The sequence below is a fragment of the Photorhabdus asymbiotica genome (assembly GCF_003634575.1).
GTDB classification, from domain to species: Bacteria; Pseudomonadota; Gammaproteobacteria; order Enterobacterales; family Enterobacteriaceae; genus Photorhabdus; species Photorhabdus asymbiotica.
In genome coordinates this window covers 230,686-343,755 of sequence record NZ_RBLJ01000002.1, presented here as the reverse complement: position 1 = coordinate 343,755, position 113,070 = coordinate 230,686, and the positions used below count along the sequence as shown (strand labels likewise).

Below are 113,070 nucleotides of genomic sequence, written 5' to 3'. Positions count from 1 at the left end.
ATACCAATACCTTTGTTAATTGATTGTTTCAGTTCGGCAGAAGAACCAAAAGTTTGTTGCAGAACAGTATGGCCTCCTTGTTTTTGCCATTCCTCCGCAAATGCTTTGGCAATTCGGTCACCAAAACTACTACGGGGAACCAATATCAGCGGGTTCCGTTTTTGCTGTTGCCAAATATGCTCTGCGGCATTTTTCGCTTCATCTTCCGGTGATAAAGAGAAATAACAGATATTTGGTTGAGGTTGTGCATTATCTAATTTGTTCAGCACCAGCATGTTTAGTGGAGTATTCAGCTGAGCCAGTTTAACCACGTCGGGCTTAAGTAACGGTCCAACAATTAAATTCACGCCGTCCTGTTCAGCTTGAATTAATAAATTTTCTAGTGGCTGACTTGCAGTGTCATAGATTTTGACTTGTTGCGTGTTAACCGGTGTAGCTGCTATGGCAGGAGTTGGCTGAACGGTTGGTACTGTTGATTCAGTTGGTGTCGTTACATTTGACGTTACATTATTAGGCGTTGTTTCATCTGAAGCCTCATTGCTGTTAGCTATCAGTAAGCTTGCCGGATTCTCTGTTGGCATTGATGGGCTTGGTAAGCCGGCTTGAGCATCAAGAAAACCTTGACGGATTGCTTCGCCGAATACTTTTGCTTGACCACTTAATGGTAGGAACAGAGCAATACGGGCATTAGTGCCTGGTGATTGAATAGCTTCCTGTTGTAATTGGATTGGAAGTGATTGTGCCGCGGGGTTTTGCGGATAACGAATTTTCCAGTCACGGATAGCGGCTTGTAGTTTGTCGGAGTCCTGTTTGTTATCCTGATAGGTACTGAGTAAGTCTAGCCAGCCTTGCAGAACATTTTCATCAACGTTGATGACTAATCCACGGCTATCTTGCGGAGAAAGGCGGGTTAGTATCTGCCAGGTATCATCAATATTTTTTTGATGAGCAGCATTATCTTTCAGAAATGGCTCCTGAGCGATATAAGCACGGATGACATCAAGAGAAGGTTCGCCATTGGCTGCATCAATGATGGATTGATAATGAGCGATTTCTGTACTGACTTTGTCCAGAGTTTGCGAAGGTTGTTGCCCTTGTTGGTCAGGCATGGTACATCCTGCGATGATCATAACTGCCAGCATAGCTGAACAGACTAAACCAGTTTTGATACGCATAAAAATTGAGGAAAGCATACTGTATCCAGCGATGTTTTTTTCAAAGATGCTCAATTTTAAATCGGTCATTCGGATGAAACAATGAATCAACCCAATCGAGCAGTGGTTACGACATCCACGCTATATGTTGTACCAACCCCCATTGGAAACTTGGGCGATATTACTCAGCGTGCGCTTGAGGTTCTTGAGCATGTCGATTTGATTGCGGCAGAAGATACGCGACATACGGGCTTGTTGCTTCAACATTTTGCCATTAATGCGCGTATGTTCGCACTTCATGATCATAATGAACAGCAGAAAGCAGATCAATTAATTACAAAACTTCAGCAGGGACAGAGTATTGCATTAGTTTCTGATGCGGGAACTCCATTGATTAATGATCCTGGTTATCATGTTGTTCGCCGTTGTCGTGAAGCCGGCATTCATGTTGTCCCTCTTCCAGGTCCTTGTGCGGCTATAACCGCATTATCTGCTGCTGGCTTGCCATCTGATCGTTTCTGTTATGAAGGATTCTTACCAGCTAAGAGTAAAAGCCGTAAAGATACTTTACGGGCTTTGGAACAGGAATCGCGTACTTTAATTTTTTATGAATCTACTCATCGTCTGATCGAGAGTTTAGAAGATATGGTTGAAGTGTGGGGGGCAGAGCGCTATGTCGTTTTGGCGCGGGAACTGACAAAAACCTGGGAATCAATTCAGGGAATGCCGGCAAGTGAACTTCTGGCATGGGTTAAAGAAGATGAAACTCGTCGCCGTGGTGAAATGGTATTGATTGTTGAAGGTTATAAAAAAATTGCTGATGATGCTTTATCGCCAGAGGCATTAAGAACGCTGGAGCTTCTTCGGCGAGAACTGCCGCTGAAAAAAGCGGCTGCATTGGCGGCAGAGATTCATGGTGTAAAGAAGAATGCACTTTATCGTCATGCTTTGGGACAGAATGAAGAATAATGATATTTGTTGATAAACAAGACAGATAATCAGTAAATACCTATACATAGTCAGACAAACCTCTTATAATCCGCGCCGGAGTTGGCCAGACAATCGCTGCTTTACCATTATCTTTGGATGATAGGTAGAGGAGAGGAAAGTCCGGGCTCCATAGGGCAGGGTGCCAGATAACGTCTGGGAGGTGAAAGCCTACGACTAGTGCAACAGAGAGCAAACCGCCGATGGCCTACTTGTTGTAGGATCAGGTAAGGGTGAAAGGGTGCGGTAAGAGCGCACCGCGCGGCTGGTAACAGTTCGTGGCACGGTAAACTCCACCCGGAGCAAGGCCAAATAGGGGTTCATTAGGTACGGCCCGTATCGAACCCGGGTAGGCTGCTTGAGCCAGTGCGCAAGTACTGGCCTAGATGAATGATTGTCCACGACAGAACCCGGCTTATCGGTCAACTTCACAAATTTAGCCCTGTCAGGTTGTTACCTGACGGGGCTTTCTCTTTTTCAGGCTGACAGATCAATGAGTAAACCCTGAAATTCGGTATCAGCTTTTAAAGTCAGACGATTTTCTTCGTGAATAAAAGCGCCATCTCCACATTGAATCAAAACGTTGTCCTTCGAATTACCTTTTATTTTTATGTTCCCGTTTAGAGATTGAAGATAAGCATTTTTTCCTTTTAATTGCAGATAATGGGATTGATTTTTATTAAGCGAAATATGATTGACCCAAACTTGCTGGCGTAATTGCATACTGCCATCTTCTGCGGTTGGTGAGGCCAGCATAGTTAATGCCTGATCTGATAATTTCATCCGCTGTAATGGTAAATGTTCCTGCTGAGGGAAGGCATTCAGCCAAAGTTGTAAGCGGGTTAGTGGCTTATTAGCACTGATATTATGTTCACTGTAGCTGATGCCTTGACGAGTAGAAAACAGTAAACATTCTCCCTTGTGAGCTCTGATATGATTGCCTTCACTGTCGCGATATTCTGCTTCCCCTTGTAGAATAATATTCAGTATATCTACATGTGGGTAAGATTTAGGCTGAAAAGCGGCTTTTGGTGCGATAGTTTCCTGATTAAGTACGCGCAGAGCGCCGTAGCCTAAAAATTTCGGATCAAAATAGTGACCAAATGAAAATGTATAACGAGCTTGTAGCCAACCATAATCAGCTTTTCCACATTGTTTTGCTTCTCTGCTTATAATCATGATAGCGATTACCTTAAAAAATACATACTAAAATAGTAATTATCTGGACGGCGAAATGTTAGCCAGTTAATCTGGTCACCATATTCAAATTTCCTGATTGAGAAAAATATGAGCAAAGAACGAGCGCTTACACTGGAATCTCTACGGGTCATGGATGCTATTGACCGGCGGGGAAGTTTTGCTGCGGCAGCTGATGAACTTGGTCGTGTTCCTTCTGCACTTAGCTATACGATGCAAAAGCTGGAAGATGAGTTGGATGTGGTGCTATTTGACCGTTCGGGTCATAGAACTAAATTCACCAATGTTGGCCGTATGTTACTTGAGCGTGGACGTCAATTACTTGAGGCCGCGGATAAATTGACCGCTGATGCAGAGGCATTGGCGCGGGGTTGGGAAACACATCTGACAATCGTTTGTGAGGCACTGGTTCCGGCATCTTCACTGTTTCCGCTAGTAGGTAAACTTGCCCAGAAATCGAATACTCAGCTCTCTTTATTGACTGAGGTTCTGGCTGGTTCATGGGAGCGACTGGAAACTGGCCGGGCGGACATTGTTATTGCGCCAGATATGCATTTCCGCGCATCGGCAGAAATTAACTCGCGTCATCTTTACAGCATTACCAATGTATATGTCGCTAGCCCTGAGCATCCTATTCACCAAGAACCGGAGCCTTTGTCTGATGTGACGCGAGTCAAGTACCGTGGTATTGCTGTGGCAGATACAGCAAGGGAACGTCCGGTATTGACGGTTCAGTTATTAGATAAGCAGCAGCGTTTGACGGTCAGTTCTTTGGAGGATAAACGTCGTGCCCTCTTAGCTGGATTGGGGGTTGCGACCATGCCTTATTCTATGGTGGAACAAGATATTGCTGCCGGTCGTTTGCGGGTGATTAGTTCTGAATACAGTCAGGACGCAAATATTATTATGGCATGGCGACGAGATAGTATGGGGGAAGCGAAATCCTGGTGTTTGCGGGAAATCCCTAAGTTATTTGCGAGTCGGTCAATAGAAGCTATGTAAGCGATAGAATTATGGTGTCTTTTTAAGAAGGTTGTAAAAGTGGCTCACAGAATCGGTGAGCCATTTTTGTTCATTTTTTAAATTTATATTTAGGAAATATTTATGAGTTTTTTATTAACTCTTTTCATTAATAAGTTATATTTTTTTCACTTTTAATATAATGATTTTAAAGAAATAAATAAAATGCATTCTATATTTTCTCTATTAATTTGTTTTATGAATGAGTATTTAAATAGAAAAATAATTATCAATTTTATTATGTTATGATTTAATTGCCATTTTGTTAACTTATTAATATTAGTCGTGATAAAGTGGTGATATTAGGTAAGATATGGTGGTAAATGGATTTTTTTTGTATGAATATTGTTTTTGGATTTTTTGCTATATATTATTTAATTCTCTTTATTCAAATTATTTATTCGTAGAATGTGTATTTACATAATAATTGCAAATGACTTTGTTTATACTCAATAGATTTCAAGTTGCAGCGCGGCGGCAAGTGAACGCATCCCCAGGAGCATAGATAACTATGTGACTGGGGTAAGTGAACGCAGCCAACAAAGCAGCAGCTTGAAAGATGAAGAGTATATATTATAAAGTCATTCATTAGATATTTTATACCGTAATATCTCATGTGGATGATTATTCTATTTATGACGAATCTTATTTTCTATTTTATTACTGGCGAAAAGTTAGTTTTATTTATAATTTTTTTAAAATCAATTGATTAGTTTTTTTGTTGGCCCTTGTTTTCAAAGGGCGTAAGGATGTGTGTAATAAACTTTCGTTCCTAATAACTGATTTATTTATTCATGCTCAGCAAATTCCTGTCCATTTTTGTTAAAAAGCGGGATGGTTATCTTATCTTGATTAAAATAACTATTTTACTTAGCAGCATCACTATGGCCCAATAAAAGTTGGGTTTATAGATTAAAGTAAGCCGAAAGATTTTCCAGATCTCCCGGCAGGATATTACCAGTTTCTATTCATTAATCGGTCGATACTGAATTTACCGGGGCCGATGATAGCTAGTAACAGATAGCCGCCACCAATAGTCAGGTTCTTTAGAAACATAGTTTGGTTCATGCCTTCAGTAAAATTGCTGTGGAAGAGAATGGCAGTTAAGATACAGAAACCAAAGGTAAATAACGCGGTGGTACGCGTTAAGAAACCAAACAGAACTGCCAGTCCGCTACCCAGTTCAAGTAAGATCGTCAGTGGTAATAGAAAGCCAGGAACGCCCATAGCATTCATATATTGTTGAGTACTGGCGTAGGAATCACCTAATTTTCCATAGCCTGCAACGATAAACAGGATTGGCATTAAAATACGGGCCACTAGCAGGGCACTGTCTTCAAACTTTTTCATTAATAACTCCAGACGTACAGGTAAATCACGATGGTTTATTTGATGATTAACTTGTACCAACTTGAAATAGTACGATTTGTTAATCGTTAACGGATAGAATGTATACTAAAGAGAGATGAGTTTAGTTGTAAGCAAGGATTATTAACAATTTTATACAAAGTTTTTGAATATAAGCAACCAAAGTGATCATCAATGAGATGTATTATGAAGAATTATTACTATTTCTGTTTCAATGCCTGAATGATGTGGTGTGCCAAACGATAAAATTCCACTGGGTGGCGAAGGCCATACAAAGAAATGACACTGACTCCAAGTTGGAGATAGGGTTTTAATGACAAAAGCTTTTGCCAGCTTTTGTCATAAGGTTCGGTGAGATTTTTCCAGAGTTTTGCGTTATTGGAGAGTTCAAGCCGTTGCTGTTGGATATTTCTGAGTAGCTGCTGCTTTTTTAGTCTCCTGTTCTGACTCAGTTTACTCATTGTTACTATCCTCTAGCATTTTTCTATCAATCTTTAATTGCTCGCGAGTTGCGCTAAGTAATGTTGAATTTCGCGCTTTTCTGATAGTCCATATGAGCCCAATAAGAGCCAGAAGAAATAAAGTTCCAGTGGTGCTAACCAATACAGTAAATCGCCAAGCGGGATCGATGGCCCAAAAAATCATCACAAGCAGACTCATCAGGCCGAAAGCGGTAAATAGCAGTGTCAGACTAGCTATGACTATCAGTTGTATCAGAGTTGCTTTCTCTTTTTCCAACTCCACAACGATCAATTGTAAGCGAGTCTCTACTATCTCGATAACGGTAGTGGCAATGCGTTGAAGGATATCAAGGACCCCTTTACCGGGGCCTTGAGATTTGGATGAATTACTCATATTAGCGTTTAGCTAACAAAACACCTAATACGGCGCCAATGGCTGTACCAATACCGATGCTTGTCCATGGCTTATCGTGAACGTAGTCATCAGCACGGACAGCCATATCTTTTGTTTGCTTAACGATCATATCACTGGCATTACCGAGCTTAGAGCGAGTATCTTTGATTACTTCCTCTACTTTGCCACGAAGTTCTTCCAGTTCGACTTTTGATTTATCACCGGAATTTTTGATCACTTCTTCCAGTGTATCCGCAAGTGATTTTAGTTCAACATGTAAATCTTCAGTAGTTTTGTTCTGCATCATATAGGCTACTCCTCGTATAAGATATGGATATTTAACTTACTTTAGTTGCTTTTCCTGGTTGTGGAAAAGGCTATCATTAAATATAGCTTATATTTTGGAAGATGAATGAAAAACATTAGCGTTATTTCACTATTCTGCTGTAAACAATACAATTGCCTACAGCAGAGAGGAGTTTTCTGTTTTTTTAGAATTAACTACTTTTTTTGAGGGGAATGACACATTTTTTTACGCCATACAACTAACAAACTACCGCTAAAACCAATAATTAGTAAAGCAAGTGGTAGTAATATTAGGAAATTCATTACCAGATCTTCATACTGACGGAAAATGGGGGTTTTACCGAGTGCATAGCCTAGGGAAGTAAGGATAACGACCCACAGGAGACCGCTGAGCCAGTTAAAAAGCTGGAAACGACTGTTTTGTAGGCCCGTCAGACCAGCAAGTGTTGGTAATAAGGTTCTTACAAATGCGAGGAAACGGCCGATAAGTAAAGCAGACAGGCCGTGGCGGTGAAAAAGACTGTAAGCTCTTTGGTGATAATGGGCTGGAAGGTGAGAGAGCCAGCCTTGTACTATCTTGGTATTTCCTAACCATTTCCCTTGAAGGTAACCGATCCAGCAACCTAAGCTTGCTCCGGCTGTTAATATTGCAATTGTCACAGGGAAACTCATTGCCCCTTTGGCGATTAACACCCCAACCAATATAAGCAGGCTGTCTCCGGGTAAAAATGCAGCGGGAAGCAGGCCACTTTCAAGGAATAGAATCAAGAATAACATGATATAAATGGCCCATAGTAAGGATGGGTTGGCCAGGGTTTCATAATCTTGGTGCCAAAGTGCATATATAAGTTCTTTTACTATTTCCATCAGGTGTTCCTAAAATGCCTTTATTCATTCATCCTGAAAGCATGAGGCTAAGCTGATTAAATTTTAGTTATTTGGCCGGTTGTAATGCCTTTCCAATCCTTTGAAAGAGGAAAATGACGGCCTGCGACACTGTAACAAAATCAGGGGTGACTAAACAGAAAATTTTGGTGATCAATTGAACATTCATTGTAATGGAATAATAAACTGGTTGGGTGAGATTGGGTTGTTAGATTTCTTATTTAAACTAATTGCTATTTTTCCTACTGTTTTAACCTGTTTTCTTTGTAGTTTATGTCATTCTACTCATTTATATATTTAATGATTACTGATTTCTGTTTAGAGATATGATGTACGGAACTTTTTTGTTTAACTTTGCTAATCTTTCTGGTTATAAGTTAATATTTTTTTTATGGTTGATTGATTCTTGTGTGATTTTGATTTATTTTCCACCGTAGCAAAGGGGAGTAACTTCCTTAGCCGGTTTATCGTCATTACGATGCAATCGCATCCGGTAGCCGGGCAACCTTGAACTTATACCCGATGGTACATTTTCTGTGTTGTAAGTGAGACCTTGCCAGAAGGCGAGGTTGCTTGCAATACACTCATCTCCATAACGCGAGAAAGAAATATAGCAACGGCTGGCGTCTTCTGAGACTTCAGCCGTTTTTGTTTGTGAGAGGAAGAAAATGAACTCAGTGGGGAGCGCTATCTTATGGGGAAGTTTCGCTGTTTTAATTACAGTTATGTTACTGCTGGATCTATTCTTACAGGGACGCAGGAAAGAGCAGGTAATGTCATTTTGTCAGGCTGTTGTCTGGAGCGTAATTTGGGTAAGTTTATCGCTCTTATTTGCATTAGGGTTGTGGTGGTATTTCAGAGAAACTTTGGGGGAAGCGGTTGCCGATAGTCAGGTAATGGCTTTTCTCACGGGTTATTTGCTCGAAAAGGCACTTGCTGTTGATAATGTGTTCGTCTGGCTAATGTTGTTCAGTTATTTTGCTATTCCGGCAAATCTGCAACGCCGAGTGCTTATTTATGGTGTTTTAGGCGCAATTGTGCTGCGTACTGTGATGATCTTTACGGGGAGTTGGCTGGTTTCTCAGTTTAGCTGGATACTCTATCTGTTTGGCCTCTTTCTGCTGGTAACGGGTGTTAAAATGGCATTGGCAAAAGGGGAGGATTCCCCAGTAGGAGATAAACCTTTTGTTCGCTGGTTAAAATTGCATATTCGTATGACTGATAGTCTTCATGGTGAGCGTTTTTTTGTTAAAGAAAATGGTTTATTGTACGCGACTCCACTGATCCTGGTCCTGATTCTGGTTGAAATTAGTGACGTTATTTTTGCGGTAGACAGTATTCCTGCTATTTTTGCTGTGACGACAGATCCTTTTATTATTTTGACTTCTAACCTTTTCGCTATTTTAGGATTACGTGCAATGTATTTCCTGTTGGCAGGTGTGGCAGAGAAATTCACAATGTTGAAATATGGCTTGTCAGTTATTTTGGTATTTATTGGTATTAAAATGTTGATAATAGATGTTTATCATATTCCTATGGCAGTTTCTCTGGGAACTATAGCGGGTATTTTGGCAGTAACAATGATTATTAACATTTGGGTAAATAAGAAAAAAGCTAAAAAGTTCTAGTAAGCCAACAACTCTTTTTTAATAGGAAACCATATCTTTCTGAATAGGAAGGTATGGTTTTTTTGTTTTAAGTTGGCTGAAAAAGGGTAAAAACAAATGATTGGGTTTTTGTAAATGTATAAATTGCCATTTTGATCACACAAATGTAAATATATTGTTAATAAGTGCTGGCTGGGTTGTATATTTTAACTGTTGCGGTTTTTCACCATTCTTGGCTTCCCTATACTGAGGAATCAAACACAAAAAATATAGATTCAGCAGAATTGTTAATAAAATGGATTAGCTATGGAAAAACTAAAGAGTGGCTTCGTGCATTACATTACACAAGGGAGCCTGGTTAAACAAATTTTGATAGGTTTAGTGGCAGGGATTCTACTCGCGTGGTTAGCGCCTTCGGTTGCCAAGTCAGTCAGTTTGCTTGGAACGTTGTTCGTTGGTGCCCTGAAAGCAGTAGCTCCGATATTGGTATGGGTTTTGGTTATGTCTTCTATTGCTAACCATAAAAAAGGTCAGAAAACCAATATTCGCCCAATTCTTATCCTCTATATCTTGGGTACTTTTTCCGCAGCGCTGGTTGCTGTAGTCGGTAGCTTTATGTTTCCGTTACAACTGATATTGGCTGTCAATGATGCTCAGATGTCTCCTCCTGAAAACATTATGGAGGTAATGAAAGGGATGTTGATGAATGTTGTTGCTAATCCGGTGAATGCATTACTGAATGGTAACTATATCGGTATTCTTGCCTGGGCTATTGGTCTTGGTATCGCACTGCGTCATGCAACGGATTCAACTAAGTCTCTGATTCATGATATGTCTGAAGCGGTTACTCAGGTTGTTCGGGTAGTCATTCGTTTTGCCCCGATTGGTATTTTTGGTCTGGTATCTTCAACAATTGCAGAAACTGGCTTTAAGACTTTGTTGGGGTATGTCTATTTGCTAGTTGTATTACTGGGTTGTATGTTGGTTATGGCACTTGTTGTAAACCCATTGATTGTTTACTGGAAAATTCGTCGTAATCCTTATCCTCTGGTATTTGCTTGCCTGCGTGAAAGTGGTGTAACTGCATTTTTCACTCGCAGTTCGGCTGCAAATATTCCGGTGAATATGGCTATGTGTCGCCGTATGAATTTGCATGAAGATACTTATTCTGTTTCCATCCCTTTGGGGGCAACGATCAACATGGAAGGAGCTGCGGTAACTATCACTGTGTTGACTCTGGCTGCGGTAAATACGCTTGGGATGCCGGTTGAGCTGCTTACTGCATTGTTGCTAAGTGTGGTGGCAGCAATTTGTGCATGTGGTGCTTCTGGTGTGGCTGGTGGTTCCTTATTGTTGATCCCTCTGGCTTGTAGCATGTTCGGCATTTCCAATGAAATTGCTATGCAGGTTGTGGCAGTTGGTTTTATTATTGGCGTATTGCAGGATTCTGCAGAAACTGGCCTGAATTCGTCTACTGATGTATTGTTCACCGCTGCTGTGTGTCAGGCAGAGGATGACCGTCTGACATCTGAATCTGATCAGCTAACTCGGCGTAGTTAATTACCTGAGGCTTTCTGGCTGATATTAAAAGGTGTGATAATTGGTAAAAAAGAATAAAGAGTCCGCGCCAGGAATGGCGCGGCTTGGGTATCTCTACTGTGTCTCCACGGTTTATTAGGACCATTTTTATCAAATCCTGAGTCCTAATTGAGTTCCTTGATTGATAGCTTGTCGGGCATCCAGCTCAGCTGCTACGTCTGCTCCTCCAATAAGGTGTACTGTTTTTCCCGCTTGTTGTAGTGGTTGATACAGTTCTTTCAGTGGCTCTTGTCCGGCACAAATAACGATGTTATCTACCGCGAGACAGCTCTGTTCTCCATTACAGCTGATATGTAATCCTTGATCATCTATTTTCAGGTATTGCATATTGTTGAGCATTTTCACACCACGCATGTGCAGACTGGTTCTATGCACCCAACCTGTTGTTTTACCTAATCCTTCACCAACTTTTGTAGATTTACGTTGTAATAAATAAATTTTTCGGGGGGAGGATTCTGGCTGAGGGCCTTTTGGAGATAATCCACCACGATGTGTCAGATCTTTATCAATACCCCATTCTTCGCTGAACGCTGTACTATCAAGGCTGGTATTTTTTTCTGGCTGACTTAGATATTCTGCGGTATCAAAACCAATTCCTCCTGCGCCAATGATAGCCACACGTTGACCGACAGCTTTCTTGTCTCTTAATACATCCAGATAGCTCAGCACCTTGTCGTGATGAATACCATCAATAGTGAGTTGGCGAGGTACAATACCACTAGCGATGATTATCTCATCGAAATCAGAGAGTGTTTCTGTAGTTGCGGTCTGATTCAGCCGTATATCAACATGATGAATTTCTAACTGACGCTGAAAATAACGTAATGTTTCATGAAATTCCTCTTTACCAGGGATCTGTTTGGCAATATTGAATTGCCCGCCAATTTGTCCGTCACGTTCAAACAAAGTGACATGATGACCCCGACTGGCAGCCGTCACTGCGAATGACAATCCAGCAGGCCCGGCACCGACAACTGCTAGTTTTTTAGGTACAGAGACAGGTTTGGCAGCCATTTCTGTTTCATGACAAGCGCGGGGATTAACCAAGCAAGAGGCTATTTCACCGACAAAAATTTGGTCCAGGCACGCCTGATTACAGCCAATACAAGTGTTAATCTCATCAGCCCGCCCTTGCTGGGCTTTTAGAACAAATTCAGCGTCAGCCAGAAAAGGTCGTGCCATAGAAACCATATCAGCACAACCTTGTGCCAGCACTTGTTCTGCAATTTGTGGATCATTAATTCTGTTTGTTGTAATCAATGGAATAGAAACTTTCCCCATCAGTTTTCGGGTTACCCAACTAAATCCAGCGCGAGGAACCATAGTGGCAATCGTTGGAATTCGTGCCTCATGCCAGCCAATACCCGTATTGATGATAGATGCTCCTGCTTGCTCAATGGCGACAGCTAATTGTTCGATTTCCTGCCAATTAGACCCCTCTTCTACTAGATCTAACATTGAAAGCCGGTAAATCAGAATAAACTCTTTTCCAGTTGCTTGACGGACAGCTTTGACAATCTCCACAGCTAAGCGCATTCGATTCTCAAAGCTTCCGCCCCATTTATCTTGACGATGATTGGTACGAGCAGTCAAAAACTGGTTAATCAGATACCCTTCAGAACCCATGATTTCCACACCATCATAGCCTGCTTGCTGTGCCAGTTGTGCACAGTGGGCGAAGTCAGCAATTGTTTGCAGAATATCTTCTTCTGTCATTTCACGAGGCATGAATAGATTAATCGGTGCTTGAATAGCAGAGGGGGCGACAAGCTGTGGTTGATAGCTGTAACGGCCAGTATGCAGAATTTGCATTGCAATTTTTCCATCAGCTTGATGAACCGCTTCTGTAATGATTTTGTGGTAGTTAAGCTCTTTCTCATTTGCCAGGAATGCACCGCCTTTTCCTATAACACCTTGTTTATTCGGCGAAATACCTCCGGTGACAATTAATGCTACACCTCCAGCTGCTCGTTCAGCATAAAAACGAGCAAGTCTCTGAGCGCCATCGGGATGTTCTTCCAGCCCAGTGTGCATTGATCCCATAAGAACACGGTTTTTTAGTGTGGTGAATCCTAGATCTAAAGGGGTAAACAGGTGAGGATAGTGGCTCATTGCAATCTCCGTCGGGTGTTTGTCAATCATAATCAGATTATTGTTATTGTGCCCGGAACCACTGGGTAAAATGCCAAGTGGTCCGATGAGGTAATGATTCAAATTTAGATGGAATAAGGTTAATTGGGAAAAAAATGTTAAATGAATGTGATGGATATCATGAAATCTGGCTCTATTATTGGTTCTAATATTTTTTTGAACGAGGGGATAGGAACATAGCAGATTGAAATTGTTAATTTTTTCCAAGTTGTATTAGTTATCATGTTCCACATCAGTGGTCATTTAGCTTTAATGAAAGATGAATTCCTCATATATTAACCTTATTCCGATTTTAGTTACGGGATAGGGTAATGTCTTCTATCTCTTTGATAAAAAGCGATTATTAGGAAAAGGCAAATGACTGAATGGATAACTTTGGTAGGAAAAGGAGTTACTCTAGAACCTCTGACACGCCAGAGGAATGATGAATTTATACAGGCAATTGAAGAGGGGGAATTGTATAAATTGTGGTATACCAGCATTCCTGCTCCGGCTGAGCTAAGTAAAGAAATTGATCGTCGTTTATTTCTGCATGAAAAAGGCGCTATGTTGCCTTTTGCTATTGTTGACCACCGGACAGGCAAAGCGGTTGGAATGACAACTTATATGAGTATTGATCCTAATGCTCGCCGGGTGGAAATTGGTTCCACTTGGTATGCGCGTTCTGCCCAGCGGACACATATCAATACAGAAGCGAAATATCTGCTATTGAAATATGCTTTTGAAGAATTGAATTGTATTGCAGTAGAATTCCGTACCCATTTTTTTAATCATCAGAGCCGGAAAGCGATAGAACGGTTGGGAGCAAAACTCGATGGAATTCTGCGTAATCATACTTTATCTAAAGATGGCAATATCAGGGATACTTGTGTTTACAGCATCATCAGTTGTGAATGGCCTACAGTTAAAACTCATCTTGAATGGCAGATGGTTAAGCCCAGGTAAATTAATTTTAAGATCAGGCCGTCCAGAGAAAGTTGACGGCCTGATTCTAATTTTAATTTGAAGACAGGGAATCCCGCATTTCATTGTCCAGTTCGTCCAGTAATTGATAACGGCGGCGATATTCGGCTCGCTTTTTACTGGCTATATCTTCAAGAGATTTTCTTTCAATGGATAATGGTAAATGAAAATCGTTATTTTTTTTCTTTTCTCCACCCAATGATTCCCAAAAAGCATCATAGTCAGCAACTAATTTGTCTTTCTTTTTATGCCAATAACGCAGGCTCTTGTAGATGTGAGTATCATTGCTGGCTGCCAGAATTTGCTGACATCCAAAGTGAGAGGCAAAGCGGCAGGCGGATTCAAGCAGTAAGCGTTTCGGAAATAATCCATAACAATCTTTCGTTGCATGGCGGATAATGTCAAGGGTCGTATCTTCTTTAGAACCTTGTAGCCCACCAATAAACAGTGTCTTTTTACCGGCAATAGTCAATAGTGTAAAGGCACATTTTGCCAGAATTTTATTATCTTCTGTTCTAATAAATAAAGTGAGTTCACCTTCCTTATTAAAACAGTCCATGGAATCTATAAAAATAGTATAAGTTCCACTTTTACCATTGATAACTGCTAATGGATATGCATTGGAACAAAATATTTTATTAATAATAGACTTCTTTAACCCAGTAAATAAGAGTTGATAATGTTCATTTATTGCACGTAATGTTTGTCCTCTGTTGAAGTTGATACTCAAATAAGGGCGGTGTAACTTAGATGGCAGACATGGCTGCTTTTTCAAAATATCCAGATAAAATGGTGTATTAACTATCTGGTTTAAGAGCTTTAGTGTTGATATTGGCATCAAAGCACTACGCAAAGCAAACTTAGTGCGGTTCTGTGCAGAATACCAATGGGGGCTGGGACTGATTTTTTTTCCGACTAAATCTGTAAACAGTCGAATACCTGAGCTGGCAGGTTGATATATATATTCCATTTCTTTTCTTTCTAAGACGGGCTGAGAACAACTTAAACGATTCATTATACCATTTAAGTGTTAAACAAAACTTCAACAAATTGTAGTTTATGTTTTTAGGCTGAAAAAACAACAATTGTTTGATGGGTGTTTAATTAATGTTTAATAATTAATAGTGTTTTTGTTGTTTGTTTATTATTGGTTTAGTTTTCTGAGATGTTTTTTCGTTGTAAAAGTGTGCAGAAATATGAAAGAAGTTGCTATAGCCTTGTGTAATATCAGATGCCTTTTGACAAATTGAGTAGACTAGTATTAGCTGTAAGTGAACAATATTAGACATGTTTTCTTTAAACGCAATTTAGTAAAGTTATTAGTATTCTTTATATCATTTTATTTTTTATTCTTTGTTTATGTTATTATTAAATATCGCATTTATGCATTTCCCCACTTTTATCATAATGTTGTGATAATCCTCACATATTTTTATTGAATTAATTTACACGGATAGAATATAGACTTTATTTTTATTGTTAATTTATATTCATATTTATTTGGATAGATTACTTAACATTACTTCACCGAAAGAATATTAAAAATGGATGAAATACTTACTCTTGTTGATAAATATGACAACCCTATTGGTTCCGCAGGGAAAATTGATATTCACCAAAGAGGTATGTTACACCGGGCTTTTTCTATATTTATTTTTGATAATAAAGGAAATTTGCTTCTGCAAAAGCGGGCAGCAACCAAATATCATTCAGCTGGACTTTGGACTAACAGTTGTTGCGGTCATCCCCGGATAGGAGAGACACTAGATGCCGCAGCACAACGGCGTCTTAGTGAGGAGATGGGTTTTGATTGTCCATTGATAAAGGTTTCGTCATTTATTTATCACGCGATACTTCCTAATAATTTGATTGAGTACGAATATGATCATATTTTTATTGGGCGATTCGATAAAGAACCGAAAGTTAATCCTGACGAAATATCTGATTATAAATGGATTAATTCATTGAAGTTGCAAGAGCTAATTAATCAGGCTCCGAAGGAATATACAGTTTGGTTCAAAGAAATCATTAGTGGCCTTTCGCATCAAGATCTTGAGGATTGGAAAAGGAAACTCTGGTGACAATGTAATTCATCGGATAATCACAGAATTGAATTATTAGATATAAAGATCTCTTGAAGTTTATTGATACGTCGTAAATCCTGTCAAATAAGGATGCTAATACTGATGCTCTTAACCATTTAATAAGGAAAAGCTCATGAGTAGCTTTAATAATGCGTTGTGCACTGATGTTGAACTTGCCCTACCTTATCATATTATTCGGGGAGAAATCACCGATGACTACGAGAGTAAAGTGGTACAAACCTATTGCGAAGATCCAGAATGCTGGCGCAAAGTGATTGGTGATAGGTTGTTATTCCAGTTCGGTGTTTACGATGATCCTGCGTCAAGGATGCCGGTTTCACTTGATGAATCAGGTGTTCGCTATTTTGATCGTCAGTTGCTATTGGCTGGTTTGGAAACAAAGATAGACAAGCTAGAAATTCGGCGTATCTTGGATATTGGTTGTGGTTGGGGTTATATCCTAAAGTATTTGGCTGAATGTTTTCCTGAGTGTACACGCTTAGATGGCGTGAATATCAGTGAGCAACAGTTGCAGTATTGTGCCAAGTTTTACGCAGAGTATGGATTGTCAGAGCGCATTAACTTGTACCTGTGTAATGCACAAGATATTGATCGCTTACCTGATCCACAAGAGCCTTATGATCTGGTGATTATCCGCGGTGTGATTTCACATTTTCCTAATTCATTGTATGAGAAAGTTATGTGTGCATTGTTCAAACGGATGAGCACAGGTGCTCGGGTGGTAATTTCTGACTGTCTCTATAACGTGACTCTGAATAACTATCAATCGGATATCCCTGACATCATTGATCGCTTCGCTTGTGGTAATCGCAAAACACCCGTTTATTTCAGACAAGTATTGGAAGAAAGTGGTTTCATCGTCAAAGACATGAGAGTATTGCCGTCTAATATTGACTGTGTGCATTGGTTGCTAGACATTAAGGCCAATATTGAGCGGAATTTTCCTGAAGGTGCTAGGGGCGCCTTCGAAGAACTGCGTGTATTGACTGAAAACTTTTCGGTCGCTCTGGTGAAAAATTATGTGTCAACTTATAGCGTTATAGCACAGAAACCATAGTATCAATTTGTTTATTTTCTTGGAGAGATCTCCATAGACGAATTCATGATGAAAGTGATAATGATATTAAAGGAAAAATTATATTTTACGTGAAAAATAAGACCACGAAAGAAAGCCGTGTTTTATCATAGAAATCAGATATAGCACGGCTTTACAGGATATACAGAACTGAAATTGTTTTCTCCTTTTTCAATCGCTACCATCTGATTCATGCTTTCAAGCAGATAGTCAAAAGTTTTTTGTCCATAGATTCTCTGTTGTATGAACATTGTCGCGCATCTAAGCGACGTTGATTATTGCAATTTACTACTAATGGTCTTAAGTACTTTTTTCTTTTGAGGTTAAATCATCTTTTTTATTTTTAGGGTAAATCAAAAGAAGATAGAGATCTCACACCCAAATTTGCTCGCATTGAGGCGCACTCCAAAAGCACGACTAGCGGTGATATTTCCGATCCGTTTCGGCCACGCTATGCCGTTGATGTGCAATGTTAGAGACGCTGGATGTGGTTAAGGAATTGGCTGAACTGACCGCCGCGCATACGCACCACAACACAGGTACGCCGGAGAACGCCAGCGCAATAAGGAGCACGGCCTATAAATCCGATGGGCTGAAACAGAAATATTTGCCAGTGATTGGGTGAATATCATGCCATTTGTGCGGGGTTCTTTACGTTGTACCCTAGGTTGATATTTTATGCTATAGGTATTAGACTTGTTATGTCAGTTAAGGAATATCGCGCTAGGACTGAGGCTACCAATCTCGGTAATAGCATAAAAGATACCCCGCCTTGTATGGGTAAAAACAAAAAAGCCAACTTCACCAGTTGGTTTTTTTGTTTTTACCAACTCATCATTTTAATTGATTGAATCATCTGAAAATAAACCTATAATCAATGGCTGTTAGTTTGGGGTAGCGTTCTGGCCTGTGTATCTTTGACACAAGTTTTCGTAAGTCCTGGCTGAGTACAGGTGGTGCTGATTCAGTGCCTCGGTCAGAGCGCGATATTCCTTAACTGACTTGATGGAAGCCAGCCGGACAGGCAGCGTAAAGGCAATGGCTGGTTAAGTCGTGCTCCTAATAGGAGCAAACGGGTGAAAGCATTTATTGACACTGCTATCATCGTTTTCAAAGCGTTAATCGCGCTTTTAGAGCTGATCCGTGCATTTTTGAAATAGATAACGGAAACGTAGCTAAGGCTATCGGGGTAACCTCCCGGTGGCCTTTAACATTTACCGCTTTTGATCAAGCCGCTGTGTTTTATAATTTCTACCCTTCATAAAAAGCAACCAGATGCATGTAGCGTCATTCATTCATCAACCCACTAAACTACCCTTGTTTAAGTGGACCAATATACTGATCTAACAGCTTAGATTGGGTAATCCCTACTGGATTTGAACTCGTGCTCAAGCGATTATTGCTCCGGTAATATGGGAGGATAGCCAATAGATTAGTGTAGTATAGAAATAACTGATGTGACATCAAAATTGTTTGGTAAATCATTTCGAACGGTTCGTTTGATAGGCTGCTCATTTTCATCAAAATACCGACTGGGCCATATCTCAGCAGGAGTTACACCAATTTCCTGAGCTATCAATAATTCCCCTTTAGGCCAGGGCCGCGTTAAAGCATTGGCTAATGTTGAAGAGTTTAAACCGTGCTCTCTGGACAATGATGCCAGCGTTTTATTCTTCTTGCGTATCGCAGCGATAATATCGGCGGTATGCCAGTTTTTTTCATATTCCTGCTTACCTCTTTGGTGATGGCGATCCAAACAGGGTTCGCAGTACCGGAGAACATCCAATCCGGCGAGGCCCTGCCTTAACCGCCATAGAAAGAGCGATAACAGGCACACTGGTAAGAAAATAACCTTACCAGTGGGATGTTCGTTCAAGGCTGCGACCCCCTGACCATCGGATTTTGCCAACGGCAGTGCTCAAGAATCAAATAAACACTTTAGTGACGGTTTGTCTCGCTGCACTTATGACGAAAACGGCACTACACCGCACCTGCCTGCTGCCTGCACGTTTTGGATCAAAAGTTTTTTCAGTTTTAAAATCCTACGAATCGAATAGTTAAACCGTGCCAATACTGGCATTGAGAGAGAAACAACAAATTGAAATGATTGAAAAGATTTTCAGGAAATTCCAGTTTTGGATCAAAATAGGAGCACGGAAAAAACCCAATGCATTGATATTAAATAAAAAAATTATATTTTACGTAAAAAATAAAATCAAGAAGGAAAGCCGTGCTTTATCATAGAAATCAGATAGAGCGCGGCTTTACAGGATATACAGAACTGGAATTATTTTCTCCTTTTGCATTACGACAAGGAGAAAGTGAAAGTATTAAAGTGTGCTTAATTCATTAATAAGCGCAGGATTACGTTCAAGCATCTTAAGTAGTTTCAGTGATGAACCAGAAGGAATGCGGCGGTGCTGTTCCCAGCTTTGAATTAGAGATGCTGAAACACCAACAACTTCGGCAAATTCACTTTGTTTTAAGCCAAAGGTTTCACGTAAGTTTTTTACATCAGGCAGGTGATGGTAATGGATATTTTCATCAGAAACAGAAAGTTCGCCTTTTTCAATTGCTACCATCTGATTCATGCTTTCAACCAGATCGTTAAAAAGTTTTGTGTCCATAGTCTCTCCTGTTGTATGAACATTGCCGCGTATCTGCGCGGTGTTGATTACTATAATTTGCTACTGATGGCTTTAAGTACCTCTTTTTCTTTTGGAGTTAAATCATCTTTTTTATTTTTAGGGTAAATCAAAAGGAGATAGAGTCTTCCAGTTTTGGTTATGGCATAGTAGATAATTCTTACTCCGCCACGTTTTCCTATTCTTTCTCGTTGCCAACGAATCTTTTTACATCCTCCAGTAGCGCTGATGGTACTACCCTGTTCGTGATTCTTTAGTAAGTGCTCCTGTAATAGCCTAAATTCATCATCGGTTAACAGTTCTGCTCGTTCCCTACTAAATACGGGAGTTTCGATAAAAACCAGATATTCCATAAAAAACATCCTTGCCTATATATGGAAATATAGTATTCGTACGCAGTACGACAGTCAAGATCAAACCGTATTGGAGACTAGATCTTAATGCACATGGAAAATTTTAGTTGACCTTCTGATAGCAGTTTGTCGCACGAGGATTCAAAACCTCAACAAACACGAACACCTTAGTCACGGTTTGTCTCGCTGCACTTATGACGAAATAAACGAACTTATGACGAAAACGGCACTACATCGCACCCGCCTGCACGTTTTGGATCAAAAAATTTTTTCAGTTTTAAAATCCACAAGTTAAACTGCCAAACTGCCAAACTGCCAAACTGCCAAACTGCCAAACTGCCAAACTGCCAAACTGCCAAACTGCCAAACTGCCAAACTGCCAAACTGCCAAACCGCGCTAGAACTGGCGGTGTGAGAGAAATCACAAACTGAAAGGTTTGAAAAGATTTTCAGGAAATTTCAGTTTTTGGATCAAGAGCGGATCACAGAGATAAATTCAATATCATGATAATAAAGAGAAAATTCTATTTTACGTGAGAAGTAAGATCACATAGTAAGGCTACAACGAGCAGTAATGACAAGGTCTTGCAGTCATTTGGAAACTGAAATTAATAGAATTGGTAAATTTATTTTTACTGCCTGAAATTTTTTTTATTTGGCTCCATTGCGAGTAGAAATAAGGCACAAAAAAGAATAGGAGCGGAGACCGTTCGAAAATCTCGTGCGACACTTTTGCGACACTTTGCTATAGGCATAAAAAAACCACTCTTACTTGAGTGGTCTATCTATCTGTTTTCACAGCTAAAATCTGGTGGCCCCTACTGGACTTGAACCAGTGACCAAGCGATTATGAGTGTATAGAGCTATCATTCAAAACAACTAGATACAGCGAAAACCGCCGCTCACAACGCCTGATTTCGCAAAAGTTAGCAAAACATCGAATACACATGAAAACTTTCACGTCCCACATCCGTCCCAGTCATCTTCGCTATCACTTAGGCAGTCTATTCCAGATAGCTCAAAACCAAGGTATGAGTAGTTAATTCACTTAATCAATCGCAGCTAATCGACGTAGACCCCAAAGAACGGATGATAACGCCATGTTTCTTTGTCGTCTTTTTTTCTAAGACAAATCTCACCAAAATGTTGGCTTACATTCCTTAACTCCATTTCTTTGGTATCAGCCAAATTCTGGTAAATTGTCTCAGTATCAAGTTCAATCCAGGCACTCACACCCGGCGCAAACGATAATTCCGATACATAATCAAAAGATCTACTTTCTTTGATTCCTACAGGGTCACTAGCCAACGTCACAAATGTTGCCGCTTCCCCTTCTTCTTCAAGCCACAAATAATATAATTCGTCGGGTTCTGACTGACGAAATGGCTTATGACGCTGTAATTCCGCACACCATGAAGCCTGTTCTCGCCACCAAAAAGCAGCACAATAACGATATTCATTAGGATCACCTTGAAGCTCTTCCCACAAACGTTGATGTTCTAGATCAACCAGATTTCCAAACGGTAAACTATTCCCAGCTCCATCGCGTTCCTTTATTCTGGGTAATGCACTGATTAATTCATACTGATAAGGTTCCAGTAATTCATATAAATCATGGCTGGCAAGGCGATAATTCGTTGACTCAAACCCTGGGCGACAATAAGCCGGATGTTCTAAATTAGTCGCCTTCAGTGCCTCATAGTTTTTCGCTAGAATATGAAGATTGGGCATCTTTGGCTCTTTTTGCCGATGCCGTTGGATACGTCCGGCAAGTTGTATCAATGAACGCATTGAACTCGGCTCTGCAATGCTCCAATCGTAATCATGATCCCGACCAACTTCAGCGACAGATGTGGCGAGTACGACAAAAATATGATGCTTCTCTGGCAGCTCCTCTAATGCCTTACGGATTTCTGCCACCTGCCACAATGCCTTTTCATCGTAACGCGTTAATGTGGAATCCAACCGATGTTCAAGATGGGAACGTACCGCCAATGGATGCTGGCTGTGATAGATACAATAATGGATATGTATATTTTTAGGGGCCGGTATCTGTAATAATCTCTGTGTTACAGCAACCAGTGGATCAATATTTGCCATGCGAATTAAGCCAATAGATACCGTTTTGCCCGATGGGTGGCGCTGATAATGTTCTCTACGTAGTTTCAACATGGAACGATACATCACCTTTGCCATGGTCTGAATTTCGATCTTTGTTGTATATTTATGATTTTCAACCGTTATAGGCACCAACTCTGCTTTACGTAATGGCACCTGTTTTTCTAAACAGCTCACACGCTTGACGACAAAGGCATCATGCTGATCTTTAAACTGCTGCGCATTGATAACATCCAGTTGCGCCACATTATATTCATCAAACCAAGCACAACAGATATTCACTGGGGCGCCTGGTTGACCACATGCCAACTGGTAATCTTGACGTCCGGCCCGATAAGCATTGAACAATGTCTGAATTTGCGCTGGGGGTAACGTGGCAGATGAAAGCAACACCCGTGAACCCAATAGTCCTGCCCAATTCACTAATCGGCATAAAGCTGACAAATCGTTAATATCAAAATCATCTGGCTCATCTAACACCAAATCAGATGTGAGTAATCTCAGCATGGGTGCAATTTGCTTCCCACCACGAATTCCTTCAGTAGCCGGAATTAAATGGTCAATGGTTGCCACCAAAACAGGTGCGCTAAGCAGCCGATTAAGTTTATTATCTTTACGTAGCCAATGACTCAGACGCCCATCATCTAAGCTGCCGTCGTAACTAATATATTGATGCTCTGCAAATAACTCTTCCGCAGATATACTGCCCACGTCAGGCTCCAGCGCCTTTTGCTGGAGGTAATGTAACTCCTTCACTGCTTGCGAACCAATCAGTACCGCTAAATCATCTTCTTCTAAATGCAGCCTTTTACGTAATGCCCCACCCGTTTGTAACGTTAACGTTCTTAACCCTAAGGCAATAGAAAAACGGCATCCTTGTTTTTCATCCGCTAATCCATACATGATGCGTGCATTCGCAAACGTTTTACCACAACCCGTAGAAGCCATATTAATACCAAAAAAGCCCTGCTCTGCTGAACGCTCACGTAAAGCACATGCAACATCAAATGCCTGATCCTGCCAGCGATATTTTTCATCTTTACTGCGTTGTTTAAATCCTTTATGGCGGGTAATCGCAGGCAGCGTTTTACGAATATGCGGCAAACTTCTCCCCAGTAATAAAGCATTCTGTCCGACACCAATATTGTGTTCATCTAACTGCTGTTTGCACTCGCCAGTGGTTCTGTCGGTATTGGCAAATACATTATAGTTGACATCCTGCCAACCCAAAGTTGCTGGCAATGATGAATAATGATAATCGGCTAGCATTAAAATCAATCGCGACATATGGCTAGTAAAACGCTGATTCAGATTGCCATATTGCAATAATGATGTTGATTGCAGCGCTCTTCGCGCAAATTTTTGCGCTTTCTGACACCAAGTCTGACTACGGATAGGTGTACCATTTGGGAATGTCCAAACATCACGCTTATCCTGAATACTCCAAACCTTCTTATCCATGTTGACTGAGTTCCACGATGGTTCTAAGTACTTAGTCAACCAATTATCAATGTATTTCAATTGCGGTTCGTTTGAATAATTACTGTCATAAGAAGGATAAACAGGCAAACGATGATGAGAGAGGATTAGCCAGGCGACAGTAGTTGCCAATGGTGGTAAATTAACAAAAGGGTTTACATAGGGAACAATACCATCCTTAATCAAATGGGAAAGAATCTTATCCTCATTACCAGAATCAATCTGACTCAACGAAGTCAGCCATTCCTTATCATTTTGCTTATCAACAAATGCCTGAAATAACCGCAGAGATACCCATTCATGTCGGTACGGTTGAAACCGCCCATCTCCTTGTAAACCTTGCTGGAACAATGCATTAGCTTTACCAAAATCATGAAATAGTCCGGCAATTGCTGCCAGTAAACTGATAGCTTCTACGCAATGCCAGTGATTTTCATCCTGACTTTTCAACACATCACACTGTGTCGTATTGGTGGGTACACCCCCCCGTGAGTTAAAACGTCGTAAATTCCCGACTATCCATAACAGCTCAATTTGGCCGCCTTTTATCCAATGGCAGGCCACCGCCGTATTACGACGTGCCGTTTTACGTAACAGCTTACGTAAAGTACTTAAGCCTTCCAGTGTGATAGCCGTTTGCCAGATTCTATCACCTTTACGTTCTGCAAATTGATCCAGAATTCGGCGGGTTTCCGTTAGTGCGCGTTTGTTACATTGAGATACCAAGAGAATATTCATCGTGCCACCTGATTCAGTTGTTGAGGGATTGTTTGTAAAGCATCAATCATAGCGTCCAATACATCTCTTTTTTGAAATCATTAACATAATAATCATAATTATGTGATGCAAATCACGCATATAATCAAAAAATGATTATTGACATATTGCAATATAGTCAAAAATTGATTATATTGATTACATCAACAACAAACGGAGATTAAAAAATGTCACAACAATCTAAATTTAACATTAAAGAATACTTAGAAGAAAAATTAAGCAGTAAATCAGAGTATTTTACCGTTGAGTGCGACTCAATAGATGAGTTAATGCAGGTATCCCAATTCTTGTCTGAAAGACATATTATGTTTGAAGTACACTTTGAGCGTTCACGCTGGTATGTAAAGGCTAACAATAAGCCTCGCAATGCAAAAACGAGATCTCACATAAAGTTTGCCGAAGAAAATTCAAAACGAACTTACTATGTATCTTGCGATTTCATCAGTCCATTTTATGGTTCGGTAAGAGCTATTGCTAATTACGAGATAAACGAAGAATATCGTGATTGCAATGGTGGTGCCAGTGTTTGTACTTTCGATTATTGCGGAGAAGTAGAAGAACATCTCGGTGATATGCTGTTGCCGCGTAGAGAAGATAGCAGAAATGATAGAGAGTATGAAAAAGCAGTAGAAGAGAAATTAGTAGATTTCATTATGAATTGCATTGAACCCAAACAACAAAAAGAAAAAGAAAATCGTGATAAAAAAGAGAAAATTGATAAAGAGCGAGAATTACGTGGCGAACGCAAACAAAGGATCATTGATTAAAAATGAATAATGATTTCACGCCATTAACATTAACTCAATATATTGATTGCTACTTTGGTGGCAATCAATCCAAGTTTGCGCAACATATGCATGTTACCCCGCAACAAGTCGCAAAGTGGATAGCGGGCAACTGGATTGTAGTTAACGATATTTTATATAGTCCAAAGAGGAGAATAGAAAATGCATATCGACTACGCAATTGAAAGTTATAAGAGATACTTGGAAATTTCAAAAAATAGAAATTCAGCTGATAAAGATTTTATCAACTTTATTTGTTGTGAACCTGAAATTATTAAATCAGCGGAACTGATAGCAAGAAAAGGAAATAATAACATTGAATTTATTTCAAGTCTTTGCAATTCTATTCGTGATACGTTTAATTCAAAATACAAAACAATCACACAAAATCAAAAATATGCTTTGAGTAATTTTTTAATTAAAAATACAACGCCGGTTGAACTGATAGCTATTACTTGTGACATGCAAATTGATGACGTCATTTCAAAGTTGGAAATTGATGGGTTTGAAAATAGTGATATTAAGATTGGATACGGTAACAAATCAGCAGATGAAGATAAAAATTTTAGGGCATGGAAAGAAGGTGCAATTACGCCCGTTAAGGATATTAATGGTAAATGGATGGATAAGGCAACAGGTAAAATGTATAATGATGAATTTGATTATATAGATATGAGAGGAAAAGAATTATCACCCGCTGCAACATTGGCAAAAAACGGCTCAAAATTTAATGGACTTAAGCCCCTCAAAGGAACAAACAGACAAATAGAATGGGCTGAGAAAATAAGATTTGAAAAAGTAAGATCCATGACAGATTCTCAGCTGTCGATCGTTAAATTGGGAAATGCACATACATACAAAGCTACATTTTGGATAAATAATCGAAATGAAGAGAATGATTTTATAGTTGATACAATAGAAACTTTGTATACAAAAAATGGCAAAAAATGAAACTACGCGATTATCAACAAGAAATCTTTGATTTAATTACATCGGCAACAACAAATGATTTAATTCAGCTAGATACCGGCGCGGGAAAAACACCGATTGAGGCCGCATTGTGCGGCTGGGCTGAACATTCAATTATTGTTGCACATAGAAATATTTTAATTTCACAATGCAGTGAAAAACTCGCCGCATTCGGTATCATGCATGATACAATTAGTACTGAGCACACACGCCGCAGGTGTATGTTAGCACATAAAAAACATGGAAAAAATTTCATATCACGCGGTAACAAAAAAACCTTAGTTGCCAGTATTGATAGTCTGATTTCTCGCTATAAGCGCGGGAAACTTGATCTTGATACACATTTATCATGGCTTATAGTGATAGATGAAGCGCATCATATTGTACCAGACAACAAATGGGGCGACTTGCTTGATATTTTTCACAATTCAAGAGTAATTGGATTTACAGCAACACCAGGAAGAATGGACGGCCAAAGTTTATCTCGAAAAAAAGGCGGTGTTTTTGATAAGCTCGTTCAATGCGAATATCTGAAAGATAATAGTATAAGCAAACTAATAAGTAAAAATATATTAAGTGGATTTAAATTTTATTCACCCGAATTTTATGAAACATCTCATCGTCATCGAATAAGATCTGACACGTTACTTATTGCTAATGATCCAATTAAAATATATAAAAAATTTATGAATAACAGGCGCACAATTATGATGTGCGCAACAATTAAAAATGCAGAAGAACATGCGATTCTTTTTAGAGACGCAGGAATCTCTGCGGGTTGCATCAGTTCGAATATGTCTGCTGTGAACGTATCGCGCATCATTGATTTATTTTCAGCGGGTAAAATAAAAGTACTCTGCAATGTTGATATGGTTGGAGAAGGATTTGATTTACCCGCCGTTGATGGCTTAATCATGGCGAGGCAAACAAAATCATTCATTATGTATAGACAGTGGATTGGACGCGCACTCAGAACCAACCCCGGCAAAGATATTGCAATTATCGTTGATTTGGTCGGAAATGCGAATGATCACGGTTATCCGGATGATAATATCATATGGGATATTGATAATCCGCCGCACACACCATCCGCTATTAAAAACGCACCATGCCGGTATTGCGGATTCTGGTATCCTATTATTGATATGTATTGTCCTGATTGCGGTGAAGAAAATATTTTACATAATAGAAGACAATCTATTACACCATATAAGGAAATTTATAATTTAGATATTGAACTGATTGAATCGTCACGCAAAGAAGCAGACATAAGATATCTTCAAAAAAAGAAAGAAATGGAGATAGAAAAGATTAATGATTGTTTCGAATACTACGGACATGCTGGCAGAACTGCAAGCCGCATCAGAGAAAAATTTATAGAATCTATATATAAAAGCGGCATTGAAATCATAAAAATAAATGAATTTATTGAAAAGACTCAATATATTGATTTTTGGTTTAGTAATTTTACAGCGAAAGATGCTGACAATCTCAGCACAAAAAAAGCATTAAGGATATTTAAAGAATGGCAAAAATCGAATTAACTTGCGGGAAAGCCGAAGATTACAGTTTGTCTGCTGACATGATTCTAACGGACCCTCCTTTTAATATGGACGGTAAAAAGCTTAGAACAATTATAGATAATCAACAATGCAATCATTTGGTTCTCATAACAACAATGCGGCAACTTCTTGATTTTATGTCAGCCCCTGGCTGGGAATTATCATTTGATTTTGTTCTTGATGCTGTCGCACCAAAAAAATCACGTAATCTTTCACAGCCCAATTACACCCATCAAACAGGCGTATATTTGTATCGAACTGGCGAAAAATCATTATTTAATCGAAAATTGCGGCAACGCTCTGATGTATTTGAAGCAAACGGATATTGGCCTACAATTTTCCATGCGCCACGCGAACGAATGCAAGAGCACGGCATGGCTAAAAACATTGATGCTATCACTGATTTATTGGGAAGCTTTGACAATATCTCCAGTGTTGCTGATTTGTTTGCAGGCAGTGGAACTACAGCTATCGCAGCATTTGAACTCGATATTGACTGTAAATTGATTGAATTTGATGAAAAACATTGCAGAAATATAATGAAGATCTTTAGTTTTATGGGTGCAAAACTTATGCATCATGGACTTGATACATAAAAACGATAAAGCCGGTCACCCGGCTTTCGTTTTATTTAGGTTGCTCCGGCCACTCCACATCAGGCGCTTGATCAACATCTACACGAGTCAGCAATACTCTGTACTTTTTCCATTCAAGCAAAGCCGCTTTCTCTGAGTCAGTAGCGACTTCTAAGTCAACAGAGTCTTGTAGCAATGAGAGTGTTTCATTTGCTTGCTGTAACAGTGCTGCTTGTTGTTGCTTAGCTTCGTTGATTTGATGTGCTTTGAGTAAGTCTTTATCAACTACCCATTTTTCGCCATCCCATTTGTCAAAATCAGTAGGCGGTTTTTTGAATGTCAATGTATCCGGCAATTCCCCGATTTCAGTTATCTCAGTCTGTTCTCTCGTTAACGTGTCGTAAGCTATTTTTCCGCGATAGTCTGGAAGAATTTCCCAACACTTACCGTCTTCACTACGACAGACAGCCTTATCGTCAGATTTTGGTAACTCTGGCGCATCAGGATAAGCCCCGGCTGATAAACTGACACCGAGCATCACGTATTCAATATCTGAAACTGTGAATTCTCGTGTGATTTGATTCGAGTGATAAACTTTTATCCAGCCCGCTTGAGTGGCCAATCCGTCTTTACCCAATACGGCGGTTTCATGTTCTAAAGAGTATTTCTGTTCTGTCATTATGCTGCTCTCACTATGTAGTTAAATGCGACGTTGCGGGGACGTGCTTCATTTCCACCAGAAGGCAGACTATGCAGCCCGGCAGACGCCGGAAGCCACCCACTTGTCGGACGCCCATTAACACCATCTTTGGGCGTACAATATTTTTTTGCAAATGCTGACATGGTTCCGCTATCACCCCCTGCATCACCCCCCGCCATAACAAAATTCATCATCATGGATATGTGCTTTGTTATCGCTGTCCTGCCACGACCCGCACACCCTACCGGGATCAACACCACGGCTATCATCCCAACCACGGATAAACTCGCCCCTTAAATCGGGTACTCTACCACTAGGATAAGCTTCCGCTAATTTCGGGTATAAAGATTTATCGAATGTCTGACCGTTGCACGTAAGATAACCAACAGGGGTGTATCTATGCGGATATGGAATAGGTGCGCCAACTGGGTGCTGCTCTGGCGGCAATATTGCACTTGAATAGACAATATCCCAGCCGATCCATGTTTTTCCAGAGTTCCACGATTGCCGGATAACTACTTCTCCGTGATGCGATGTGTACTTTTGATAAATCACAACCCCGGAGCTTCGTACTTCCAGTATTCCAAACCCGTACACTCTGGTGGGAAAAGGAAAATCATTTACCGTAGCTGTGTTGGGTACGTTTACAAGAATAAAGCCCGATGACAAAAAATTTTGGAATTTTTTTGATTCTGTCAGCGTGCTTAGTGGATTTACACTAATAGCCCCCACATCCCCCGCACTCAAACTGACATCCCCACTCAACGCCTTGCCGTTAATTTTCCGGCTACTCGGCACCGCATTATTCGCCTTATTCACCGTCTCAGATAATCCGAGGTTTTTCACAAACGCATTTTTATCAGGAATGTCGGCGCCGTTTTGGTTTTTTGCCAGGCGGCTGTTGGCGTTGTCGTTGACAGTCTTCAGCGCTGAATTAGTTGCATAGTCTCCCTTGTCTTGTTTTGTGTTTAGGGCATCAAGAACTGATTTTGGTGCCCCGATAAAATCAGACATTGGTTTCCAGGCTGATTGTGAATGATCTGGCTGTTGTTCCCTATTTTCCTTTATTGCAACATAAAACTTTCCGGCATGTTGGGCAGCCGCATATTGAGGATAATCTACAGTTGAATCCCATTCAGCTAACCCGCGTTGTGAGAGATACATCAGCCATTCGTCAACTCGTTTCCCCACAGAATTGAACCACTCAAGCGGAGGCTTACCTGCCGTTCTGTCTAGTGTGACGCCCCATCCGCGAAGCACATCGGGAAAAGTTTCAATCTCGCCGGATTTGGCGTCTTGTGCAAAGACTTTATAGTCTGGTTTGTTAATTATTGACATCTACAATCCTCGTGAATTTACCATCCCCGAAACCAAACGCATGGGGATCGTTAGCCCATCCGAAAGGGTGGCGATCTGTGATTACGATATATTTATATTGCACGCCAATAGGACGAGATAATATGTCCAACTTTTTTACAGCATGCAGCCGAAAAGGTGTTAGATAGCTTGAAGGAATAACAATATTCATTGTCATATCGTAATTATCGATAATGAACGCCTGTTCTCCCAATAAATAAGAAATCGATAATGTTATATTTTCAAGAGTCGGATGTTGGTAGTTTTTAATAATTTTAGCTTTAATAAAAAATCGATAATCTTCGTCATCAAGATTTGTCGAATCATTCAGAGAATCGCCATATCTATAAAAAACCCCCGTATTAAAACCCAGTGCGCTCTCTATTCCCATCCAGCCAAAATAACTTTTTGGGACAAAAGACTTCATTGTCCGACTAATACCAACGTGCCGACCGATTAGATCCAATCCCCATTCTGTTGATTTATCAATATCGAGTATTTCAGTCAACTTAACTGCTGATTTAAAAACTGTTGCGCTCTCAGAAAGCAAAAGCCCGACTGTCTGCCGGGCCTTGGGTTTTCCTCTGTATTGCCAGATTAGGAAGTCTTCTCGTTTTTTATTCAATCAACACCTCCACATTTTCGTGTTTAATGCGGGCGCATTGTCTGACTCCGATAATAGCTTTATCGGAATTATTAACCGTTATTGATTTAATGTAAAAACCTGAAATTGAATTAACTTGGCATGTTAAGCGCATGGCATAAACAGATTGACCAATTTCAAACTCAGTGGCAGCAAGTGACTTTTTAATACCGTCAGTGTCAATATCATGAAAACCGTTTATGCGCTCTACAAGCAAACTAATTTTAATATCAACGATTTCCGCACGGTCGAATTTTACTTGTCGCTCCACCCCAGTATACATACATGAATATGAAATATTCCCCATTAACCCACAACCACCGATTTTATTTTTCAGAATTGCCAAGGCGATATCTTCATCTTTACCGCCAATTAATACCGCATTCATTGAATGCCCCGGTACACCTTTATCATCCGTCTGATTAGTGTAGTTCTCATATACTCGCGCTTGCTTCACATCGGGCAAATCAAGTAAAGCAGCTTCGATCCCATGCCTATCATCGTGATTGTTAATAGAGTGAGAGCGCATAAAGCGTCTTAAGAAATTACCGTCTGTTTCTTCATCATCGCCCGGCTTTGCTTCCTTTGTCGTTACAATTTTATCAACACCAACAATGACGGTTTCACTCTGTAACTCTTTATCTGCTTGCAGTGAGAAAACACCCAACACTTGGCTACGTAAATTCACACGAGCCGAACCTTGATTATTGAGCTTTACGTCATCTAAAGTTACCCATTTAACACGATTATCATCAATTAATACTGTATCTTTGGGTAGTGTTACGCCAGTATTGCCGGAGATCACTACATCATCAATGTAACTAAATTCAGCACCCCGACGCACAAGTCCCGCATACATAGCTCTTTGTTCAAGAAATGACCCCGTTGCTTCATATGGGTCTAACATTTGAACGATAAAAGCAATCACTTGATTAATATTCGCTAGTTCCTGAGAAAAAACCCCTATCATCTGCCCGTCCGGTGTATCAGCATCAAGATTGATATCTTCACCATAAATACGCTTAAAGCCATCAATAAGGCGCTGGTGGATATCTGATAGTTGGTCAATGACTATCCCTTTGTCAGTTACTTGGAGCATCTGTATTGACCTCTTTTTTATTGCCGTAAATATCAATATAAGTGACAGTTACTAGCGATCCACGGCTATCTATATCAATTATGATGTCAAAAGCGGTAATTTCTGTTACCCCCTCAGTTTTCAGAACTGTAGTTTTCAATTCTGATTCCATTGCGAGTATATTTGGATTTTTCTTCAGATAATCAAACCAGCGCACCCCGTGATCTGAATCAAGAAACCAGTCATTACGCAAAGATAACAACCTGGTTTGTACGCATTGAGCGATAGCTTCTGACTTTGTGGCGTAATCACTGCGACCATTGCCAAATGTCCAATCATGGTTATTATCTAATCGCCGTACTCTCATTTGGGTGCTCCCGTGTTGCTACCGCCTGATTGCACTCCGCCGTGTACATGTGTTTGTAGGTCAATGCCACCACCGACAACTTTTGCAGCACTAACAGTCCCGTTAGACTCACTGTTGCCGCTAGTCTGGCTCCAATCGCCAATTTGTTGATGCTGTCCGATCTGCTGGCTATTACCTGTATGCTCAATATCTCCCTTGATAGTGATTTTCCCGTTAGTCATGCGAATGTACGTTGAGCCGTCATCAGTCTGCATAGATGCCCCGCCTGAAAAAAAATCAGGTATTTTCTTCGGCTGGCTGCAAACTCCAGGAATAAAGAAAGCATCAGAGTAATCATGTAAGCGAGCATCAAGAGGAGCGGATTTATTGCCTGTTGCATACCAACCATCAATGCACCGTTCTGAAAAGATAGCCAACCCCTCGTCACCAGCTTTCACTGGAACCGTGAAACAGAATCCACCCGCACGTGGAAACTGGACAACAACGTCAACAAGCGGCGGTAGTTCGATAACTTCACCGTTACTTAATGTCTGAGTGATCATTAGTTCTATTGTTGCTGTGTGGCCGTTAAATGAAACAACGCGGGCGGGTAATGCGGTGTGAATATCTAAACGCTCGTTTTCTGCTTTTTTATTGAGTACATCAAGTAGAGTTGGATTTTTGTTCATTATTCACCTTTTGATATTTTCCACCGGTGCACGTTATCAGCGTATTCCAATCGTCTGACATAAAATCGCCTGAATGTTCTAATTCAGTGATTTTATAGTCACCGTTATACTCTGGGATAATTGACTGAATCCGAACAAGGCCGCCGATCCGCAGCGCGGGATTACACAAGCAAGTGATTTGCAAGCCGTCATCTGTTTTTTCAGGACTGCCGATCATTCCCGTTTCTTGTGACAACACAAAACCCTCATTATCCGCAAGCACTTTATTTTTCGGCAGTACGACCATGTTTCCATCTTGCACGGACCAATTAGCGCCGTTATTTCGTGCTATCTTGTGCATAATGTCGCGAGCATTGCCCGTTAGAACCTTGCCCCGCGGTAATTGCCGATCTTTTGGTAAATCAACCACCCCGTTACCAACTTTCATTGACTTAGTCGTTTCTGACAGAATATCAGTATCAGTCGCACCGGCTTTCAGAGTCTTATTAACTAACGCTCCGGTGTAAGCTTTATAGCCATCCCCGCACGTCAATTCAATAATGAAATCCAGGTCATCACGAAGAGTAACGACCTCAATAATATCGCCCGTATAAATTACCCGTAGTTCTTCATAGCCAACAGCTAGGGATACCTTATTATAGGCTTTACTTGTAATCAGATTTCGATGTGATTGGTTGAGGTTATAAACTCGAATTGTTGCCGGGTTGGGTTCGCTTGTAATTGTCTTTGATACTTCGAAAGCCACTCTTAAGTTAGTAATTTCAATGCTTTCTTTTTTGTTGCCAATGCTAAGTTTAAGTTGTCTCCCGAATTGCTTCACGCCACACCTCTTTATCGACAAAATAAATTTTCAGTCTATTACCCAACTCAATTCGTCTAACAGAATTAAGGCCAAAGCCGGAACTATCACTCATCATGATCACAAACGGTAAGTTCTTTGTTATCAATGCCGGGCTATTGACTGTGAGTCCGTACATTTGCGCGATGTATTGATCTATGTTTGTATCAAGTAAATCAAACTGCCAGCCATTAGAAACAGTGTTGAAATACAATGTAAATCGGAGGTTCATATTAAATAAACTGAATGATTGCTCTTGTATTTCTTCTGTTGAAACGGGAATTTCGTATATCATTACGCCTCCCGGCCTAAAAGTTTTTTAAGTCCCCCGCCGAGGGCATCATTGCCACTTTTTAGCATTGATTTATTATCAGCCTGTTTAGGTTGCGTCTTGCCCATCTGCTTTTTTGTTGATTTTTTCACATTCAGTCCTTTCGCTGTCTGGGTTTCGACAATGAATATCTCGCGCAATGTCAGCGAAAATTCTGCGGAACCATCGTACATCTGAGAAACACTGACACTCACAATCATCATATTCTCATATTGCTTTAAGCCAGTTTGAACTGTGATTGTTTCGCCTTTTTTCTGTAAGTTAAGCAAGTCGTTATAGGCTTTTCCAACCCTGTCTAGGGTCTGTGAGCTATCACCAGCCAATCCCTGATAATCGGGTAAGAATGGTGCTATTGCTCGTTGGGATTGTTCAATAACGTTATCAGCAACGGAGATATAGCGGTTTATCATTGCTTCCGCCTGCTTTGTTTGAGCACGAATTTCAACAGGCAAGGGAAAAGTATCCATCACGTCAGAATCAAATCCTGTAATATCTTTTGAGTATTGCGGCGGTTCATAGCTAACCATAATCCCAGTTATCGTAATTTCTTTCGGTTCAAGAATTGCATGATCGGCAATTGCAGCCCCAGACTCTACTGGGTTCTCAGTAATACGCAAACTCGACTCGTGATTCTCAACAGTCACGCAATCAAACTGAAATTCACCAATAGAACGAGTTATTACAGATGCATTTGTTGTGTTAAAACCGCTGAGTAAGTCCATACAGTACCTGCAACAAAAAACCCGCTCAAAGGCGGGTTTGTCGATTACTATTTAAGAAATTGAAAAGGGCGCTTGAGAGCCAAGCAATCACAACATCTAAAAGGGCGGGAGTAAAAACCTCCCGCCTAAGGTTGCCTTACCTATTGCTGGATTCGTAAGCCATGATTGCCGCAACCTCTGTATTACCTCGTTTGATGTGGAGCTTACAGAGTGAGCCCCTTGTTATCCACGTGAATATGAGTAACGTCACACAAATAATAATCAAACTAAATATTGCGATTTTTTGCGGCTTCATAGCCTTCTCTCCTTGCTTCTTGTTAGGTAAGAGGCTAATCTTATGTTGCGAAGCATTAGATGGGCCTCAAATTGATTGAAAGATCATTTGGGGCTTTCTTCTATCCGCTCCAGCACGCCAGAGACAGATAGTCTCAAGCGCCCGCCCAAAATATACCAAAGTGAAATATATTTATCTACAGTCAGCCGTCTTTGGCCTCGAATCCTTAAGCTACTTCAACGCCGTGGATCAAATGTCTAAGTGCTTTAATACCATTCTCGTTATAACGGAATGCTTCAACTTGTTTATCGGAGTGAGCGGATTTATCCAGAAAGAACTTCCCATGCTGTTCGGTTTTTAGATTGTGATTATTGGCAGTCCGCCCGATTTTGTTTGCTGACACTTCCAGCATCCTCCCTACTTCACCAGCCGTATAATATTTCTCTTCCAATACAGGAAGGGGGATTACATCTTGACCAATTAAAGGATTAATCACCGATGCTGCTAAGGTCTGCTTAGCCAAGCGATCCAGATTCGGCAAAAGCATATTTAGTCTTTCAATTGAAGCTATGTTTTTCTCAAGAGCAACAGACCTTAATTGTTCCGCTTTGGCAAGACGATATTCAGGTAACCCCGATTGATTATTAACCGGGACCGCAGAAACCAGCTTACCAGTACGATAATCAAAGAATATTTGATTGACCTGTAATTGGAACGACGGACTAATCCAGCCAGCGTAAGAAATAGCTAACAATTCATGAGCGAAAGTGCCTTGATTCACACCGCCTTTTTGAACTTTGAGCACTTCTTGACCTAAGGCGTAATTCTGCCTTAGCTCCTCAACAAGCTCCTGAGCCTGTTTTGTTTCGAGCCATGTTTTAGGTCGTTTAGCATCTTTACCACCACCCGCTTTATGCAATGCATTCAGGTTAAAACGACCTTTTGCATCTTTGTGAATACTTCGATGATCTTTGGTATTGCAGGCAGAAACTGAGAGAAGACAACCGCCCCAACAACCCATAAAATTATTTTATTGGCCGAGCTTACTACATCAGCCTTTGTTGCATAGTTAGACTTTATCACAGCAACATCGGTTTTTAGCGCGAATACGTCATCTTCTAGCTTTTTGATTCTTTCTAGCATATCCCCTCCACCGCCAGAACCACCATGTTTGATATGATAATCTGTCATGTTATTTGAACTTACAAGGCGTATACCTGGTTTGCTACTCATTACCCGCCCTCTTTATTATATCAAAGTAGTACGAATTTTCATCCAAAAGCTCTCCGTTACTATCGCGAAGCCTGACTTTGATTTCATAAATACCAGTATCAGGTATTGCAATTACGGGAAAATCAATATTGAAGATTGCAGAAACTTGGTTCGCTGGCAGATCTTTATTATCAGCAACAAACTCTTCGCCATCATCTCCGTAGGGGTTGTTATAATATTTTATACAACTTTCTCCATTATGGAGAATGTCTATGAATAATTTATAAGACTTACCTTGCGTCAATCCGAGAATAGACAGTGTGACATACAGGAACAAATCTTCTGGAAGCCTTGAAACAGCCTTAGTCACAATGGGCCTAATGATTTCGTTTGTATCTTCTGGATTATCTGGACGCATTGATAAAAACGCCGTTGCAATTTTTTCTTTGACTTCCATTACATCATCCAATGGTTAATTATTTTACATAGTTAACCATTGATGCAATGATAGGCGTTACTGATTTTTTAACCAGTAAGCCCCTTTCGGGGCTGCTTCACTTCTTTACAAGCTTTACAGCGTTTTCTGCGGCAAGCTTCGCAATTTCCTCTAATACCTCTCGTTCATAGAGGTAATCTATTGCCTTTAGTCGCGTTCCTGATGATGATTGGCCCTGATTACTGAGCGCATGCTTTCTGACTGCATCTAACAAAATGGCAACAATCTCAGCATTTACAGACCGCTTATTGTCTAATGCCATGTTTTGTACTGCCTCTTTGAGATCTTGCGGCAAACGAATGTTTATCTGTGGGTCACGACTCATAAATGTAATCCAGCATAATAAGTTGTTGACATGGTAGCCATTAACTACTAGCCTATCAATGGTAGCCAATGGCTATATTATATGGAGGAACCATGAGTAATATAGGAAGACCACCACAAGTAAATATCAGGATGCCAAACGAAGTAAGAGAAAGCTTGAAATGCATTGCAAATACACAAGATAGATCTATGAATTATGTAATCGTTAAAGCACTTAAGGAATACATAGCCAGAAATAGCGAAGCCCCAACTACTCGCAATAGTCAGGGCCTCTAATTGTCCAAACCTACTAGGAATATAGACATGACAAGTATAGCAATTAATGAAACATATAACACTATCAATGCATTCCTTGCTGAAGGAATATTGTTGACAGGATCACTCTCCGGGGTTATCTTGCCCTTGCGAGGCGTCAGAACCTCAAGTAAGCGGACTAAACCAACCCCGTTAGCGTTGGATTTTTTATGCCTGTCATTCAGTGGGCGCAATACGCGACCACACTCCGATCAAGGTCGGGAGGGCGACGAATACAACACCCGAAAGGGGAATAAGTCCGCGGCTCTTACTGCCGTTCTGAACCTCCCGGCACCATACCGTAATATGGTCAACTAAATTCAGAGATAAAGTAAGGAGTCAGCAATGACTAATCAAATTTCAGCTCAAAGCCTCCAAGCTATCATTCATAATAGCATTCCGGTGATCACTACCGAGTTATTAGCTCAATTGTATGAAACCAGCACCAATAACATCAAAGTGAATCATTCACGAAATACGCAAAGATTCGTTGAAGGCAAACATTACTTTAAAGTTATTGGGAAGGCCCTAAAAGATTTGCGGGTTACTTTAAGTAACCTACAAATTTCACCCAAGACAAGAAGCCTAATTCTCTGGACCGAACGCGGAGCGGCTCGTCACGCCAAAATGCTCGACACCGACAAGGCCTGGGATGTGTTCGAAGCACTGGAGGATTTTTACTTTAACCAGAAAGAAGGGGAATTCCTTGGTAAAGAAACTTCCCCTACGTTAGGAATTCAATTCCCCGAAAATGGCAAGATCCTCATCACATTACGAAATAGTGCGGTTGATAGTTGCGAAATAGTTCGCCCTGATAGCCATGTCTTAACGTTAAACACGTTTATGGAGTTAGCACAAAAAGCTGGTTATCTCATTATTCATAGAGAAAATCTGTTGAACATGAAAAACAGCTGGAAGTACTAACCCCCAAGCCAAGGATGGCTTACTTTTTCTCGTCCATGGCGATGATCTCTTTAGCGGTCTTTCCATTCAGTGCTTCTTTGAATTTTTGATCCTTTTGGGCTGCATCACCAGAAGAGAAACCAACTTTGAATATGGTTTTTGCTATTGCTCTTTGGAACTTCGCTTGATCTTCTGGTGATAGATTCTTGTTCATTTCTTGAATAGACTCTTTCATTGCTGTGTCACTAGATGCGTCTAACTTTGGCTCGCCACAACCAGCCAAAAAAGCAACCAATACAATTGGTAAAAATAGTTTTCTCATAAATGCTTCTCTTGCAATAACTAAAATTAAGGTTTAATTAGACCACTTAGAAATCGCAAGAGAAAGCAAAATTATTACCCTGAGCCATTAACGAATTGCCCTTTTGTGTTGTAACTAGCATTTTTCAATGCCCTGCCAAACCCATCGGTAGACATTTGAGCTGCTCTTACTGCATCCGGTGTTGTTATGTTTTGATGCACCGTCACATCACCTTGATTAATTGTCGTTTTGTTACTGTTATTCATAGTAGAATTTGCAACGGATTGACCAATATTTGAACCATCACCAGCATTAACTGTAGCCGCAACCTGACTTAGACTAACCGCCACCTCTTCCGCTGCTGAATCACCCGAAAAGAAATTTTTTAATGCCAAATACTTCTGCTCAACCCAGTCAAAAGCCGTTTTAAATGGAGCCTTGATAGCCTCAATCACGCCATCAAAGGTCTTGCCAATATTTGAGACATACTTATCGGCCTCGCTCTCATTGACCCCGAACAACCCCAGCACAAATTTGAATGCTTTTTTGAATGGCGCGGTGATGTAGCCCCAGACAGCAGAAAAAATTTTCTCGATTTTTTCAGTAAAGGTTAGGTTGTCATTAGTCGCGATATCAATCAGGGATTTAACAAACTTAAATGCATTCTCAAATGGGGCTTTGATGAAGCCAAATACCGCATCAAACGCTTTACCGATATTGTCGATATATTTATCCGCATCTTTTTCACTCACACCGAACAAGCCTAACACCCACTTAAACGCCTTTTTAAACGGGGTGGTGATGTAGCTCCATACTTTGCTGAATATAGAACCCACGCTACTCACAAAGCTTTTTGCTCTGCCTTTTATCCAGTTAAATGCTTTACCTGCCAGTTTTCCCGCAATGTCCCACATGGCCCCAAAGAAAGCAAAGAAGGCCTTGAGATAAGCAATCAGCCCATTCCATATTTTCATCAATGCCGCGGTCATCCCGGCCCATGCTTCACTGACAAGATCCATATCGCCGGTAAAGAGGCCGACAAACAACTTAATGACGTTCCAGATATATTGAAAAACTCCGCTGAAGATAGCCCACATCGCTTTAAACGACTGACTCCAAATCGACACTAAATTGTCAATAATCCCTTTGTATTTAGCGTAAAAATCCTGCCCCCACTTGATGACATCTTTCACCCATTTAACCGCAGGCCCCCAGAACGCCCCGAATAGAGAATCACCGCCGTCAAGATAGACCATCAGATCATCAAGCAAGAGAAGTAAGCCCGCTATTGCCGCAATAACCCAGGTAATCGGGTTAGTAATGAACGCCATGATCATCGAGCGTTTGAGAATTGCCAATGCACCGACGAGAAGTATAATCGCCGCTTTCCAGCCGATGGTTGATGTGACAATTTTATTTACCGCACGTACTGAGTTAACAATAACCTGAATGACTTTGCCGCCGACTTTGATAATTTTTGTCAGCCCGCTCGTGATTAGCTCTTTGTTTGAAGCAATCCAGGCATTAAAACTATTCACCGCTTTAGTCATTGAGGGAACAAGATTGAGTGCTATCTTTGTCTTCACTGAATCAATAGATAGCCCCATTTTCTTCATGGACTTCTCGTACTCATCAGCCTGTTTTAGCTCTCTGTCGGATATCTTATAGAGTAGCCCTTTCTCTTTCGCCAGCTCCTTAGCGCCAGTAATCGAGCTATTGATAAAGCCAAGCACTTTTGTAGTCGCAACACTAACCGCCGCTACAACCCCAATAGCAAGCAATTTTAATTTACTGATGGATGCTCCGGCTTCATCCGCTTTTTCTGACGCTTCCTCAGTGCTTTTAATGGACTCTTCGCCGACACTATCAAGCGTCTTGTTCACTTTGTTGGCTTCGTTGGCAATCTGAGTCGCTGCGACACCGAGCGCAACAATGACCTCTTTAATTTTTGCTGCTTGCGACGTATCAACGCCGATGGCTACCAGAAGTTCGTCGATCTGCATCGTTTGCCCTCTTTTCAGATAATAGCGTTTCAGCTATCGCTTCATGCATATCAATGACGTCAGAGAGTGAGTAGACAGTGCGGAGTTCATGTAAAGTACACAGGTTTCTCATGATCGGCGTCCACACCATCCAGTCAACATCACTCACTGAAGATTCAGAGCCGCCAAGCTGCTGGTATTTATTACAGACGCGGCCCCATTTGGCAAAAAATCCGCAAAGTGAAATTTCAATCCGTCAATGATTAGCTGGAAATAGTGAGCGCGATAAGTATTGAAGTGACGATTGAAATCATCAGATTTTTGTAACAGAACGGTATTCCCATCTGCATCAGTCACCGTGACATATTTCAAAATAAACTGTTCAATGCCCTGCATTTCTTGTGAGCCGACATTAGAAACAATCGCACCAACATCAATATCAACATGATCGCCATTTAATTTAATGCAGCCCTTCAGAAAACCAACCAGTTTTAACGCATGATTTTTGGCTTCGATGAAATTAGACAAGCGATGTTCATAATTTATATTGTCAATAATCATGAGTTATACACTCCCTTTTTGAGTTTCATTGTTGATTTTGTTGATTTCAGTGTCCACGTCATTGTGTTATGAGCGGTACCCCGTGTGATTGTCGGCGGTGTAGTGAAGAAACAACGCTCTGCAATAATTTCATCACCGTTAATGACGTCTTTATAGTAAATATATGCCGGGGTATACGCTTTCGGTATATTGATTTGAGTATTGCGTAAGTTATTCAAATACTCATTAGATTCGCAATGTTGTAAAAGCTTTATTGTAATAATTAACCCTTTATTGCACGTAGCGACATAAACCCCGTCGCCATTTATGCCGTAAGTTATATCCCCATCATCACCGACCGGGGCAAAATTAAGCGCATCAGCTGCATTTTCGTATCCTGATATTTCATAGCCAGAAATAGTCAGAATCGAGTTTGCATGATTGTATTGAGACATACTTATACCTATTATTGATTATCGATTAAATTGGATTGATATATCAACAGAGTGAATAGCGCCGGCGAGCTTAATAGCACACATGATTGGCATCGCTTTACGTGCTTCTCTATCGGCAATTGATTGCAAGTCATAGCTATCAGAGTAGAAATAAAATCCCTCATCCAGTCTGTCGCCGTATGTCAGTTCACCGATATCATTACCCCGCCAGATACCACCAGCCATAAGTCCGTTTCGGACAAACTCAGCACCAATCACATTCAGCGAACCTATTAGCATGGCTTGCCCTTTGTCTGTTTGTGGAATTTTCGTCGGATTAGCCTGTAATGTCGTGAACGCTTGCTTCTGACATGCATCAATGAACGCATCCAGACCAACAACTTCATCGATAAATTGGCCGCCAATCATTGTGCCCTCGGCAAGCATGCTCACGCCGTCATAGTCGGTATAGAAGTTAACTCCCAGGCGCTTACATTTTTCTGCCTCTGATTGCGTAATCCGGTCATCAGAACGAACGGTTGTTTGCTGCTTGAATTTGACTGTCTTCGCTGAGTTTTGTGCGTTCCAGTTCGTTGAAAGTGCGATAGACATTAGCGCTACTGCGGCATGATCATCCCCAGTTTTGTTGAACTGAATCATCAGACGACCGCTGTTTTTGTCATACAGCTTTTTGAGAATATTGCTGCTGTTCCACTCAATCAACTCATCACGCAGCGCTGTATACGCACCCACTTTCATATCAGCAGACGCTACCCAGGTGTGAACATCGTCTAATTGCTCATCTGTAATCGCATCAGCAAAATAGACACCGTACCAGTCTTGATAGGTATTTTGTAGTTTGTGAAGTGCTTCAGACGGGAGTTCCTGTTCAACAGTGATCGCGGCTTTGCCAATCACGATTGTTGCTTGTCCGTCTTCCAGTTTCAGTATTTTGCCAATGTAGATTCCGGTATTCGGCTCTGTGACATAACCCAACTTTGTGGCAGGATAAGAACCGGGGGTTTGCGCCTGAATGATGACTCGATGACCGACAACATCCCAAACAACTTGCAGATTACTCTCTTTCGGTAATGCTGATTGCAGAACACCCGCAATATCAGCGAAATCAATCGCTTTGCTGAAATCTAAAGCGGAGAGCAAAACATCTTTACCGCCCACATTGAGCATCATCGAACCATCGGTGATGGCTTTAAATGCGTTGATACCTGCTGAAATGGTTGATCCCTTCAAAGCATTGGCTGTAGCCGGGATTTCCTGCTTTTCTTTTGCCCAACGTGCAATAAGAGCGCGCTTTGGCGTGGGACGTACTGAGAAAAGCGCCTGGGCTGCTTTGTAGGCTTCTGATTTAGTGCCAAATAAGTTTGCTACCTCTTGTGCGCTTGACACAATGACATATCGCGTTGTGTCATCCGTAAATGTATTACCCACTTCTTGCGTGAAGATTGCTATCATGCTCAAATCACGGCGTTGTGCTGAGATTGCTTGTGGCATGATTTGAGCATTAACCACTTGACTAATAGATAAGCTCATTTGCTAATCCTTATGTACTGTAATATCAACCGCTTTCGCCTGATATACCGGCGTTTCAATACGATGGATATGAGAGAAAGTTAAATCAATTTGCGCCCGTTGCTCTTTGCCGCCAGCAATCGCCGTTGGCAGGTTGCGGACCTGGGATTTTCGAACTATGCCAGCGCCGACGCGTTTAAAAATAGTTTGCGCGTAACTCGTACTAAGAACGCTAGCCAGTTTTTCAATTAAGAGATATGAGTTTTTGCCGAATGCATTGACAGAAATGATGGTCTCGCGGGTGAGGGTGATAATTTCAACTTCTTTTTTGGCATTGAACTTATATTCTTCACCCATCAATTCAGATGTGACCCGATTGACAGTGATAAATGACGGCATATCAGATACATCTGTTTCACTGTCAGTATCAATGACAACGGATTCAGGTAATTTCAAAACCGTCGCTATCGTCTGTCTGACTGCCCTCATATCGAGTTGCGAGAGAGTCGTAGTATCCATAGTCATTCCAGCGTGCGTTACTAATTATTCGCCAGCGATAACCGTTCCATGAGAAAAGCGCTTTATTTTCTACCGGCTCTTGTGTCATCACTCTGACAATCGGATTATAGCGATCGCCTTCTGGCAGAATTTGCAGGTCTTCAGATCCAGCTGGTTGAACGATACAAACAAGCAACCGGCTATTGCTATGCGACTTAAACTCAAGTTCTTGCCGAAAGAAATCATTGTCGAAAATCTCATCAACAAAATCATCCATCGTCTCGTACCTCATAAGTAATAGATTGGAGTAATTGCCCGGTATCAATGAGCGGCTTAGATGACCCTTTACGCGTGATGGTTTCTGGGGCTAATGGTGGAGAAATACCCGATTGAATTTTTCTCTTAACCTCGCCAGCCATCTTTTCACCAAGCAGTTCAAAAGGTGTATTCAATCCATCGCCGCTAACAATCGCTTCTTTCAATTTGCTAGCTAAAAACTTGACCGCGCTCTCTTTGTTTTCTCGTAACGTTGAACGCAGAAATGAGCGCTCTGGAATATGACCGGGTACGCCAAATTCCTGAGCGGCGGCTACAACAGTATTACTTACACTAGACTCTTCATTACGAGAATTTTTAGACGCAGGCACACCCACTACCACCTTCTTTTTACCCAAAGCCCTGATTCGAGCTTCAAGCGCTTTAAGTCCCGCCCCTTTAAAATTGCCAGAGTTCTTAATCATCGCACTACCAACATATGCCGAGAGACCAATTTACGCAGGCGCAAATACGCCTGCCCATAAGTACTGGATGCATAACCATCATGATTAGCACTAAAGCCGGAGTCGGGCGAAGAGTAACCGACGGACAATCCACCCGCCGATTGACTTGTCGCTATTTGCACGGGCTTTCCGTTGCTGTTACCTGATTTAGTTAATGCACCAGAGACATATAGGAGGTGGGCTGCAAGCGCGTGGAACCCTTGTTCATAGAGTTTGCCCCACACTTTGCTACTCACTTGATTAGCAGCATCTTGCAGAGCTATTTCTATGCGTAATATGTCAACTTTGGCAAATTCAGGGTAACGAATGAGAAATTCCATGCTACCCCCTGATATTATGAGGTTTTATAGTCTACATACACGGCAGACTGAGGCTGTTTCCACATTGCACCGCCGAAAGCTGCACGATAACCGCATTCGTATGTCAGCAAATCACGCTGACGAACTGGCAGCAATTCAGGCATGTGCACTTTCATTTCAATGTAATCTTCGCTGTATGTATAAATCGCCAGACGCGTTTTCCCCTTAACAATGTTTTTAGCAAAATTGGACGGGACTTTTACAAAAGTAATACTGAATGAATCATTGTTCGATGCTTTACGCAGTGCTGCCATAATGCGATCCATCGCTGAAACTGGCAGCAAATCGACACCCACAATGACGCTGTTAGTGTCGAACTTCTGCATTGCTAGCATAAAATCAGACGCATCCATTGCCACGTGGGTTGGCTGAATGCGATAACCCGATTTAGCCCAAGCGACGTTATAAGCATTAAGAACCATGTTAATGAATTCTTCAGCCGACATGTCTTTGATTGATTTTCCTGTTACCTCAGCAATTAACTGCACTTTAGATCCAGTTAGCAATCCTTCTTGCCCTTTCACGGCTTCATGACCAACATAACCCGCGTACTGAATAGTTGCCGTTGCGTTTGCATACAGATCATCTTGCTTTTTTGTTTGCAAGTTAATATTCAAGCGAGCAATTTTCTCTAACTCTTGCTGTGTCCAAGTTGCTGATTTGCCCCACTGCCCAACCGGCGCTTTGTGCCATTCAATATCACTATCAATGGTTTTCAATGAATTAGTTTTGTTGCCGATAATGCCGTCTTTCAGTGAGCCAACAACATCAGTTACGCCAAAATCAACGTATTCCAGCGAGAAATCGAGCCCTTCAGTGATCGGCAGCGCCTCTCCGATATTAATTTCTGGCAGTTCTTTTTCTTGCAACTGTTGATCACGTTCCGTCAGCGCTTCTTGTAATACTTCTTCAAAGTATGCAGTTTCCATAGCCATCTTTACTCTCCTGCTTTTTGAGTGTTGATATAACCCAAAGTGATAGCTACGCAGTGATTACCCGCGCTAACTTCTTCAGCCCAATAACCTAAATCAATGTTGCCTTTTGCCGCGCTAGTCACTTTGCCAGCATCTTTACCTGTTGCAACGATGTAAACCCGGTCGCCGCGCTTGAATGTATCTTTTTCAACAGCTAATGCTCCAACGCAGTCACCATGTGAGAAATGCCCTACATTGACTTGTTTGCTGTGAGGGGCTTTATCACCATAAATATCACGAACAACAATGCCGTGAATAACATCAGTTACTGATGCGATTGGCTTTACGCCGCCCTCTGAATTCACCGCAACGAAAGTACCGTACAACAAATCCGTTTCAGTACGATTTTCTTCACCCCAAACTTTATCGTTTGAGCTTGAAGCTCGTTTGATAGAGCCTGGCTTAATCGTGCCTGTTTCAGCATCCCAGTCTGTAAATCCAAATGCCATAATTATTTACCCCCTAAACGTTGAGATGCTGATTTCTTAGCTTTTGGTGCTGAGTCATTGAGCAAGTGAAATCCGATATTGCTACGTGGCTTAGATGTGGCCTGTACCGCAGCATAAGCAGCACGAATTTCATCATCGGACATAGTCTTGACTTGCGAGTCATTGAATGCACCGCAATTGAGCAAAACACGAGAGCGAACATCACGCGCGGATTTAGCATCATTGAAGTTCACTTTGGGAAAGCGTGCTTTCGCATCGTTCAAAGTAGTCTCTGTATCTTGTGAACCTTTCAGTTTTTCCAGTTCTTCTTTAAGCGCCTGATTTTCTGCTTTCAGTTGCTCATTCTCGGCTTCAAGTGCTGCGATACGGGCGTCTTTGTCATCGCCATCAGCAGGATCGGGATCGGCATCATTGGGAGGCAGTGCTCCAGCCCCTTTTGACTGCTCAAGCTGCGCTTTAAGCTCTTCTAATTGCGCAATAACTTCCTGGGCTTTCGCTGTGGCCTCCGGTGTTGCGTTGCCTTCAAGGTCTTGCAGTGTTTTCTCCAGTGCGGCAATCATGCCAATTAATTCGTCTTCAGTCAGCGGTTGCCCATCCGCATCGTTAGCGCGCTTACCCTTAAGCAAAGCAATGACATCTTTCAATGAGAGTTTCTTCATTATTGGTCTACCTTTTTTGTCGTTTAATCTACAATCAGCGCCGACTCGCGCCTCTGCTACAACGGCAACGTGATTGCCGCGAATATTGACTTGATGCAATTCGCCGCTTTTCTCGACTAACTCAGTGGGTTCATAACCGACTGAAAGCTCGCGAATGCCTTTCTCTTCTAGAATTTGAATCGCATTGGCATCTTTCAGATACACATCACAAACAACGTAATCGCCATCAATGCGTACGTTCTGAATGTGTCCAATGGCTTTGTCTTTCCATTCATCAGCGTTGACTTCACCGCTACGCGGATGCGTCAGCGTGACTGGCAGCCCTTCAAATGATTTCAGTGTTTCGAGTTTGGAAAGTTCTTCGATAGTGCGGTGAATAGTGATCTTTTTGTTGATATCTTTGCTTGTTAACCCGATTTCATGCCCGTAATATTCAACCGGGCCTGCACGAGTTATCTGCGCCGAGGTCACAACATACCCCTGCCGAGTTTTTTTCCATGCCATAATTAATCCCAAGATATTTTTGGAAGAGCTACACACCGGCATTGATAATCATCACCGGGCTTGCCTTCAAACGCCCCAATGCTTTTACGTTTCTTCCAAGTCTTCCCTCCATCATCTGAATAAACTGTAGGGTCTGAGTATTTGCATGTCATATTGTTCAATACAAAATGACTGTCACGCTCTCGCTCATCACCCGCGCCACCCCACTCGTACAAGTCAATACCAAGCGCTTTTTGCCGCTGCTCTGTCAGTGCCGAATTGAGCTTAGCTGTTTGATCACGAGCAATAAGCTTTGCTCGACTTTCTGTTACTTGCCCGCGCTCACGAATGAGAGAAATAAGGTTTTCGTGACGTCCGCCATCAAATAGATTCGTGAACACCTTAGAGCCGATATCATTGATAAAATCTGTCTGTATCGACTTGATTAAATCAACGTTTTCTTTTACCGCATCATCCATCTGTTTTTTCACAACTTCATCACCGAGCATCCCAGTTAAATCAATGCCAAACGCCGATTTGTATGTCGATTGCGTCTGTGACTTGTTTTGCTCATTCGCACGCTTGACCATGCCGAATGACAGCCGTTTAGCCATATCCAAAATGGACATATTGGCTAATTTCTGAATTGCTCGTGAAAGTCTTGAAGTGATTGAAAGTGATGAGGAGTTGAGTGCATCGTTTAAAATTGGTTTTTGTAAGTCATCTATCACAACATCTTGCATCATCTTAATAAATTCGACGAGCCTGTCGCGATACCAGACTTCCGTTCGCTTGCTAGGTGTTTGCGGCCTCATACGTCGATTGCGAGCTTTCAAACGCCCCTGTTTGCGCTCCAGCATTTGCTTCAGACTGATACCACTGTCCATTATTTACTCCAGTCATAGCTTCTATTTCTTCGTCAGTCACCGTCGTGAGCACGCCCCGCGCTTGCATTTCACGTAATGCAATCTCTTCGGTAACAACACCAGATTGAACAAGAGAAGTGAACCCTGTCGCATACTGCGAAAAGCGAGCTGCTTCGTCAGCTTCATTGATGCTGTCTATTGACGGGTATTCGTAGCTGATTGTGTCGATGCTGACAGCTAGCTTGTCGAGAATGAATTGATCAACAAAGTCTTGCATTGGCCGCAAACGGGTTTCTTGTAACCCGTTTATTGTTTCGTAATACGACTTATTATCTTCTTCGCCGGAGTTGAACCCGCTAGCAGACTGCCCAAACAATACATTTATGGGTCTGTCAAGTGCGCCAGCTAGAACGTTTGCCATCTTTGTAATAACATCAGACAATCCCGTGAATTGCGCCGTTTTTTGCTCATAGCGGCTCTGCATTGTGCTATCACCGGCATCCATCAACATCAAGCCCGTTGACGATTTTGTTTGTTTCATTATACGAGCATATTCAACAACTTGCGATTCTTGTCCTGCATCAATCTGATTGTTTAAGCCAGGAAGGAAAATAACATCAACATTCGCTTCTTGTATTGTGTCACCCGTGCTGACAATTGCGGCGTCAAATATTTTGATAGCATCATATGATGCCTGAATGTCAGATGTGCCGAACTTACACATGTCCTTTATGCTATGCTTACCCAATTTTGTTCTATGACAGCGTGAGTGATGAAATTTGAGTTGCTGACTGCTGATATCAATCTGATATGTATGCGGCTGCCCAAAATGCGGTGAAGCAATATCAGAAATAACATCGCTGGCGGGCGTGTACTCGCCTTTCCTCAATACTAAAAACTTGATGATGTCTTCTGACTGGAGATCAAGTGGCTCACTAATCATCTCATCAGAACAATCTGTAACCGCTACAATTAATGAATCCCCCAGCAGTGAGGCCCACGTTAGCGCGTCACGGAATATCTCGTAGACGCATAATACTGTTTCTGCGTCTTTGATGCGTTGAACCAGAGAGCCATCAATATCACCCACAAATTCGCGGGGTAACTTCAACATATCATCGGCTGTCTTATCTATGTATTTCTTGACAATCCATGAGCGTTTGTACATTGCCAACAATTCTTTATCGGGCACATTAGCTTTATTGCTCGCATATTTTATTGCTGCCACTCGCTCGCCGAGCGATGTCATCATACTGTGTATGCCATCAGTCAAGCGGCCTATCATCGTTTTTTTAGTCATACATGACGTCCCATACTGTCGTCCTACCTTTGATATACCCATCCAACCCATACCGCACTGCATCCCAACAGTGGTTATGTGCGTCTTCAATGACGGGAAGCACTTCGCCAGTAATACGATCTGTTTTATATGAGTAAAGACGAGCCTCTTTTGCTGTTTCTTTACAGCGTGGATGAATAATGATTTTCTTGAACCCGCGTAAGAATGTAATGCCGTCTTCTACGCTGCCTTGCCACTTCTTCGCTGCTGAGATATTGAAACCTTGCCGTTTCAGATAGCTGATTGTCTCAGGGCGGGCGGAGTCGGCTTTAATAGGCCATTTTCGAGACTCCGGTACTTTGTCATAGAAAGCGGGTATGTGATCGAGTTCCACCCCCACCCTGCAAGCCTCGCGATCGATATACAGACAATTATCTAAGATAAACATACGAAGCAAAGTGTTTGGGTCTTTAGCGAAACCAAAGTCAGCGCCAAATAACAATCTATCCGCTTTCATCCATAAATCGTCTGGGAACGATTCAATTTTGTACTTATTCGCTAATACTTGCTTTTCTGAGTTCTCAAGATAAGCACCCTCCCATATCCACGCATAATCCGAGTGTTCGAGACTTTCCAGATCTTCCTGTCGTTCTTCCTCCAACACATCAGGGAACCACGGATTATCACTGTAGTTCATCTCTACAATAATTGAGCTTCTCGGTGGTTTCTTTCTGAATCGCTTATCTGTTGCACTACCATCTTTTTCCGGGTTCCACGTCACCCAGATCTCAGATCCAGACTCACGTACTGTTGGGCGTAGCTTTTTCCAAGCTATTTCAGAAACAGATTCAGCTTCATCAACCCACGCCAAAAGAATACGGGCCTTTGATTTGATGCTGTCTAAATTATGGCGTAGACCACAGAACACATAGTTGACTAACCGGTTTTTGGTACGAATGTATTTTTCGCCAATATCGAAATAGTCATCAAGCCAGGGAATAGAACGGATCGCTTGTTTCACTTCTTCCATTGATGATTCTTCGAGAGAGTTCATAAACTCGCGAGCGCACAAAATAACCCCACTTGTACCAGATTCAGCAGCTTGATAAGCTCTAACCGCACTCATCATTGCAAATGTTCGAGTTTTAGCGCTGCCTCTGCCACCGTGTGCGCCACGGTAACGAACATTTTCTTTTGTAAACACAGGTACGAGTTTTGCAGGAATCGGCATGTCAACTGCTACCGTCATTGTTTTGGCTCGACTCCAACGAGCCTGATAGTAGTTGGCTTTGGAGACATAGAACCATCAGGGGAACGGTGATCGATTTCTTGTTTATCTGAGTAGCCATGATTAGCCAACATCAGCTTAGTGATTGTGGCATTAAATTCTCCCACGAGTCCTTTGTTAATCAGCTTGCTTTCTTGTAGCGCCAAAATCCCTTCTAACGTGTCCGAAAACTCATTTGATTGTTTTGCATATTCGTAGATAGTAGAGCGTGCAATATCCAAATAACACGCTAAACCCGCGACGCTCGGAATAACAGCCTCGTGCTCAACATAACCGCCGTATAGATATTCCTTTGCCCTAGAAATCAACTCATCATTCAGTTTGGTAGGGCAACCAACTTGATTTGTTTGTTGTCCCATCTCTTTCCCTTAAATAAAAAGGCCGCCGAAGCGACCGGTTCAATTTAGAACTTTATACTTCCCGGTTTAATAAATCCCCGGCATTTTAAATACCGTCTCGGATTGAATAACTACTATCTAGCACTCTGTCAGCAGAATGCTCTGAATGAGTTACTTTGATGGCCTGACTGAGCTATATTTACTCGCCCACACTTTAGCAATATGCAAACAGTCATCGTACATCTTGCCCTTACGACTCGCTGATGAAGCTCTTCGATAGTGATCGACCGCTTTGTCACTTGCCATGCACGCAATAGATGAAGAAAAACCGAGCTTGGTTAACTCGGCTTGTACGTTCTTCGCTATGAATTGCTCATGATTCATGCAGGTTCTCCGTCCGGGAAGTCATCAAAGCCGGGTAACGTAAGCTGCGACAAATCCAGAATGGCCTTTTCAGCCTTACGGAGTTTCTTAAGGTGGCGTTTTCGCAGATTCATCAAATTGCTACCCTTTCTTCCAAAATTCTCGAAAGACCACTTATTGGCAGCTACCAAGCGATTTTGCATCTCACCGATTGTCAGCTCTTTCAAGCTGTTTATATCCATCAATGATAAATCCTGGGGCTGACTTTCTTTTTCTATCAAGTCCAACACCCACTTACGCAAATCCTTAGCTACAGGTGTATCTGCCAGCATCCCCAGTAAATAAAGACCTCGAAGAGAAAATATGCGAACTTTCGTCTTTAAATTGCTGTAAGTGTCTGATTCTTTCGAGGTCACTCTTGTAATGACCTCGGTCATAGCTGGAGTGAACTCATCAGAATTAACGTTATACAAATTGGTTACTGACTTGGTTTTGGAATAATCAAGTAATGTTGCAACCTGTTTACTAGTAAACCAAATTTTCCCATCGCCATTATCGAAAGGAACAACAGTGTGATTTTTGAAAGTTAATGATGTAGTCATGGTATTACCCTATAGAAAGACGAACCTGTTCACACAGAAATACCGCCCGCAGAAATACCATTTAACGGTTTTCTCAGGTTCGCTTTCTGTAAGGTTCTGCGTTTAGAAATAAATGCGTGTGTGAATACGCTAGATAGAAAAAACCCCAGTCAATCTGGGGCTGTTACTGACACTGAGTTTTGATGTAGTCCTGCAAGCCCAACACCTGCTGATTAACTACCGCTATTCGCTCTCTGAGGGTCCAATAATCCCTGATAGAGGAGTTAGTAGGTCGGGCGGTGCTTGCATTAACCACGCCGGAGGGGGAACCGGCTTCGCTCTTTGGACAGGTGGCCGCGATACGCAACCTCCGACGACCTGCAGCAACATCATCACGAAGGCCATCGATTTCAGATTTGGCATTGGCTAGCTCCTTTGTATGCTTATTGTCTAATTCAGCTAGCATTGTGATATGCGAATTTTGATAGCTGATAGTGTCAGTAAGTTGCTGAATGTCTTCTTGCTGTTGCTTTGTTACATGCCGCTCTTTCTGTAATGCAGAGCGATAGTAATAAGCTGTCAGTGAGACAATAATCAGCGCAATAAGCGTGTAGTAGTGAGCGTTGAATTTCATGATAAAAACATCGTTTTTTCCGATGCCCTGCGAGCATCCAGCCCCGGTAATATTCTCCCACCAGCCATATTCCATCTCATAAACTCATTGGCTGCGCCGTTGTAGTCACCAGCATTGAGTTTCTTAAGCAAAGTAGAACGGACGAAAGCACCGGCACCACAGTTGAAGATAAATGAACACAGTGCATCAAACTGGCCCTGCGTCAGTTTTACTTTAACGTTATGCTCAATTGTGATGTAAACCGGCGCTAAGTCATCAAGCAAGAACTGCTCTGCTTGTTGCTCTGTGATTGCATCGCCGGGCTTGACGCCCAAAGTATGACCATAGCCGATTGTCCATACCCCTGCGGGACAACGGTATGAAGTTAAGCTACAACCCTCATAGCCTTTGAGTTTCGCTAACCCTTTCTCACTGATTTGCATCAGATACTCCCGCTTTATTACGTAAAGTCCCACGCATCAATTGACCAAAAAAGTCAGTTCCCAGATAACCAATAATGACGCTGCCGATATAAGCCAGGTCCGTACTTAAATTTAAGAAGACGAGTAAGTCACGAATGAACCACGCAATAAGCGCGCACATCATTGCGTCAATGATCGTCTTCCAGAACTTACCCCCGTTATAGCGGCCTCTGAGATACGCCATTGTCGCAGCCAGTGCCGCACCAATACCTTGCTCTTTGACTGACAGCAGCCATAGCCATAGCTGCATCCATATATCAGGCTGCTTATCCATGAGTTTCATATTTCCACCCCCGCTGGGGATTAAGTCCCCGCGAATACGGGCGTGAAAAGAAAAGGCCGCGTCAGATCGCAGCCCTTGAAGTGTTGCCAGCAAGCGACTGGCAGCACATTCCTCTATCTGCTATCGTTAAATCGCCAAAAGTAACAATACAAACGAGGAGAAATTGATGAGTGCGGAACAATTAAACAAATTAGAGTGCCAGATTGTCGCATTAAAAGTAGTTGTAAAGTCCATTCTGCCAACTTTAACTACTCAGCAAAAGAAAGAGTTATCATCTAATGTCGAGTCTACATTTAAAATAGCTACCGACAATCACCCTGAATACACAAGTGACATCGAACAAGTTAAGACTTTTGTTCGCGACATTGTTGGTGAGCTTGAATAAACCCTTCTATATCTCTGATGAGCATGTTTGCTATTTGCTTCGCTGGCGATTTCTTCTCATGCTCATTATCTTTCTTTTCCATACATCACCTTTATAAAGACATAGAGACTAATCGTGTGAAAAAGGCCACGCTATGCGTAGCCTGAATTGTCGCCAACCGCAACAAGGTTGGAGTGTTGAAAAGTTGCGGCGGCGAAAATGAAAAGCCCCGCGAGATGGCGAGGACTGAGATTCGGTTAAGACACCTAAGAGACACTTAAGGCAATCTTACCAAAAAGTATTGCTCATTTGCTCATTAATGTCAACACGTTCTATAAAATCTTTTTAATTTTCTCTACACGTTTACGTGAATTAAGCGCATTTTTCAGAGGTTGATACAAAAGATAGGTGCTTGCATTTAGAATCTCATCCACTTCACGACGACACGTTCCGCGAGATGGTTTCTTAAGCCTTCCTCCAGATCGGGTCATCATTTTGCGGGGATTTGCGACCCTGTGATAGTAAGATGCGATTGACAGTTTTGAGGCACCGTGAGCGTAATAACTCAGTAAAATGCCGTAGGCTTTCTTGTCAATGAACATGACGGAATCGACGACCCGAGAAATCAACATTCCATCATCATCATTGCACATCTGCCGTGTTTTGTTATTACTTGGTTTTACGCTCACCATAAACTTATAAATCATGTTTATCTGGCACTTACCTATACGACCACTATAAACCCACGCTCCCCATAAACTTAACCAGCTATCAATCCAGTCGTGTTGCTCTTTAGTGAGTTCATATTCTTTAACTCCCATCTCTGACCCCCGGCAATACTGAATGATATTTGTCATATTTAGTTGAGAACATGACTGAGTGTTTTTTGCCCCTGATTATTCGATCCTGAATAACTTTCAGTGAACCATATCTGCATTGCAGGACTGCAAATGACCTGCCTGTAATACCACTCCTAAACCTGGCTTCTTCAATTGCTGCTCCAATATCAGTGAAGATTGTCATTGCTTAAGCTCCTGAGTTTTGCACGATACTCATCACAAATACGTTCGTAATCTTCACGCCGCCATTTTATCAATGGCTTTGGCATCATTAGAGCATCAAACCTTTCTTGCCCAATTTTCTCAATCAACTTGGGTTTATAGTTAATTATATTTCCTGATAAATAGTTATTACATGCAGAGCATTGTTTGTGACAATTGTCTTCATCAAATCTTAATTCTGGATGAGCTTTAGTTGTTCGATAATGTCCCGCTTGATATTGTCCCTTATGAAATCTCCCGCAGCTAATGCATGGCAGGTCTTTATCTCTTTCTCTGATAAATGCATTAAATGCCTGTTGCGCTTGATTTCTGAAATATGAGAGAGGCTTGACTGCTAATCGACGGGCTTTGAGTTTATCTTTCTTTTCTGTTAATTCCTGTTGCTGTTTCTTTTTAAGTGCCCGCTCTGCTTTTTCTTTGTCTCTATTTCTTTTTCTGATTGCTAATTCCGCGCCATGTTCGGGATTACACCACCATATATTTTGATATTTCGGCATAAACCACTCACAGCATATTTTACATTTCCGTCTCGCTGGTTTTTTCATTTCTATTTCTCCTCCGATCCCACTTCGCACGCAATAGTTTATAAACGTAATCAAACGTTTTCACTTCGGACTCTGTGGGAATTGGCTTTGATTTATTGGGCGGGACTTTATAGATTAGATTATTGATGACTCGCTGAGTCTGTGATGTTTGTTGACTCATTTAATTTATTTCCATTTTTCAATACTAGCGTCGCAACACAGCGAAGAACGCAACCGTCACAAATATCAACGTTGTTGCCCGACACTATCGCGTTTACTTCATCTTGCGATTTACCACAGAAGTTACACCAGTGTTTATTGCCCGCTATCATCTATCTTGCTCCTGTTTTAATTAAAAAAACGATAACAATCGATTCTCTGTTAATTTATCAGCACTTTTGAAAATATGCTTAAGCGCGGCATTAATCATTGCATTGTAACAACGCTCGAATTCGTCTTGATCCATACTTGCGTATGCCAGGCTTTTTGCTTCCGTTCTGATTTCTCCATTTAATCTGACTGTCTGCTCATAGAACCCAGCAAGAATTGTTAAGTCTTTTCTGAATCTATCAAACTGACTATGCTCGTCCATATTTTCTAATCCTGCTTTATCAGCCGCCCAATGCTCAAAGCAGAAATTAAAAAAGGCGAACATCTTTCTGTGAAATGCGGGATTTCTTGTTAATTTAAATTCAGCCGTATATTGCTCGCCATTTTTGAATTTTGTTAACCGGGGTAGATCACGTTCAAATACTGGAGCAAATACCCCACCCGCGTTTTTAATCATTTCTATTTGCATCTAACCCCCATCGTTTACTCTCTTATTCCAGGCTCCAATAGCTCATCAGGAATTTCAATTTCATCATCAAGCTCTATTGCAATAGCACGACAAATAGCCTCTTTTGCAGTTTTTCCCGTCATGACATCAAATCCCGGACGATCTGCACACCAACAATCGCCGCGCTCTATGATACTGACAAAAAACTCATCAATTAACGGGCCGCATTCACTCCATTCCGTAGAATATTCAGGGATATTCTCTGGATTTTTAATCAAGTAATCTGAATCCCATCCATCGCAAATAGCAACAGCATAATCCAGCGCACGGCCTGTTAAATTTTCTGTTTTAATTTTCATCTTAAAAATCCTTCTTGTGTAAATTGAATTTCCGTCTGATTTCCGCCAGACGATTTAATGCCCGCTCATTGCTAACTGGAATATGCAACTTCGGGATCTGCTTAACTGGCGCTGGTATTTGCTCGCCTGATTCCATTCTGCGAGACATGCTAATCAGCTCCTGACTACAACGTTTGCGTAACTCAGACTCAGTTAAATTCAGCCCTCGCATCTGTGAATACAATTTAGTGACAATCCAGTAACAAGCGTTGCTCTGCCAAGGGAAAGCCTCTGCGCTGCTATACAAACCACGGCGGGCGCTATAGTCCATCACCATTTCATATAACTCTGCATCATCCGGTAAACCAGCATTTTTGATACCACCCCGTTTACACCACTGGACGAATTGCCCTGGCGATGGCAAAAATGGCGTATCTTGTTGCCTGGCAATTTTCATTCCGGCATTGACTTGTTCAACGGTTCTGATGCCATTCTCAGCGAAAGCGAGAACCCATTGCCGACGCAGTTCATTAAAATCTTCCTGTGTTTTGATATTCGCCATCAAAGCCGGAAAAGCGCCTTTTAACTGGCGGAATAACTCATTGAAAATTTCTGCGGCCTGCTTTGTAACTTGTGTTCCCTGTTGTGGTTTTTGAGATCCGGCCATAACCTGCAAAGCCCCGCCATCCCGATTCTGTACCACAGTAGCAAGATTTCTCATATCGTTAGCCCATCTATCCAATCTGTATTATTGAAATCCAGACCCTGCTTAGCTCGCAGTGGATATTTGGGCTTAAACAGCCCCTGATATCCGTTTGCTATGCTTGTGTTAATTACATCAGCCGGATCATGTCCCTCGTCAAAACACTCCTTCAGCAAATTGAATGCCTTTGTAACAGTAATCTGGGTTTTAATCGGTTTGCCGGATTGCTGGCGATAGCTCACCCATTCAGCCCAAGCATCACCGCTTAACCAGTCCGGTATTTCAACTTGTGCTGGGTCAAATTTAGTTTTCGGTTTCGGTTTTGGTTTTTCTGGTAAAGGGGATACAAGGGGATCATTAATTTCTTTTTTCTTTTGTATAGTTTCTTTTGTGTTTAGCTGACTTGGCTTATCCTCATTAGCCGACTTAGCTAATGTTTTATTAGCTGACTTGGCTAATGTTTCGCTAAGTCGGCTAATGTCTGTACTCCACTCAGAAACGATCTTATTTATTCCTATTTGATTTCCAGATAACACAATGATTTTCATTGCAATCATTTCATTCTTTGCTTTGCAGACATGTGTATGATGAATACCTGTCATCTCGGCTATCTGAGTATTCGTTATCCGGTCTGTTTTTTTACCAAAACCATAGGTTTTTCTGATAATCGCTAAGACAACTTTTAGTTGCCTGGCTGTTAAATCAGCACTCATTATTGATTCAAGCAGTTCATTAGCGATGCGCGTATAGCCATCATCAACATCAGCCACTTTGACAACCTCCCGGCGCTGAAGTGCGGGAAAATTAATTACTTCCGCTGTATTCATGTGACCTCCTTTTCAGCTTGATTTATCTTGTGAAATCGCCGTTTTCTTGACATGATATAGACCTATTAGTGGTATATAGGGGAAATGAGAGCTCCCCTGTTTGATTCATATTGACATTTCAATTTGATTAGAAGCCTCAGTTGTTGGCGCAACCGAGGTTTTTCTTTTCGGGTATCTGATAAGCTCCAAAGCAGCTAATAGCGCTTTCGCATCTTCCCCCGTCATAACAACTTCTTGTTCCGGGATTTCGAATTCAATCGCAACTAAGAACCGAGCCATCTTCTCAATAAAACTGATGTCGTCGATTCTCTGCGGTCGTTGCCATCTCGCAATTTGAGACTCATGAAACCCAATAATTTCTGCGACATTTCTCGCACCTTTCAGCACCAGTTTTTTAATTAACTTGCTTTCCATCTCACGAAATTTGCGTTCCGTTGCAGTATCCATATGTTAAATTCCTTAAATAAAATAATGTTAATAGCCTTAAATAAGGCCGCTCCCCGTTTGTGGGGAATGCACTTTTCAGCGCTATCTGTTAAAGAGCATGCGAGCTATACCAGCTCGCTCGATCTATTCGGCTAATAAATTTCTTTTACTTGCTTCCAAAAGATCTTTAGCCAGATATTTACCCTTGGAAATTTTTTCGATTGTTATTGCGTAAGTTGTTTTTTCAAAAAATTCGGTTTTTGGTAATGAGCCTTTTTCTAACCACTTGTAAACCGCTTTTTTCGTAACACCACACGCGGTAGCGACATGAGAAACGCCTATGTCTTTTATTGCTATGTCGATGTCCATCTTTTTTCAATCCCTTATTTGTACTTTTAGTACATATTATTATTGAACTGAAAGTTTTTGCAAGTGGTTTATTATTGAACCTATGGTACAAACAGAAAAAGTGCGAAAAGAGTTCGCCGATAGGCTTGCACTGGCCTGTAAAAAATTCGGCCTAGATGAACATGGGAGAGGTGTTGCCATTGCAAAAGCTTTAGGAGTTACACCAAAAGCAGCAAGCAAATGGTTTAACGCTGAATCACTTCCCAGACAGGCCACAATGAAAGGTATCGCTGATTATTTGCGAGTTGATTTGGCATGGCTTCAATTGGGAATAGTAAAGAACGCAGACGAACAAGGAAAAGTAGAATATGCAGGAAAACTAAAAGATGGACTTGTTAGAGTAGTAGGGGAAGCTATTCTTGGCATTGACGGCGCTGTAGATATGGTTGAATTCCATGCCGGATGGTTGCGTATTTGTAGTTCCGATCGAGATGCATATGGATTAAAAGTTAAGGGAGATAGCATGTGGCCCCGCATACAGTCCGGCGAATTTGTTGTCATTGAGCCGAATACACTCGTGCATCCTGGCGATGAAGTTTTTGTTAGAACGCGTAACGGTCATAACATGATAAAAATCATGAACATTACACGAAATGGTGATTATCAGTTTTCAAGTATAAACAGCGATCATCGACCAATAACAATTCCTAAGGATGATGTGGCAATGATTCATTATGTATCGGCTATTATAAAAAACACGCGTTACATTGATGATGACGAGATTAGTTAAGGCGAACAATTCGGTTAAATTTTTTTATTATCAATACATTATATTTAATTACAGGAGAGTTAATGTCTTCAATGTATGAAAATTTTGAATTCATTACCGCTGAAATATTGGGTGAGTACTTCGATTCAAAAGGAGTTATCCCTCATTGTAGTCTTTGTGATAATTTACATTTTACTGTTCCTCAGGTTGGGATGACAGGTGCTATCTCTTGTAATATGAGCACGGGACCATATGTTAATGTATTTAAAGCAGAAAGCATATATCACAAAAATACGGATAATTATTACATTTCAATTATTTGTAAAAAATGTGGGAATGTAATGATGATAGATACATCACAAATTCTTGAGTGGGTAAAACAGAAATACCCTGCTATCATGGGGAAAGATAGCAATGAATAAAAAAGATAACGTAGTTCCAATAAGAAGTGATTTGCCATTTAAAACAGGCGGCAATAGTGGTGACGGAGGCAGCAACGATATGCTTGAAATCAGAGTAAAAAAACTTGAAGATGATCTGAACCTCATCAAAACCGATCTCGCAGTTATGAAAGCTAACTATGCAACAAAGGAAGATATTGCATCTGTGAGAATTGAGGTTCACCAATCTATTGCAGCTCAAACCAAATGGATTGCTGCCACAATGTTAGGAATAACTGGTTTGGCGATTGGTATTGCAAAGCTTATCTTCTAAGACATATATCACCTGCTACCCACCCTAATTGGGTGGCTTTTCCCATCCCTTTTCCATTATTATCAATAATTTTATTTAAAATCAATAAGATAATAGATAAATCTTGATATCTTACTTCCAAATCAGCTTCTCATTTAGAAAAACTTTTCAAAAAATAAATTTCCTTAAAAATCAAACAAATAAACTAAAAGTACATATCCAAACAAAGAATTTGTACTATTGGTACTTTACAAAATTGTACTAATAGTTCATTATTATCACATCAAAGCACAACAGTGAAAAGGCAGATGAAGAGGTAGGTGATTCGCAAGTGCTAAGAAACAACGCAGTACAAGCAGCAAGCAGTACAAATAGGAAGTAGTAGCTAACAGGAAGTTTCGCTCTTTAACAGATAGCGCTGAAAAGTGCACATTTTCAACCAGTCGGTTTCTGACTGAGTTATCACGATAGCTTAATCAGAAATCAACAGGAGAAAATTTATGAAATGCTATGCATATAACAACGCAGCTAAACGCAGACGTAATAGCAGACAGGCATTAACTGATGCTTATAACCAAGCAAACGGGATTAATCCTGAAGAAGTTAAGCCAGTCCGTCCGGTTCTGACAATTAAGCGCGCTGCAATGAATCGAGTTGATAAAGCTCTTTCAGTACAAGCCACGACTTTCTATGACAGCATTGATAACAGATGCTTACACAACACCTGGCTCTATTCAGTCAGATAAATATGGAGGCGATATGAATGATTTAGAGTATTGGAGTGAATGTATTTCGGACGGCGCTGGTGATTGCGATTTAGTTCTAACAAAAGAACAAGTTAAATCATTAGCTGAGTCTGTCATGGGGGGGGCATGAATGTTACGGAATGTCATTTTATTCACCACCGCCAAGCGAGCGTTACGCAGAAATAGAAAGGGAATGGAAATTAAAATTAGATAAATTACAAAATGAGTTTGATGCATATATAAATAATGCAGAGGCCGCAGTTAGAATTGCATTGCGACAACATCGAGATACGAAAATCTCAATCGATAAAGATGGGGCGGTTTTTAGATGTAATGGACGTTCTGAGCAAATTCAATAAGCAGCATTATTTCGCCACACCGGGAAAATAACAGGGAATTATCGGCATGGATGCTAATTAATAATATGGAGCTGTGAAGCCAGTGGATGGCATAGGGGTATATTATGAAAATCAACAAACAACTTTTCGAGTTAGCTCAATCTAAAGCTAAGATAGCATTAAAGACAGAAAGCAAAATGGCGTGGGTTATAGCAATGCAATATCTGAGACTATCATATGAATATGATTAAAGAATGGCTCTTTGCTATGTTATATCCATCTTGTTTAGTTCTATTTACGACGTTAATTTTAATATTTCTGAGGTAATTATGATTAAGATTTATTGTGATACTTTTAAAAGCTTTACAAAAAACAAAGGATATGAAATTGAAGTAGATGACGGATATTTCATAACAAAAGGAACTGCTACTGAAATCATCGGAAATTCTAATCTCTGCTTTAATGAAGTAAAAGCATATTTCGAAAGTCAAGGGTATAAAATCGAGGCTTTATAAAATGAACACTCAACACGAGAGGAATAAAGAAACGGAATTCTACACGAAAATCGGCTATTCAGATAAAGAAATTATCGAGCACATGGAACTTGAATATAAGCACTCTATTCAGGGAATTGATAGGAATATGCCGATTAGTTCAATTGAATTCAATGGCGACTTCACTTAATCACAGGAAACAAAATGAACATTTATATTGATATTGAAACAATCCCGTCTCAAAACGAATCAGTAAAAAAATCCTTTCTCGATAATGTGAAAGCACCAGGTAACTTTAAAAAGCAAGAAAGTATTGATGATTGGCTTGCTGAAAATAGAGAGAAAGTTGCAGATGAGGACTGGAGAAAAACTAGTTTTGACGGCGGCTTTGGTCAAGTGTGCTGTGTCAGTGTAGCAATTAATGATGAACCCACTGTGACGTTTTTTGATGAAGACTGGAAAAACTCAGAGCCTGCAATTATTGCTGATTTATTTCATTATCTGGAAAGTCATTACGACCCATCGCGTCAAATACCCCCCGTCTTTATTGGTCACAATATCGCCGGGTTTGATTTGCGTTTCTTATTTCAGCGTGCCGTTGTACTTGGCATTAAACCCCCACGATTTATTCCGTTTGGGGCTAGATCATGGGATAAGCAAGTGTTCGACACAATGACAGAGTGGGCCGGGCATAACAATAGAGTGTCACTTTGTAAGTTATGCCAGGTACTTAATTTACTACAAAAAGGCTCTGAGACCGGCGAGGATATTGACGGCAGTAAAGTTTGGGACTTTGTGAGAGATGGGAAAATATCAACAGTAGCGGAATATTGCAATGGTGATGTTGAAAGAGTCAGAGCTATTCACAAAAGAATGACATTTGCAGCATAGCCCTGGGGTGGATTTTTATTAGAGGTAATTATGGGAACCGCAACATTAATCTTAGGCGAATCTGGTACCGGGAAATCAACAAGTCTCAGGAATTTAAACTCATCAGATTGCTTATTAATTCAAACAGTAAGGAAACCATTGCCATTCAAGAGTGCAACATGGAAATTGTGGGATAAAGAAAACCCAGAAACCTCCGTTTTCATTTCAGATAAATATAGTCATATCGAGGGCGCAATAATAAAAGCTCACTCATACGGAAAGAAAATTGTCATTATTGATGACTTTCAATATGTCATGGCAAATGAGTTCATGCGCCGCTCTGATGAAAAGTCATTCGATAAATTTACGGAAATTGGCAGCCATGCATGGAATATTATTGATAAAGCAATAAATGGAACGCCAGACGATTTACGTGTTTATTTTCTGTCTCATACGGAAGAGACGCAGACAGGGAAAGTTAAAATAAAAACAATAGGAAAAATGCTTGATGAAAAAATAACCATCGAAGGAATGTTCACAATAGTATTAAGAACAATTGTCAAGGATGACAATTATTTTTTCTCAACAAGAAACAACGGTTACGATACAGTTAAATCACCGATGGGTATGTTTGATAAACATGAGATAGAAAATGATTTAGCTGCTATCGATGAAATAATTTGTCATTATTACGAAATCAAAAAATAAGGTTAAATGAAATGAGTAATGTTATGTTTGTTTATAACGAAGAATTAGCATTGTCCGCAGGTCAAAGCGGCTTTATCACAGAAAGCGGAGCTTATATTATTACTATAAGCGAGGCTAAATTCACGACGGGAAAAGGGGGTGCTTGTTTCATTGAATTTTCTGGCGAATCAAATGATGGGAGAAAAGTTAATTATTTGAGCGTCTGTTATAAAAAGAATGATGGGATGGATAATCAATACGGTATTAATATGATTAATGCAATTATAGGGTGTGCGGGTGTAAAACAGCTAAGCTATATCACGAAAGATGACAATACTTTTATTGCCCCCGAATTAACAGGGAAAACAGTCGGTCTAGTGCTTCAAAAAACACTGCGGACAAAAAAATCAGACGGTAATGACACGTTTGGTTTTGATATCAGAATTCCATTCATTGCTAAAACGAGCCAGACTTTACAAGAGTTAAAAGAGGGTAAAGTTGCTGAAACTATAAATAATATTGTCTCAAATTTAAAAGATAGAGACGAAAGAAAGAAATCACATAATAATAGCAATGATAACTGTTATGATAGCAATATGCAGCCAAATCAATTCGATGATAATTTCTCTCCATTTTAATGCAAGGAGAATATTCATTCATGTATGGTGAAAAATTTAATGGCAAACCGTGCCCCTTGGGGCACACTCTCAGATATATAGCAAGCGGAAATTGTGTTGAATGTCATAGTACAAACAAAAAGAAATCGAGAAATAAAGTAAAAAAGTCCAAGCAAGAAAGTAGAAATAAATTCAATCCCGATGATTTTACCCATTGCGTATTTATTCTCGGAAATCCTGAAAGAGTGAGAAATTAATTTAATCTAATGAGGTGATTTATGGCTGTGAAGTTAGAAATTTGTATCTCGTTTAATGAAGACTTAAATAAACATCATGTTGAATATTCCACGGCTTTTACTTCATGTAGTACGCATGAAGAAAGACAGATTCTGACTGAATTAAGAACTAAATTATTATGTGAAATGGACAATGAATATGTAAGCAATCGTTACGTTAATTAGAAAGAGAGGTGAATATGACTCAGAAAACACCGTGGAATCCGTGTCAAAAAGCCATTCAACGGGTTAAAGACCCGCTCCCAATTCCGACAGAGTGTCATTACTGCAATGGCGACGTAACAATAGCTCATCATGAAAATGTATTCGGCAAAGCATATAGCAAATGGCCGTGGCTCTATATTTGTACTGAGTGTAGGGCATACGTCGGCATGCACCCGTTTACTGATATCCCTTTAGGTACGTTAGCAGATAAAGCCACACGAAACGCAAGAATGAGCGGGCATCGGCATTTTGAAGAAATGCGGGATAAAATAGGATTTGAACGCACGGACGCGTATAAATTTCTAGCAAAACGACTGGGAATTAATTTCAGGAAATGTCACTTTGGCTGGTTCGATATTGACACATGTTATAGAGCCAAAGAAATTTGTGAAAATATGATTATTAAAAGAGGTAGCAATTATGAATAAAGATACAGAGTCTTTAATATCCGCATGTCACGAATTAGCAAAAACGGCAAAATGTGACGATTATTTAATTCTGAATGAGATTGCTGATAGATTAATTTCTTTGCAGAATGGGCGAGAAAACTATAAGCAGATGTTTGCTGAATCATGCATGGGTTTAGCTTCAATAGCTGAAGCTGTGGGTATTAAAGAAGAAGATGATACGGGCTCACCGGGCCAAGTAATAGATAAAATTAAAATATTAAAAAAGAAAATTCGGGTTTTTGAACTCGGATTTGATGCACTTAACCCACTAATAACTTTATCACAATCTTTACTGGAACAAGAGTTGAAGAAAAATGAATGATTATCTATGCCAATATTTTTATTTTGTGTGGAAACGAATGTTCAAGAGTTACATGATAAATACGCTTATATCACGCGGCGCTAGTTTAGCAGAAGCAGAAGAAGCCGCTGAGTGTGAGATTGAAGAATATTCTAAGAAAGATGGGTATTGGAAATATATTCATCCGCATGACGCGGCGAAAGAGCAATTGTCATATTGGAGTGATTAATGGCAGGCTTCAGAGGAAGTAATACTCCCAAGGAATTAAAAGATAAATGGCAAACCCCGATTGAGATATTCACCGCTCTAGACTTAGAATTCGGCTTTTATCTCGATGCAGCAGCAGACAATGAAAATGCTCTATGTGCTCATTATCTCACGGAACGCGATAATGCACTAATATGCGACTGGGTGAGCTACGGAGCAATATATTGTAACCCGCCGTATTCCGATATTACGCCGTGGGTTATTAAAGCAGCTATTGAATGCAGGAAGCAATTACAGCCGGTCGTTATGTTAGTTCCAACAGACACATCAGTCGGCTGGTTTAAATTAGCTATGAACTCCGTAGATGAAATCAGACTAATAACAGGCGGAAGGATTTCATTTATTAATGCTGGCAACGGGAAAGAGAAAAAAGGAAATACAAAGGGAAGTTTACTGCTAATCTGGCGTCCATTTATTAAACCCCGCTGTATATTCACAACAGTTGATAAATGCCAATTAATTCAAATTGGCTATAATATATTAAATGGGATTACATCATCATGAAATTAATCAGCTTAATAAAGCCAATTAAAGTTAATCTAGATGAATGACCAAGTTTATGAAAACGGACGCAGAGCAATAGCAAAGGAATGCTTAAATGAACTCACTCAACTATCGAAATACGATGACAAAGCCGTCACAGCTATTCTCGATAAATATACACAGCAATTCAAATTAATTATAAATGAGCATCAAAGGAGAAAGTCAACGCCCAAAGTCTGGCTTTCTCAGTATGTGCGAAATTTGCAAAAGGAATGTAAGAATGGATAGATATCCAATGACATTTAACGAAGCATGTGACTTTATCGGTATATCACCGCCAACATTAAGAAACTGGATTCGAACTGGCAGGTTGGTGGCAGCAAGAAAAGACCCATCAAAACACCAATCACCTTATCTCATCACGAGACAAAATTGCATTGCCGCATTAAACAATCCGATCAACACTATAAAAGTGAGCGCGGTTGACGCTAAGGAAGGTAATACATGTCAATATTCCGTAGAAACAAGACCTGGTACGCCGACATCACGATCCCGGGCGGCAAGAGAATTAAGCAATCTCTTGGCACGGAGGATAAGCGGCAAGCAAAGGAATTGCATGACAAATTAAGAGCTGATTTGTGGAGGGTAGATAAACTTGGTGATTATCCTGATGTCACATTTGAAGAAGCATGTATCAGATGGCTTGAAGATAAATCTGATAAGAAGTCAATAGATAAGGATAAGAGCATGATAGCGTTTTGGCTAATCCACTTCTCTGGGATGATCATAAAAAATATCACAGCAGAGAAGATATATTCCGCAGTAGCAAAGATGGAGAATCGAAAACATCTGGAAAATTGGCAATCAAAGTGCGAAGCAAATAAAAGAAAAGGTAAAGATATGCCCGTTTATGTACCAAAGCCAGCAGCAAAAGCCACAAAAGGATTGCATTTGGCGCTTATAAAATCGCTACTTAGGGCGGCAGAGAGAGAATGGAAATGGATAGATAGGGCACCAATAATCAAAACAAGTCAGCCGAAGAATGGACGAATACGATGGCTCGAACATCACGAAGCTAAAAGACTTATAGATGAATGCCATGAGCCATTAAAATCCATCGTTAGATTTGCACTGGCTACAGGATTACGTAGATCAAACATTATTAATCTTGAGTGGCAACAAATTGACATGCAAAGAAAAGTAGCTTGGATATACCCTGAAGATAGTAAATCAGGAAAAGCTATCGGAGTGGCTTTGAATGACACAGCGTGCCAAGTACTGCGTAATCAGATAGGAAATCATCACAAATGGGTGTTTGTGCATAAAAAATCCGCAATTAGAAATGATGGAACTAAGACGCCAGCAGTTAGAAAGATGCGGGTTGATGATAATACAGCGTGGAATTCCGCATTAAAAAGATCCGGAATAGAAAATTTCCGCTTTCATGATTTAAGACATACGTGGGCAAGCTGGTTAGTTCAATCAGGAGTTCCATTGTCAATTTTACAAGAGATGGGAGGATGGGAGAGTATAGAAATGGTAAGGCGCTATGCTCACCTAGCGCCTAATCACTTAACTGAGCACGCAATGCAAATAGATGTGATTTTTGACAGCCACGTCCCATCTACGTCCCAGGCGATTATATCTAATAAGTTAAATAACATGTAACTTATTGAAAAATCTGGTGGCCCCTACTGGACTTGAACCAGTGACCAAGCGATTATGAGTCGCCTGCTCTGACCAACTGAGCTAAGGGGCCGTTGAATGGAAGGGATTATACGTACAGTTTTGCTTGCGGTCTAGACCTATAAATTTATATGGCCATTTTGTATACAAAATTTGGTTTTTATTAAGTAGTAAAAGAGGTTAGCGATATATATTGGCTATTTTTATGGCTAATTTAATGTTTTTATAAGTTATCGACTTAATTTTCAATAAGATATTTTGTGTTGTTGGTTATATTATGATCACGATAATCAATATATTTTGATGGGTGATTATATGAATAATAAACATCTTTCTTCTGTTTCTTCTTATCATCAGATGGAAAATTACTTTTTCTCGTCTATTAGTCAATCGTCTCAATATATAAACGAGCATGTGCGGGTATATGTGATGGGGATTGAAGCAGATATTTTTAATTTTTTGTTGGTAACAAAAGGATGTGTTGACGTAAGTGATGCTCTGCGTTCAGGTGTTAAATTTTTAGAAAATACCGGATTACCTTTTGGCGTTGTTTTTGTTGAAGATGAGGTTCAGCGTGTTCAGCAAGATATTCAACAAGCCAATTTTGTTCATGATGGGGTGACCACAGCCATGCAACTAAATTTATCTGAGTGGCATAACAAGCCGGTTAATCACGATATTCGATGTGTTGATATTGTTTTGCAGGATTGGTCTATTCCGCTTGAGAGTGCTTTTGCATCTGAGGAATATAATGTTACCAGACAATATCAGGAACGGCATCGAGCGGCAGTTGAAGCAGGAAAACAGCTAAAACACTATGCGCTGTACGTGGATGGTCGTCCTGTTTGTTCTTTAACTTTATCAATATTGGATAATATGGCACGTTTGGATGATATTGGTACGGTTGTGGAAGTGCAGGGAAGAGGATATGCAACTGCATTGATAAACTATGCTCTAAATGAGGCGAGGATTAATGGTGCAGTAGTTTGTTACCTGGAAGCTTCAGATGATGGTGTTTCTTTGTACCAGCGTCTCGGTTTTACTCCATTGTTTAGTTATCAGAGTTTTTATCGCGATTGATATTGGTGTTGTGGTAAGAAATAAAAGCGTCTGCCGGAGCAGACGCTTTTCAATCAGCATGATTAAAATTTTTGATTATTCATCAAGGAAGCTACGCAGAACTTCAGAGCGGCTTGGATGACGCAGTTTACGCAGTGCTTTTGCCTCGATCTGACGAATACGTTCACGGGTGACGTCAAACTGTTTACCGACTTCCTCTAGTGTATGGTCAGTATTCATATCAATACCGAAACGCATACGCAGTACTTTTGCCTCACGAGCAGTTAACCCAGCCAAAACATCGTGGGTTGCTGAGCGCAGGCTTTCTGAGGTCGCAGAATCCAGCGGCAGTTCCAGCGTTGTATCTTCAATAAAATCACCCAGATGTGAATCTTCATCATCACCAATTGGGGTTTCCATTGAGATTGGTTCTTTGGCGATTTTCAGTACTTTGCGGATTTTATCTTCCGGCATTAACATCCGTTCTGCCAATTCTTCCGGTGTTGGTTCGCGTCCCATTTCTTGCAACATTTGGCGGGAGATACGATTGAGTTTGTTGATTGTCTCAATCATATGAACGGGAATACGAATGGTACGAGCTTGGTCGGCAATAGAACGTGTAATTGCTTGACGTATCCACCATGTGGCGTAAGTTGAGAACTTATAACCACGGCGATATTCAAATTTATCAACCGCTTTCATCAGACCAATATTGCCTTCTTGGATCAGATCCAGGAATTGCAGGCCACGGTTGGTATATTTTTTAGCAATTGAAATAACCAGACGTAAGTTAGCTTCAACCATCTCTTTTTTCGCACGGCGGGCTTTTGCTTCACCGATAGACATACGACGGTTGATATCTTTCACTTGTTCAATGGTTAAACCGGTTTCTTCTTCGATCTGACGAAGTCTTTGCAGACTACGTTGTATTTCTTCTTCAACCTCAAGTAGTTTTTCAGACCACGGCTTGTTCATTGCTTTTGCAGCGGTGAACCAGATGTCACTGGTTTCATTACCGGAGAATAAAGTGATGAAGTTCTTCTTCGGCATTTTGCACTGCTCAACACACATTTTCATGATTTGGCGTTCTTGAAGACGAACGCGATCCATCATAGAACGCATGTTGTTGACCAAGTAATCAAACTGTTTTGGCACTAGACGGAACTGTTTGAAAATCTCTGACAGTTTTAAGATTTCGGCTGTAGTATTTGCATGATCACGGCCATTTTTCTTAATTTCCTGACGGGTGATTTCATACTGTTCGTGCAGTTCCTGGAATTTTTGACGAGCTAATTCCGGGTCAATGCTGTTGTCATCATCACCATCGCTATCGTCATCGTTGTCTTCATCGTCTTCATCATCATCGTCATCAAGCTCTTCTTGTGGGAGCTCAGAACCAACGTGAGTTGCGGTAGGTGCGAGGTCTTCTTCTGCGTTCGGATCAACGAAACCGGTAATTAGATCTGACAAGCGAGCTTCACCAGCTTCTACTCGGTCGTATTGTTCCAGTAAATAGGTAATTGCTTCAGGGTATTCAGCAACAGAGCATTGTACCTGATTGATGCCATCTTCAATGCGTTTAGCAATGTCAATTTCACCTTCCCGGGTCAATAATTCAACGGTACCCATTTCACGCATGTACATACGTACCGGGTCGGTGGTACGGCCGATTTCAGATTCAACGCTAGATAGGACTTGAGCAGCAGCTTCCACAGCGTCTTCGTCTGTGTCGTTAGTAGTTTCTGCTAGCATCAGATCATCGGCATCAGGTGCTTCTTCCATTACCTGAATGCCCATGTCATTGATCATCTGGATGATATCTTCGATCTGATCGGAATCGACGATATCTTCCGGCAGATGGTCATTGACCTCAGCATAGGTCAGATAGCCTTGCTCCTTACCACGGGTGACAAGTAGCTTTAGCTGTGACTGCGGGTTTTGCTCCATAAGACGGTATCCACACTTCAGAGTATTTGGGTTGGTGTCGGTCGGCAAAACTAATCTGCCAACAATAACATTTAGGGGCGTTTTCGTTATATTGCCACTGCCCACTTATAGCGGCAAAATGTAGGGTTTTGTCCCTACCTAAATGCGGCACTTAAGCCGTGAATTCAGTGTTTACTTTCTGGCACGGGACTCATTAATTAAGCGGACTTCTTCACGCTCTTCCTGTGTCAGACCTTCAGTCCTTGCCCTGGCGATAAGAATGTCTAAACGTTCTTCTAACGCGGAATCGACGAGGTGATCCAATGCGTCACGAAATGTATTTTCTGCTATTTCTTCTACTTGTATATCGTTCCATGTAGCTAGTTTTTCAAGTTGTTTACTAAATTTAGTATCACGATATTGTTCTAGTAGCTGCCCAGTTGTTAGCCCTGGTTGAGTAAGGCAAACCTCCACAAGCTCCATAAATAATGGTAAGCCTGCAATCTTGGCCTGCATAATTCCCTGTAGAGGGGGAACTAAAGCGGCTAAGTGTGGGTTTTGTACCAACAGTCCTATAAGTATACGCATAGTTGTCGGTTTTAGCTGCGGCATCTGATAATTATTCCCGTTTTCCAGACGCTGTGGTAATAAATGTTCCAACTGTACTGCATCGGGAATACCTATCATATTACCGAGTTCTTGCCTCATATAGAGGCGTAAAGTTTCTCCCGGAATTTGGTTGATTAATGGTACAGAAAGTGAGCTGAGCTTGGTTTTTCCTTCTGGACTACTTAAGTCAACCTGCGGCAATAACGATTCGAACAAAAATTCGGATAATGTATGAGACTGTTCCATTCTTTGCTCAAATGCCTTACGGCCTTCTTTGCGAACCAGTGAATCAGGATCTTCGCCATCAGGCAAAAACATAAAACGTAACTGCCTACCATCATTTAGATAAGGGAGTGCTGTTTCCAACGCTCTCCATGCAGCGTCACGCCCGGCTCTGTCGCCATCGTAACAACAAATGACGTTATCAGTGGCGCGGAAAAGTAATTGAATATGTTCCGATGTAGTCGAAGTACCTAATGAGGCAACAGCATAATCAATACCAAACTGCGCCAGTGCCACTACGTCCATGTAGCCTTCAACCACTAATAATTGTGAAAGCTCCTTGTGGCTTTTCTGCACTTCATAAAGGCCATATAGTTGGCGACCTTTATGAAAAATTTCAGTTTCTGGTGAATTGAGATATTTAGGGAGTGCATCTCCCAGAACACGTCCACCAAATGCAATCACGCGCCCTCTACGGTCACGAATTGGAAACATCACTCGTTCGCGGAAACGGTCATAAGTCCGGCCATTATCATTTGCGACCAACATACCTGCGTCATTTAATTGTTGACGTTCTTCCGCGTTACGAGCAAACCGTTTCAAGGTGTTATCCCAACCAGCGGGAGCGAAACCAATCGAGAAACGGTGGATAACTTCTTCACTAAGCCCGCGCTGAGCCAGATATTGTCGGGCTTGTTGTGCAGCGGAGGTATTTAATGAATTCTGATAGAAGCTGTTGAGCTTATCCATCAATTGATAAAGATTTTGTCTTTGATGGCGTTCTATCTGGCTACTACCTGAACCCGCTTCATAAGGCACTTCCAGCCCGTGCATGGCTGCTAATTCTTCGATGGATTCAACAAATTCAAGTCTGTCATAATTCATCAGAAAATCGATAGCGTTACCGTGAGCTCCGCAGCCAAAGCAATGATAAAACTGTTTATCGCCATTAACAGTGAACGAAGGCGTTTTCTCGTTATGAAACGGACAACACGCGTGGTAATTTTTACCCTGTTTTTTAAGTGGCACACGAACATCGATCAACTCGATGATATCGGTACGAGCTAATAAATCATTGATAAATGCGCGCGGAATTCGTCCAGCCATAAGCCCTTTTACGCCTGTTGATGAACGACAATAAGCCGCGCTTCCTTTCGGAAAGCACGGCCTTTATCTGCAACTACTGTTATCTGCAAATTTAACCACTGTGCGGGTGAACCGCAAGGATTAGTACAGACGAGTGCGGCGTGCGTTTTCGCGAGCCAGCTTCTTAGCGTGACGTTTTACAGCAGAAGCTTTGGCGCGTTTACGTTCAGTCGTTGGTTTTTCATAGAATTCACGACGACGAACTTCTGCTAATACACCTGCTTTTTCGCAGGAACGCTTGAAGCGACGCAGTGCTACGTCGAATGGCTCGTTTTCACGTACTTTAATTACCGGCATGTGCCTTTCACCTCAATAGAAATCGGTTTTGCTGGCGTGATATGCCAGCCATCTTAAAATGGTGCGGAATTTTACTTCAATGGATACGGCTTTGTAAAGCGCCGCAGCAAATTGAAACAACATTACATGATGACCTGCAATGAGATTTGCAAATCAGTTCTGTAATATTGACGATAACCACACAGGAACTTCACGTAGGGCACTGATTATAGACTAAACAGTAAAAATAGTCAGCATGTAAACCACGCAAATTGTCTCATTAATGATAAACTGGCTTTCTTCTGTGGACTATAGGTAGTGTAATGCGAGTTTTAGGTATAGAAACGTCTTGCGATGAAACCGGAATCGCAATTTATGACGATAAAGCCGGTTTATTGGCAAATCAATTATACAGTCAGATTAAATTACACGCTGATTACGGCGGTGTTGTGCCTGAGCTAGCTTCACGTGACCATATCCGCAAAACAGTTCCGCTGATTCAGGCTGCTTTGAAAGAAGCAAAATTAACGAGTAAAGATATTGATGCCGTTGCTTATACGGCGGGTCCTGGTCTGGTCGGTGCATTATTGGTAGGGGCGACTATTGGCCGCTCTTTGGCATTTTCCTGGGATGTTCCTGCGGTTCCTGTTCATCATATGGAAGGACATTTACTGGCTCCGATGTTGGAAGATAACAGTCCTGAATTTCCGTTCGTGGCTTTGTTAGTGTCTGGTGGTCATACTCAGCTCATTAGCGTAACAGGTATTGGTGAATACGAGTTGCTTGGCGAATCAATAGATGATGCTGCTGGTGAGGCATTTGATAAGACAGCTAAGTTGTTAGGATTGGATTATCCAGGAGGGCCGCTGCTCTCTAAAATGGCTCAAAAAGGGGAAACGGGCCGTTTTGTATTTCCGCGCCCGATGACTGATCGTCCTGGGCTGGATTTTAGTTTTTCCGGACTGAAAACTTTTGCGTCTAATACTATTCATAATAATAGTGATGATGCGCAGACCAGAGCGGATATTGCCCGTGCTTTTGAAGATGCGGTCGTTGATACATTAGCGATCAAATGCAAAAGGGCGCTTGATCAGACGGGATTCAAACGGCTGGTAATGGCTGGTGGTGTCAGCGCTAACCGTACATTGCGCACTAGAATGGAAGAGGTCATGGCTAGATTGGGTGGTGAAGTATTTTATGCACGTCCAGAATTCTGTACAGATAATGGTGCCATGATTGCGCTTGCCGGTATGCTCCGTTTGAAAGGGGGAGTGAGTGATTCTCTTGGGGTGACTGTCAAAGCCCGTTGGCCGTTGTCTGAATTACCGGCCTTATAATTCTTCTCTCAATAATGGAAATAAAAAACCAGTAATTCAGTTGGTTACTGGTTTTTTGCTCATAGCTGTTGTTAATCTTTTTTTCCTTTTTCACTCTTTCTTTGTTTGAATTTTTTCTTGCTCGGTCATCTCTTTTTTCTTTTTCAGCTTGTTCCAGATACGACTTTCCTGGCCGCGCCAAAGGCGTTGAATATTATCATGGTGACGCAGTAGCACCAGACAGCAAAGCATGGCAACTGGAAAAGTAAATTCAGGTTTAAACCACCAGACATAGAAAGGGGCAATTAAAGCGCTAACAATCGCGCCTAAAGAGGAGTAGCCACTTAGTAAGACTGTCAGTAGCCAAGTGCCGGTCATCAAACCCATGAGATCCCAGCCGATGGCGGCAATAGCACCAAAGGCAGTTGCGACACCCTTACCACCTTTAAAATGGAAAAAGATTGGATAAATATGACCGAGGCAAGCAGCTATTGCGGTAATCCCCAAATAGAAAGGGGATACATTGAATTGGTAAGCCAGCCAGACTGGAATCATTCCTTTTAGAACATCAAAAATCAGTACTATTGCCGCAGTACTGCGGCCACCAATCCGCAATACATTCGTCGCTCCTGGATTTCCTGAGCCATATTGGCGAGGATCGGGTAACCCAGCCAGACGGCAGATCAGTATTGCGCTGGAGATCGAACCGCAAAGATACGCGAAGATAATCATACCAAGCGCGATAGCACTCATAATGTCTCTCCAATAATAATGGTCGTTTTCTTAGCTTATCCATGGATAATACGCATATTTAGTCGGAAGTGGTATCCGACAAGTTGAAAATATAGGAAAGCGATGTGATGGATATCGTATTTATTGAGGAATTAGTTGTCATTACTACCATTGGTGTTTATGACTGGGAACAAACCATTAAGCAGAAGTTAGTGTTCGATATCGAAATGGGCTGGGATAACAAACGCGCATCTTCTAGTGATAATGTTGAATATTGTTTGGATTACGCCAAAGTTAGTGAAGCGGTTATCAACCATGTAGAGAATCAAAATTTTGCGCTGGTTGAAAGGGTGGCTGAAGAGGTGGCTGATTTGTTGTTAAACCGCTTTAATTCACCGTGGATACGGATAAAAGTCAGTAAACCGGGGGCTGTAGCACAGGCTCGTCAAGTCGGCGTGATTATTGAAAGAAAAAAATAGTCTTATCAGCAGTGAATTCAGTTGTCATATTGTTGTCATTGTTCTTACCATAGCTTGGCATGCAGCATTGCCAGGCTTAATAATATGTCAATTTGATTAATGACAATGGGAAAATAGCAGCTGGGTTATTCTTGGTTGCCTGTTTCGGATATTTGTTAATGGAGTGTGACTTCTCTATATGACTGACCTTTCTACCTTGTTTCATGCACTTATTCTTGGTGTTGTTGAAGGGCTAACTGAATTTCTTCCTGTTTCCTCTACTGGCCATATGATTATTGTTGGTCACTTGCTGGGGTTTACTGGTGATAAAGCTGAAACATTTGAAGTGATTATTCAGCTTGGATCTATTCTTGCCGTGGTAGTTGTATTTTGGCGTCGTTTGTTTGGGTTAATTGGTATTCACTTTGGTGAAGTTCCTCACGAAGGTAAAACCAACGGCAAGTTGAAACTGAGCCATATTATTCTGGCAATGTTGCCTGCGGTGACTCTTGGTTTACTGTTCCACGATACAATCAAGTCACTGTTTAACCCGCAAAGCGTGATGTATGCTTTAGTTATTGGTGGTGTGTTGTTAATTACAGCAGAAATCTTGAAACCTAAGACACCGACAGCAGAAGGGTTGGATGATATTACTTATCGCCAGGCTTTTATGATTGGTTGCTTTCAGTGTCTGGCATTGTGGCCGGGATTCTCTCGCTCAGGAGCAACAATTTCTGGTGGAATGCTGATGGGGGTTAACCGTTATACTGCTTCAGAATTCTCATTTATTCTGGCTGTGCCAATGATGATGGGGGCGAGCGGGCTGGATCTCTATAAGAGCTTGCACTTTTTAACTGCTGCTGACGCTCCAGTGTTTGCTGTTGGTTTTATTACTGCGTTTATTGTTGCGTTGATAGCAATTAAAACCTTTCTGACATTGATTAAACGTATTTCTTTTATCCCATTTGCTATCTACCGGTTTATTGTAGCAGCGGCTGTTTACTGGGTATTTATATAGTGAGAATGTATCCCCCTAATATCGATTTAATTTAGGTATAATTAAAGTTCGATATTAGGGGAAATGTTAAGTATTTCGATCCTTAAATAGCAGCACTAATCCTGTTGTTGTTTCCATTCAGCTAGTGCTTGTTGACGTTGACGCCGTAACTCATTACCAATATCAGCACCACGCAACCCACTGGCTACAATGTTTTTTACCTGAACCTGGTTGGCAACTTTGAATGCCTGCCGCAGATAATTACCTTGTGGATATGGTGTATCTTCAAACCCGGTACGGCCACGTGCATCTGCTTTACTGATGATAATCAACTGCTCTATCCGCTGAGGTTTACGCCATGCATCAACGGCATCAAACAGCTTAAGTAATGTTTTTGGTCGTAATTGATCGACAGTATGTACTAAATCATGATAATTAGCGGCCAGTTTTGCCAAATCACGGGCAGAATTAGGAACACGCAGACGTTGGCATAATTGGTCCACTAACTTAACGCCTGCTGGGCCATGGCCGTAATGATGAGGCCATTGTTCTGGTGGTGTCAGTCCTTTACCGAGATCATGGCATAGCGCAGCAAAACGGCTATCTACTTCATTTGTCAGTTCAGCCGCAACTTTTAGCACCATCAACGCGTGAATACCGGTATCAATCTCAGGATGCCATTTTTCTGGAGCAGGAACGCCAAACAGATTATTAATTTCAGGAAATAGTACAGCCAGAGCGCCGCAATCACGTAAAATCTGAAAGAAAACCTGTGGTGAATAAGTAGAAAGGGCTTTTTCTGTCTCTTTCCAGACACGTTCTGGTGTGAGTATTGATAACTCCCCGTTAGTTGCCATATTTGACATTAATGCCTGTGTTTCTGGTGCGATGGTAAATCCTAAATGTGCGAAACGTGCAGCAAAACGGGCTACTCGCAATACCCTTAATGGATCTTCAGAAAAAGCGTCAGAAACATGGCGCAAGATACGATTATTTAAGTCACTAATACCATGATAAGGATCGACAAACTCACCGTCAGGTGTTTGAGCAATCGCATTAATTGTCAGGTCACGGCGTAGCAAATCGTCTTCCAATGTGACATTGGGGGCGGCATAACAGGTAAAACCTGTATATCCCAAGCTGGATTTTCTCTCAGTACGCGCCAATGCATACTCTTCATGAGTTTTGGGATGCAGGAATACGGGGAAATCTTTCCCCACTTGCTGGTATCCTTGAGATAACAGCTCTTCCGGTGTTCCGCCAACAACAACCCAATCCCGTTCTTTGACAGGAAGGTTTAGCAGGCGGTCACGTACTGCACCGCCAACCAGATAGATTCTCACCTTAATATTCCTTATCAATTCATCCAACGGTCATTACGTTTACGACGTGGGATCATATGTGGTAGTAACAACCCTAAAATTAAGCCAGCACCAGCAACACCGCCGCCATACATGAACCATTGCAGAATGATATTGCGTTGTTTGTCATCAAGTTGAAGATTTGCAACATCGAGCTTTTTCTCTGCCACGATCAGTTTACTTTTCAGCTGTTCATTTTCTTTTTTTAGCCCAGCAATAATGTCACCGCTGTTTGCAACTTTCTGCTGCATATCGGCAGTACGTTGATTCCAGCTGTTGTCTATATTGGCTAACTTATCAGTGAGTAGCTTTATTTCCCGCTCCATTTCAGGAAGACGGGCCCGTAGGCTCGGTTTATTACTGAGCTGGTTAACTGGCAGCCAGACAATACGGCCTTTATCATCCTTTACTTCAGCGTAATTACTGTCCCGGTTGATGTTGATTAATGTGACTTCATCACCAGCATTCAGTGTGCCGGCAATACGATACTTGTTACCCGGACCTGCGTGAGTGTAGGTAGATAACTCATCGGATACATAGCGTTTTTCTTCAGCTTGGGCAGCAAGTGAAAAACCCAGGCTCAATAACGCTGTAAAAAGTAAAGGTAGTTTTCGCATTGTAATTTCAACTGTCCTTTATCTATGGTGAGTTTAGACTTTGATAGTAAAGAGTTAAGTTTGCTGGAGCAAACAGTAAACCATAAAGAGAAGCTATCTAACTGGTCGAATACAGTGCTTACTGGTTGTGTGTTTAACAAAGCACATTCTGCCAATTACTATCATAACTTTTAGAAAAGAGAAAATTTTAATTTTCTCACTTAGCAAGAAATACTGATCTTTTGCTATAGCTTCGATTAGACAGGAAGCAGTCACAACAACAGCTATTTTTTTTCCGAGATGTTGCACAGAAGAGAAATATTATGCTGACTTTGTTTGGCGGTGTTGTTTGGCATTAAGGAAGAATGACGCCAACTTATAAGATCATGTAATATTTTTGCTCCTATGGAAAAGCTTGATAGTTAAGATAGACAAGACATGAATAAGCCTCGGTTAACCTATTTAAAGAACTATTATGAATCAAACAATTGAACTACTCACTTCGCATCGTAGTGAACGCAGTTATCTTGATAAACCGATTGCTGAAGATGTTCTTACCAGCATCATTGAAGCAGCTCATCTCGCACCAACATCGGTGAATTCGCAACAAGTATCACTAATCGTTATCCGTGATGCCCATCGCCGAGCGAGAATCGCTGAATTGGCTGGTGGTCAGCCGTGGGTCGCTCAGGCACCAGTATTTATTACCGTAGTACTGGATATGCATAAAACACGACTCGGCATCGAGATGAGCGGTAAACAGCAGATCGCGCATCAAAGCATTGAAAGCCTAATTTCTGGCTCAACAGATGTTGGTATCGCACTAGGTGCATTGATGACTGCCGCTCGCTCTCACGGTCTGGGGGTCGTACCAATTGGAGGCATTCGTAATAATCCAAAAGCGATGATTGAGCTCCTGCAATTGCCGGAACTCACTTTCCCAGTGGCCGGTCTGGTGATCGGCTATGTGGATATTCCCGCACAGCAGAAACCGCGTTTGCCGCTCAATAGTTTCTGTCACGAAGAGTATTATCATTGTGAAGTATTATCGGAAGCTATTGAACAGTACAACAAAACGTTAATGGAGCACTGGCAACATATCGATCGCAATGACGGTAGTAATTGGAGCGTGAATACTGCCAATTATTACCAAAATATCTATTACCCAGCAGTGCTCTCTGCTATTCAGCAACAAGGTTTTAAATTGGACAAATAGCATATACCCTTCATCCTTCAAGTTGCTGCTTTGTTGGCTGCTTTCACTCACCCCAGTCACATAGTTATCTATGCTCCTGGGGATTCGTTCACTTGCCGCCGCGCTGCAACTCGAAATTTATTGGGTATAGATAAAATTGGCGTTTAAGAAGCAACGGAACGAAAAATCAACTATCTCGAATGTATTTTGTATTGGAAGCTGATTGATGGAAAATTACATCTGAAGGCTTCCCTAGTAATAAACGTAACTTTCTTGGATTAACCTCTTGATGAGATGAAAATAGCTTGTAGTCGCAAAGAAAAGTGAAATCAGGGTAAGATGATGACTAAAAGATTGTCATCAATGGTGCAGATATGAGTGTAGAAATTGAATTAAAACTTACCGCCAAACCGACAGCTATTCCTGCAATCCGTCAGCAATTATCAATATTTCCTCATCGCTATTTTGTTCCTCAGAAACTAACCAATATCTATTTTGAAACACCAAATAACCAACTTCGCCGTCTTGATATGGGGCTGCGTATTCGTGGTTTTGATGACCAATATGAAATGACGATCAAAACAGCCGGTAAAGTCATTGGTGGGTTGCATCAACGGCCAGAATATAATGTGCGATTGGTAAAGCCTGAACTGGCGCTGACTCTATTTCCACCGCATATCTGGCCTGAAAAGTGTGACGTAGAAGAATTGCAATCCCGCTTGCATGCTTTATTCAGCACTGACTTTATGCGTGAAAAGTGGGTAATCACTTACGGGCAGAGTGAGATTGAAGTGGTGTTTGATCAGGGAGAAATCATCGCAGCAGGTGGCAAAGATCCAATCTGTGAGTTTGAATTGGAATTAAAACAAGGAGCCATAGCTGATGTATTCGCGCTGGCATTTGAGCTGGCAAAATCAGATGGTTTGCGGCCGGGAAATAAAAGTAAAGCAGCCCGTGGCTATCAGTTAACTCAGGGAAAACCGAGGGCAATTTCGTCTCCAGTGCCGACAGAAATTGACATGCAGCAGCCATTATCATCTGTGCTTTCATCAATATTAATCGATTGGCAAGATCAGGAAGAATACTGGCTGGCAGGCTTATCCGAAGGTCGGAATGGTTTGAAGCAAGTACTTACTTTGGTCCAGCAGACGATGGAATGTTTTAGTGAGCCAGCAGGCAGGTTGGAACAATTGGATGATCAATTAACTGCTATCAAGCAAAAATTATCGGTGGCGGAAACAGAGGCTGAAACTCTGTGTTACAGCTCAGTTTATTTGCAATGTAAGCTAGCGCTAACTATGCGGTTGGTAAATCTCTCTGCTTAAATAACAGGAATTCGCTATGTTGCCACTTTCAACTCCGCTTCTGGCTCAATTACAGAGTGTGACTGAGCATTTTCAGGAATTGGCTTTATGTATTGAACCTTTTACTCCTCATGAGCAGGCGGTGTTATCACTGAGTGATTTTGTTGCTGAAAATTTGCAGATTCACCCTGAATGGTTAGCTGAAATCCGCCAAAATCCACCTGAAGCGCAAGAATGGCACCAATATGCTGAATGGTTGCAACGGTTGCTTTCATCAGCAGAAAATGAAAATACCTTAATGCGGGTTTTACGTCAGTTTCGTAGCAAAATTCTGGTCAGAATTGCCTGGTTACAAGCGTTACATGGCAGTACTACTCAGGATACGTTGCAACAGCTTAGTGTGTTGGCTGAAACGCTGATTGTTGCTGCCCGTGACTGGTTGTATCAGCGTTGTTGTCAGGATTGGGGAACGCCTTATAATCAGCAAGGTGAGCCACAACCACTATTAATTCTCGGCATGGGAAAACTCGGTGGTGGTGAGCTGAATTTTTCTTCCGATATTGACCTGATTTTTGTCTATCCTGAAAACGGGATTACCCGAGGTGGTCGCCGTGAAATGGATAATTCTCAGTTTTTTACTCGCCTGGGACAGCGTCTTATCAAAGTACTCGATCAGCAGACAGTGGATGGTTTTGTATATCGGGTTGATATGCGTTTGCGTCCATTCGGTGACAGTGGCCCGCTGGTATTCAGTTTTGCAGCGTTAGAAGATTATTATCAAGAGCAAGGACGCGACTGGGAACGTTATGCGATGATTAAAGCGCGCATTATGGGATCGGACAGTGAATCATATTGTGAAGAACTACGCCGGATGCTGAGGCCATTTATTTTTCGCCGTTATATCGATTTCAGTGTGATTCAGTCCCTGAGAAATATGAAAGGGATGATTGAACGGGAAGTTCGTCGCCGTGGTTTGAAAGACAATATCAAACTGGGTGCGGGCGGCATTCGTGAAATCGAATTTATCACTCAGGTATTTCAGCTTATTCGTGGTGGTCGTGAGTTGTGCTTGCAATCTCAGGCACTGTTACCCACTTTGCAAGTAATCGAAAAGCTGGAGCTTTTACAGCCATTACAGATTAAACAACTAACTGATAGTTATCTCTTTTTACGGCGGTTGGAAAATCTTTTACAGTCAATCAATGATCAGCAAACTCAGACTTTGCCAGAAGAGGAGCTGAACCGCTCACGATTGGCATGGGGTATGAAATTCACAAGCTGGGATGATTTGATTATTGAGTTGAACAGCAAGATGGGAGCCGTTCGGGTTATTTTTACCCAATTAATTGGTGATGATAGTGATAATGGTGAAAAAGAACCCTATCATGTGCCATTTAAGAGCTTGTGGCTGGAACATCTTGAAAAAGAAGAATTAGTAATACTTGCTCCGCATTTAGATGAATTGGTTGCACAACAGATATTGCACACCATTTCTCTATACCGTCATGATGTAGGCAAAAGAACCATTGGCCCTCGTGGGCGCGATGTCCTTGATCATCTGATGCCACGGTTATTGGCAAAAATTTGTTTACGACAAGATGCCAATACGGTTCTAGAACGGATTATTCCGCTGTTACTTAGTATTGTCAGCCGTACAACTTACTTGGAATTAATACTGGAATCGGAAGCCGTATTGACGCATGTTATTCGGCTGTGTGCTGCTTCACCAATGATTGCGACTCAGCTTTCCCTTCATCCATTGTTACTGGATGAGCTGCTTGATCCACAATTTCTGTATAAGCCGTTGCCTCTGTATGCTTATAAAGATGAACTACGACAATATTTGTTGCGCATACCGGAAGATGACGAAGAGCAGCAATTAGAGGCTCTCCGTCAATTTAAGCAGGCGCAATTACTGAGGATTGCCGCGGAGGATATTACCGGCGTGCTACCGGTGATGAAAGTGAGTGATCATCTGACTTATCTGGCTGAGGCAATTATTGAGGCTGTAGTTCAACAGGCTTGGAACCAAATGGTAAAGCGCTATGGTATTCCATCACATCTGAGCCAGCGTGAAGGGTTGGGATTTGCTGTGATCGGCTATGGCAAACTTGGAGGTTGGGAACTGGGCTATGGTTCCGATCTTGATTTGGTTTTCCTACTTGATTGCCCAATGGATGTGATGACCGATGGCGATCGGTCGATTGATGCCCGGCAATTTTATTTGCGTCTTGCTCAACGAATTATGCACCTGTTTAGTACCCGAACTTCCTCCGGTGTTTTGTATGATGTAGATGTTCGTTTGCGTCCTTCTGGCGAGTCAGGAATGTTGGTCAGTACCATCGAAGCGTTTGCTGATTATCAACAGAATGAAGCGTGGACTTGGGAACATCAGGCATTGGTACGCGCTCGTATGGTATTTGGTGATGAAAGATTGCAGCAGGATTTTGAACGAATACGTCACCAGACGTTATGTACGCGACGGGAACCGGCTTTGTTACGTCAGCAGGTCAGGGAAATGCGAGAGAAGATGCATAAACATTTAGGTAGTCGTCATTCAGATCAATTTGACATCAAAGCTGATCCGGGGGGGATTACTGATATTGAATTTATTGCTCAGTATCTGGTACTACGTTACGCATCTGAGAATGAACGATTGACTCGTTGGTCAGATAATGTGCGAATTTTCGAATTGATGGCAGCTTATGGAATTATGGATGAAAATGAAGCCGCCTCGTTGACTCAGGCTTATGTTTCCATGCGTGATGAATTGCATCATTTGGCGTTGCAGGAGTTTTCCAGTCAGGTATCAGCTGATTGTTTCAGCCGGCAACAGGAACAAGTACGTTATAGCTGGCAACAGTGGTTGGGTGGGCAATAACAGTTGATACCGGTTTTGTGTGTGGATTTTACTGGCATTTTCTGGGCTTATGATAATATTTGTCACTAGTTAATATCTGATATTTGGAGCAAGGGATGAAAGTAACACTCCCGGATTTTCATCGTGCAGGCGTTTTGGTTGTCGGTGATGTGATGTTAGACCGCTATTGGTATGGACCAACCAGCCGGATCTCACCGGAAGCACCGGTGCCTGTAGTAAAAGTAAATACCATTGAGGAGCGCCCGGGTGGCGCGGCTAACGTTGCTATGAATATTGCTGCGCTTGGAGCGAATTCACATTTGGTTGGATTGACTGGAATTGACGACGCCGCACGTGCGCTGAATAAAAAATTGAGCGGTGTGAAGGTGCGTTGTGATTTTGTTGCTGTGCCAACACATCCGACAATTACTAAGCTGAGGGTACTTTCCCGTAATCAGCAGTTAATCCGTTTAGATTTCGAAGAAGGTTTCGAAAACGTTGATGCACAACCGATGCTTGAGCGTATTGAAAAGGCGTTACCCCATATTGGAGCGGTGGTTCTGTCTGACTATGCCAAAGGTGCGTTGAGTCAAGTTCAGAGCATGATCAGACTGGCAAACGATGCCAAAGTTCCGGTGTTAATCGATCCAAAGGGGAATGATTTTGAGCGTTATCGTGGCGCAACGCTGTTAACGCCGAATTTGTCTGAATTTGAAGCAGTAGTGGGTTGCTGCAAAGATGACGATGAACTGGTTGAGAAGGGCACTAAGCTGGTTAAAGATCTGGATCTTCAGGCATTACTGATCACCCGTTCTGAGCAAGGAATGAGTTTGCTGAGTGTCGATCAACCGCCACTACATTTGCCGACTCAGGCGCAAGAAGTATTTGATGTTACCGGTGCTGGCGATACGGTTATTGGTGTGTTAGCAACTGCAATTGCAGCGGGAAGGCCACTGAATGAAGCTTGTTTCCTAGCGAATGCGGCAGCGGGCGTTGTTGTTGGCAAACTGGGGACTTCAACGGTTTCGCCAATTGAATTGGAGAACGCTGTCCGTGGCCGTGCTGAAACCGGTTTTGGTGTCATGACTGAATTTCAGCTTAAACAAGCGGTTGCTGATGCTCGTCAGCGCGGAGAAAAAATCGTGATGACCAATGGTTGTTTTGATATTTTGCACGCAGGTCATGTCTCTTATCTAGAAAATGCCCGTAAGTTGGGTGATCGGCTAATTGTTGCCGTTAACAGTGATGCATCAACTAAGCGGTTAAAAGGTGAAAGTCGCCCTGTCAATCCACTGGAACAACGGATGATCGTGTTATCTGCGCTGGGCGCTGTGGATTGGGTCGTTCCGTTTGAAGAAGATACACCTCGCCGTTTGATTGCAGATGTTTTGCCGGATGTATTGGTTAAAGGCGGTGATTATAAACCTGAAGAGATTGCTGGTAGTGAAGAGGTTTGGGCTGCTGGTGGTGAAGTCAAAGTGCTGAACTTTGAAGACGGTATTTCAACGACTAATATTATTAAAGCGATTAAAAAGCAGTAAATAACTCTTTATAAAACAGAGCTTGCTGAGAAATACAGTACTGAAAAAAGTATGCCGTTGGAGTGAAAAATAGAATATTCCAGCGGCATCGTTTTGTGGATATGGCAGGATTTCACTTTGTTTACCCTGCTATACCTAATAGATTTCGAGCCGCAGCGTGGCGGCAAGTGAACGAATCCTCAGGAGCATAGATAACGATGTGACTGGGGTAAGTGAAAGCAACTAATAAAGCAGCAACTTGAAAGATAAACGGTATATACCCAATAAATTTCGAGTTGCAGCGCGGCGGCAAGTGAACGAATCCCCAGGAGCATAGATAACTATGTGACTGGGGTGAGTGAAAGCAGCCAACAAAGCAGCAACTTGAAGGATGAAGGGTATATATTCAATTCATTTATCGGCGATTCTATATTCCGCTTATTTTACATTTAACTAACCTGCCGCAATCATTTAAAATCGTGAATACCGAGGTATTTAAGATTTAAAAAAACCGATTTAACTCAGTAAATGTAACTTTTCAACTGGAGAGTTAATTGTATTTAACTGAAAACAATTAACTATTAATAACGAGTTGAAAAGGAATCGGCATGTAAAAGAATATTATTTAAATAGATGGAGTTTAATTGTTTTCTCGCTGGTTATATTACGTAGAAAACTTTAAGAATGATGCAGTAAAAAAGGGATAAAGCGATTAATCTGGCAGGATTTAAGCCATTTGAAAAATGGAGGAATTATCTGAAAAAACAGAAGGAGCGGATTTTATCTAATCAGGTTATTTATTGGTTTATTTATGAAGAAAAAATGCAGGGAGGACGATGAAAATCCTCGGGATTTTCAGTAAATATTATCGTAAACGATAGGCGGTGATAAAAAAGGGAAAAATCGAAAAGCAGAGTCAGTAAAAATAAAAAGCGGGCATAATAAGCATTCGTTAAAAGTAAAACACATGATAGCCGATGGTGATTAAACTTAACAAAAAGCAGGTGTTAAAAGTGGTAAAAACAATGGTAAAAACTTTATACCAGTTAAAACCATAAGTTAAAATAATAACTTTTTAAAACCTGCTTATCATAAAATCTAGCGTAATATCGGTTCCGTATAAAAAAGCATTGAAGTTTTATCACCTTGATAATATGGACAATACAGTATCTTCTGGTAATGCCTTGTTTAAAACATTCATACTGGCCTGAATGCATTTATCTGGGATTGAGATATCTTTTTAGACCGAGGCAGCACTGAAGACATTGGTATTTATGGCCGTACCTTTAATCTACAGGCTCCAGTTGAGCAACCACAATTAACAATGTGCCCCTCCAGTGCAACAGGTATTCCCTGTATATTGAACAAATGGGAGCCTTCTGCAATAGCACCTGTTTGTTTGCAGGCAGGGCAAAACACCGGATCGCCTTTACAGGCAACCGATCGTTGTTGGTTTACCAAGCCGGAGCCATTTAAAACATCGCCTCCGGTTGTGGTGGTATCACCTTTAAGTATAATTTTCTTTCCTTCCACTACACTTCGCATCGTTTACTCCATTATATTTTCCGTTTCCCGTATCAGGTGCCATATTGTTGTCCCTGACTCTGCGCCTTCAATATCAAAAGCCATCACACCCTGAGCAAAGAAATACTGCTGACCTGGCAGGCTATCGGTTTGCCAAATCCCGCTGACCAATGCAGGATGACCACCTCTCAGCGGAGTGACATGTAGAGGTCCGCGGTCATAACGGGCATACCAGGCTAGGGTGGAAGTTGAATTAAAATGACCTTCACCATAGAAGTGCAATGAATGGCCTTCACGAGGTATCACCCGTATCGGACGTATCAGCTGGTTAATGGCAAAATAACTCTCCGGGACACTGCCCGGCAGAGGCGTTAAGTCCGGGTATTGACCAGCGCGGATCATCAGGCCATTGGAGTAGGGACTAATCATCACATCCGTGTAACGTGCCAGCGTTTTACGTATCCAGACTTCTCCACCCAGTCGGTTTACAAAGCGTTTGGACAGTAAGGTGATCCAGTTAATGCCACGGATGGAGTGTTCATACTGTAATTTAGCTGTGAACACTGCGGAGTTCACTTGTAAGGAAGGGTAACGTTGCGCCAGTTGATACTCTAAGGGAAAGTAGCCATAGAAGTCGTTGGGTAAGACCAGACTGTAGCCACAGTCCCCACTGTCCGGTTCGAGTTGGTCACATAGAAAGTCCAGCCAGGCCATAAAGCGGGTCATACCATCCTGTTCTTTCAAATAATCCCAAGGCAGTGTGAGACTTAGGTAAGAGCTATCATCGTCACCATCTATTTCTCTGGAATCCAGATAACGCATCAGATAACGAGGTGCCTCATCTTCATTTTTGGCATCACTGACCACCCAACCAGAAAACTGGTTTTTTTTCTGATTAAGAATGCCTTCTTCCACTTTAGCAATATTTTCTGGTGAATATTTTTTTAGCCCTTCCAGCTCATGACGGTGAAAACGCAGGTAGGTACCAAACTCTTCGCGAAAGCGGCGGTAGCAGGCCAGAATGCGTTGCTTTTTCTCCTGGGTGTAACCCTGTTTAAAAAACAGGGTGATAGAAATCCCAAGACGAGAAACGGTCAGCCCATCGCCATTGAGGAAGGTAAACGCGGTCAGTTGTGATTTCAACTGAGCAAAGTAATCTGAAGTTTCCATCATTTTTTCCGTGAATTATGAGGTGGTGGATAATCTGTTATTCCCACATATTTGCCGCTTCCCGTACCAGATGCCATACGGTTGTGCCCGGTTTTGCACCTTGAACATCAAAAGCCATCACACCCTGAGCAAAGAAGTACTGCTGACCGGGCAGGCTATCGGTTTGCCAAATCCCGCTGACCAATGCAGGATGACCACCTCTCAGCGGAGTGACATGTAGAGGTCCGCGGTCATAACGGGCATACCAGGCTAGGGTGGAAGTTGAATTAAAATGACCTTCACCATAGAAGTGCAATGAATGGCCTTCACGAGGTATCACCCGTATCGGACGTATCAGCTGGTTAATGGCAAAATAACTCTCCGGGACACTGCCCGGCAGAGGCGTTAAGTCCGGGTATTGACCAGCGCGGATCATCAGGCCATTGGAGTAGGGACTAATCATCACATCCGTGTAACGTGCCAGCGTTTTACGTATCCAGACTTCTCCACCCAGTCGGTTTACAAATCGTTTGGACAGTAAGGTGATCCAGTTAATGCCACGGATGGAGTGTTCATACTGTAATTTAGCAGTGTGCACTGCGGAGTTCACTTGCAGGGAAGGGTAACGTTGTGCCAGTTGGTACTCTAAAGGAAAGTAGTCATAGAAGTCGTTGGGTAAGACCAGACAATAACCACAGTCCCCACTGTCCGGTTCAAGTTGGTCACACAGAAAGTCCAGCCAGGCCATAAATCGGGTCATGCCGTCTTGTGCTTTCAGATAATTCCAAGGAAGTGTCAGGCTTAGGTAAGAACTGCCGTTATCACCACTTATTTCCCGGGAATCCAAGTAACGCATCAGATAATGAGGTGCCTCATCTTCATTTTTAGCATCACTGACCACCCAACCAGAAAACTGGTTTTTTTTCTGATTAAGAATACCCTCTTCCACTTTGGCAATATTTTCCGGGGAATATTTTCTTAACCCTTTAAATTCATGACGGTGAAAACGCAGGTGGGTACCGAATTCCTCCCGAAAGCGCCGGTAACAAGCCAGAATGCGCTGTTTTTTCTCTTGAGTGTAGCCCTGTTTAAAAAACAGGGTAATCGAGAGACCCAGGCGAGAAACAGTCAGTTCATCGGCATTGATAAAAAGAAAAGAAGTCAGTTGTGATCTCAACTGGGCAAAGTAATCTGAAGTTTCCATCATTTTTTCCGTGAATTATGAGGTGGTGGATAATCTGTTATTCCCACATATTTGCCGTTTCCCGTATCAGGTGCCATATCGTTGTCCCTGACTCTGCGCCTTCAATATCAAAAGCCATCACACCCTGAGTAAAGAAATACTGCTGACCTGGCAGGCTATCGGTTTGCCAAATCCCGCTGACCAATGCAGGATGACCACCTCTCAGCGGAGTGACATGTAGCGGTCCGCGGTCATAACGGGCATACCAGGCTAGGGTGGAAGTTGAATTAAAATGACCTTCACCATAGAAGTGCAATGAATGGCCTTCACGAGGTATCACCCGTATCGGACGTATCAGCTGGTTAATGGCAAAATAACTCTCCGGGACACTGCCCGGCAGAGGCGTTAAGTCCGGGTATTGACCAGCGCGGATCATCAGGCCATTGGAGTAGGGACTAATCATCACATCCGTGTAACGTGCCAGCGTTTTACGTATCCAGACTTCTCCACCCAGTCGGTTTACAAAGCGTTTGGACAGTAAGGTGATCCAGTTAATGCCACGGATGGAGTGTTCATACTGTAATACCGCAGTATGAACCGCAGAATTGACTTGCAGAGAGGGGTAACGTTGCGCTAACTGGTACTCTAAGGGAAAATAGTCATAGAAGTCGTTAGGTAATACCAGACAGTAGCCACAATCTCCACTGTCCGGTTCGAGTTGGTCACACAGAAAATCCAGCCAGGCCGTAAATCGGGTCATGCCTTCTTGTTCTTTCAGATAATCCCAAGGTAATACCAAACTGAGGTAAGAGCTACTGTCGTCACCATCATCCTCATCGGAATCTAGGTAATGCATCAGATAGCGAGGGGCTTCATAGATATTTTTAGCGTCACTAATATCCCAAGTAGAGGGCTGATTTTTTTTCTGATTTAGTATGCCCTCTTCAACTTTAGCAATATTTTCCGGTGAATATTTTTTTAATCCTTTTAGTGCATGCCGGTGAAAACGCAGGTGAGTGCCAAACTCTTCGCGAAAGCGCCGGTAACAAGCCAGAATGCGCTGTTTTTTCTCCTGAGTGTAACCCTGTTTAAAAAACAGGGTAATCGAGATACCCAGGCGAGAAACAGTCAGCCCATCGGCATTGATAAAAAGAAAAGAGGTCAGTTGTGATCTCAACTGGGCAAAGTAATCTGAAGTTTCCATCATTTTTTCCGTGAATTATGAGGTGGTGGATAATCTGTTATTCCCACATATTTGCCGTTTCCCGTATCAGGTGCCATATCGTTGTCCCTGACTCTGCGCCTTCAATATCAAAAGCCATCACACCCTGAGTAAAGAAATACTGCTGACCGGGCAGGCTATCGGTTTGCCAAATCCCGCTGACCAATGCAGGATGACCACCTCTCAGCGGAGTGACATGTAGAGGTCCGCGGTCATAACGGGCATACCAGGCTAGGGTGGAAGTTGAATTAAAATGACCTTCACCATAGAAGTGCAATGAATGGCCTTCACGAGGTATCACCCGTATCGGACGTATCAGCTGGTTAATGGCAAAATAACTCTCCGGGACACTGCCCGGCAGAGGCGTTAAGTCCGGGTATTGACCAGCGCGGATCATCAGGCCATTGGAGTAGGGACTAATCATCACATCCGTGTAACGTGCCAGCGTTTTACGTATCCAGACTTCTCCACCCAGTCGGTTTACAAAGCGTTTGGACAGTAAGGTGATCCAGTTAATGCCACGGATAGAATGCCCATACTGTAATACCGCAGTATGAACCGCAGAATTGACTTGCAGGGAGGGATAACGTTGCGCTAGCTGGTACTCTAAGGGAAAGTAGTCATGGTAATCTCTGGGGATGACTAGGCTGTAGCCACAGTCCCCACTGTCCGGTTCGAGTTGTTCACACAGAAAGTCCAGCCAGGCCATAAACTGGGTCATGCCCTCTTGCCCTTTTAGATAATCCCAAGGAAGTGTCAGGCTTAGGTAAGAGCTACCATCGTCACCATCAGCTTCATCGGAATCCAGATAACGCATCAGATAGCGAGGGGCTTCATAGAGATTTTTGGCGTCACTGACTACCCAACTAGAGGGCTGGTTTTTTTTCTGATTAAGAATACCTTCTTCTACTTTGGCAATATTTTCCGGTGAATATTTTTTTAATCCCTTCAGTGAATGACGATGAAAACGCAGGTGGGTACCAAACTCTTCGCGAAAACGGTGATAACAGGCCAGAATGCGTTGCTTTTTCTCTAGGGTGTAACCCTGTTTAAAAAACAGAGTAATCGAGAGGCCCAGACGAGAAACAGTCAGTTCATCGGCATTGATAAAAAGAAAAGAAGTCAGTTGTGATCTCAACTGGGCAAAGTAATCTGAAGTTTCCATCATTTTTTCCGTGAATTATGAGGTGGTGGATAATCTGTTATTCCCACATATTTGCCGTTTCCCGTATCAGGTGCCATATCGTTGTCCCTGACTCTGCGCCTTCAATATCAAAAGCCATCACACCCTGAGTAAAGAAATACTGCTGACCTGGCAGGCTATCGGTTTGCCAAATCCCGCTGACCAATGCAGGATGACCACCTCTCAGCGGAGTGACATGTAGAGGTCCGCGGTCATAACGGGCATACCAGGCTAGGGTGGAAGTTGAATTAAAATGACCTTCACCATAGAAGTGCAATGAATGGCCTTCACGAGGTATCACCCGTATCGGACGTATCAGCTGGTTAATGGCAAAATAACTCTCCGGGACACTGCCCGGCAGAGGCGTTAAGTCCGGGTATTGACCAGCGCGGATCATCAGGCCATTGGAGTAGGGACTAATCATCACATCCGTGTAACGTGCCAGCGTTTTACGTATCCAGACTTCTCCACCCAGTCGGTTTACAAAGCGTTTGGACAGTAAGGTGATCCAGTTAATGCCACGGATGGAGTGTTCATACTGCAATACAGCGGTATGCACTGTGGAATTGACTTGCAGGGAAGGGTAACGTTGCGCTAACTGGTACTCCAAGGGAAAGTAGTCATGGTAATCATTGGGTAAGACCAGGCAGTAACCACAGTCCCCACTGTCGGGTTCGAGCTGTTCACACAGAAATTCCAGCCAGGCCATAAAGCGAGTCATGCCCTCTTGTGCTTTCAGATAATCCCAGGGCAATACCAAACTGAGGTAAGAGCTATCATCGTCACCATCGATTTCTCGAGAATCCAGGTAATGCATTAGATAGTGAGGGGCTTCATAGATATTTTTAGCATCACTGACTACCCAGCTAGAGGGCTGATTTTTTTTCTGATTAAGAATGCCCTCTTCAACTTTAGCAATATTTTCTGGTGAATATTTTCTTAACCCTTTAAATTCATGACGGTGAAAACGCAGGTGGGTACCGAATTCCTCCCGAAAGCGCCGGTAGCAGGCCAGAATGCGTTGTTTTTTCTCCTGGGTATAGCCTTGTTTAAAAAACAGGGTAATCGAGAGACCCAGGCGGGAAACAGTCAGTTCATCGGCATTGATAAAAAGAAAAGAAGTCAGTTGTGATTTTAACTGGGCAAAGTAATCTGAAGTATCCATATTCTCTCCGTTAATTATGAGGCAGTAGCGAATGTCACACTCGCTAATATTGTCAGGACAGCGGCTAATGCTGCGGCGCTTACAGCGGCGGCGGCAGCTAAAATTTCCACCAGTGCAATCAGCGCAGCAGCGACGGCAAGGGTGACCAGGATAACAACGGCAACGCCGGCAATAATCACCACCATTTCCAGCATGCCTTCACCCACCTCTTTTAATATTTGCATCCAGCTAATGTTTTTTAGCTCTTCCAGGGTGATATCTGAGCCCTGTTGCACGGTTTGCCACCGGGCTTTTATCTCATTCTCAGTCCAGGTCACGATTTTCTCCGTTTGTTCATTAACCCAGGAAAACGCATAGCTGACTTGATGAGTGACCGGATCAATAATCTCTTCACACACCCACTTGCCGGCTTGATTGAACCAGGTACCAAACTGGGCAAGGAGCTCCCGGGTACTGTCGCGGACATAATTCAATCCGTTTTCGGCCAGACCCGCCACCTCTTGCCCGAGGATAACCCAGTCTTCATAGCTCGGTAAAAAAGACCAGCGGGAGGTACTGAGAAGTGGTGGATTTTTTGTCAGGGGTTGTGGAATGGTTCCCGGTACTCCCTCTTTGGGAGGGATGGGCAAAGTGTTATCGTCAGGCTGTGAACTGGGTGGTAGCGGGGCCAGTGGTATGGGATTTTTATAGTGTTGGGAACCGGGTTGATAGTGTTTTCGCCATGCTTCATCATACTGTTTTTGTTCTTCTGTGCGGCTGTCATCGACGCGCATTACCCCAAAGCGATCTTCGGTCGCAATCTGGATATAATCTTTTTCTTGCATTTTACTGAGAGAATCCCCCGGAAATTTCACCTCAATTAACATCTTTAGATTATCAGGGTGCACAGACCCGTCGAAGTAGGTGGCATTTCTACCCGGCCAACGTAGAGCTTCATTTTTAACCAGAATAATATCGGGGCGACGGATACCGACAACCCCAAATTTTTCCGCGTCTTCGGCAGAAGGCCGGGCAAACGGGTTACTGGACTGCGGTAAGTTATCGCCATAACGCTGTTTAGAGGCCAGACTAGTCGCCAGCATAGGCAGAGGAACATCTTGCTTCCCTCTGATAGCAAACACCACTTCCGCTTTATAGGGCCACAGAAAGTCATGTTTAAGTTCTTCAACCTTAATCAACCCACTCATAATGACTTGATTAAGAAAGCGAATAGCTCCCAGCTTGGTGATAATCATTGCCGGCAGACGCAGAGCATACTCAGCTTTTCTCGCCAGGTAACAGGGATCTTCATCGGCGGGAAAGACCCCTATTTCCATCGTGCAATTAATTGAGGTCACGGCCGGGCACATCTTGCCGCTGTTGGATATTGCCATACTTATATCTCCATAAATTCCATAACATGCTCTACCGGTGTGTTATCACTGGCCTGACATAAGGTTTGCTTCGGTTTCGGTGGGGCTTCTGGTGAACTCAGTTGCAGATTTTCTTCCTCCTCACTCTGTACCGTCACGGTTCTGCCCAACCCATCGGTTTTACCGGAAAGGGTCTGACCGCCAGCGGTGGTAATGGTATAGCGGGTATGCGCCAGTGGTTTACCGCTCTGTTCACTGAGCAGCGTATAACGGGCGGAGTAGTCAAACAGCGCATCAGCGGATTTTCTTCCGGTAATATGGTCAGTCATGGTGATGCTGACTCCCTCGATACGGATATTCCCCATCGGGTCAATGACTATCTGCCCGCCGGCGTTCCCAATGGTGATTTGCCCGCTTTCTGAGTGCAGCGAAATATGTTTACCGACGGTAATTTGCTGGTTGTCGGTGATGTTCAGTATATGGCTTTTACCAATTGAAATGGCTTGTTGGCCTTTAATGGTCACATTTTGATTTTGGCTGACTTCAAGCGTCTGGAAACCTTGCACGGCCTCATCATCATCGTTTTTTATAATAGTGGTACGGTTATGCTCGACTTCTGTCTTCTGGTCATGGCTTACCTGTGTGGTTTTATCCCAGAGAACCCGTGTATTCATATCTCGTTGGGCATGAATAAACACTTCCTCGCTTCCCTTGGCGTCATCAAAGCGCAGCTCATTAAATCCTTGGCCCCTGTGAGTGCGGGTTTTAAAGGTAGTCCGGGTTTTTTCTGCGGGTAAATCAAGAGGAGGGCGGTTGATGCCGTTGTAGGTGCAGCCTGTCACAATTGGCCGGTCGATATCACCGTTAAGATAGCTGATTATCACTTCTTGCCCGACGCGGGGGATCGCCATAAAACCGTAACCACTGCCGTTCCAGCCCTGTGCGACCCGTACCCAGCAGGAAGCAAGGTCATCTGCTTCATCGTAGCGGTTCCAGTGGAAATGGATGCGTATCGCGCCGTGTTCGTTAACATAAATCTCTTCGCTTCCCGGCCCGACGACAGTAGCGACTTCATCGCCATCTGCCAGCGGTTTGTAGCGGTAAGGTGGTCGCCACTCCTGTCGCCCTGGAATAAAGGTGACATCGTTAGTCAATGTTGTTCCTTTGCCACCGTCATTTGACGCTATAGGCTGTTGTCCATGATGAGTGACAGATAACACTTGCCAGCAGTCATTCATCGCCTCTATCGGATGGGATTGCAGAATAAAAATCTTGCCCGGACGAAGCTGGATACAATTGGTTTGGGCAGTGCCAACTTTACTGTAGTTTTGTAATTGCTCTAACCGCAGTTGAGTAATCGGTTTTCCTTCTGCGTCCCACTGGAAACGCCCATAGCTTTCAAACACCGAATGATGCCCGCTATCATCGACTTTTTCCCGGTGTTCGAGCGGATATTTAGGGTTCATAAAGTTATGGTCTTTCTGGATAGAGCCATTCGCGCACAGGTATTCGCCATAATTCCATTGGAACACAGTGGTATCAGTATCATCCGTTTCAGGGTGAGTATTGTAAGTGAGATTGATATCTGCCCACATTCCCAGATGAGAATCACAGAAGCAGAGTTGTATTTCATCAAACCAGAAGATAATGCCCTCTTCCGCTGCCAGCCGGCACCAGAAGTCATAAGCTGATTCGCGTTTTTGCGTGGTGTATTCTCGTTCAGCATGGCGTTTATAGAGTGTATCGCAGGCAAAAGAAATACGATGCTCTTTAAGCAACTGCGTCAAGATCTCCGGTACGGATTGTCGGTGGAAGATACGACTATCTTGATTTAGTGTCATCAGCCACATTTTAGGGCGAATGGTGAAGGTGTAAAAAGTGCGCCGGCCATCGGTATTACCCTGCTCAGCGCCAGCTATCATGCCATTAATGATACGTTCGGTGATGCTATTACGGGTAATGGTTAACGATGCGGCAGTCCCCAGTTGTTCATTCAATGGGATATTATTATGTGAACTCACTACGGTTAACGTCAGGCAATAAAGTTGTGACAGTTCTTCGTGTAATTCAAACTCCGATACTTGAAAAGTGGTTTGGGATAATTCGCCAATCTGGCAGGTGAAGACTAATCCATCCATATTGTTAAACTCTTCTTGGTGTTATTAAACCTGGTGTTTTATCTTGGTGGCTCTGAATATAAAGATATTTCCAGCTTGTCCTTACAGTGAAAAATGAAAATGGAAAATCATTCCTGGCATTGAAGGGAATACACTCAATCTCTATTGAGTAAAACAGAGATTAATAGTAAAGATTTTCCCCGCTTATTTTTAGGACAACAAAATTAGGATATTGATAATATAAATACGATAAAATTGTGAAGTAGATCACATAAAATTGCTAATTATCAATAGACAGAAATAGAGGCAATTATTTTATACCCAATAGATTTCGAGTTGCAGCGCGGCGGCAAGTGAACGAATCCCCAGGAGCATATACCCTATGGATTTCAAGATGCATCGCGACGGCCAGGGAGCGAATCCCCGGGAGCATAGATAACTATGTGACCGGGGTGAGTGAGTGCAGCCAACAAAGAGGCAACTTGAAAGATAACGGGTATATTGCCGTAAGCCTTCACAGGGATATTAAGACCTTAAAATATTCTTGGGCTGGCGATATACTGCGTGAGCATCTCTTATTTAAGTTCGGTGACCGCTTTAACAGTCACCTTTTAATGGAATGGCAATTATGCGAACGGTTAATCTAATAGTAAGTAGTGTGTTTATCCTGATATTATATTTACACTACTCTTTTTTTTCCGCGTTATCAGCGGATGGTGCATCCTTATTTTCCAGTTTCGCTTCGAGTTCATTTAAACGTTGTTCCATTGCAGTTAATTTTTCACGAGTACGCAATAGAACTTGAGTTTGAATATCAAATTCTTCACGGTTAACTAAATCAAGTTTGCCAAGTTGAGATTGCAAAATCATCCGCAATTTTTTCTCTATATCGCCCCCAAACTCCTTGACTCCTTTTGGTAGGGAATCTTGGATCTGACGGGCAATTTGTTCAATTTTTTTGGGATCAAGCATGATACGTCCTTTGATGACATAAATAATTTCTGAATAGTGTAATACCAGCTGGCAAAACCACAAGCTATTGTGAGTCAAGTTTCACATCTGATTTTGTTGATTGCTCCGGGTAAATATTAGCGTTATAGTTCGTTGGCTTATCTCAGGGCGGGGTGAAAGTCCCCACCGGCGGTAACACCAGGCTGAGGCCATGGTGAAGCCCGCGAGCGCTCCGTTTGTCGTTATCTTTATGATGAGGCGGAGGTCAGCAGATCCAGTGTAATTCTGGAGCCGACGGTTATAGTCCGGATGGGAGAGAATAACGGCATCTGTCGGGCTTTGTGCTCGTCTGTTGTTTCGGCTATGGCATTGAACATTATGTTATGAACATCATGTTGGTGTATTCATGGCGAGAACTCCTCAAGACCGCCCTGATTCTGGTAATCCATAAAATATTAATGAGGTTTTTTTACCATGAATCAGACGCTACTTTCTGAATACGGCACATCACTAGAACGTGTTGAATGCGCTATTGACGCTTTACGTGATGGCCGGGGTGTGATGGTGCTGGATAATGAAGATCGTGAAAATGAAGGTGACATTATTTTTGCGGCTGAAACTATGACAGTAGAGCAAATGGCGCTTACTATTCGTCATGGCAGTGGTATTGTCTGTTTGTGCCTGACAGAAGAACATCGTCAGCAATTGCAATTGCCGATGATGGTGGAAAATAACTCCAGCCCATTCCAGACCGCATTCACTGTAACTATTGAGGCAGCTCAGGGCGTGACAACGGGGGTTTCTGCTGCTGACCGTATCACGACCATTCGTGCAGCGATTGCAGATAATGCGAAGCCAAGTGATTTGAACCGTCCGGGGCATGTTTTCCCACTGCGCGCTCAACCTGGGGGCGTGCTGGCACGTCAGGGGCATACTGAAGCTACAATTGATTTAGTTAGCCTGGCAGGTTTTAAACCCGCAGGTGTATTATGTGAATTAACTAATGATGACGGTTCAATGGCGCGTGCTCCCGAAGTGGTGCAATTTGCGAAACTGCATAATATGCCCGTGGTAACTATTGAGGACTTGATAATTTATCGTCAGCGTCAGGTAATAAATCAGAAAGCAAGTTGAAACATATTGTCCGATAAACGGATGGTATATCATTGATAACACTTGAATTTTATAAAGCCACAGATTGCATAAACTGTGGCTTTTCAGTTTTTTTGAAAAACTTTATCACCTTTCGCCCACTGTTTTACCCATCTGAAAGGCGTAACCTGCTTGGAAATATTAAAACTACCTAAATTTGGTGAGAGGTTGATATGAATATTTCCAGAATTCCGGCCCTGTTTGTTGGTCATGGCAGCCCAATGAATGTACTGGAAGAAAACCGCTATACCAGTGTGTGGCGTGAACTTGGCGAAAAACTGCCTGTGCCCAGAGCTATTTTGGCGATTTCTGCGCATTGGTACACCAGTGGCACAATGGTAACTGCTATGACTCAGCCGAAGACTATCCATGATTTTCGTGGCTTTCCACAAGAATTGCATGAAACTGAGTACCCGGCGAAGGGTTCACCGGAACTGGCCGCTTTAGTGCAGGAAATGCTGGAACCCGTGGAGGTTTATGCAGATCACCATCAATGGGGATTGGATCACGGGATTTGGGGCATTCTGATTAAGATGTATCCTCAGGCAAATATTCCTGTGGTTCAACTCAGTATAGATGATGCTAAACCCGCGACATATCACTATGAATTAGGGAAAAAGTTGGCTGCTTTGCGAGATGAGGGTGTTTTAATTCTGGGGAGCGGTAATGTTGTACACAATCTTCGTGCGATGAAGCGACAAGAACATGATGCTAAACCGTATCTGTGGGCAGAAATGTTTAACCATTATGTGCGTGATAATCTTACCAGCTATGAACAGCCTTATCCTTTGGTCCATGCATTGGACGGAGAAGACGGCCAGTTATCCAACCCATCTCCCGAACACTTTTTACCATTGCTGTATGTCATGGGGACATGGGATAGAAAAGAGGCGGTTTCCATTCCGATAGATGGAATTGAGTCTGGTTCGCTGAGTATGTTGTCTGTGCAGGTTGGTTGAAATTTATTTATTTTGTTGGCGACTTTGGGTGGTGAGGTGATCACCACCTTAGTTACCACCATAATTTAATTATCTGCAAGATAATATTTATACCCTTCATCCTTCAAGTTGCTGCTTTGTTGGCTGCTTTCACTCACCCCGGTCACATAGTTATCTATGCTCCCGGGGATTCGCTCCCTGGCCGTCGCGATGCATCTTGAAATCCATAGGGTATATGCTCCTGGGGATTCGTTCACTTGCCGCCGCGCTGCAACTCGAAATCTATTGGGTATAGTGATTGAAATAGGTGGGTGATTAATGTTTTTTTATCTACTAATATCATAGTCAAATGAGTAAACATAAATTTCACTTTCACGATCCATTTAATATTTATTTCCGATGGAATCATTGGATGGTTAAATACATATTATTAATCCTTTTTTATAATCTTATAAAATTTTTCATTGGATATTTAAGGGAGGAATTTTCGGTGTTTTACTATTTTCCTTAATTCCTCCCGGCTAAGAATTAATCCAGAATAATATGTGGGTAGAAGCGGGATAAATCTTGCGTTATTAATTCACGATCTTCACGCAAACCAATACCACAAGGCTGATCGTTGATCAGCCAGCTACCAATTAGCGTATAACTGTCACCGAATTTTGGTAGAGTGTGGAATTGCTGTACGATCATTCCTTCTTTACCGTAAGGACCATCAACACTGGCAATTTCTTTACCATTCTCAATGATACGGATATTCGCGCCTTCCCGTGAAAACAGCGGCTTAATAACATAGCTGTCCATTGTAGGATGGTTATCATCAGCAAAATAAGCAGGTAATAGGTTTGGGTGATTAGGGAACATCTTCCACAACATTGGCAACAATGCTTTGTTGGAGATAATGCTCTTCCAGGCAGGTTCCAGCCAGCGGACACCAGCATCTTCCAGCTTAGTGGCGAAAATCTCACGGAACATCAATTCCCAAGGATAAAGTTTGAATAGATTGCTAATCACTTGATCTTTCAGATCGGTAAACTGGCCTTTTTCACCCAGACCGATATCTTCAATAAACAGGAATTCAGTCGGCACACCCGCTTCCAGTGCACAATCTTGTAGATACTGAATGGTACCGCGATCTTCTTCCGTATCCTGACAACAGGCCATGTGTAGTAAGCCAAAGCCATGTTCATCGCGCAGCTGAGCAAAGCGCTCAATCAATTGTTCCTGCATGCTGTTGAATTGATCGGCGTTCGCTGGCAGTAACCCTGCATTCATCTGATCTTCCAGCCATATCCATTGAAAAAAAGCGGATTCATACAGTGAAGTCGGTGTATCTGCATTATTTTCCAACAGTTTTGCTGGGCTTTTACCGTCGTAAGCCAAATCTAATCGAGAATAGAGGGACGGCTGGCTGGTAATCCAGGAATTGCGGACAAAATCCCAACAATGTTTGGGGATCTGAAATTTAGTCAGCAATTCTTCACTGTCAACGACTTTTTCTACCACCTGCAAGCACATTTGATGCAGTTCGGCAGTGGTATTCTCAATTTCTTCAATTTGGGCGAGAGAAAATTGGTAATAAGCATCTTCACACCAGTATGGTTCGTCATACATGGTGTGAAAATTAAAGCCATATTCTGTCGCCTTTTCGCGCCAGTCCGGGCGCTCAGTGATAGCTATGCGTTTCATCCGTGATTATCCCCCCATTGAACGGGAAGTAGAACCTGAAGAGGCGCTACGTTGCATGGTTGACTGTTTAGCAACCGAGTCACCAAAACCGCCACGGGTGATAGTTGTCGTTGTTGCTGGTTTGGGTGCCATCGCGGTTTTAGGGACTGTCATGGTACGGCCCCCTGCGGTTGCAGGGCCATAGCTTTTTCCTGTCGAATCAACAAATTGACCGTTTGCCGGGCTGGTTGCAGATTTGGAGCTAAACAGCGGTTGTGATGGTGCTGCTGCGCCACCGCCCATCAGACGTCCCATCATGTAACCTGCCATCAGAGGCATCCAGAAGCTGCCGCTCTGTTGTTGCTGAGCTTGTGCTTCTCCATTGGTGGTTGTACCGGGGCCAGCCTGTGCCGGTGTTTGAGTACATTGTGCTTCACCAAACTCAGCAATACAGTCTTCTTTGGTTGCATATTTAGGTGCTGTTTTTGCCGCTTCCTTCAAAGCGTTATTGTAAGCGAGGGTACATTGTTCGCTCTGTGATGGGTTTGCCTGGGAACAATCATCTGCATTCATGTAAAGAGAGACAGTTTCATCACTCTGTTCACAGGCAGATAACATGAAAACTGCACTGACAGCTATTGCCACAGGAGCCAGGCGATAACTGCGCCAGGCTTTACGGAATGCGCCGTGGTTAATATTTTTGGTTCGTTTCATCGTCATAGTCGTATACCCAGATTTTAGGTTTCTGTAATTCTTTAATGAAATAGTCTTAAGGATAGGGGAAAGATGAACAAAATTAAAGCATAAACCTTCGATTGATAGCCTGATTTTTTGCCTGACAAAGGAGTTTCTGGATATTGGTTATCTGATATTTCGTTTAATCTGGTTTTAATGTTGTGAAATAGATATGTAAATTTTAGAAGCTAGAGACGTGGTGGATATTTTATGATTTAAAAGAATCCATTAATTATATTATTTACTGCTATAACTCCAGAATAAATATCGGGGTATATACCCTTCATCTTTCAAGTTGCTGCTTTGTTGGCTGCTTTCACTCACCCCGGTCACATAGTTATCTATGCTCCTGGGGATTCGTTCACTTGCCGCCGCGCTGCAACTCGAAATTTATTGGGTATAGTCCTAAGTTAGTAACTTATTGTTATATACTATTGGCCTTGTATTTTCTATTGTAAACAGTGAGTTATCATCAGTCGGAAATAAAACAGCCCGTTTTGTGACGAGCTGTTTATTGTTAAGGTAGAGAACTGAATCAGTTACGACCAGATATTACAGGTGTTGCTGTTTGTTGAACAATACTATTTGCGGAGGTTGAGAGCTGTTTGCCTAACGTATTATTCAGGGCAGCTAAATCATTCTCATTTAACGTGCCAAGAGCGTGTTTAATATTCAGTTGATTAATCAGATAATCATAGCGGGCATTGGATAGCTTTTGCTTGGCATCATATAACTTTGTCGTTGCATCCAATACATCAACAATAGTGCGTGTACCGACCTGATAACCTGCTTCCATCGCATCCAGTGAGCTTTGTGCAGAAACAACAACCTGCTTGAAGGCGTTGATACTACTGATAGAGGCAGATATGTTGTTAAAGGAAGAACGGACGATTTGTACAACATTGCGGTAAACATTTTCTAGTTGTTCGCTGGCGCTGACAAAACCGTATTGTGCCTGCTCAATGCGGGAACTGGTTGCTCCACCGCTGTAAATTGGTAGGCTGAGTGTCAGGCCAACGCTGTTGTCGCCGCTATAGGAATTCCCTGATCTGTTATCCCCATAACCAGAACCATGAAACTGTTTGTTGGAAACGCCGGTAGAGGCGCCCAGCTCAATGATTGGCATATGGCCTGCTTGTGCCACTTTGATTTTTTCACGAGCCAGATCCTGACCTAAACGGGCTGATAACAGGCTAAGATTACGTTTTTCTGCCTCTTTCAGCAGAATATCCACCGCTTCTGGTTTCTGTGTTTTGAAACGATCAATATTCAGCGAGGCTAATTGAGAGTAATAAGTACCAGTTACTTGACGCAGTGCTTCCAATGCATTGTCCAGCTCATTACGACCGACAACTTCATCAGCTAATACTCTATCGTAGTTAGCACGGGCGTTTTGGACATCGGTGATGGCGACCAGACCGACATTAAAACGTTGAGTGGTTTGATCTAATTGGCGGTAAATTGCCGCTTTCTGCGCTTCAATATAAGAGAGTGAATCAATAGTACGTAATACTTTAAAGTAAGCTGTTGCACTATCTAGAATCAGTTTTTGTTCACTGCTTTGATAGGTAACATCAGCAATACCCGCCGTTTTTTCTTGCAAGTTCAGCAGGCGCCATTTAGACATATCAAAAATGGTTTGAGTCAGCTTAAGTGCCGCACTCAATGTATTGCTTTCTGTGTCACGTGTATCGCGGTAACCGCTGTTATAAGTATATCCCGTATTTAATCCTAGCTGAGGTAATAATGGACTGCGGGATTCATTAATTTTTTCAAAAGCTTCATTACGTTCAGCCATTGATTTACGTAGCTCAGGGTTACTTTCTCTTGCTTGCTTGTAAACCTGCAAAAGATCTTCAGCCTGACTGGCTGAGCTAAATCCTGCTAGGCTCATAGCGATTAACAGGGAGAGCAGTTTCTTCATTTCAATTCCTTTATTGCACAGCTATTTTGCTTAGTTGTCTTGATGAAAAACGAAATATCACTGATTCTAACAGAGAATGCTATCAGCCAAAGGTAGCCGTTTGTGCCATATTGCCTTAATTTAGCTTAACTTTACACCACCAAAGGATGAATTTTTTAACTCTGCTTTGATTAATATCATTTAGTGGCTAGCAATTAGGAAAGTATTTAGGAGAATTTTATGAATAAAAAGTCGTTAATGCCAGTCATGCTAGATAGGCAAGATGTGGAAATGATAGCGAAAAAAAGTTTGTATAAGGGATTCTTTAAATTAACCAATTACCGCTTCCGTCATCGTTTGTTTGCTGGAGGCTGGAGTGAAGAAATCAGCCGAGAAGTTTTTGAGCGAGGACATGCTGGTGCTCTGTTACCTTATGATCCACTTCGTGACGAAGTTGTATTGATAGAACAGATACGAATTCCGGCAATAGAGACTAAAGCCACGCCATGGTTGCTGGAAATTGTCGCCGGTATGATTGAAGAAGGTGAAGATGTGGAGCATGTGGTACGTCGTGAAGCGATGGAAGAGGCAGGAATTGAAGTCAAGCGTTGTAAACCCGTATTGAGTTATCTTTCCAGTCCTGGTGGAACAACGGAACGTATCTCCGTGATGGTTGGTGAAGTGGATGCAACGACGGCTGCTGGTATTCATGGATTATCGGGTGAACATGAAGATATCCGGGTACATGTTGTCAACCGTGAACAGGCTTATCAATGGATGGAAGAGGGAATTATTGATAATGCAGCTTCAGTTATTGCGATACAATGGTTGGCATTGCACCATGAAAAATTGAGAAAAGAGTGGTATTCAGATAATTCCTAATTTTTAACCTAAAAAAGGGAAGTGTGTTCCAGTCAGCAGATCTCTTGTGTTAAAACGAGTTATGATGTTCGCCAATGATTTATAGGACAAGGATACCATTTGGAAAGCCTGTTTGAATTGCCTGTGGTAGAGGGAACCACAGCAAAAATATTGCAAATAACAGATACGCATCTTTTTGCTGGCAAAGAAGATACTTTGTTGGGTATTAATACTTATCGTAGTTACCATGCGGTATTGGATGCCATTCTCGAACAAAAGACTGATATTGATTTAATTGTTGCAACAGGCGATTTGTCTCAGGATCAAACGCTGAAAGCCTATCAGCATTTTGCCGATGGTATTGCACGCTTATCGGCACCTTGTGTCTGGTTACCTGGTAATCATGATTATCAGCCCGCTATGGTGGATGCATTGGCGGCTGCGGGTGTTTCTCCATCAAAACAGATTCTGGTCGGTAAATACTGGCAGTTGCTGATGCTTGACAGTCAAGTGCAGGGCGTTCCTCACGGAGAGTTGTCGGAATATCAGCTTGAGTGGATGAAAAGTTGTCTGGATGAGTATCCTGAACGTTATACTGTGATTTTGCTTCATCATCATCCACTACCATCGGGTTGTACTTGGTTGGATCAGCACAGTTTGCGTAACTCACATATCTTGGCGCAATATTTGCGAGGGTATTCGCGGGTTAAGGCGATGCTGTGTGGCCATATACATCAGGAGCTCGATGTTGATTGGAATAGTATTCGTATGATGGCAACACCATCAACATGCGTGCAGTTCAAACCACACTGTACTAATTTTATGCTTGATACGGTTGCTCCTGGATGGCGTTATCTCGAACTATCTGTTACCGATAAAGGCGAATTTAGTTTGATAACTCAGGTTCACAGATTGGAGAGCAATGAATTCTGCCCTGATTTAGAATCGGACGGGTATTAAGGTTGTGTTTGTCCCCTTGTGCTGCTGTGTTACTCTCTGCTTATTTGGCCTATCAAGCCTCACAGTTTGCATCTTGTTGTACAGGAGCATAGTGGCCAGCAGCGTTTACGCACAATCGAGGGGCACGGCTTGATGTCAATATTACTTTATCTGCATGGTTTTAACAGTTCCCCACAATCTGTAAAAGCAAAAGCTTTGAAAGCGTGGCTGCATCAGCATCATCCCAAAATTGAAATGTTAGTGCCTCAGTTACCACCTTATCCTGAAGACGCGGCTGAGTTGCTGGAAAATCTGGTGATGGAACATGCCGGGGATGATTTGGGTATTGTAGGCTCTTCTCTCGGTGGTTATCTGGCAATATGGCTTTCACAATGTTTCAGTTTACCGGCGGTTGTTGTCAATCCCGCTGTTCGCCCGTTTGAGCTATTACGGAATTATCTTGGGGAAAATATTAACCCCTATACTAAACAACGGTATACTTTGGAACCGCGTCATGTACATGACCTCAAAGTCATGCATATTGAACCGCTGGAGTCACCAGATCTTATCTGGTTATTGCAGCAAACCGGGGATGAAGTATTGGATTATCGTCAGGCTGTTGCCTATCTCGTATTATGTAAGCAAACTATTGAATCTGGTGGTAATCACGCCTTTATCGGGTTTGAACACTATTTCCCGCAAATCATCAATTTTCTTGGGCTTTCTACTGGCGGCAAGAAAAAACTTGCCAAAAATGTTTAAACGACTGGTATTATCAACAGTATACAAAACTGATTAGCCCTTTAATCACGAAGCAACCAACAGAATTACAACATGACTCAATCTAGTTACAACGCAGATGCCATTGAAGTCCTCAGTGGTCTGGAGCCGGTTCGCCGTCGCCCGGGAATGTACACTGATACAACCCGTCCGAACCATTTGGCTCAGGAAGTGATCGATAACAGCGTGGATGAAGCTTTGGCTGGGCACGCTAAACATATTGAAGTGATCCTTCACAGCGATCAGTCACTGGAGGTCATTGATGATGGCCGTGGTATGCCGGTTGATATTCATCCGGAAGAAGGGGTTTCAGCCGTTGAGTTGATCCTGAGCCGCTTACATGCCGGTGGTAAATTTTCCAATAAAAACTATCAATTTTCCGGTGGTCTTCACGGTGTGGGGATCTCTGTTGTTAACGCTTTATCCAAACGGATTGAAGTCACCGTCCGTCGTAGTAGTCAGGTTTATCAGATCGCTTTTGAGAACGGCGATAAAGTGCAGGAATTGGCGGTGATCGGCAGTTGTGGTAAACGTAACACGGGTACCAGTGTTCACTTTTGGCCTGATGAAAGTTTCTTTGACAGCCCGCGTTTTTCAGCTTCTCGTCTGACTCATTTGTTGAAAGCGAAAGCGGTTTTATGTCCGGGAGTGGAAATTGTTTTTAAAGACAAAATTAACGATACCGAGCAAAAATGGTGTTATGCCGATGGTTTGACTGACTACCTGATGGCCGCTGTTAATGGTCTGATGACATTACCGGAAGCGCCTTTTGTCGGTGCTTTCAGCGGTGAAACTGAAGCGGTTGACTGGGCGTTGCTCTGGCTGCCGGAAGGGGGAGAACTGCTGGCTGAAAGTTATGTTAACTTAATCCCGACTATGCAAGGTGGTACCCATGTGAATGGGTTGCGTCAAGGGTTACTGGACGCCATGCGTGAATTTTGTGAATTTCGCAATATCCTGCCGCGCGGAGTGAAACTTTCTGCTGATGACATTTGGGACCGTTGTGCTTATGTTCTGTCTGTAAAAATGCAGGACCCGCAATTCGCTGGTCAGACTAAAGAACGCTTATCTTCCCGCCAATCTGCTGCTTTTGTTTCTGGTGTTGTCAAAGATGCTTTCAGTTTGTGGTTAAACCAGAATGTTCAGGAAGCTGAGCAGTTGGCTGAATTGGCAATCGCCAGTGCACAGCGCAGAATGCGCGCAGCGAAAAAGGTTGTGCGTAAAAAATTGACCAGCGGCCCTGCATTGCCAGGAAAATTGGCTGATTGTACATCACAGGATCTGAATTTCACTGAACTGTTTCTGGTGGAAGGGGATTCTGCGGGCGGCTCTGCGAAACAGGCTCGCGATCGTGAATATCAAGCTATCATGCCGCTGAAAGGGAAAATCCTAAATACTTGGGAAGTCTCTTCTGATGAAGTATTGGCATCACAGGAAGTCCATGATATCTCAGTCGCCATTGGCATCGACCCGGATAGTAACGATCTCAGCCAGTTGCGCTATGGTAAAATTTGTATTCTGGCGGATGCAGATTCCGATGGCTTGCATATTGCGACACTGCTGTGTGCACTGTTTGTTCGCCACTTTCCAACATTGGTTAAAAATGGCCATGTTTATATGGCAATGCCGCCTTTATACCGTATCGATTTGGGCAAAGAAGTGTATTACGCACTGGATGAAGAAGAAAAAAGTGCGGTGCTGGATCGCCTGAGCCGCAAACGGGGTAAACCTAACGTACAGCGCTTTAAAGGGTTGGGGGAAATGAATCCGCTGCAATTGCGTGAAACGACGTTAGATCCAAATACCCGTCGTCTGGTGCAGTTGACTATCGATGATGAAAACTACCAGGAAACCTTCTCTATGATGGACATGCTTCTGGCGAAGAAACGTTCAGAAGATCGCCGTAATTGGCTGCAAGAGAAGGGTGATACTGTGGAAATTGAAGTGTAACGCCCACAGGGATAGTCAAAGAAGATTCTGAGGAAATAATGAATGAGTGAGATAACTCATGATGGCGTGGAGCGTTTGCCGCTTCACTCATTTACTGAAACTGCCTACCTAAATTACTCTATGTACGTCATCATGGACAGGGCGCTGCCTTTTATTGGTGACGGTTTGAAACCGGTTCAGCGCCGTATTGTTTATGCCATGTCAGAGCTAGGGCTGAACAATACTGCTAAATTTAAGAAGTCTGCGCGTACTGTGGGGGATGTGCTGGGTAAATACCATCCGCATGGTGACGGTGCCTGTTATGAAGCTATGGTGCTGATGGCGCAGCCATTCTCTTACCGCTATCCATTGGTGGATGGGCAAGGGAACTGGGGGGCGCCGGATGATCCTAAATCTTTTGCAGCGATGCGTTATACCGAGTCTCGTCTATCCAAATATGCAGAATTATTGCTGACTGAGTTAGGGCACGGCACCGTTGATTGGGTACCAAACTTTGATGGCACCTTGCAGGAACCGAAAATGCTGCCGGCGCGTTTACCCAATATTCTGCTTAATGGGACGACCGGCATCGCGGTGGGTATGGCAACCGATATTCCACCTCATAATGCCCGTGAAGTGTCTAATGCGCTGGTAACGCTGCTGGATAAGCCACAAAGCACCCTTGATGAGTTGATGGAACATGTCAAAGGTCCTGATTATCCGACTGAAGCAGAGATCATCACTTCTCACGAAGATATTCGCAAAATTTATAAAAATGGCCGTGGTTCAGTACGGATGCGTGCTGTTTGGTCAAAAGAAGATGGCAATGTGGTGATCACGGCGCTGCCGCATCAGGTTTCTGGGGCTAAGATATTGGAACAAATAGCTAGCCAGATGCGCGCTAAAAAGTTGCCAATGGTTGATGATTTACGTGATGAATCTGATCATGAAAACCCAACTCGTTTGGTTATTGTTCCTCGTACAAACCGGGTTGATGTGGAGCAGGTGATGAACCATCTGTTTGCGACAACAGATCTAGAAAAGAGTTATCGCGTCAACTTGAATATGATCGGTTTGGATAATCGTCCGACAGTGAAAGGTTTAGTCGAGATCTTGTCCGAATGGTTGGTATTTCGTCGAGAAACCGTGCGTAAGCGTTTGAACCATCGTTTAGAAAAAGTCCTTAAGCGCTTACATGTGCTGGAAGGCTTATTGATCGCATTCCTCAATATTGATGAAGTCATTGACATTATTCGTAGTGAGGATGAGCCAAAACCGGTGTTAATGGCACGTTTTGGTTTAAGTGAGACTCAAACAGAAGCTATTCTTGAACTGAAATTACGTCACTTAGCTAAACTAGAAGAGATGAAAATCCGCGGCGAACAGGATGAATTGGCAAAAGAGCGTGATAAGTTACAGGCAATTTTAGGTTCTGAGCGCAAGTTAAACACATTGTTGAAGAAAGAGATCATTGCTGATGCAGCAACTTACGGCGATGAGCGTCGTTCTCCAATGAGAGAACGTGATGAAGCTAAGGCTATGAGTGAGCACGACATCACGCCTTCTGAACCAGTGACAATTGTGCTGTCAGAAATGGGTTGGGTGCGCAGTGCGAAAGGTCATGATATCGATCCGGCTGGGCTGAATTACAAAGCAGGAGACAGCTTCCGTGGTGCAGCTCGTGGTAAAAGTAATCAGCCGGTTGTCTTTATTGATACGACGGGACGCAGTTATTCTCTTGATCCACGGGATCTACCTTCTGCCAGGGGGCAGGGGGAGCCACTAACGGGGAAACTGACTCTGCCGGCAGGAGCAACGGTAGAACATGTATTGATGGCATCTGATGAGCAGAAGTTTCTGATGGCATCAGATGCCGGTTACGGTTTTATCTGTACTTTTAGTGACTTGGTAGCCAAAAATCGGGCAGGTAAGGCTCTGATTACACTGCCAGAAAATGCTAACGTTATGACACCGTTGGAAATAAATAACGAGCAGGATGATATGCTGTTGGCAATTACCAGCACAGGCCGCATGTTAATGTTCCCGGTTGCAGATCTACCTCAGCTTTCCAAAGGGAAAGGGAATAAGATAATTTCGGTTCAGGCGGCTTCAGGAGATGAGCTGTTGAGTGGGTTGTTTATACTACCACCACAATCGTCTATTACTCTTTACTTTGGTAAACGTAAACTGACACTGCGTCCTGAAGATCTTCAGAAATTCCGTGCAGAACGTGGTCGTAAGGGAACATCTTTACCTCGTGGATTGCAACGTATTGAGCGAGTTCAGATTGATACACCATCTTCTGCTTAACGGTTTATCCCAATAGACGCTATTGTTACAGGTAGTTTTTTATTACTAAAGAATGGCAAATAAAAATAGCCTAATGGGATGGACTCTAAATTGGGATTAAATAAAACCTTAACGGGCCGGGGCCGGCCTGTTAAATAAGAGGCGGCTATGTTAGCTATTATTCGTGGCATTATTGTTATTTTGTTTTCGGTTTTGGTGTGTGTATTGGGGGGGATTTACTGTTTATTTAGACCACGGAATCCCCACCATGTCATGGTGTTTGGTCATATGTTTGGTCGATTGTCGAAAGTATTTGGCATCAAAATAATTGAGCGTATTCCTGCTGAAGCCAGGAATTATGGGCCGAGTATTTATATTGGCAACCACCAGAACAACTATGACATGATAACCATGTCTAACGCGGTTCAGCCGAGCACAGTGACAGTGGGTAAAAAAAGCTTGGTGCTGATCCCCTTTTTTGGCCAGTTATATTGGTTGACAGGTAATATTCTGATTGATCGAAAGAATCGTGCTAAAGCACACAGCACGATTACTCAAGTGGTAGAACAGATTCAAAAACGCCGTATTTCTGTCTGGATGTTCCCGGAAGGAACACGCAGCCGTGGCCGGGGCTTATTGCCATTTAAAACGGGGGCTTTCCATGCTGCTATTTCTGCGGGAGTTCCTATTGTTCCTGTCTGTGTCTCTTCCATTGCTAATGGCAATATTAAGTTAAATCGCTGGAATAATGGCACGGTCATTGTTGAAATGCTGCCACCAATTGATACCTCTGGATATACCAAAGAGCAAGTACGTGAATTGGCAGAGTATTGTCATCGGGTAATGAAGGCTAAAATAGAAGAGTTGGATGAGGAATTAGAGATAATGAAGAAACAGAATAAGCACTTATATACCCAATAGATTTCGAGTTGCAGTGCGGCGGCAAGTGAACGAATCCCCAGGAGCATAGATAACGATGTGACTGGGGTGAGGGAAAGCAGCCAACAAAGCAGCAACTTGAAAGATGAAGGGTATAATAGGTTATTTTGTTTGTCATTCCTTGCCATCAAGAGTGGGTTTAAGCCTGACGAAAGCAATATTTTTGAATGCGCTTTAATCCTCACATATACCAAGTATGTGAGGATTCTTGTTTGTTATTTGTGCCCATAATTTCTAATAGAAACGACTATACTGTTTGCTTACTGGGACAGATTTGTGTAATGCATTCAGATAGTTTTAGAATTCGTTTCATGTTCGCGATATGATGAGCGTTTGGTAAATAATGTTTTTGTTAAGCGCAATCAAAAGGACAATAAACTTTAATAACTTCGATATTGAGTTATTAGCTTCCATGGTGCGTGATGGCAAGATGAGCTACATAACACCTGGAATTCAATTATGTTTGTCGCGGAGAAAATATGTCATTTAGTCGGCGCCAATTTATTCAGGCATCAGGCTTGGCGATGTGTATCGGAGCAGCTCCTTTCATGGTTCGGGCCAGCAAAAATCAGCGAACTGCTTTGCCGGTTCCCCCTTTATTGGAATCCCGTGGTGGACAACCGCTATTTCTGACTTTACAAAAAGCGCGTTGGACTTTTGATGGACAATATAAAACCAGTGTGTGGGGAATTAATGGCCAATATCTTGGTCCGACTGTACGGGTTCATAAAAATGATGATGTGAAACTGATATACAGTAATCGGTTGGCAGAACCGGTTTCGATGACGGTCAGTGGATTGCAATTACCAGGTACTTTGACTGGAGGCGTTGCCCGTCAGATTTCTCCGGGAGCAGACTGGTCTCCGGTGTTGCCTATCCGTCAGCAAGCGGCAACTTGCTGGTATCATGCTAATACGCCTAATCGGATGGCACCACATGTTTATAACGGCTTGGCTGGGATGTGGTTGGTAGAAGATGAAATTAGCCGTAATTTGCCGTTGCCGAAACACTATGGTGTTAATGATTTCCCGGTTATTCTCCAGGATAAACGGCTGGATAACTTTGGTGTTCCTGAGTATCAGCCTACTGCTGGTGGGTTTATCGGTAATACTTTGTTAGTTAATGGTGTGCAGAATCCTTTTATTGAGGTACCTCGTGGTTGGGTTCGTCTACGTTTATTGAATGCATCTAATGCTCGCCGATATCAGTTACAAATCAGTGATGGTCGTCCTTTCTATATGATAGGTACTGACTTGGGATTGTTAACTTCACCCGTATCTATTCAACAAATATCTATTGCACCGGGTGAACGGCGTGAAGTATTGATTGATATGTCCAAAGGGGATGAAGTTTCTGTGACGGCAGGCGAATCAGCAGGTGTACTTGATCGGCTGCGTGGGTTGTTTGAACCATCCACTATGTT

The 113,070-nt window shown here is 42.2% G+C and carries 131 protein-coding genes, 1 tRNA gene, 1 other RNA gene and 1 riboswitch (2 of these 134 cut by a window edge); of the genes, 53 read left to right on the top strand and 80 right to left on the bottom strand.

Going from position 1 to position 113,070, the window contains the following annotated elements:
- Positions 1-1,193, bottom strand: the 5' portion of a protein-coding gene (locus tag BDD30_RS08390) for a penicillin-binding protein activator (RefSeq protein ID WP_041382416.1). 553 nt of this gene lie to the left of the window's left edge; 1,193 of the gene's 1,746 nt are visible here — the first part of the coding sequence; its start codon is at positions 1,191-1,193; its stop codon lies beyond the left edge, outside the window.
- A 63-nt stretch (positions 1,194-1,256) separates the two neighbouring features.
- Between BDD30_RS08390 and rsmI the strand changes: the two genes are divergently transcribed.
- A complete protein-coding gene (rsmI, locus tag BDD30_RS08385; RefSeq protein WP_015835723.1) occupies positions 1,257-2,123 on the top strand; it encodes a 16S rRNA (cytidine(1402)-2'-O)-methyltransferase in 867 nt (288 codons plus the stop codon).
- A 77-nt stretch (positions 2,124-2,200) separates the two neighbouring features.
- Positions 2,201-2,575: RNase P RNA component class A (gene rnpB, locus BDD30_RS08380), an RNA gene on the top strand.
- A gap of 43 nt (positions 2,576-2,618) precedes the next feature.
- Here rnpB and BDD30_RS08375 read toward each other — a convergent pair.
- Positions 2,619-3,320 (bottom strand): pirin family protein, encoded by a 702-nt coding sequence (locus BDD30_RS08375; protein ID WP_015835721.1) that lies wholly within the window; start codon positions 3,318-3,320, stop codon positions 2,619-2,621.
- Between the two features lie 108 nt (positions 3,321-3,428).
- Here BDD30_RS08375 and BDD30_RS08370 point away from each other — a divergent pair, with 108 nt between their 5' ends.
- Positions 3,429-4,340: a LysR family transcriptional regulator gene (locus tag BDD30_RS08370; protein WP_015835720.1), complete on the top strand. Its 912-nt coding sequence runs from the start codon at positions 3,429-3,431 to the stop codon at positions 4,338-4,340.
- 972 nt (positions 4,341-5,312) lie between these two features.
- Here BDD30_RS08370 and BDD30_RS08365 read toward each other — a convergent pair.
- The 5 genes from BDD30_RS08365 to BDD30_RS08345 all read right to left on the bottom strand — a co-directional run bounded on the left by BDD30_RS08365 (position 5,313) and on the right by BDD30_RS08345 (position 7,754).
- Positions 5,313-5,708: a DoxX family protein gene (locus tag BDD30_RS08365; protein WP_041382414.1), complete on the bottom strand. Its 396-nt coding sequence runs from the start codon at positions 5,706-5,708 to the stop codon at positions 5,313-5,315.
- A gap of 218 nt (positions 5,709-5,926) precedes the next feature.
- Positions 5,927-6,187, bottom strand: coding sequence for a YqjK-like family protein (locus BDD30_RS08360; protein WP_015835718.1), 261 nt, complete (start codon positions 6,185-6,187; stop codon positions 5,927-5,929).
- The gene (locus BDD30_RS08355) at positions 6,180-6,581 is read right to left on the bottom strand and encodes a phage holin family protein (protein WP_015835717.1); all 402 of its coding nucleotides are present in this window, start codon (positions 6,579-6,581) and stop codon (positions 6,180-6,182) included. The genes BDD30_RS08360 and BDD30_RS08355 overlap by 8 nt, the downstream gene beginning before the upstream one ends.
- A gap of 1 nt (position 6,582) precedes the next feature.
- Positions 6,583-6,888, bottom strand: a complete 306-nt coding sequence (locus tag BDD30_RS08350) for an ElaB/YgaM/YqjD family protein (protein ID WP_015835716.1) — start codon at positions 6,886-6,888, stop codon at positions 6,583-6,585.
- A 194-nt stretch (positions 6,889-7,082) separates the two neighbouring features.
- Positions 7,083-7,754, bottom strand: a complete 672-nt coding sequence (locus BDD30_RS08345; protein ID WP_015835715.1) for a DedA family protein — start codon at positions 7,752-7,754, stop codon at positions 7,083-7,085.
- A 686-nt stretch (positions 7,755-8,440) separates the two neighbouring features.
- Between BDD30_RS08345 and BDD30_RS08340 the strand changes: the two genes are divergently transcribed.
- Positions 8,441-9,400 (top strand): TerC family protein, encoded by a 960-nt coding sequence (locus BDD30_RS08340; RefSeq protein ID WP_015835713.1) that lies wholly within the window; start codon positions 8,441-8,443, stop codon positions 9,398-9,400.
- Positions 9,401-9,685: 285 nt separating this feature from the next.
- Positions 9,686-10,939: a serine/threonine transporter SstT gene (gene sstT / locus BDD30_RS08335; protein ID WP_015835712.1), complete on the top strand. Its 1,254-nt coding sequence runs from the start codon at positions 9,686-9,688 to the stop codon at positions 10,937-10,939.
- A 129-nt stretch (positions 10,940-11,068) separates the two neighbouring features.
- Here sstT and BDD30_RS08330 read toward each other — a convergent pair whose 3' ends face one another.
- Entirely contained in the window at positions 11,069-13,090 is a 2,022-nt protein-coding gene (locus tag BDD30_RS08330) for an oxidoreductase (RefSeq protein WP_015835711.1), read from the bottom strand.
- Between the two features lie 396 nt (positions 13,091-13,486).
- On the opposite strand from BDD30_RS08330, the gene BDD30_RS08325 reads away from it, so the two are divergent.
- Positions 13,487-14,074, top strand: a complete 588-nt coding sequence (locus BDD30_RS08325) for a GNAT family N-acetyltransferase (RefSeq protein WP_015835710.1) — start codon at positions 13,487-13,489, stop codon at positions 14,072-14,074.
- 52 nt (positions 14,075-14,126) lie between these two features.
- Here BDD30_RS08325 and BDD30_RS08320 read toward each other — a convergent pair whose 3' ends face one another.
- Positions 14,127-15,107, bottom strand: a complete 981-nt coding sequence (locus tag BDD30_RS08320; protein WP_231849151.1) for a VirK/YbjX family protein — start codon at positions 15,105-15,107, stop codon at positions 14,127-14,129.
- 529 nt (positions 15,108-15,636) lie between these two features.
- Between BDD30_RS08320 and idi the strand changes: the two genes are divergently transcribed.
- The 4 genes from idi (at position 15,637) to dinQ (ending at position 18,432) form a co-directional block, all read left to right on the top strand.
- Positions 15,637-16,173 (top strand): isopentenyl-diphosphate Delta-isomerase, encoded by a 537-nt coding sequence (gene idi / locus BDD30_RS08315; protein ID WP_015835708.1) that lies wholly within the window; start codon positions 15,637-15,639, stop codon positions 16,171-16,173.
- Between the two features lie 136 nt (positions 16,174-16,309).
- Positions 16,310-17,254: an SAM-dependent methyltransferase gene (locus BDD30_RS08310; RefSeq protein ID WP_015835707.1), complete on the top strand. Its 945-nt coding sequence runs from the start codon at positions 16,310-16,312 to the stop codon at positions 17,252-17,254.
- Between the two features lie 487 nt (positions 17,255-17,741).
- On the top strand, positions 17,742-17,897 hold the full coding sequence (locus BDD30_RS23530; RefSeq protein ID WP_015835705.1) for a hypothetical protein: 156 nt from the start codon (positions 17,742-17,744) through the stop codon (positions 17,895-17,897).
- A 463-nt stretch (positions 17,898-18,360) separates the two neighbouring features.
- Positions 18,361-18,432: a damage-inducible type I toxin DinQ gene (gene dinQ, locus BDD30_RS25010; RefSeq protein WP_387795826.1), complete on the top strand. Its 72-nt coding sequence runs from the start codon at positions 18,361-18,363 to the stop codon at positions 18,430-18,432.
- 272 nt (positions 18,433-18,704) lie between these two features.
- Here dinQ and BDD30_RS08300 read toward each other — a convergent pair whose 3' ends face one another.
- From BDD30_RS08300 to cas3f, 4 genes are all read right to left on the bottom strand, one after another.
- Positions 18,705-19,028: a helix-turn-helix domain-containing protein gene (locus BDD30_RS08300; RefSeq protein ID WP_049795270.1), complete on the bottom strand. Its 324-nt coding sequence runs from the start codon at positions 19,026-19,028 to the stop codon at positions 18,705-18,707.
- A 574-nt stretch (positions 19,029-19,602) separates the two neighbouring features.
- On the bottom strand, positions 19,603-19,899 hold the full coding sequence (gene nadS / locus BDD30_RS08290) for a NadS family protein (RefSeq protein WP_015835702.1): 297 nt from the start codon (positions 19,897-19,899) through the stop codon (positions 19,603-19,605).
- Positions 19,900-19,949: 50 nt separating this feature from the next.
- Positions 19,950-20,270 carry a type II toxin-antitoxin system RelE/ParE family toxin gene (locus BDD30_RS08285; RefSeq protein ID WP_015835701.1) on the bottom strand — a complete coding sequence of 107 codons (321 nt, stop codon included), beginning with the start codon at positions 20,268-20,270 and terminating at the stop codon, positions 19,950-19,952.
- A gap of 1,062 nt (positions 20,271-21,332) precedes the next feature.
- The gene (gene cas3f, locus BDD30_RS08275; RefSeq protein WP_015835700.1) at positions 21,333-24,605 is read right to left on the bottom strand and encodes a type I-F CRISPR-associated helicase Cas3f; all 3,273 of its coding nucleotides are present in this window, start codon (positions 24,603-24,605) and stop codon (positions 21,333-21,335) included.
- Positions 24,606-24,811: 206 nt separating this feature from the next.
- Here cas3f and BDD30_RS08270 point away from each other — a divergent pair, with 206 nt between their 5' ends.
- The 4 genes from BDD30_RS08270 (at position 24,812) to BDD30_RS08250 (ending at position 28,556) form a co-directional block, all read left to right on the top strand.
- Entirely contained in the window at positions 24,812-25,411 is a 600-nt protein-coding gene (locus BDD30_RS08270; protein WP_015835699.1) for a hypothetical protein, read from the top strand.
- A gap of 180 nt (positions 25,412-25,591) precedes the next feature.
- Entirely contained in the window at positions 25,592-26,380 is a 789-nt protein-coding gene (locus BDD30_RS08260; protein WP_049795223.1) for a hypothetical protein, read from the top strand.
- Positions 26,377-27,942, top strand: a complete 1,566-nt coding sequence (locus BDD30_RS08255; RefSeq protein WP_015835697.1) for a DEAD/DEAH box helicase — start codon at positions 26,377-26,379, stop codon at positions 27,940-27,942. Before BDD30_RS08260 ends, BDD30_RS08255 begins: the two co-directional genes overlap by 4 nt.
- Positions 27,924-28,556 (top strand): DNA methyltransferase, encoded by a 633-nt coding sequence (locus tag BDD30_RS08250; RefSeq protein WP_015835696.1) that lies wholly within the window; start codon positions 27,924-27,926, stop codon positions 28,554-28,556. Before BDD30_RS08255 ends, BDD30_RS08250 begins: the two co-directional genes overlap by 19 nt.
- A gap of 31 nt (positions 28,557-28,587) precedes the next feature.
- Here BDD30_RS08250 and BDD30_RS08245 read toward each other — a convergent pair whose 3' ends face one another.
- From BDD30_RS08245 to BDD30_RS08175, 15 genes are all read right to left on the bottom strand, one after another.
- Positions 28,588-29,214 (bottom strand): tail fiber assembly protein, encoded by a 627-nt coding sequence (locus tag BDD30_RS08245; protein ID WP_015835695.1) that lies wholly within the window; start codon positions 29,212-29,214, stop codon positions 28,588-28,590.
- Positions 29,214-29,414 carry a hypothetical protein gene (locus BDD30_RS24145; protein ID WP_249039926.1) on the bottom strand — a complete coding sequence of 67 codons (201 nt, stop codon included), beginning with the start codon at positions 29,412-29,414 and terminating at the stop codon, positions 29,214-29,216. The genes BDD30_RS08245 and BDD30_RS24145 overlap by 1 nt, the downstream gene beginning before the upstream one ends.
- Positions 29,401-30,573: a phage tail protein gene (locus BDD30_RS24140; protein WP_249039925.1), complete on the bottom strand. Its 1,173-nt coding sequence runs from the start codon at positions 30,571-30,573 to the stop codon at positions 29,401-29,403. Before BDD30_RS24140 ends, BDD30_RS24145 begins: the two co-directional genes overlap by 14 nt.
- Entirely contained in the window at positions 30,560-31,216 is a 657-nt protein-coding gene (locus BDD30_RS08230) for a DUF2612 domain-containing protein (protein WP_015835215.1), read from the bottom strand. The genes BDD30_RS24140 and BDD30_RS08230 overlap by 14 nt, the downstream gene beginning before the upstream one ends.
- Entirely contained in the window at positions 31,209-32,333 is a 1,125-nt protein-coding gene (locus BDD30_RS08225; RefSeq protein WP_015835216.1) for a baseplate J/gp47 family protein, read from the bottom strand. The genes BDD30_RS08230 and BDD30_RS08225 overlap by 8 nt, the downstream gene beginning before the upstream one ends.
- Complete coding sequence (locus BDD30_RS08220; RefSeq protein ID WP_015835217.1) at positions 32,317-32,679, bottom strand: contractile injection system sheath initiator; 363 nt, start codon at positions 32,677-32,679, stop codon at positions 32,317-32,319. Before BDD30_RS08220 ends, BDD30_RS08225 begins: the two co-directional genes overlap by 17 nt.
- The gene (locus BDD30_RS08215; protein ID WP_015835218.1) at positions 32,676-33,347 is read right to left on the bottom strand and encodes a Gp138 family membrane-puncturing spike protein; all 672 of its coding nucleotides are present in this window, start codon (positions 33,345-33,347) and stop codon (positions 32,676-32,678) included. The genes BDD30_RS08220 and BDD30_RS08215 overlap by 4 nt, the downstream gene beginning before the upstream one ends.
- Positions 33,322-34,167, bottom strand: coding sequence for a phage protein (locus BDD30_RS08210; RefSeq protein WP_015835693.1), 846 nt, complete (start codon positions 34,165-34,167; stop codon positions 33,322-33,324). The genes BDD30_RS08215 and BDD30_RS08210 overlap by 26 nt, the downstream gene beginning before the upstream one ends.
- On the bottom strand, positions 34,142-34,480 hold the full coding sequence (locus tag BDD30_RS08205; protein WP_015835220.1) for a phage baseplate plug family protein: 339 nt from the start codon (positions 34,478-34,480) through the stop codon (positions 34,142-34,144). The genes BDD30_RS08210 and BDD30_RS08205 overlap by 26 nt, the downstream gene beginning before the upstream one ends.
- A complete protein-coding gene (locus tag BDD30_RS08200; protein WP_015835221.1) occupies positions 34,480-35,238 on the bottom strand; it encodes a phage baseplate protein in 759 nt (252 codons plus the stop codon). Before BDD30_RS08200 ends, BDD30_RS08205 begins: the two co-directional genes overlap by 1 nt.
- 136 nt (positions 35,239-35,374) lie before the next feature.
- Positions 35,375-35,533 carry a Hok/Gef family protein gene (locus BDD30_RS08195; RefSeq protein ID WP_071823741.1) on the bottom strand — a complete coding sequence of 53 codons (159 nt, stop codon included), beginning with the start codon at positions 35,531-35,533 and terminating at the stop codon, positions 35,375-35,377.
- Positions 35,534-35,738: 205 nt separating this feature from the next.
- Positions 35,739-36,533: a KilA-N domain-containing protein gene (locus tag BDD30_RS08190; RefSeq protein WP_015835222.1), complete on the bottom strand. Its 795-nt coding sequence runs from the start codon at positions 36,531-36,533 to the stop codon at positions 35,739-35,741.
- Positions 36,437-36,745 carry a hypothetical protein gene (locus BDD30_RS08185; protein ID WP_049795213.1) on the bottom strand — a complete coding sequence of 103 codons (309 nt, stop codon included), beginning with the start codon at positions 36,743-36,745 and terminating at the stop codon, positions 36,437-36,439. Before BDD30_RS08185 ends, BDD30_RS08190 begins: the two co-directional genes overlap by 97 nt.
- Complete coding sequence (locus BDD30_RS08180) at positions 36,738-37,181, bottom strand: hypothetical protein (protein WP_015835692.1); 444 nt, start codon at positions 37,179-37,181, stop codon at positions 36,738-36,740. The genes BDD30_RS08185 and BDD30_RS08180 overlap by 8 nt, the downstream gene beginning before the upstream one ends.
- A gap of 97 nt (positions 37,182-37,278) precedes the next feature.
- Positions 37,279-37,545: an Arc family DNA-binding protein gene (locus BDD30_RS08175; protein ID WP_041382204.1), complete on the bottom strand. Its 267-nt coding sequence runs from the start codon at positions 37,543-37,545 to the stop codon at positions 37,279-37,281.
- 68 nt (positions 37,546-37,613) lie between these two features.
- On the opposite strand from BDD30_RS08175, the gene BDD30_RS25005 reads away from it, so the two are divergent.
- The 3 genes from BDD30_RS25005 to BDD30_RS08160 are packed head-to-tail and all read left to right on the top strand — an operon-like array spanning position 37,614 to position 38,762.
- Positions 37,614-37,820: an Arc family DNA-binding protein gene (locus BDD30_RS25005; protein ID WP_081461604.1), complete on the top strand. Its 207-nt coding sequence runs from the start codon at positions 37,614-37,616 to the stop codon at positions 37,818-37,820.
- A gap of 27 nt (positions 37,821-37,847) precedes the next feature.
- Positions 37,848-38,156, top strand: a complete 309-nt coding sequence (locus BDD30_RS08165) for a hypothetical protein (RefSeq protein ID WP_015835224.1) — start codon at positions 37,848-37,850, stop codon at positions 38,154-38,156.
- Between the two features lie 27 nt (positions 38,157-38,183).
- Positions 38,184-38,762, top strand: coding sequence for an ORF6N domain-containing protein (locus BDD30_RS08160; RefSeq protein WP_015835225.1), 579 nt, complete (start codon positions 38,184-38,186; stop codon positions 38,760-38,762).
- A gap of 19 nt (positions 38,763-38,781) precedes the next feature.
- Here BDD30_RS08160 and BDD30_RS08155 read toward each other — a convergent pair whose 3' ends face one another.
- From BDD30_RS08155 to BDD30_RS08050, 21 genes are all read right to left on the bottom strand, one after another.
- Positions 38,782-39,063 carry a DUF6694 family lipoprotein gene (locus tag BDD30_RS08155; protein ID WP_041382208.1) on the bottom strand — a complete coding sequence of 94 codons (282 nt, stop codon included), beginning with the start codon at positions 39,061-39,063 and terminating at the stop codon, positions 38,782-38,784.
- 74 nt (positions 39,064-39,137) lie between these two features.
- Complete coding sequence (locus BDD30_RS08150) at positions 39,138-41,045, bottom strand: phage tail tape measure protein (RefSeq protein WP_015835690.1); 1,908 nt, start codon at positions 41,043-41,045, stop codon at positions 39,138-39,140.
- Positions 41,008-41,193, bottom strand: coding sequence for a hypothetical protein (locus BDD30_RS08145; protein WP_071823742.1), 186 nt, complete (start codon positions 41,191-41,193; stop codon positions 41,008-41,010). The genes BDD30_RS08150 and BDD30_RS08145 overlap by 38 nt, the downstream gene beginning before the upstream one ends.
- Entirely contained in the window at positions 41,190-41,585 is a 396-nt protein-coding gene (locus BDD30_RS08140; RefSeq protein ID WP_015835227.1) for a putative phage tail assembly chaperone, read from the bottom strand. The genes BDD30_RS08145 and BDD30_RS08140 overlap by 4 nt, the downstream gene beginning before the upstream one ends.
- On the bottom strand, positions 41,582-42,019 hold the full coding sequence (locus BDD30_RS08135; RefSeq protein WP_015835228.1) for a tail tube family protein: 438 nt from the start codon (positions 42,017-42,019) through the stop codon (positions 41,582-41,584). Before BDD30_RS08135 ends, BDD30_RS08140 begins: the two co-directional genes overlap by 4 nt.
- Before the next feature lie 18 nt (positions 42,020-42,037).
- The gene (locus BDD30_RS08130) at positions 42,038-43,549 is read right to left on the bottom strand and encodes a DUF3383 domain-containing protein (RefSeq protein WP_015835229.1); all 1,512 of its coding nucleotides are present in this window, start codon (positions 43,547-43,549) and stop codon (positions 42,038-42,040) included.
- 3 nt (positions 43,550-43,552) lie between these two features.
- The gene (locus tag BDD30_RS08125) at positions 43,553-44,047 is read right to left on the bottom strand and encodes a phage neck terminator protein (RefSeq protein ID WP_041382210.1); all 495 of its coding nucleotides are present in this window, start codon (positions 44,045-44,047) and stop codon (positions 43,553-43,555) included.
- Positions 43,971-44,303 carry a hypothetical protein gene (locus tag BDD30_RS08120; protein WP_249039924.1) on the bottom strand — a complete coding sequence of 111 codons (333 nt, stop codon included), beginning with the start codon at positions 44,301-44,303 and terminating at the stop codon, positions 43,971-43,973. Before BDD30_RS08120 ends, BDD30_RS08125 begins: the two co-directional genes overlap by 77 nt.
- Positions 44,296-44,766: a phage virion morphogenesis protein gene (locus BDD30_RS08115; RefSeq protein WP_015835232.1), complete on the bottom strand. Its 471-nt coding sequence runs from the start codon at positions 44,764-44,766 to the stop codon at positions 44,296-44,298. Before BDD30_RS08115 ends, BDD30_RS08120 begins: the two co-directional genes overlap by 8 nt.
- Positions 44,763-45,125, bottom strand: coding sequence for a DUF4054 domain-containing protein (locus BDD30_RS08110; RefSeq protein WP_015835233.1), 363 nt, complete (start codon positions 45,123-45,125; stop codon positions 44,763-44,765). Before BDD30_RS08110 ends, BDD30_RS08115 begins: the two co-directional genes overlap by 4 nt.
- A 14-nt stretch (positions 45,126-45,139) precedes the next feature.
- The gene (locus BDD30_RS08105) at positions 45,140-46,099 is read right to left on the bottom strand and encodes a DUF2184 domain-containing protein (RefSeq protein WP_015835234.1); all 960 of its coding nucleotides are present in this window, start codon (positions 46,097-46,099) and stop codon (positions 45,140-45,142) included.
- Between the two features lie 2 nt (positions 46,100-46,101).
- A complete protein-coding gene (locus BDD30_RS08100; RefSeq protein ID WP_015835235.1) occupies positions 46,102-46,587 on the bottom strand; it encodes a structural cement protein Gp24 in 486 nt (161 codons plus the stop codon).
- A gap of 2 nt (positions 46,588-46,589) precedes the next feature.
- Positions 46,590-47,750, bottom strand: a complete 1,161-nt coding sequence (locus BDD30_RS08095; protein WP_041382215.1) for a DUF2213 domain-containing protein — start codon at positions 47,748-47,750, stop codon at positions 46,590-46,592.
- A 2-nt stretch (positions 47,751-47,752) separates the two neighbouring features.
- Entirely contained in the window at positions 47,753-48,616 is an 864-nt protein-coding gene (locus BDD30_RS08090; protein WP_015835237.1) for a phage head morphogenesis protein, read from the bottom strand.
- Entirely contained in the window at positions 48,525-49,895 is a 1,371-nt protein-coding gene (locus tag BDD30_RS08085; RefSeq protein ID WP_015835688.1) for a phage portal protein, read from the bottom strand. The genes BDD30_RS08090 and BDD30_RS08085 overlap by 92 nt, the downstream gene beginning before the upstream one ends.
- On the bottom strand, positions 49,888-51,123 hold the full coding sequence (locus BDD30_RS08080; protein ID WP_015835687.1) for a PBSX family phage terminase large subunit: 1,236 nt from the start codon (positions 51,121-51,123) through the stop codon (positions 49,888-49,890). Before BDD30_RS08080 ends, BDD30_RS08085 begins: the two co-directional genes overlap by 8 nt.
- Entirely contained in the window at positions 51,120-51,521 is a 402-nt protein-coding gene (locus BDD30_RS08075) for a DNA-packaging protein (RefSeq protein WP_015835240.1), read from the bottom strand. The genes BDD30_RS08080 and BDD30_RS08075 overlap by 4 nt, the downstream gene beginning before the upstream one ends.
- Positions 51,522-51,880: 359 nt before the next feature.
- Positions 51,881-52,465, bottom strand: a complete 585-nt coding sequence (locus tag BDD30_RS08065; RefSeq protein WP_015835241.1) for a BRO-N domain-containing protein — start codon at positions 52,463-52,465, stop codon at positions 51,881-51,883.
- A 163-nt stretch (positions 52,466-52,628) separates the two neighbouring features.
- Positions 52,629-53,078, bottom strand: coding sequence for a lysis protein (locus BDD30_RS08060; protein ID WP_015835242.1), 450 nt, complete (start codon positions 53,076-53,078; stop codon positions 52,629-52,631).
- A complete protein-coding gene (locus BDD30_RS08055) occupies positions 53,075-53,500 on the bottom strand; it encodes a lysozyme (RefSeq protein WP_015835243.1) in 426 nt (141 codons plus the stop codon). Before BDD30_RS08055 ends, BDD30_RS08060 begins: the two co-directional genes overlap by 4 nt.
- Positions 53,487-53,822 (bottom strand): phage holin, lambda family, encoded by a 336-nt coding sequence (locus BDD30_RS08050; protein ID WP_041382916.1) that lies wholly within the window; start codon positions 53,820-53,822, stop codon positions 53,487-53,489. The genes BDD30_RS08055 and BDD30_RS08050 overlap by 14 nt, the downstream gene beginning before the upstream one ends.
- A 166-nt stretch (positions 53,823-53,988) precedes the next feature.
- On the opposite strand from BDD30_RS08050, the gene BDD30_RS08045 reads away from it, so the two are divergent.
- Positions 53,989-54,207 (top strand): hypothetical protein, encoded by a 219-nt coding sequence (locus tag BDD30_RS08045; RefSeq protein WP_041382219.1) that lies wholly within the window; start codon positions 53,989-53,991, stop codon positions 54,205-54,207.
- Positions 54,208-54,518: 311 nt separating this feature from the next.
- Here BDD30_RS08045 and BDD30_RS08040 read toward each other — a convergent pair whose 3' ends face one another.
- The 11 genes from BDD30_RS08040 to BDD30_RS07990 form a co-directional block, all read right to left on the bottom strand.
- Complete coding sequence (locus tag BDD30_RS08040; protein WP_041382221.1) at positions 54,519-55,007, bottom strand: antiterminator Q family protein; 489 nt, start codon at positions 55,005-55,007, stop codon at positions 54,519-54,521.
- Positions 54,997-55,209 (bottom strand): hypothetical protein, encoded by a 213-nt coding sequence (locus BDD30_RS08035; RefSeq protein ID WP_041382223.1) that lies wholly within the window; start codon positions 55,207-55,209, stop codon positions 54,997-54,999. Before BDD30_RS08035 ends, BDD30_RS08040 begins: the two co-directional genes overlap by 11 nt.
- The gene (locus tag BDD30_RS08030; protein WP_041382225.1) at positions 55,193-55,792 is read right to left on the bottom strand and encodes a recombination protein NinG; all 600 of its coding nucleotides are present in this window, start codon (positions 55,790-55,792) and stop codon (positions 55,193-55,195) included. The genes BDD30_RS08035 and BDD30_RS08030 overlap by 17 nt, the downstream gene beginning before the upstream one ends.
- Positions 55,764-55,952 carry a NinE family protein gene (locus tag BDD30_RS08025; RefSeq protein WP_071823744.1) on the bottom strand — a complete coding sequence of 63 codons (189 nt, stop codon included), beginning with the start codon at positions 55,950-55,952 and terminating at the stop codon, positions 55,764-55,766. Before BDD30_RS08025 ends, BDD30_RS08030 begins: the two co-directional genes overlap by 29 nt.
- The gene (locus BDD30_RS08020; RefSeq protein ID WP_041382227.1) at positions 55,912-56,103 is read right to left on the bottom strand and encodes a ClpX C4-type zinc finger protein; all 192 of its coding nucleotides are present in this window, start codon (positions 56,101-56,103) and stop codon (positions 55,912-55,914) included. The genes BDD30_RS08025 and BDD30_RS08020 overlap by 41 nt, the downstream gene beginning before the upstream one ends.
- A gap of 20 nt (positions 56,104-56,123) precedes the next feature.
- Complete coding sequence (locus BDD30_RS08015; RefSeq protein WP_015835247.1) at positions 56,124-56,570, bottom strand: DUF1367 family protein; 447 nt, start codon at positions 56,568-56,570, stop codon at positions 56,124-56,126.
- A gap of 14 nt (positions 56,571-56,584) precedes the next feature.
- Positions 56,585-56,908: a phage protein NinX family protein gene (locus BDD30_RS08010; RefSeq protein WP_015835248.1), complete on the bottom strand. Its 324-nt coding sequence runs from the start codon at positions 56,906-56,908 to the stop codon at positions 56,585-56,587.
- Position 56,909: 1 nt separating this feature from the next.
- Complete coding sequence (locus BDD30_RS08005; protein ID WP_041382230.1) at positions 56,910-57,608, bottom strand: replication protein P; 699 nt, start codon at positions 57,606-57,608, stop codon at positions 56,910-56,912.
- Complete coding sequence (locus BDD30_RS08000) at positions 57,605-58,417, bottom strand: replication protein (protein ID WP_015835250.1); 813 nt, start codon at positions 58,415-58,417, stop codon at positions 57,605-57,607. The genes BDD30_RS08005 and BDD30_RS08000 overlap by 4 nt, the downstream gene beginning before the upstream one ends.
- 105 nt (positions 58,418-58,522) lie before the next feature.
- On the bottom strand, positions 58,523-58,864 hold the full coding sequence (locus tag BDD30_RS07995; protein WP_015835251.1) for a CII family transcriptional regulator: 342 nt from the start codon (positions 58,862-58,864) through the stop codon (positions 58,523-58,525).
- A 123-nt stretch (positions 58,865-58,987) separates the two neighbouring features.
- Positions 58,988-59,212 (bottom strand): helix-turn-helix domain-containing protein, encoded by a 225-nt coding sequence (locus tag BDD30_RS07990; protein ID WP_015835683.1) that lies wholly within the window; start codon positions 59,210-59,212, stop codon positions 58,988-58,990.
- 82 nt (positions 59,213-59,294) lie between these two features.
- Here BDD30_RS07990 and BDD30_RS07985 point away from each other — a divergent pair, with 82 nt between their 5' ends.
- The 16 genes from BDD30_RS07985 (at position 59,295) to BDD30_RS07905 (ending at position 68,073) form a co-directional block, all read left to right on the top strand.
- On the top strand, positions 59,295-59,981 hold the full coding sequence (locus BDD30_RS07985; RefSeq protein WP_015835682.1) for a S24 family peptidase: 687 nt from the start codon (positions 59,295-59,297) through the stop codon (positions 59,979-59,981).
- A gap of 62 nt (positions 59,982-60,043) precedes the next feature.
- Positions 60,044-60,382: a hypothetical protein gene (locus BDD30_RS07980; RefSeq protein ID WP_015835681.1), complete on the top strand. Its 339-nt coding sequence runs from the start codon at positions 60,044-60,046 to the stop codon at positions 60,380-60,382.
- Positions 60,375-60,674, top strand: coding sequence for a hypothetical protein (locus tag BDD30_RS07975; protein ID WP_015835680.1), 300 nt, complete (start codon positions 60,375-60,377; stop codon positions 60,672-60,674). The genes BDD30_RS07980 and BDD30_RS07975 overlap by 8 nt, the downstream gene beginning before the upstream one ends.
- Before the next feature lie 479 nt (positions 60,675-61,153).
- On the top strand, positions 61,154-61,399 hold the full coding sequence (locus tag BDD30_RS07970; RefSeq protein WP_015835256.1) for a hypothetical protein: 246 nt from the start codon (positions 61,154-61,156) through the stop codon (positions 61,397-61,399).
- Between the two features lie 140 nt (positions 61,400-61,539).
- On the top strand, positions 61,540-61,758 hold the full coding sequence (locus BDD30_RS23890) for a hypothetical protein (RefSeq protein WP_197535140.1): 219 nt from the start codon (positions 61,540-61,542) through the stop codon (positions 61,756-61,758).
- A gap of 308 nt (positions 61,759-62,066) precedes the next feature.
- Positions 62,067-62,252 (top strand): hypothetical protein, encoded by a 186-nt coding sequence (locus BDD30_RS07960; RefSeq protein WP_041382407.1) that lies wholly within the window; start codon positions 62,067-62,069, stop codon positions 62,250-62,252.
- 1 nt (position 62,253) lies between these two features.
- Positions 62,254-62,421, top strand: coding sequence for a hypothetical protein (locus tag BDD30_RS23525; protein ID WP_158307077.1), 168 nt, complete (start codon positions 62,254-62,256; stop codon positions 62,419-62,421).
- 14 nt (positions 62,422-62,435) lie between these two features.
- Positions 62,436-63,122 carry a 3'-5' exonuclease family protein gene (locus BDD30_RS07955; protein WP_015835257.1) on the top strand — a complete coding sequence of 229 codons (687 nt, stop codon included), beginning with the start codon at positions 62,436-62,438 and terminating at the stop codon, positions 63,120-63,122.
- 30 nt (positions 63,123-63,152) lie between these two features.
- Positions 63,153-63,809 (top strand): ATP-binding protein, encoded by a 657-nt coding sequence (locus BDD30_RS07950; RefSeq protein ID WP_015835679.1) that lies wholly within the window; start codon positions 63,153-63,155, stop codon positions 63,807-63,809.
- Between the two features lie 11 nt (positions 63,810-63,820).
- The gene (locus tag BDD30_RS07945) at positions 63,821-64,426 is read left to right on the top strand and encodes a hypothetical protein (protein WP_015835678.1); all 606 of its coding nucleotides are present in this window, start codon (positions 63,821-63,823) and stop codon (positions 64,424-64,426) included.
- A 454-nt stretch (positions 64,427-64,880) separates the two neighbouring features.
- Positions 64,881-65,333 carry a zinc-finger-containing protein gene (locus tag BDD30_RS07930; protein ID WP_041382239.1) on the top strand — a complete coding sequence of 151 codons (453 nt, stop codon included), beginning with the start codon at positions 64,881-64,883 and terminating at the stop codon, positions 65,331-65,333.
- Positions 65,326-65,676 (top strand): hypothetical protein, encoded by a 351-nt coding sequence (locus tag BDD30_RS07925; protein ID WP_015835261.1) that lies wholly within the window; start codon positions 65,326-65,328, stop codon positions 65,674-65,676. The genes BDD30_RS07930 and BDD30_RS07925 overlap by 8 nt, the downstream gene beginning before the upstream one ends.
- A gap of 52 nt (positions 65,677-65,728) precedes the next feature.
- Entirely contained in the window at positions 65,729-65,884 is a 156-nt protein-coding gene (locus tag BDD30_RS23520; RefSeq protein WP_158307078.1) for a hypothetical protein, read from the top strand.
- On the top strand, positions 65,884-66,426 hold the full coding sequence (locus BDD30_RS07915; protein ID WP_015835262.1) for a phage N-6-adenine-methyltransferase: 543 nt from the start codon (positions 65,884-65,886) through the stop codon (positions 66,424-66,426). The genes BDD30_RS23520 and BDD30_RS07915 overlap by 1 nt, the downstream gene beginning before the upstream one ends.
- A 181-nt stretch (positions 66,427-66,607) precedes the next feature.
- On the top strand, positions 66,608-67,033 hold the full coding sequence (locus BDD30_RS24135; RefSeq protein ID WP_081461615.1) for a helix-turn-helix domain-containing protein: 426 nt from the start codon (positions 66,608-66,610) through the stop codon (positions 67,031-67,033).
- A complete protein-coding gene (locus tag BDD30_RS07905; protein ID WP_231849244.1) occupies positions 66,916-68,073 on the top strand; it encodes a site-specific integrase in 1,158 nt (385 codons plus the stop codon). The genes BDD30_RS24135 and BDD30_RS07905 overlap by 118 nt, the downstream gene beginning before the upstream one ends.
- A 14-nt stretch (positions 68,074-68,087) precedes the next feature.
- Here the strand turns inward: BDD30_RS07905 and BDD30_RS07900 are convergent.
- Positions 68,088-68,164: transfer RNA gene (locus BDD30_RS07900), tRNA-Ile, on the bottom strand.
- A 242-nt stretch (positions 68,165-68,406) separates the two neighbouring features.
- Here BDD30_RS07900 and BDD30_RS07895 point away from each other — a divergent pair.
- Positions 68,407-69,171 (top strand): GNAT family N-acetyltransferase, encoded by a 765-nt coding sequence (locus tag BDD30_RS07895; RefSeq protein WP_041382403.1) that lies wholly within the window; start codon positions 68,407-68,409, stop codon positions 69,169-69,171.
- A 75-nt stretch (positions 69,172-69,246) separates the two neighbouring features.
- Here the strand turns inward: BDD30_RS07895 and rpoD are convergent, their stop codons facing one another.
- The 3 genes from rpoD to rpsU all read right to left on the bottom strand — a co-directional run bounded on the left by rpoD (position 69,247) and on the right by rpsU (position 73,350).
- The gene (gene rpoD, locus BDD30_RS07890; RefSeq protein ID WP_041382401.1) at positions 69,247-71,097 is read right to left on the bottom strand and encodes an RNA polymerase sigma factor RpoD; all 1,851 of its coding nucleotides are present in this window, start codon (positions 71,095-71,097) and stop codon (positions 69,247-69,249) included.
- A 171-nt stretch (positions 71,098-71,268) separates the two neighbouring features.
- Complete coding sequence (dnaG, locus tag BDD30_RS07885) at positions 71,269-73,014, bottom strand: DNA primase (RefSeq protein WP_015835674.1); 1,746 nt, start codon at positions 73,012-73,014, stop codon at positions 71,269-71,271.
- A 120-nt stretch (positions 73,015-73,134) separates the two neighbouring features.
- Positions 73,135-73,350, bottom strand: a complete 216-nt coding sequence (rpsU, locus tag BDD30_RS07880) for a 30S ribosomal protein S21 (RefSeq protein ID WP_001144069.1) — start codon at positions 73,348-73,350, stop codon at positions 73,135-73,137.
- A 302-nt stretch (positions 73,351-73,652) separates the two neighbouring features.
- Here rpsU and tsaD point away from each other — a divergent pair, with 302 nt between their 5' ends.
- On the top strand, positions 73,653-74,666 hold the full coding sequence (gene tsaD / locus BDD30_RS07875) for a tRNA (adenosine(37)-N6)-threonylcarbamoyltransferase complex transferase subunit TsaD (protein WP_015835673.1): 1,014 nt from the start codon (positions 73,653-73,655) through the stop codon (positions 74,664-74,666).
- A 90-nt stretch (positions 74,667-74,756) separates the two neighbouring features.
- Here the strand turns inward: tsaD and plsY are convergent, their stop codons facing one another.
- Positions 74,757-75,398, bottom strand: a complete 642-nt coding sequence (gene plsY, locus BDD30_RS07870; protein WP_015835672.1) for a glycerol-3-phosphate 1-O-acyltransferase PlsY — start codon at positions 75,396-75,398, stop codon at positions 74,757-74,759.
- Between the two features lie 107 nt (positions 75,399-75,505).
- On the opposite strand from plsY, the gene folB reads away from it, so the two are divergent.
- Both folB and bacA read left to right on the top strand, forming a co-directional pair.
- Complete coding sequence (gene folB, locus BDD30_RS07865) at positions 75,506-75,856, top strand: bifunctional dihydroneopterin aldolase/7,8-dihydroneopterin epimerase (RefSeq protein WP_041382399.1); 351 nt, start codon at positions 75,506-75,508, stop codon at positions 75,854-75,856.
- A 178-nt stretch (positions 75,857-76,034) separates the two neighbouring features.
- On the top strand, positions 76,035-76,853 hold the full coding sequence (gene bacA / locus BDD30_RS07860) for an undecaprenyl-diphosphate phosphatase (protein WP_015835670.1): 819 nt from the start codon (positions 76,035-76,037) through the stop codon (positions 76,851-76,853).
- Positions 76,854-76,948: 95 nt separating this feature from the next.
- On the opposite strand, the gene BDD30_RS07855 is transcribed toward bacA, so the two are convergent.
- Both BDD30_RS07855 and BDD30_RS07850 read right to left on the bottom strand, forming a co-directional pair.
- Positions 76,949-78,175, bottom strand: a complete 1,227-nt coding sequence (locus BDD30_RS07855; protein ID WP_015835669.1) for a multifunctional CCA addition/repair protein — start codon at positions 78,173-78,175, stop codon at positions 76,949-76,951.
- Between the two features lie 14 nt (positions 78,176-78,189).
- On the bottom strand, positions 78,190-78,810 hold the full coding sequence (locus BDD30_RS07850) for a TIGR04211 family SH3 domain-containing protein (RefSeq protein ID WP_015835668.1): 621 nt from the start codon (positions 78,808-78,810) through the stop codon (positions 78,190-78,192).
- A 454-nt stretch (positions 78,811-79,264) separates the two neighbouring features.
- Here BDD30_RS07850 and BDD30_RS07845 point away from each other — a divergent pair, with 454 nt between their 5' ends.
- The 4 genes from BDD30_RS07845 to hldE all read left to right on the top strand — a co-directional run bounded on the left by BDD30_RS07845 (position 79,265) and on the right by hldE (position 85,689).
- On the top strand, positions 79,265-80,005 hold the full coding sequence (locus BDD30_RS07845; RefSeq protein WP_015835667.1) for an NADPH-dependent oxidoreductase: 741 nt from the start codon (positions 79,265-79,267) through the stop codon (positions 80,003-80,005).
- Between the two features lie 353 nt (positions 80,006-80,358).
- On the top strand, positions 80,359-81,309 hold the full coding sequence (locus tag BDD30_RS07840; protein WP_015835666.1) for a CYTH domain-containing protein: 951 nt from the start codon (positions 80,359-80,361) through the stop codon (positions 81,307-81,309).
- A 16-nt stretch (positions 81,310-81,325) separates the two neighbouring features.
- Positions 81,326-84,169 carry a bifunctional [glutamate--ammonia ligase]-adenylyl-L-tyrosine phosphorylase/[glutamate--ammonia-ligase] adenylyltransferase gene (gene glnE / locus BDD30_RS07835; RefSeq protein WP_015835665.1) on the top strand — a complete coding sequence of 948 codons (2,844 nt, stop codon included), beginning with the start codon at positions 81,326-81,328 and terminating at the stop codon, positions 84,167-84,169.
- Positions 84,170-84,264: 95 nt separating this feature from the next.
- Positions 84,265-85,689, top strand: coding sequence for a bifunctional D-glycero-beta-D-manno-heptose-7-phosphate kinase/D-glycero-beta-D-manno-heptose 1-phosphate adenylyltransferase HldE (gene hldE, locus BDD30_RS07830; RefSeq protein WP_015835664.1), 1,425 nt, complete (start codon positions 84,265-84,267; stop codon positions 85,687-85,689).
- Positions 85,690-86,940: 1,251 nt separating this feature from the next.
- On the opposite strand, the gene BDD30_RS07825 is transcribed toward hldE, so the two are convergent.
- Genes BDD30_RS07825 through tssI form a run of 8 tightly spaced genes read right to left on the bottom strand, consistent with a single transcriptional unit; the run spans position 86,941 to position 96,584 of the window.
- Positions 86,941-87,213 carry a PAAR domain-containing protein gene (locus BDD30_RS07825; protein ID WP_015835662.1) on the bottom strand — a complete coding sequence of 91 codons (273 nt, stop codon included), beginning with the start codon at positions 87,211-87,213 and terminating at the stop codon, positions 86,941-86,943.
- Positions 87,214-87,216: 3 nt separating this feature from the next.
- Entirely contained in the window at positions 87,217-88,362 is a 1,146-nt protein-coding gene (locus BDD30_RS07820; RefSeq protein ID WP_041382396.1) for a DUF3396 domain-containing protein, read from the bottom strand.
- 37 nt (positions 88,363-88,399) lie between these two features.
- Positions 88,400-89,545, bottom strand: a complete 1,146-nt coding sequence (locus BDD30_RS07815) for a DUF3396 domain-containing protein (RefSeq protein ID WP_041382394.1) — start codon at positions 89,543-89,545, stop codon at positions 88,400-88,402.
- Positions 89,546-89,582: 37 nt separating this feature from the next.
- A complete protein-coding gene (locus BDD30_RS07810; RefSeq protein ID WP_041382392.1) occupies positions 89,583-90,728 on the bottom strand; it encodes a DUF3396 domain-containing protein in 1,146 nt (381 codons plus the stop codon).
- A gap of 37 nt (positions 90,729-90,765) precedes the next feature.
- Complete coding sequence (locus BDD30_RS07805) at positions 90,766-91,911, bottom strand: DUF3396 domain-containing protein (RefSeq protein ID WP_041382390.1); 1,146 nt, start codon at positions 91,909-91,911, stop codon at positions 90,766-90,768.
- 37 nt (positions 91,912-91,948) lie between these two features.
- Positions 91,949-93,094 (bottom strand): DUF3396 domain-containing protein, encoded by a 1,146-nt coding sequence (locus tag BDD30_RS07800; protein WP_015835657.1) that lies wholly within the window; start codon positions 93,092-93,094, stop codon positions 91,949-91,951.
- A 14-nt stretch (positions 93,095-93,108) separates the two neighbouring features.
- Entirely contained in the window at positions 93,109-94,467 is a 1,359-nt protein-coding gene (locus BDD30_RS07795) for a VRR-NUC domain-containing protein (RefSeq protein WP_015835656.1), read from the bottom strand.
- A gap of 2 nt (positions 94,468-94,469) precedes the next feature.
- Positions 94,470-96,584 carry a type VI secretion system tip protein TssI/VgrG gene (gene tssI / locus BDD30_RS07790; RefSeq protein WP_015835655.1) on the bottom strand — a complete coding sequence of 705 codons (2,115 nt, stop codon included), beginning with the start codon at positions 96,582-96,584 and terminating at the stop codon, positions 94,470-94,472.
- Between the two features lie 422 nt (positions 96,585-97,006).
- Between tssI and BDD30_RS23105 the strand changes: the two genes are divergently transcribed.
- Positions 97,007-97,210 (top strand): hypothetical protein, encoded by a 204-nt coding sequence (locus BDD30_RS23105; protein WP_147408128.1) that lies wholly within the window; start codon positions 97,007-97,009, stop codon positions 97,208-97,210.
- A gap of 37 nt (positions 97,211-97,247) precedes the next feature.
- Here the strand turns inward: BDD30_RS23105 and ubiK are convergent, their stop codons facing one another.
- Entirely contained in the window at positions 97,248-97,535 is a 288-nt protein-coding gene (gene ubiK / locus BDD30_RS07785; RefSeq protein WP_041382387.1) for a ubiquinone biosynthesis accessory factor UbiK, read from the bottom strand.
- A gap of 135 nt (positions 97,536-97,670) precedes the next feature.
- Positions 97,671-97,839, top strand: a riboswitch (FMN riboswitch).
- Between the two features lie 149 nt (positions 97,840-97,988).
- Here ubiK and ribB point away from each other — a divergent pair.
- Positions 97,989-98,648: a 3,4-dihydroxy-2-butanone-4-phosphate synthase gene (ribB, locus tag BDD30_RS07780; RefSeq protein WP_015835653.1), complete on the top strand. Its 660-nt coding sequence runs from the start codon at positions 97,989-97,991 to the stop codon at positions 98,646-98,648.
- A gap of 191 nt (positions 98,649-98,839) precedes the next feature.
- The gene (gene ygiD / locus BDD30_RS07775) at positions 98,840-99,625 is read left to right on the top strand and encodes a 4,5-DOPA-extradiol-dioxygenase (protein WP_015835652.1); all 786 of its coding nucleotides are present in this window, start codon (positions 98,840-98,842) and stop codon (positions 99,623-99,625) included.
- A gap of 65 nt (positions 99,626-99,690) precedes the next feature.
- On the opposite strand, the gene BDD30_RS23515 is transcribed toward ygiD, so the two are convergent.
- The 4 genes from BDD30_RS23515 to tolC form a co-directional block, all read right to left on the bottom strand.
- Complete coding sequence (locus tag BDD30_RS23515) at positions 99,691-99,861, bottom strand: hypothetical protein (protein WP_170152953.1); 171 nt, start codon at positions 99,859-99,861, stop codon at positions 99,691-99,693.
- A 271-nt stretch (positions 99,862-100,132) separates the two neighbouring features.
- Positions 100,133-101,293, bottom strand: coding sequence for a glutathionylspermidine synthase family protein (locus BDD30_RS07770; RefSeq protein WP_015835650.1), 1,161 nt, complete (start codon positions 101,291-101,293; stop codon positions 100,133-100,135).
- Between the two features lie 6 nt (positions 101,294-101,299).
- Positions 101,300-101,992, bottom strand: a complete 693-nt coding sequence (locus BDD30_RS07765; protein ID WP_015835649.1) for a DUF1190 family protein — start codon at positions 101,990-101,992, stop codon at positions 101,300-101,302.
- Positions 101,993-102,542: 550 nt separating this feature from the next.
- Positions 102,543-103,931: an outer membrane channel protein TolC gene (tolC, locus tag BDD30_RS07760; RefSeq protein ID WP_015835648.1), complete on the bottom strand. Its 1,389-nt coding sequence runs from the start codon at positions 103,929-103,931 to the stop codon at positions 102,543-102,545.
- Positions 103,932-104,150: 219 nt separating this feature from the next.
- Here tolC and nudF point away from each other — a divergent pair, with 219 nt between their 5' ends.
- The 8 genes from nudF to ftsP all read left to right on the top strand — a co-directional run.
- Positions 104,151-104,792, top strand: coding sequence for an ADP-ribose diphosphatase (gene nudF, locus BDD30_RS07755; RefSeq protein ID WP_015835647.1), 642 nt, complete (start codon positions 104,151-104,153; stop codon positions 104,790-104,792).
- Between the two features lie 99 nt (positions 104,793-104,891).
- Positions 104,892-105,731: a 3',5'-cyclic-AMP phosphodiesterase gene (gene cpdA / locus BDD30_RS07750; protein ID WP_015835646.1), complete on the top strand. Its 840-nt coding sequence runs from the start codon at positions 104,892-104,894 to the stop codon at positions 105,729-105,731.
- 132 nt (positions 105,732-105,863) lie between these two features.
- The gene (yqiA, locus tag BDD30_RS07745) at positions 105,864-106,472 is read left to right on the top strand and encodes an esterase YqiA (protein WP_041382384.1); all 609 of its coding nucleotides are present in this window, start codon (positions 105,864-105,866) and stop codon (positions 106,470-106,472) included.
- A 72-nt stretch (positions 106,473-106,544) separates the two neighbouring features.
- A complete protein-coding gene (gene parE, locus BDD30_RS07740) occupies positions 106,545-108,440 on the top strand; it encodes a DNA topoisomerase IV subunit B (RefSeq protein WP_015835644.1) in 1,896 nt (631 codons plus the stop codon).
- A 42-nt stretch (positions 108,441-108,482) separates the two neighbouring features.
- Positions 108,483-110,729 carry a DNA topoisomerase IV subunit A gene (gene parC, locus BDD30_RS07735; RefSeq protein ID WP_015835643.1) on the top strand — a complete coding sequence of 749 codons (2,247 nt, stop codon included), beginning with the start codon at positions 108,483-108,485 and terminating at the stop codon, positions 110,727-110,729.
- A 147-nt stretch (positions 110,730-110,876) separates the two neighbouring features.
- Positions 110,877-111,629, top strand: coding sequence for a 1-acylglycerol-3-phosphate O-acyltransferase (locus BDD30_RS07730; protein WP_015835642.1), 753 nt, complete (start codon positions 110,877-110,879; stop codon positions 111,627-111,629).
- 57 nt (positions 111,630-111,686) lie between these two features.
- Positions 111,687-111,878, top strand: coding sequence for a hypothetical protein (locus tag BDD30_RS23100; RefSeq protein ID WP_147408127.1), 192 nt, complete (start codon positions 111,687-111,689; stop codon positions 111,876-111,878).
- A gap of 248 nt (positions 111,879-112,126) precedes the next feature.
- Positions 112,127-113,070, top strand: the 5' portion of a protein-coding gene (ftsP, locus tag BDD30_RS07725; protein ID WP_015835641.1) for a cell division protein FtsP. 472 nt of this gene lie beyond the right edge of the window; the window shows 944 of its 1,416 coding nt (coding positions 1-944); it begins with the start codon at positions 112,127-112,129; its stop codon lies off the right edge, out of view.

Bases quoted from the DNA above. Each gene is read 5' to 3' on its own strand.
- BDD30_RS07990 (WP_015835683.1), bottom strand. From the start codon at position 59,212: ATGGACATCGACATAGCAATAAAAGACATAGGCGTTTCTCATGTCGCT.
- BDD30_RS08010 (WP_015835248.1), bottom strand. From the start codon at position 56,908: ATGAAAATTAAAACAGAAAATTTAACAGGCCGTGCGCTGGATTATGCT.
- BDD30_RS07800 (WP_015835657.1), bottom strand. From the start codon at position 93,094: ATGGATACTTCAGATTACTTTGCCCAGTTAAAATCACAACTGACTTCT.
- BDD30_RS23520 (WP_158307078.1), top strand. From the start codon at position 65,729: ATGATAAATACGCTTATATCACGCGGCGCTAGTTTAGCAGAAGCAGAA.
- glnE (WP_015835665.1), top strand. From the start codon at position 81,326: ATGTTGCCACTTTCAACTCCGCTTCTGGCTCAATTACAGAGTGTGACT.
- BDD30_RS07960 (WP_041382407.1), top strand. From the start codon at position 62,067: ATGATTAAGATTTATTGTGATACTTTTAAAAGCTTTACAAAAAACAAA.
- BDD30_RS07820 (WP_041382396.1), bottom strand. From the start codon at position 88,362: ATGGAAACTTCAGATTACTTTGCTCAGTTGAAATCACAACTGACCGCG.
- BDD30_RS07795 (WP_015835656.1), bottom strand. From the start codon at position 94,467: ATGGCAATATCCAACAGCGGCAAGATGTGCCCGGCCGTGACCTCAATT.
- BDD30_RS08060 (WP_015835242.1), bottom strand. From the start codon at position 53,078: ATGAAATTCAACGCTCACTACTACACGCTTATTGCGCTGATTATTGTC.
- yqiA (WP_041382384.1), top strand. From the start codon at position 105,864: ATGTCAATATTACTTTATCTGCATGGTTTTAACAGTTCCCCACAATCT.
- BDD30_RS07945 (WP_015835678.1), top strand. From the start codon at position 63,821: ATGAGTAATGTTATGTTTGTTTATAACGAAGAATTAGCATTGTCCGCA.
- BDD30_RS08355 (WP_015835717.1), bottom strand. From the start codon at position 6,581: ATGAGTAATTCATCCAAATCTCAAGGCCCCGGTAAAGGGGTCCTTGAT.
- BDD30_RS08140 (WP_015835227.1), bottom strand. From the start codon at position 41,585: ATGATTATTGACAATATAAATTATGAACATCGCTTGTCTAATTTCATC.
- plsY (WP_015835672.1), bottom strand. From the start codon at position 75,398: ATGAGTGCTATCGCGCTTGGTATGATTATCTTCGCGTATCTTTGCGGT.
- BDD30_RS08025 (WP_071823744.1), bottom strand. From the start codon at position 55,952: ATGAGTCAACAAACATCACAGACTCAGCGAGTCATCAATAATCTAATC.
- BDD30_RS08005 (WP_041382230.1), bottom strand. From the start codon at position 57,608: ATGAGAAATCTTGCTACTGTGGTACAGAATCGGGATGGCGGGGCTTTG.
- BDD30_RS07955 (WP_015835257.1), top strand. From the start codon at position 62,436: ATGAACATTTATATTGATATTGAAACAATCCCGTCTCAAAACGAATCA.
- sstT (WP_015835712.1), top strand. From the start codon at position 9,686: ATGGAAAAACTAAAGAGTGGCTTCGTGCATTACATTACACAAGGGAGC.
- rpoD (WP_041382401.1), bottom strand. From the start codon at position 71,097: ATGGAGCAAAACCCGCAGTCACAGCTAAAGCTACTTGTCACCCGTGGT.
- BDD30_RS07810 (WP_041382392.1), bottom strand. From the start codon at position 90,728: ATGGAAACTTCAGATTACTTTGCCCAGTTGAGATCACAACTGACCTCT.
- BDD30_RS07770 (WP_015835650.1), bottom strand. From the start codon at position 101,293: ATGAAACGCATAGCTATCACTGAGCGCCCGGACTGGCGCGAAAAGGCG.
- BDD30_RS08250 (WP_015835696.1), top strand. From the start codon at position 27,924: ATGGCAAAAATCGAATTAACTTGCGGGAAAGCCGAAGATTACAGTTTG.
- BDD30_RS08320 (WP_231849151.1), bottom strand. From the start codon at position 15,107: ATGAATCGTTTAAGTTGTTCTCAGCCCGTCTTAGAAAGAAAAGAAATG.
- BDD30_RS07895 (WP_041382403.1), top strand. From the start codon at position 68,407: ATGAATAATAAACATCTTTCTTCTGTTTCTTCTTATCATCAGATGGAA.
- BDD30_RS07840 (WP_015835666.1), top strand. From the start codon at position 80,359: ATGAGTGTAGAAATTGAATTAAAACTTACCGCCAAACCGACAGCTATT.
- BDD30_RS08165 (WP_015835224.1), top strand. From the start codon at position 37,848: ATGACAAGTATAGCAATTAATGAAACATATAACACTATCAATGCATTC.
- ribB (WP_015835653.1), top strand. From the start codon at position 97,989: ATGAATCAGACGCTACTTTCTGAATACGGCACATCACTAGAACGTGTT.
- cas3f (WP_015835700.1), bottom strand. From the start codon at position 24,605: ATGAATATTCTCTTGGTATCTCAATGTAACAAACGCGCACTAACGGAA.
- folB (WP_041382399.1), top strand. From the start codon at position 75,506: ATGGATATCGTATTTATTGAGGAATTAGTTGTCATTACTACCATTGGT.
- BDD30_RS24140 (WP_249039925.1), bottom strand. From the start codon at position 30,573: ATGTCAATAATTAACAAACCAGACTATAAAGTCTTTGCACAAGACGCC.
- BDD30_RS07980 (WP_015835681.1), top strand. From the start codon at position 60,044: ATGTCTTCAATGTATGAAAATTTTGAATTCATTACCGCTGAAATATTG.
- BDD30_RS08150 (WP_015835690.1), bottom strand. From the start codon at position 41,045: ATGCAGATCGACGAACTTCTGGTAGCCATCGGCGTTGATACGTCGCAA.
- BDD30_RS07815 (WP_041382394.1), bottom strand. From the start codon at position 89,545: ATGGAAACTTCAGATTACTTTGCCCAGTTGAGATCACAACTGACTTCT.
- BDD30_RS08195 (WP_071823741.1), bottom strand. From the start codon at position 35,533: ATGAAGCCGCAAAAAATCGCAATATTTAGTTTGATTATTATTTGTGTG.
- BDD30_RS08115 (WP_015835232.1), bottom strand. From the start codon at position 44,766: ATGATTAAGAACTCTGGCAATTTTAAAGGGGCGGGACTTAAAGCGCTT.
- BDD30_RS07930 (WP_041382239.1), top strand. From the start codon at position 64,881: ATGACTCAGAAAACACCGTGGAATCCGTGTCAAAAAGCCATTCAACGG.
- BDD30_RS08285 (WP_015835701.1), bottom strand. From the start codon at position 20,270: ATGGAATATCTGGTTTTTATCGAAACTCCCGTATTTAGTAGGGAACGA.
- BDD30_RS08220 (WP_015835217.1), bottom strand. From the start codon at position 32,679: ATGAGAGTACGGCGATTAGATAATAACCATGATTGGACATTTGGCAAT.
- BDD30_RS08020 (WP_041382227.1), bottom strand. From the start codon at position 56,103: ATGATAGCGGGCAATAAACACTGGTGTAACTTCTGTGGTAAATCGCAA.
- BDD30_RS07950 (WP_015835679.1), top strand. From the start codon at position 63,153: ATGGGAACCGCAACATTAATCTTAGGCGAATCTGGTACCGGGAAATCA.
- BDD30_RS08055 (WP_015835243.1), bottom strand. From the start codon at position 53,500: ATGCAAATCAGTGAGAAAGGGTTAGCGAAACTCAAAGGCTATGAGGGT.
- tsaD (WP_015835673.1), top strand. From the start codon at position 73,653: ATGCGAGTTTTAGGTATAGAAACGTCTTGCGATGAAACCGGAATCGCA.
- BDD30_RS25005 (WP_081461604.1), top strand. From the start codon at position 37,614: ATGGCTATATTATATGGAGGAACCATGAGTAATATAGGAAGACCACCA.
- BDD30_RS08050 (WP_041382916.1), bottom strand. From the start codon at position 53,822: ATGAAACTCATGGATAAGCAGCCTGATATATGGATGCAGCTATGGCTA.
- BDD30_RS07975 (WP_015835680.1), top strand. From the start codon at position 60,375: ATGAATAAAAAAGATAACGTAGTTCCAATAAGAAGTGATTTGCCATTT.
- BDD30_RS08035 (WP_041382223.1), bottom strand. From the start codon at position 55,209: ATGACAATCTTCACTGATATTGGAGCAGCAATTGAAGAAGCCAGGTTT.
- BDD30_RS08085 (WP_015835688.1), bottom strand. From the start codon at position 49,895: ATGACTAAAAAAACGATGATAGGCCGCTTGACTGATGGCATACACAGT.
- ygiD (WP_015835652.1), top strand. From the start codon at position 98,840: ATGAATATTTCCAGAATTCCGGCCCTGTTTGTTGGTCATGGCAGCCCA.
- BDD30_RS24135 (WP_081461615.1), top strand. From the start codon at position 66,608: ATGAGCATCAAAGGAGAAAGTCAACGCCCAAAGTCTGGCTTTCTCAGT.
- BDD30_RS08270 (WP_015835699.1), top strand. From the start codon at position 24,812: ATGTCACAACAATCTAAATTTAACATTAAAGAATACTTAGAAGAAAAA.
- BDD30_RS07970 (WP_015835256.1), top strand. From the start codon at position 61,154: ATGAAATGCTATGCATATAACAACGCAGCTAAACGCAGACGTAATAGC.
- BDD30_RS08155 (WP_041382208.1), bottom strand. From the start codon at position 39,063: ATGAGAAAACTATTTTTACCAATTGTATTGGTTGCTTTTTTGGCTGGT.
- BDD30_RS08185 (WP_049795213.1), bottom strand. From the start codon at position 36,745: ATGAGTAGCAAACCAGGTATACGCCTTGTAAGTTCAAATAACATGACA.
- tssI (WP_015835655.1), bottom strand. From the start codon at position 96,584: ATGGATGGATTAGTCTTCACCTGCCAGATTGGCGAATTATCCCAAACC.
- BDD30_RS07825 (WP_015835662.1), bottom strand. From the start codon at position 87,213: ATGCGAAGTGTAGTGGAAGGAAAGAAAATTATACTTAAAGGTGATACC.
- BDD30_RS08345 (WP_015835715.1), bottom strand. From the start codon at position 7,754: ATGGAAATAGTAAAAGAACTTATATATGCACTTTGGCACCAAGATTAT.
- BDD30_RS08090 (WP_015835237.1), bottom strand. From the start codon at position 48,616: ATGGACAGTGGTATCAGTCTGAAGCAAATGCTGGAGCGCAAACAGGGG.
- BDD30_RS08080 (WP_015835687.1), bottom strand. From the start codon at position 51,123: ATGACGGTAGCAGTTGACATGCCGATTCCTGCAAAACTCGTACCTGTG.
- BDD30_RS08110 (WP_015835233.1), bottom strand. From the start codon at position 45,125: ATGGAATTTCTCATTCGTTACCCTGAATTTGCCAAAGTTGACATATTA.
- BDD30_RS07845 (WP_015835667.1), top strand. From the start codon at position 79,265: ATGAATCAAACAATTGAACTACTCACTTCGCATCGTAGTGAACGCAGT.
- rpsU (WP_001144069.1), bottom strand. From the start codon at position 73,350: ATGCCGGTAATTAAAGTACGTGAAAACGAGCCATTCGACGTAGCACTG.
- BDD30_RS08255 (WP_015835697.1), top strand. From the start codon at position 26,377: ATGAAACTACGCGATTATCAACAAGAAATCTTTGATTTAATTACATCG.
- BDD30_RS07730 (WP_015835642.1), top strand. From the start codon at position 110,877: ATGTTAGCTATTATTCGTGGCATTATTGTTATTTTGTTTTCGGTTTTG.
- BDD30_RS08180 (WP_015835692.1), bottom strand. From the start codon at position 37,181: ATGGAAGTCAAAGAAAAAATTGCAACGGCGTTTTTATCAATGCGTCCA.
- BDD30_RS07995 (WP_015835251.1), bottom strand. From the start codon at position 58,864: ATGGATACTGCAACGGAACGCAAATTTCGTGAGATGGAAAGCAAGTTA.
- tolC (WP_015835648.1), bottom strand. From the start codon at position 103,931: ATGAAGAAACTGCTCTCCCTGTTAATCGCTATGAGCCTAGCAGGATTT.
- parC (WP_015835643.1), top strand. From the start codon at position 108,483: ATGAGTGAGATAACTCATGATGGCGTGGAGCGTTTGCCGCTTCACTCA.
- BDD30_RS08310 (WP_015835707.1), top strand. From the start codon at position 16,310: ATGAGTAGCTTTAATAATGCGTTGTGCACTGATGTTGAACTTGCCCTA.
- BDD30_RS08330 (WP_015835711.1), bottom strand. From the start codon at position 13,090: ATGAGCCACTATCCTCACCTGTTTACCCCTTTAGATCTAGGATTCACC.
- BDD30_RS08365 (WP_041382414.1), bottom strand. From the start codon at position 5,708: ATGAAAAAGTTTGAAGACAGTGCCCTGCTAGTGGCCCGTATTTTAATG.
- BDD30_RS08120 (WP_249039924.1), bottom strand. From the start codon at position 44,303: ATGGATGATTTTGTTGATGAGATTTTCGACAATGATTTCTTTCGGCAA.
- BDD30_RS08100 (WP_015835235.1), bottom strand. From the start codon at position 46,587: ATGGCATTTGGATTTACAGACTGGGATGCTGAAACAGGCACGATTAAG.
- hldE (WP_015835664.1), top strand. From the start codon at position 84,265: ATGAAAGTAACACTCCCGGATTTTCATCGTGCAGGCGTTTTGGTTGTC.
- BDD30_RS08040 (WP_041382221.1), bottom strand. From the start codon at position 55,007: ATGGGAGTTAAAGAATATGAACTCACTAAAGAGCAACACGACTGGATT.
- BDD30_RS08160 (WP_015835225.1), top strand. From the start codon at position 38,184: ATGACTAATCAAATTTCAGCTCAAAGCCTCCAAGCTATCATTCATAAT.
- BDD30_RS08125 (WP_041382210.1), bottom strand. From the start codon at position 44,047: ATGGATACTACGACTCTCTCGCAACTCGATATGAGGGCAGTCAGACAG.
- BDD30_RS08190 (WP_015835222.1), bottom strand. From the start codon at position 36,533: ATGGGTTGTTGGGGCGGTTGTCTTCTCTCAGTTTCTGCCTGCAATACC.
- BDD30_RS24145 (WP_249039926.1), bottom strand. From the start codon at position 29,414: ATGGCGGGGGGTGATGCAGGGGGTGATAGCGGAACCATGTCAGCATTT.
- BDD30_RS08325 (WP_015835710.1), top strand. From the start codon at position 13,487: ATGACTGAATGGATAACTTTGGTAGGAAAAGGAGTTACTCTAGAACCT.
- BDD30_RS07805 (WP_041382390.1), bottom strand. From the start codon at position 91,911: ATGGAAACTTCAGATTACTTTGCCCAGTTGAGATCACAACTGACTTCT.
- BDD30_RS08360 (WP_015835718.1), bottom strand. From the start codon at position 6,187: ATGAGTAAACTGAGTCAGAACAGGAGACTAAAAAAGCAGCAGCTACTC.
- BDD30_RS08215 (WP_015835218.1), bottom strand. From the start codon at position 33,347: ATGAACAAAAATCCAACTCTACTTGATGTACTCAATAAAAAAGCAGAA.
- BDD30_RS08105 (WP_015835234.1), bottom strand. From the start codon at position 46,099: ATGGCTATGGAAACTGCATACTTTGAAGAAGTATTACAAGAAGCGCTG.
- BDD30_RS07850 (WP_015835668.1), bottom strand. From the start codon at position 78,810: ATGCGAAAACTACCTTTACTTTTTACAGCGTTATTGAGCCTGGGTTTT.
- BDD30_RS08245 (WP_015835695.1), bottom strand. From the start codon at position 29,214: ATGACAGAACAGAAATACTCTTTAGAACATGAAACCGCCGTATTGGGT.
- bacA (WP_015835670.1), top strand. From the start codon at position 76,035: ATGACTGACCTTTCTACCTTGTTTCATGCACTTATTCTTGGTGTTGTT.
- nadS (WP_015835702.1), bottom strand. From the start codon at position 19,899: ATGGACACAAAACTTTTTAACGATCTGGTTGAAAGCATGAATCAGATG.
- BDD30_RS23530 (WP_015835705.1), top strand. From the start codon at position 17,742: ATGTTAGAGACGCTGGATGTGGTTAAGGAATTGGCTGAACTGACCGCC.
- BDD30_RS08075 (WP_015835240.1), bottom strand. From the start codon at position 51,521: ATGGGACAACAAACAAATCAAGTTGGTTGCCCTACCAAACTGAATGAT.
- BDD30_RS08095 (WP_041382215.1), bottom strand. From the start codon at position 47,750: ATGGCATGGAAAAAAACTCGGCAGGGGTATGTTGTGACCTCGGCGCAG.
- BDD30_RS08370 (WP_015835720.1), top strand. From the start codon at position 3,429: ATGAGCAAAGAACGAGCGCTTACACTGGAATCTCTACGGGTCATGGAT.
- BDD30_RS08205 (WP_015835220.1), bottom strand. From the start codon at position 34,480: ATGATATACGAAATTCCCGTTTCAACAGAAGAAATACAAGAGCAATCA.
- BDD30_RS08350 (WP_015835716.1), bottom strand. From the start codon at position 6,888: ATGATGCAGAACAAAACTACTGAAGATTTACATGTTGAACTAAAATCA.
- BDD30_RS07765 (WP_015835649.1), bottom strand. From the start codon at position 101,992: ATGACGATGAAACGAACCAAAAATATTAACCACGGCGCATTCCGTAAA.
- BDD30_RS08015 (WP_015835247.1), bottom strand. From the start codon at position 56,570: ATGCAAATAGAAATGATTAAAAACGCGGGTGGGGTATTTGCTCCAGTA.
- BDD30_RS07915 (WP_015835262.1), top strand. From the start codon at position 65,884: ATGGCAGGCTTCAGAGGAAGTAATACTCCCAAGGAATTAAAAGATAAA.
- BDD30_RS08135 (WP_015835228.1), bottom strand. From the start codon at position 42,019: ATGTCTCAATACAATCATGCAAACTCGATTCTGACTATTTCTGGCTAT.
- BDD30_RS08000 (WP_015835250.1), bottom strand. From the start codon at position 58,417: ATGAATACAGCGGAAGTAATTAATTTTCCCGCACTTCAGCGCCGGGAG.
- idi (WP_015835708.1), top strand. From the start codon at position 15,637: ATGGATGAAATACTTACTCTTGTTGATAAATATGACAACCCTATTGGT.
- BDD30_RS08045 (WP_041382219.1), top strand. From the start codon at position 53,989: ATGAGTGCGGAACAATTAAACAAATTAGAGTGCCAGATTGTCGCATTA.
- BDD30_RS07925 (WP_015835261.1), top strand. From the start codon at position 65,326: ATGAATAAAGATACAGAGTCTTTAATATCCGCATGTCACGAATTAGCA.
- BDD30_RS08175 (WP_041382204.1), bottom strand. From the start codon at position 37,545: ATGAGTCGTGACCCACAGATAAACATTCGTTTGCCGCAAGATCTCAAA.
- parE (WP_015835644.1), top strand. From the start codon at position 106,545: ATGACTCAATCTAGTTACAACGCAGATGCCATTGAAGTCCTCAGTGGT.
- BDD30_RS08340 (WP_015835713.1), top strand. From the start codon at position 8,441: ATGAACTCAGTGGGGAGCGCTATCTTATGGGGAAGTTTCGCTGTTTTA.
- BDD30_RS07985 (WP_015835682.1), top strand. From the start codon at position 59,295: ATGGTACAAACAGAAAAAGTGCGAAAAGAGTTCGCCGATAGGCTTGCA.
- dnaG (WP_015835674.1), bottom strand. From the start codon at position 73,014: ATGGCTGGACGAATTCCGCGCGCATTTATCAATGATTTATTAGCTCGT.
- BDD30_RS08225 (WP_015835216.1), bottom strand. From the start codon at position 32,333: ATGCTCCAAGTAACTGACAAAGGGATAGTCATTGACCAACTATCAGAT.
- BDD30_RS08130 (WP_015835229.1), bottom strand. From the start codon at position 43,549: ATGAGCTTATCTATTAGTCAAGTGGTTAATGCTCAAATCATGCCACAA.
- rsmI (WP_015835723.1), top strand. From the start codon at position 1,257: ATGAATCAACCCAATCGAGCAGTGGTTACGACATCCACGCTATATGTT.
- BDD30_RS23890 (WP_197535140.1), top strand. From the start codon at position 61,540: ATGTCATTTTATTCACCACCGCCAAGCGAGCGTTACGCAGAAATAGAA.
- BDD30_RS08065 (WP_015835241.1), bottom strand. From the start codon at position 52,465: ATGACTACATCATTAACTTTCAAAAATCACACTGTTGTTCCTTTCGAT.
- BDD30_RS08260 (WP_049795223.1), top strand. From the start codon at position 25,592: ATGCATATCGACTACGCAATTGAAAGTTATAAGAGATACTTGGAAATT.
- BDD30_RS23525 (WP_158307077.1), top strand. From the start codon at position 62,254: ATGAACACTCAACACGAGAGGAATAAAGAAACGGAATTCTACACGAAA.
- nudF (WP_015835647.1), top strand. From the start codon at position 104,151: ATGAATAAAAAGTCGTTAATGCCAGTCATGCTAGATAGGCAAGATGTG.
- BDD30_RS08375 (WP_015835721.1), bottom strand. From the start codon at position 3,320: ATGATTATAAGCAGAGAAGCAAAACAATGTGGAAAAGCTGATTATGGT.
- BDD30_RS08030 (WP_041382225.1), bottom strand. From the start codon at position 55,792: ATGAAAAAACCAGCGAGACGGAAATGTAAAATATGCTGTGAGTGGTTT.
- ubiK (WP_041382387.1), bottom strand. From the start codon at position 97,535: ATGCTTGATCCCAAAAAAATTGAACAAATTGCCCGTCAGATCCAAGAT.
- BDD30_RS08200 (WP_015835221.1), bottom strand. From the start codon at position 35,238: ATGGACTTACTCAGCGGTTTTAACACAACAAATGCATCTGTAATAACT.